This is a genomic window from Streptomyces sp. CA-249302, from assembly GCF_050936785.1.
In the GTDB taxonomy this organism is placed as follows: domain Bacteria; phylum Actinomycetota; class Actinomycetes; order Streptomycetales; family Streptomycetaceae; genus Streptomyces.
The window spans coordinates 2499563-2612204 of record NZ_JBNJMG010000001.1 but is presented as its reverse complement, the minus strand read 5'-3'; the positions used below and the strand labels follow the sequence as shown (position 1 = coordinate 2612204).

107 protein-coding genes and 2 pseudogenes (2 of these 109 cut by a window edge) are annotated in these 112642 nt (G+C 70.6%); 69 read left to right on the top strand and 40 right to left on the bottom strand.

Annotated features, from left to right (window positions below; translation table 11 throughout):
- From sufC to ACQEWB_RS11780, 5 genes are all read left to right on the top strand, one after another.
- Window positions 1-53, top strand: the 3' portion of a protein-coding gene (gene sufC / locus ACQEWB_RS11800; protein ID WP_432829869.1) for a Fe-S cluster assembly ATPase SufC. Its footprint begins 712 nt before the window's first position; 53 of the gene's 765 nt are visible here — the last part of the coding sequence; its start codon lies off the left edge, out of view; the stop codon is at window positions 51-53.
- On the top strand, window positions 50-1321 hold the full coding sequence (locus tag ACQEWB_RS11795) for a cysteine desulfurase (RefSeq protein WP_432829867.1): 1272 nt from the start codon (window positions 50-52) through the stop codon (window positions 1319-1321). The genes sufC and ACQEWB_RS11795 overlap by 4 nt, the downstream gene beginning before the upstream one ends.
- An 18-nt stretch (window positions 1322-1339) precedes the next feature.
- Window positions 1340-1807 (top strand): Fe-S cluster assembly sulfur transfer protein SufU, encoded by a 468-nt coding sequence (gene sufU / locus ACQEWB_RS11790; protein ID WP_432829865.1) that lies wholly within the window; start codon window positions 1340-1342, stop codon window positions 1805-1807.
- Window positions 1804-2136: a metal-sulfur cluster assembly factor gene (locus tag ACQEWB_RS11785; RefSeq protein ID WP_037743875.1), complete on the top strand. Its 333-nt coding sequence runs from the start codon at window positions 1804-1806 to the stop codon at window positions 2134-2136. Before sufU ends, ACQEWB_RS11785 begins: the two co-directional genes overlap by 4 nt.
- A gap of 92 nt (window positions 2137-2228) precedes the next feature.
- Window positions 2229-2609 (top strand): VOC family protein, encoded by a 381-nt coding sequence (locus ACQEWB_RS11780; protein WP_432829862.1) that lies wholly within the window; start codon window positions 2229-2231, stop codon window positions 2607-2609.
- Here the strand turns inward: ACQEWB_RS11780 and ACQEWB_RS11775 are convergent.
- A complete protein-coding gene (locus ACQEWB_RS11775) occupies window positions 2606-3439 on the bottom strand; it encodes an AbfB domain-containing protein (protein WP_432829860.1) in 834 nt (277 codons plus the stop codon). The two genes, ACQEWB_RS11780 and ACQEWB_RS11775, sit on opposite strands and share 4 nt — an antisense overlap.
- A gap of 214 nt (window positions 3440-3653) precedes the next feature.
- Here ACQEWB_RS11775 and ACQEWB_RS11770 point away from each other — a divergent pair, with 214 nt between their 5' ends.
- The 5 genes from ACQEWB_RS11770 (at window position 3654) to ACQEWB_RS11750 (ending at window position 7308) form a co-directional block, all read left to right on the top strand.
- Window positions 3654-4688 carry a sulfotransferase family protein gene (locus ACQEWB_RS11770; RefSeq protein ID WP_432829858.1) on the top strand — a complete coding sequence of 345 codons (1035 nt, stop codon included), beginning with the start codon at window positions 3654-3656 and terminating at the stop codon, window positions 4686-4688.
- A gap of 70 nt (window positions 4689-4758) precedes the next feature.
- Window positions 4759-5079, top strand: a complete 321-nt coding sequence (locus ACQEWB_RS11765) for a DMT family transporter (RefSeq protein WP_432829856.1) — start codon at window positions 4759-4761, stop codon at window positions 5077-5079.
- A complete protein-coding gene (locus ACQEWB_RS11760; protein WP_432829854.1) occupies window positions 5079-5615 on the top strand; it encodes a TetR/AcrR family transcriptional regulator in 537 nt (178 codons plus the stop codon). Before ACQEWB_RS11765 ends, ACQEWB_RS11760 begins: the two co-directional genes overlap by 1 nt.
- A 77-nt stretch (window positions 5616-5692) precedes the next feature.
- Window positions 5693-6286 (top strand): RNA polymerase sigma factor, encoded by a 594-nt coding sequence (locus ACQEWB_RS11755; RefSeq protein WP_432829852.1) that lies wholly within the window; start codon window positions 5693-5695, stop codon window positions 6284-6286.
- A 2-nt stretch (window positions 6287-6288) separates the two neighbouring features.
- Complete coding sequence (locus ACQEWB_RS11750) at window positions 6289-7308, top strand: CU044_5270 family protein (RefSeq protein ID WP_432829850.1); 1020 nt, start codon at window positions 6289-6291, stop codon at window positions 7306-7308.
- Window positions 7309-7361: 53 nt separating this feature from the next.
- Here the strand turns inward: ACQEWB_RS11750 and ACQEWB_RS11745 are convergent.
- Window positions 7362-8245 (bottom strand): annotated as a pseudogene (locus tag ACQEWB_RS11745) (winged helix-turn-helix transcriptional regulator).
- A gap of 178 nt (window positions 8246-8423) precedes the next feature.
- On the opposite strand from ACQEWB_RS11745, the gene ACQEWB_RS11740 reads away from it, so the two are divergent.
- Entirely contained in the window at window positions 8424-9632 is a 1209-nt protein-coding gene (locus tag ACQEWB_RS11740; protein WP_432829848.1) for an MFS transporter, read from the top strand.
- 169 nt (window positions 9633-9801) lie between these two features.
- Window positions 9802-10791, top strand: a complete 990-nt coding sequence (gene dapD, locus ACQEWB_RS11735; RefSeq protein ID WP_432829846.1) for a 2,3,4,5-tetrahydropyridine-2,6-dicarboxylate N-succinyltransferase — start codon at window positions 9802-9804, stop codon at window positions 10789-10791.
- A gap of 49 nt (window positions 10792-10840) precedes the next feature.
- Here the strand turns inward: dapD and ACQEWB_RS11730 are convergent, their stop codons facing one another.
- Window positions 10841-11344: a hypothetical protein gene (locus ACQEWB_RS11730; protein ID WP_432829844.1), complete on the bottom strand. Its 504-nt coding sequence runs from the start codon at window positions 11342-11344 to the stop codon at window positions 10841-10843.
- Window positions 11345-11488: 144 nt separating this feature from the next.
- On the opposite strand from ACQEWB_RS11730, the gene ACQEWB_RS11725 reads away from it, so the two are divergent.
- Both ACQEWB_RS11725 and ACQEWB_RS11720 read left to right on the top strand, forming a co-directional pair.
- Window positions 11489-12046 (top strand): SigE family RNA polymerase sigma factor, encoded by a 558-nt coding sequence (locus tag ACQEWB_RS11725; RefSeq protein ID WP_432829842.1) that lies wholly within the window; start codon window positions 11489-11491, stop codon window positions 12044-12046.
- On the top strand, window positions 12043-13257 hold the full coding sequence (locus ACQEWB_RS11720) for a WD40 repeat domain-containing protein (RefSeq protein WP_432829841.1): 1215 nt from the start codon (window positions 12043-12045) through the stop codon (window positions 13255-13257). The genes ACQEWB_RS11725 and ACQEWB_RS11720 overlap by 4 nt, the downstream gene beginning before the upstream one ends.
- On the opposite strand, the gene dapA is transcribed toward ACQEWB_RS11720, so the two are convergent.
- Window positions 13258-14142: a 4-hydroxy-tetrahydrodipicolinate synthase gene (gene dapA / locus ACQEWB_RS11715; protein WP_432829839.1), complete on the bottom strand. Its 885-nt coding sequence runs from the start codon at window positions 14140-14142 to the stop codon at window positions 13258-13260.
- A 177-nt stretch (window positions 14143-14319) separates the two neighbouring features.
- Here dapA and ACQEWB_RS11710 point away from each other — a divergent pair, with 177 nt between their 5' ends.
- From ACQEWB_RS11710 to ACQEWB_RS11695, 4 genes are all read left to right on the top strand, one after another.
- Window positions 14320-14460 (top strand): hypothetical protein, encoded by a 141-nt coding sequence (locus tag ACQEWB_RS11710; RefSeq protein WP_432829837.1) that lies wholly within the window; start codon window positions 14320-14322, stop codon window positions 14458-14460.
- Window positions 14457-15149 carry a hypothetical protein gene (locus tag ACQEWB_RS11705; RefSeq protein WP_432829835.1) on the top strand — a complete coding sequence of 231 codons (693 nt, stop codon included), beginning with the start codon at window positions 14457-14459 and terminating at the stop codon, window positions 15147-15149. The genes ACQEWB_RS11710 and ACQEWB_RS11705 overlap by 4 nt, the downstream gene beginning before the upstream one ends.
- Window positions 15150-15264: 115 nt before the next feature.
- Entirely contained in the window at window positions 15265-15861 is a 597-nt protein-coding gene (locus ACQEWB_RS11700; protein WP_432829833.1) for an ArsR/SmtB family transcription factor, read from the top strand.
- A 13-nt stretch (window positions 15862-15874) separates the two neighbouring features.
- Window positions 15875-16606, top strand: a complete 732-nt coding sequence (locus ACQEWB_RS11695; protein WP_432829831.1) for an SRPBCC family protein — start codon at window positions 15875-15877, stop codon at window positions 16604-16606.
- A 9-nt stretch (window positions 16607-16615) separates the two neighbouring features.
- Here ACQEWB_RS11695 and ACQEWB_RS11690 read toward each other — a convergent pair whose 3' ends face one another.
- Window positions 16616-18442 (bottom strand): endonuclease/exonuclease/phosphatase family protein, encoded by a 1827-nt coding sequence (locus ACQEWB_RS11690; RefSeq protein WP_432829829.1) that lies wholly within the window; start codon window positions 18440-18442, stop codon window positions 16616-16618.
- A gap of 275 nt (window positions 18443-18717) precedes the next feature.
- On the opposite strand from ACQEWB_RS11690, the gene ACQEWB_RS11685 reads away from it, so the two are divergent.
- The 8 genes from ACQEWB_RS11685 to ACQEWB_RS11650 all read left to right on the top strand — a co-directional run bounded on the left by ACQEWB_RS11685 (window position 18718) and on the right by ACQEWB_RS11650 (window position 28548).
- Window positions 18718-20145 carry a hypothetical protein gene (locus tag ACQEWB_RS11685; protein WP_432829827.1) on the top strand — a complete coding sequence of 476 codons (1428 nt, stop codon included), beginning with the start codon at window positions 18718-18720 and terminating at the stop codon, window positions 20143-20145.
- Between the two features lie 281 nt (window positions 20146-20426).
- Window positions 20427-21146, top strand: coding sequence for a Crp/Fnr family transcriptional regulator (locus tag ACQEWB_RS11680; RefSeq protein WP_432829825.1), 720 nt, complete (start codon window positions 20427-20429; stop codon window positions 21144-21146).
- A 240-nt stretch (window positions 21147-21386) separates the two neighbouring features.
- The gene (locus tag ACQEWB_RS11675; RefSeq protein ID WP_432829823.1) at window positions 21387-22373 is read left to right on the top strand and encodes a hypothetical protein; all 987 of its coding nucleotides are present in this window, start codon (window positions 21387-21389) and stop codon (window positions 22371-22373) included.
- A gap of 138 nt (window positions 22374-22511) precedes the next feature.
- Window positions 22512-22997, top strand: a complete 486-nt coding sequence (locus ACQEWB_RS11670; RefSeq protein ID WP_432829821.1) for a hypothetical protein — start codon at window positions 22512-22514, stop codon at window positions 22995-22997.
- Window positions 22998-23243: 246 nt separating this feature from the next.
- The gene (locus ACQEWB_RS11665; RefSeq protein ID WP_432829819.1) at window positions 23244-24692 is read left to right on the top strand and encodes an alkaline phosphatase PhoX; all 1449 of its coding nucleotides are present in this window, start codon (window positions 23244-23246) and stop codon (window positions 24690-24692) included.
- Between the two features lie 471 nt (window positions 24693-25163).
- Complete coding sequence (locus ACQEWB_RS11660; protein ID WP_432829817.1) at window positions 25164-26744, top strand: TROVE domain-containing protein; 1581 nt, start codon at window positions 25164-25166, stop codon at window positions 26742-26744.
- A 122-nt stretch (window positions 26745-26866) separates the two neighbouring features.
- Window positions 26867-27511: a GntR family transcriptional regulator gene (locus ACQEWB_RS11655; protein ID WP_432829815.1), complete on the top strand. Its 645-nt coding sequence runs from the start codon at window positions 26867-26869 to the stop codon at window positions 27509-27511.
- 20 nt (window positions 27512-27531) lie between these two features.
- Complete coding sequence (locus ACQEWB_RS11650; protein ID WP_432829813.1) at window positions 27532-28548, top strand: 1-aminocyclopropane-1-carboxylate deaminase; 1017 nt, start codon at window positions 27532-27534, stop codon at window positions 28546-28548.
- A 34-nt stretch (window positions 28549-28582) separates the two neighbouring features.
- On the opposite strand, the gene ACQEWB_RS11645 is transcribed toward ACQEWB_RS11650, so the two are convergent.
- Window positions 28583-29614 carry a LuxR family transcriptional regulator gene (locus tag ACQEWB_RS11645; protein WP_432829811.1) on the bottom strand — a complete coding sequence of 344 codons (1032 nt, stop codon included), beginning with the start codon at window positions 29612-29614 and terminating at the stop codon, window positions 28583-28585.
- Window positions 29615-29783: 169 nt separating this feature from the next.
- On the opposite strand from ACQEWB_RS11645, the gene ACQEWB_RS11640 reads away from it, so the two are divergent.
- Genes ACQEWB_RS11640 through ACQEWB_RS11630 form a run of 3 tightly spaced genes read left to right on the top strand, consistent with a single transcriptional unit; the run spans window position 29784 to window position 33272 of the window.
- Window positions 29784-30821, top strand: coding sequence for an FkbO/Hyg5 family chorismatase (locus tag ACQEWB_RS11640; RefSeq protein ID WP_432829809.1), 1038 nt, complete (start codon window positions 29784-29786; stop codon window positions 30819-30821).
- Window positions 30818-32368 (top strand): class I adenylate-forming enzyme family protein, encoded by a 1551-nt coding sequence (locus ACQEWB_RS11635; protein ID WP_432829807.1) that lies wholly within the window; start codon window positions 30818-30820, stop codon window positions 32366-32368. Before ACQEWB_RS11640 ends, ACQEWB_RS11635 begins: the two co-directional genes overlap by 4 nt.
- Window positions 32355-33272 (top strand): DMT family transporter, encoded by a 918-nt coding sequence (locus ACQEWB_RS11630; protein WP_432829805.1) that lies wholly within the window; start codon window positions 32355-32357, stop codon window positions 33270-33272. The genes ACQEWB_RS11635 and ACQEWB_RS11630 overlap by 14 nt, the downstream gene beginning before the upstream one ends.
- Window positions 33273-33336: 64 nt before the next feature.
- Here ACQEWB_RS11630 and ACQEWB_RS11625 read toward each other — a convergent pair whose 3' ends face one another.
- Window positions 33337-34770, bottom strand: coding sequence for an MFS transporter (locus tag ACQEWB_RS11625; RefSeq protein WP_432829803.1), 1434 nt, complete (start codon window positions 34768-34770; stop codon window positions 33337-33339).
- A gap of 160 nt (window positions 34771-34930) precedes the next feature.
- On the opposite strand from ACQEWB_RS11625, the gene ACQEWB_RS11620 reads away from it, so the two are divergent.
- Window positions 34931-35497, top strand: coding sequence for a TetR/AcrR family transcriptional regulator (locus ACQEWB_RS11620; protein ID WP_432829801.1), 567 nt, complete (start codon window positions 34931-34933; stop codon window positions 35495-35497).
- Window positions 35498-35506: 9 nt separating this feature from the next.
- On the opposite strand, the gene ACQEWB_RS11615 is transcribed toward ACQEWB_RS11620, so the two are convergent.
- The 7 genes from ACQEWB_RS11615 to ACQEWB_RS11585 form a co-directional block, all read right to left on the bottom strand.
- Entirely contained in the window at window positions 35507-36730 is a 1224-nt protein-coding gene (locus tag ACQEWB_RS11615) for a TerD family protein (RefSeq protein ID WP_432843756.1), read from the bottom strand.
- Between the two features lie 52 nt (window positions 36731-36782).
- Window positions 36783-37772: a zinc-dependent alcohol dehydrogenase family protein gene (locus ACQEWB_RS11610; RefSeq protein WP_432829799.1), complete on the bottom strand. Its 990-nt coding sequence runs from the start codon at window positions 37770-37772 to the stop codon at window positions 36783-36785.
- Window positions 37769-38596, bottom strand: a complete 828-nt coding sequence (locus tag ACQEWB_RS11605; RefSeq protein WP_432829797.1) for a carbohydrate ABC transporter permease — start codon at window positions 38594-38596, stop codon at window positions 37769-37771. Before ACQEWB_RS11605 ends, ACQEWB_RS11610 begins: the two co-directional genes overlap by 4 nt.
- Window positions 38593-39531: a carbohydrate ABC transporter permease gene (locus tag ACQEWB_RS11600; RefSeq protein ID WP_432829795.1), complete on the bottom strand. Its 939-nt coding sequence runs from the start codon at window positions 39529-39531 to the stop codon at window positions 38593-38595. The genes ACQEWB_RS11605 and ACQEWB_RS11600 overlap by 4 nt, the downstream gene beginning before the upstream one ends.
- A complete protein-coding gene (locus ACQEWB_RS11595) occupies window positions 39528-40901 on the bottom strand; it encodes an ABC transporter substrate-binding protein (RefSeq protein WP_432829793.1) in 1374 nt (457 codons plus the stop codon). Before ACQEWB_RS11595 ends, ACQEWB_RS11600 begins: the two co-directional genes overlap by 4 nt.
- A 76-nt stretch (window positions 40902-40977) precedes the next feature.
- Window positions 40978-41745, bottom strand: a complete 768-nt coding sequence (locus ACQEWB_RS11590; RefSeq protein WP_432829791.1) for a DeoR/GlpR family DNA-binding transcription regulator — start codon at window positions 41743-41745, stop codon at window positions 40978-40980.
- A 332-nt stretch (window positions 41746-42077) separates the two neighbouring features.
- Window positions 42078-42887 (bottom strand): NAD-dependent epimerase/dehydratase family protein, encoded by an 810-nt coding sequence (locus ACQEWB_RS11585; protein WP_432829789.1) that lies wholly within the window; start codon window positions 42885-42887, stop codon window positions 42078-42080.
- 219 nt (window positions 42888-43106) lie between these two features.
- On the opposite strand from ACQEWB_RS11585, the gene ACQEWB_RS11580 reads away from it, so the two are divergent.
- A complete protein-coding gene (locus ACQEWB_RS11580) occupies window positions 43107-44048 on the top strand; it encodes a 5-dehydro-4-deoxyglucarate dehydratase (RefSeq protein WP_432829787.1) in 942 nt (313 codons plus the stop codon).
- On the top strand, window positions 44045-45208 hold the full coding sequence (locus tag ACQEWB_RS11575; RefSeq protein ID WP_432829785.1) for a hypothetical protein: 1164 nt from the start codon (window positions 44045-44047) through the stop codon (window positions 45206-45208). Before ACQEWB_RS11580 ends, ACQEWB_RS11575 begins: the two co-directional genes overlap by 4 nt.
- Here ACQEWB_RS11575 and ACQEWB_RS11570 read toward each other — a convergent pair.
- Window positions 45145-46380, bottom strand: coding sequence for an MFS transporter (locus tag ACQEWB_RS11570; RefSeq protein ID WP_432829783.1), 1236 nt, complete (start codon window positions 46378-46380; stop codon window positions 45145-45147). The genes ACQEWB_RS11575 and ACQEWB_RS11570 overlap by 64 nt on opposite strands.
- Window positions 46381-46562: 182 nt before the next feature.
- On the opposite strand from ACQEWB_RS11570, the gene ACQEWB_RS11565 reads away from it, so the two are divergent.
- The 19 genes and pseudogenes from ACQEWB_RS11565 (at window position 46563) to ACQEWB_RS11475 (ending at window position 67300) form a co-directional block, all read left to right on the top strand.
- A complete protein-coding gene (locus tag ACQEWB_RS11565; RefSeq protein ID WP_432829781.1) occupies window positions 46563-47150 on the top strand; it encodes a TIGR03086 family metal-binding protein in 588 nt (195 codons plus the stop codon).
- 180 nt (window positions 47151-47330) lie between these two features.
- Window positions 47331-47987 (top strand): GntR family transcriptional regulator, encoded by a 657-nt coding sequence (locus ACQEWB_RS11560; protein WP_432829779.1) that lies wholly within the window; start codon window positions 47331-47333, stop codon window positions 47985-47987.
- On the top strand, window positions 47984-48895 hold the full coding sequence (locus ACQEWB_RS11555) for a dihydrodipicolinate synthase family protein (protein WP_432829777.1): 912 nt from the start codon (window positions 47984-47986) through the stop codon (window positions 48893-48895). The genes ACQEWB_RS11560 and ACQEWB_RS11555 overlap by 4 nt, the downstream gene beginning before the upstream one ends.
- Complete coding sequence (gene araD, locus ACQEWB_RS11550; RefSeq protein WP_432829775.1) at window positions 48892-50628, top strand: L-arabinonate dehydratase; 1737 nt, start codon at window positions 48892-48894, stop codon at window positions 50626-50628. The genes ACQEWB_RS11555 and araD overlap by 4 nt, the downstream gene beginning before the upstream one ends.
- A gap of 173 nt (window positions 50629-50801) precedes the next feature.
- Window positions 50802-51719 carry a carbohydrate ABC transporter permease gene (locus ACQEWB_RS11545; RefSeq protein ID WP_432829773.1) on the top strand — a complete coding sequence of 306 codons (918 nt, stop codon included), beginning with the start codon at window positions 50802-50804 and terminating at the stop codon, window positions 51717-51719.
- Window positions 51716-52600 carry a carbohydrate ABC transporter permease gene (locus tag ACQEWB_RS11540; RefSeq protein ID WP_432829771.1) on the top strand — a complete coding sequence of 295 codons (885 nt, stop codon included), beginning with the start codon at window positions 51716-51718 and terminating at the stop codon, window positions 52598-52600. The genes ACQEWB_RS11545 and ACQEWB_RS11540 overlap by 4 nt, the downstream gene beginning before the upstream one ends.
- Complete coding sequence (locus tag ACQEWB_RS11535) at window positions 52597-53880, top strand: pectate lyase family protein (protein ID WP_432829769.1); 1284 nt, start codon at window positions 52597-52599, stop codon at window positions 53878-53880. The genes ACQEWB_RS11540 and ACQEWB_RS11535 overlap by 4 nt, the downstream gene beginning before the upstream one ends.
- Window positions 53877-55022: a Gfo/Idh/MocA family protein gene (locus tag ACQEWB_RS11530; protein WP_432829767.1), complete on the top strand. Its 1146-nt coding sequence runs from the start codon at window positions 53877-53879 to the stop codon at window positions 55020-55022. Before ACQEWB_RS11535 ends, ACQEWB_RS11530 begins: the two co-directional genes overlap by 4 nt.
- A complete protein-coding gene (locus tag ACQEWB_RS11525; protein ID WP_432829765.1) occupies window positions 55022-55867 on the top strand; it encodes a PmoA family protein in 846 nt (281 codons plus the stop codon). Before ACQEWB_RS11530 ends, ACQEWB_RS11525 begins: the two co-directional genes overlap by 1 nt.
- The gene (locus ACQEWB_RS11520) at window positions 55864-57363 is read left to right on the top strand and encodes a family 43 glycosylhydrolase (RefSeq protein ID WP_432829763.1); all 1500 of its coding nucleotides are present in this window, start codon (window positions 55864-55866) and stop codon (window positions 57361-57363) included. Before ACQEWB_RS11525 ends, ACQEWB_RS11520 begins: the two co-directional genes overlap by 4 nt.
- Window positions 57364-57409: 46 nt before the next feature.
- A pseudogene (locus tag ACQEWB_RS11515) lies at window positions 57410-58225 on the top strand (pectinesterase family protein); the annotation flags it as partial.
- Window positions 58226-58301: 76 nt separating this feature from the next.
- The gene (locus tag ACQEWB_RS11510; protein WP_432829761.1) at window positions 58302-59639 is read left to right on the top strand and encodes an ABC transporter substrate-binding protein; all 1338 of its coding nucleotides are present in this window, start codon (window positions 58302-58304) and stop codon (window positions 59637-59639) included.
- A gap of 100 nt (window positions 59640-59739) precedes the next feature.
- Window positions 59740-60546 carry a rhamnogalacturonan acetylesterase gene (locus ACQEWB_RS11505; RefSeq protein ID WP_432829759.1) on the top strand — a complete coding sequence of 269 codons (807 nt, stop codon included), beginning with the start codon at window positions 59740-59742 and terminating at the stop codon, window positions 60544-60546.
- A gap of 16 nt (window positions 60547-60562) precedes the next feature.
- Complete coding sequence (locus ACQEWB_RS11500) at window positions 60563-61876, top strand: pectate lyase family protein (protein WP_432829757.1); 1314 nt, start codon at window positions 60563-60565, stop codon at window positions 61874-61876.
- A gap of 112 nt (window positions 61877-61988) precedes the next feature.
- Window positions 61989-63155: a pectinesterase family protein gene (locus ACQEWB_RS11495; RefSeq protein ID WP_432829755.1), complete on the top strand. Its 1167-nt coding sequence runs from the start codon at window positions 61989-61991 to the stop codon at window positions 63153-63155.
- 1 nt (window position 63156) lies between these two features.
- Window positions 63157-64194, top strand: coding sequence for a pectinesterase family protein (locus ACQEWB_RS11490; RefSeq protein ID WP_432829753.1), 1038 nt, complete (start codon window positions 63157-63159; stop codon window positions 64192-64194).
- Window positions 64181-65236: a dienelactone hydrolase family protein gene (locus tag ACQEWB_RS11485; protein WP_432829751.1), complete on the top strand. Its 1056-nt coding sequence runs from the start codon at window positions 64181-64183 to the stop codon at window positions 65234-65236. Before ACQEWB_RS11490 ends, ACQEWB_RS11485 begins: the two co-directional genes overlap by 14 nt.
- Window positions 65237-65280: 44 nt before the next feature.
- A complete protein-coding gene (locus tag ACQEWB_RS11480; protein WP_432829749.1) occupies window positions 65281-66393 on the top strand; it encodes a right-handed parallel beta-helix repeat-containing protein in 1113 nt (370 codons plus the stop codon).
- A 109-nt stretch (window positions 66394-66502) separates the two neighbouring features.
- Window positions 66503-67300, top strand: a complete 798-nt coding sequence (locus tag ACQEWB_RS11475) for an HAD family acid phosphatase (protein ID WP_432829747.1) — start codon at window positions 66503-66505, stop codon at window positions 67298-67300.
- On the opposite strand, the gene ACQEWB_RS11470 is transcribed toward ACQEWB_RS11475, so the two are convergent.
- Complete coding sequence (locus tag ACQEWB_RS11470; protein ID WP_432829745.1) at window positions 67293-69512, bottom strand: family 43 glycosylhydrolase; 2220 nt, start codon at window positions 69510-69512, stop codon at window positions 67293-67295. The two genes, ACQEWB_RS11475 and ACQEWB_RS11470, sit on opposite strands and share 8 nt — an antisense overlap.
- 200 nt (window positions 69513-69712) lie before the next feature.
- Here ACQEWB_RS11470 and ACQEWB_RS11465 point away from each other — a divergent pair, with 200 nt between their 5' ends.
- Together ACQEWB_RS11465 and ACQEWB_RS11460 are read left to right on the top strand one after the other, a co-directional pair.
- Window positions 69713-70867, top strand: a complete 1155-nt coding sequence (locus ACQEWB_RS11465) for a right-handed parallel beta-helix repeat-containing protein (protein WP_432829743.1) — start codon at window positions 69713-69715, stop codon at window positions 70865-70867.
- A gap of 110 nt (window positions 70868-70977) precedes the next feature.
- Entirely contained in the window at window positions 70978-71724 is a 747-nt protein-coding gene (locus ACQEWB_RS11460; RefSeq protein WP_432829741.1) for a phosphotransferase family protein, read from the top strand.
- A gap of 112 nt (window positions 71725-71836) precedes the next feature.
- Here ACQEWB_RS11460 and ACQEWB_RS11455 read toward each other — a convergent pair whose 3' ends face one another.
- The 3 genes from ACQEWB_RS11455 to ACQEWB_RS11445 form a co-directional block, all read right to left on the bottom strand.
- Window positions 71837-73519, bottom strand: coding sequence for a rhamnogalacturonan lyase B N-terminal domain-containing protein (locus ACQEWB_RS11455; protein WP_432829739.1), 1683 nt, complete (start codon window positions 73517-73519; stop codon window positions 71837-71839).
- A gap of 114 nt (window positions 73520-73633) precedes the next feature.
- Complete coding sequence (locus tag ACQEWB_RS11450) at window positions 73634-74479, bottom strand: hypothetical protein (protein ID WP_432829737.1); 846 nt, start codon at window positions 74477-74479, stop codon at window positions 73634-73636.
- Window positions 74476-75042 (bottom strand): SigE family RNA polymerase sigma factor, encoded by a 567-nt coding sequence (locus tag ACQEWB_RS11445; RefSeq protein ID WP_432829735.1) that lies wholly within the window; start codon window positions 75040-75042, stop codon window positions 74476-74478. Before ACQEWB_RS11445 ends, ACQEWB_RS11450 begins: the two co-directional genes overlap by 4 nt.
- 232 nt (window positions 75043-75274) lie before the next feature.
- Between ACQEWB_RS11445 and ACQEWB_RS11440 the strand changes: the two genes are divergently transcribed.
- A complete protein-coding gene (locus ACQEWB_RS11440; RefSeq protein ID WP_432829733.1) occupies window positions 75275-76726 on the top strand; it encodes an NCS2 family permease in 1452 nt (483 codons plus the stop codon).
- Between the two features lie 25 nt (window positions 76727-76751).
- Here ACQEWB_RS11440 and ACQEWB_RS11435 read toward each other — a convergent pair whose 3' ends face one another.
- From ACQEWB_RS11435 to ACQEWB_RS11425, 3 genes are all read right to left on the bottom strand, one after another.
- The gene (locus ACQEWB_RS11435) at window positions 76752-78203 is read right to left on the bottom strand and encodes a peptidoglycan D,D-transpeptidase FtsI family protein (RefSeq protein WP_432829731.1); all 1452 of its coding nucleotides are present in this window, start codon (window positions 78201-78203) and stop codon (window positions 76752-76754) included.
- 78 nt (window positions 78204-78281) lie between these two features.
- A complete protein-coding gene (locus ACQEWB_RS11430; protein WP_432843754.1) occupies window positions 78282-78752 on the bottom strand; it encodes a GNAT family N-acetyltransferase in 471 nt (156 codons plus the stop codon).
- 24 nt (window positions 78753-78776) lie between these two features.
- Complete coding sequence (locus ACQEWB_RS11425; protein ID WP_242774417.1) at window positions 78777-79550, bottom strand: IclR family transcriptional regulator; 774 nt, start codon at window positions 79548-79550, stop codon at window positions 78777-78779.
- Window positions 79551-79696: 146 nt separating this feature from the next.
- Between ACQEWB_RS11425 and ACQEWB_RS11420 the strand changes: the two genes are divergently transcribed.
- Window positions 79697-81226, top strand: a complete 1530-nt coding sequence (locus ACQEWB_RS11420) for an aldehyde dehydrogenase (NADP(+)) (RefSeq protein ID WP_432829729.1) — start codon at window positions 79697-79699, stop codon at window positions 81224-81226.
- Window positions 81227-81252: 26 nt separating this feature from the next.
- Window positions 81253-81861, top strand: coding sequence for a DUF1349 domain-containing protein (locus ACQEWB_RS11415; RefSeq protein WP_432829727.1), 609 nt, complete (start codon window positions 81253-81255; stop codon window positions 81859-81861).
- Here the strand turns inward: ACQEWB_RS11415 and ACQEWB_RS11410 are convergent.
- Window positions 81836-83212 (bottom strand): MFS transporter, encoded by a 1377-nt coding sequence (locus ACQEWB_RS11410; protein WP_432829725.1) that lies wholly within the window; start codon window positions 83210-83212, stop codon window positions 81836-81838. The two genes, ACQEWB_RS11415 and ACQEWB_RS11410, sit on opposite strands and share 26 nt — an antisense overlap.
- A gap of 49 nt (window positions 83213-83261) precedes the next feature.
- On the opposite strand from ACQEWB_RS11410, the gene ACQEWB_RS11405 reads away from it, so the two are divergent.
- From ACQEWB_RS11405 to ACQEWB_RS11380, 6 genes are all read left to right on the top strand, one after another.
- Complete coding sequence (locus ACQEWB_RS11405; protein WP_432829723.1) at window positions 83262-84278, top strand: GlxA family transcriptional regulator; 1017 nt, start codon at window positions 83262-83264, stop codon at window positions 84276-84278.
- Window positions 84275-84802: a GNAT family N-acetyltransferase gene (locus ACQEWB_RS11400; protein WP_432829721.1), complete on the top strand. Its 528-nt coding sequence runs from the start codon at window positions 84275-84277 to the stop codon at window positions 84800-84802. Before ACQEWB_RS11405 ends, ACQEWB_RS11400 begins: the two co-directional genes overlap by 4 nt.
- Window positions 84803-84870: 68 nt before the next feature.
- Window positions 84871-85587 carry a DsbA family oxidoreductase gene (locus tag ACQEWB_RS11395; RefSeq protein ID WP_432829719.1) on the top strand — a complete coding sequence of 239 codons (717 nt, stop codon included), beginning with the start codon at window positions 84871-84873 and terminating at the stop codon, window positions 85585-85587.
- A gap of 59 nt (window positions 85588-85646) precedes the next feature.
- The gene (locus ACQEWB_RS11390; protein WP_432829717.1) at window positions 85647-86741 is read left to right on the top strand and encodes an aminotransferase class V-fold PLP-dependent enzyme; all 1095 of its coding nucleotides are present in this window, start codon (window positions 85647-85649) and stop codon (window positions 86739-86741) included.
- A gap of 45 nt (window positions 86742-86786) precedes the next feature.
- The gene (locus ACQEWB_RS11385) at window positions 86787-87404 is read left to right on the top strand and encodes an RNA polymerase sigma factor (RefSeq protein ID WP_432829715.1); all 618 of its coding nucleotides are present in this window, start codon (window positions 86787-86789) and stop codon (window positions 87402-87404) included.
- 34 nt (window positions 87405-87438) lie between these two features.
- The gene (locus tag ACQEWB_RS11380; protein ID WP_432829713.1) at window positions 87439-88467 is read left to right on the top strand and encodes a maleylpyruvate isomerase family mycothiol-dependent enzyme; all 1029 of its coding nucleotides are present in this window, start codon (window positions 87439-87441) and stop codon (window positions 88465-88467) included.
- Between the two features lie 24 nt (window positions 88468-88491).
- Here the strand turns inward: ACQEWB_RS11380 and thpD are convergent, their stop codons facing one another.
- The 6 genes from thpD to ACQEWB_RS11350 all read right to left on the bottom strand — a co-directional run bounded on the left by thpD (window position 88492) and on the right by ACQEWB_RS11350 (window position 93693).
- Complete coding sequence (gene thpD, locus ACQEWB_RS11375; RefSeq protein ID WP_432829711.1) at window positions 88492-89382, bottom strand: ectoine hydroxylase; 891 nt, start codon at window positions 89380-89382, stop codon at window positions 88492-88494.
- A 2-nt stretch (window positions 89383-89384) separates the two neighbouring features.
- Window positions 89385-89783 (bottom strand): ectoine synthase, encoded by a 399-nt coding sequence (locus ACQEWB_RS11370; protein ID WP_432829709.1) that lies wholly within the window; start codon window positions 89781-89783, stop codon window positions 89385-89387.
- Window positions 89784-89803: 20 nt separating this feature from the next.
- Window positions 89804-91075 (bottom strand): diaminobutyrate--2-oxoglutarate transaminase, encoded by a 1272-nt coding sequence (gene ectB, locus ACQEWB_RS11365; RefSeq protein ID WP_432829707.1) that lies wholly within the window; start codon window positions 91073-91075, stop codon window positions 89804-89806.
- 61 nt (window positions 91076-91136) lie between these two features.
- Window positions 91137-91655 carry a diaminobutyrate acetyltransferase gene (gene ectA, locus ACQEWB_RS11360; protein WP_432829705.1) on the bottom strand — a complete coding sequence of 173 codons (519 nt, stop codon included), beginning with the start codon at window positions 91653-91655 and terminating at the stop codon, window positions 91137-91139.
- Window positions 91656-91972: 317 nt separating this feature from the next.
- Window positions 91973-92506, bottom strand: a complete 534-nt coding sequence (locus tag ACQEWB_RS11355) for a DinB family protein (protein ID WP_432829703.1) — start codon at window positions 92504-92506, stop codon at window positions 91973-91975.
- A 92-nt stretch (window positions 92507-92598) separates the two neighbouring features.
- The gene (locus ACQEWB_RS11350; protein ID WP_432829701.1) at window positions 92599-93693 is read right to left on the bottom strand and encodes a pyridoxal-phosphate-dependent aminotransferase family protein; all 1095 of its coding nucleotides are present in this window, start codon (window positions 93691-93693) and stop codon (window positions 92599-92601) included.
- A 105-nt stretch (window positions 93694-93798) separates the two neighbouring features.
- Here ACQEWB_RS11350 and ACQEWB_RS11345 point away from each other — a divergent pair, with 105 nt between their 5' ends.
- The 6 genes from ACQEWB_RS11345 (at window position 93799) to ACQEWB_RS11320 (ending at window position 98878) form a co-directional block, all read left to right on the top strand.
- A complete protein-coding gene (locus ACQEWB_RS11345) occupies window positions 93799-94656 on the top strand; it encodes a transporter substrate-binding domain-containing protein (protein ID WP_432829700.1) in 858 nt (285 codons plus the stop codon).
- Window positions 94653-95486, top strand: coding sequence for an amino acid ABC transporter permease (locus tag ACQEWB_RS11340; protein ID WP_432829699.1), 834 nt, complete (start codon window positions 94653-94655; stop codon window positions 95484-95486). The genes ACQEWB_RS11345 and ACQEWB_RS11340 overlap by 4 nt, the downstream gene beginning before the upstream one ends.
- Entirely contained in the window at window positions 95483-96253 is a 771-nt protein-coding gene (locus ACQEWB_RS11335) for an amino acid ABC transporter ATP-binding protein (RefSeq protein WP_432829698.1), read from the top strand. The genes ACQEWB_RS11340 and ACQEWB_RS11335 overlap by 4 nt, the downstream gene beginning before the upstream one ends.
- 135 nt (window positions 96254-96388) lie before the next feature.
- On the top strand, window positions 96389-96616 hold the full coding sequence (locus ACQEWB_RS11330) for a hypothetical protein (RefSeq protein WP_432829696.1): 228 nt from the start codon (window positions 96389-96391) through the stop codon (window positions 96614-96616).
- 5 nt (window positions 96617-96621) lie between these two features.
- Window positions 96622-97713 carry an amidohydrolase family protein gene (locus ACQEWB_RS11325; protein ID WP_432829694.1) on the top strand — a complete coding sequence of 364 codons (1092 nt, stop codon included), beginning with the start codon at window positions 96622-96624 and terminating at the stop codon, window positions 97711-97713.
- A gap of 217 nt (window positions 97714-97930) precedes the next feature.
- Window positions 97931-98878: an SCO1860 family LAETG-anchored protein gene (locus ACQEWB_RS11320; protein WP_432829692.1), complete on the top strand. Its 948-nt coding sequence runs from the start codon at window positions 97931-97933 to the stop codon at window positions 98876-98878.
- A gap of 113 nt (window positions 98879-98991) precedes the next feature.
- Here the strand turns inward: ACQEWB_RS11320 and cobC are convergent, their stop codons facing one another.
- Genes cobC through cobM form a run of 6 tightly spaced genes read right to left on the bottom strand, consistent with a single transcriptional unit; the run spans window position 98992 to window position 105456 of the window.
- Window positions 98992-100074, bottom strand: a complete 1083-nt coding sequence (gene cobC / locus ACQEWB_RS11315; protein WP_432829690.1) for an Rv2231c family pyridoxal phosphate-dependent protein CobC — start codon at window positions 100072-100074, stop codon at window positions 98992-98994.
- Window positions 100064-100990 carry a sirohydrochlorin chelatase gene (locus ACQEWB_RS11310; protein ID WP_432829688.1) on the bottom strand — a complete coding sequence of 309 codons (927 nt, stop codon included), beginning with the start codon at window positions 100988-100990 and terminating at the stop codon, window positions 100064-100066. The genes cobC and ACQEWB_RS11310 overlap by 11 nt, the downstream gene beginning before the upstream one ends.
- A complete protein-coding gene (locus ACQEWB_RS11305) occupies window positions 100987-101577 on the bottom strand; it encodes a precorrin-8X methylmutase (protein ID WP_432829686.1) in 591 nt (196 codons plus the stop codon). The genes ACQEWB_RS11310 and ACQEWB_RS11305 overlap by 4 nt, the downstream gene beginning before the upstream one ends.
- The gene (gene cobJ / locus ACQEWB_RS11300; RefSeq protein WP_432829684.1) at window positions 101574-103265 is read right to left on the bottom strand and encodes a precorrin-3B C(17)-methyltransferase; all 1692 of its coding nucleotides are present in this window, start codon (window positions 103263-103265) and stop codon (window positions 101574-101576) included. Before cobJ ends, ACQEWB_RS11305 begins: the two co-directional genes overlap by 4 nt.
- Window positions 103262-104602 (bottom strand): precorrin-6y C5,15-methyltransferase (decarboxylating) subunit CbiE, encoded by a 1341-nt coding sequence (gene cbiE, locus ACQEWB_RS11295; protein ID WP_432843752.1) that lies wholly within the window; start codon window positions 104600-104602, stop codon window positions 103262-103264. The genes cobJ and cbiE overlap by 4 nt, the downstream gene beginning before the upstream one ends.
- 5 nt (window positions 104603-104607) lie before the next feature.
- The gene (gene cobM / locus ACQEWB_RS11290; protein ID WP_432829682.1) at window positions 104608-105456 is read right to left on the bottom strand and encodes a precorrin-4 C(11)-methyltransferase; all 849 of its coding nucleotides are present in this window, start codon (window positions 105454-105456) and stop codon (window positions 104608-104610) included.
- Between the two features lie 105 nt (window positions 105457-105561).
- Here cobM and ACQEWB_RS11285 point away from each other — a divergent pair, with 105 nt between their 5' ends.
- Window positions 105562-106296, top strand: coding sequence for a ZIP family metal transporter (locus ACQEWB_RS11285; protein WP_432829680.1), 735 nt, complete (start codon window positions 105562-105564; stop codon window positions 106294-106296).
- A gap of 11 nt (window positions 106297-106307) precedes the next feature.
- On the opposite strand, the gene cobI is transcribed toward ACQEWB_RS11285, so the two are convergent.
- The 5 genes in view from cobI to cobN are tightly spaced (each overlapping or abutting the next) and all read right to left on the bottom strand, a layout consistent with a single transcriptional unit that may run on beyond the window.
- Complete coding sequence (gene cobI, locus ACQEWB_RS11280) at window positions 106308-107078, bottom strand: precorrin-2 C(20)-methyltransferase (RefSeq protein WP_432829678.1); 771 nt, start codon at window positions 107076-107078, stop codon at window positions 106308-106310.
- Window positions 107063-108442 carry a cobyrinate a,c-diamide synthase gene (locus tag ACQEWB_RS11275; RefSeq protein ID WP_432829676.1) on the bottom strand — a complete coding sequence of 460 codons (1380 nt, stop codon included), beginning with the start codon at window positions 108440-108442 and terminating at the stop codon, window positions 107063-107065. The genes cobI and ACQEWB_RS11275 overlap by 16 nt, the downstream gene beginning before the upstream one ends.
- Window positions 108436-109035, bottom strand: coding sequence for a cob(I)yrinic acid a,c-diamide adenosyltransferase (gene cobO, locus ACQEWB_RS11270; RefSeq protein ID WP_432829674.1), 600 nt, complete (start codon window positions 109033-109035; stop codon window positions 108436-108438). Before cobO ends, ACQEWB_RS11275 begins: the two co-directional genes overlap by 7 nt.
- Window positions 109035-111035 (bottom strand): putative cobaltochelatase, encoded by a 2001-nt coding sequence (locus ACQEWB_RS11265; RefSeq protein WP_432829672.1) that lies wholly within the window; start codon window positions 111033-111035, stop codon window positions 109035-109037. Before ACQEWB_RS11265 ends, cobO begins: the two co-directional genes overlap by 1 nt.
- Window positions 111032-112642, bottom strand: the 3' portion of a protein-coding gene (gene cobN / locus ACQEWB_RS11260) for a cobaltochelatase subunit CobN (RefSeq protein ID WP_432829670.1). Its footprint extends 2046 nt past the window's final position; the window shows 1611 of its 3657 coding nt (coding positions 2047-3657); its start codon lies beyond the right edge, outside the window; it ends in the stop codon at window positions 111032-111034. The genes ACQEWB_RS11265 and cobN overlap by 4 nt, the downstream gene beginning before the upstream one ends.

Here is a 112642-nt window from a genome sequence, read left to right as displayed (position 1 = left end):
AGCTCGAGGCCGAGGGCTACGACAAGTACGTGAAGGGTGGCGCATCTTCGTGACACAGCTGCCGGGCCTCCTCACTGAGTCCAATCTTCTTGGCGAGGCGATCCGCAAGGACTTCCCGATCCTGGACCGGCAGGTCCACGACGGCAAGAAGCTTGTGTACCTGGACAACGCGGCGACCTCGCAGAAGCCGCGCCAGGTGCTGGACGCCCTCAGTGGTTACTACGAGCAGTACAACGCCAACGTCCACCGCGGTGTGCATGTGCTCGCCGAGGAGGCCACGGCGCTGTACGAGGGCGCGCGGGACAAGGTCGCCGCGTTCATCAACGCGCCCTCCCGCGACGAGGTGATCTTCACCAAGAACGCCTCCGAGTCGCTCAACCTCGTTGCCAACATGCTCGGTTGGGCCGACGAGCCCTACCGGGTGGACAACGAGACCGAGATCGTCATCACGGAGATGGAGCACCACTCCAACATCGTCCCGTGGCAGCTGCTGTCGCAGCGCACGGGCGCGAAGCTGAAGTGGTTCGGCCTGACCGACGACGGCCGCCTCGACCTGTCCAACATCGACGAGATCATCACCGAGAAGACGAAGATCGTCTCCTTCGTGCTGGTGTCGAACATCCTGGGCACGGTCAACCCGGTCGAGACGATAATCCGGCGCGCGCAGGAAGTCGGCGCCCTGGTCTGCATCGACGCCTCCCAGGCCGCCCCGCACATGCCGCTGGACGTACAGGCCCTCCAGGCCGACTTCGTGGCCTTCACCGGCCACAAGATGTGCGCCCCGACCGGCATCGGCGTCCTCTGGGGCCGCCAGGAGCTGCTCGAGGACCTGCCTCCGTTCCTCGGCGGCGGCGAGATGATCGAGACGGTCTCGATGCACTCCTCGACGTACGCCCCGGCGCCCCACAAGTTCGAGGCGGGCACGCCCCCGATCGCCCAGGCGGTCGGTCTCGGCGCGGCGATCGACTACCTGTCGGCGATCGGCATGGACAAGATCCTCGCCCATGAGCACGCGCTGACGGAGTACGCGGTCAAGCGCCTGTCGGAGGTCCCGGACCTGCGCATCATCGGTCCGGCGACGGCCGAGGACCGGGGCGCGGCGATCTCCTTCACGCTCGGGGACATCCACCCGCACGACGTGGGCCAGGTACTGGACGAGCAGGGCATCGCGGTCCGCGTGGGCCACCACTGCGCCCGCCCGGTCTGCCTCCGGTACGGAATTCCTGCGACCACGCGAGCGTCGTTCTATCTGTACTCCACGCCGGCCGAGATCGATGCTCTGGTCGACGGACTGGAGCACGTACGGAACTTCTTCGGCTGAAGGGCGTGAGCTGAGACCGTGAAGCTGGACTCGATGTACCAGGAAGTCATCCTGGACCACTACAAGAACCCGCACGGGCGGGGCTTGCGGGATGGCGACGCCGAGGTGCACCACGTCAACCCGACCTGCGGCGACGAGATCACCCTCCGTGTGAAGTACGACGGCACGAGGATCGAGGACGTCTCGTACGAGGGCCAGGGCTGCAGCATCAGCCAGGCCTCGGCCTCCGTCCTCAACGAGCTCCTCGTCGGCAAGGACCTCTCCGACGCGCAGAAGATCCAGGAGACCTTCCTGGAGCTGATGCAGTCGAAGGGCCGGATCGAACCGGACGACGCGATGGAGGAGGTGCTGGAGGACGCGGTCGCGTTCGCCGGTGTCTCCAAGTACCCGGCCCGGGTCAAGTGCGCCCTCCTCAGCTGGATGGCGTGGAAGGACGCGACGGCCCAGGCACTGGGTGGCGCCGACGCCGAAAGGAAGACGGCATGAGCGAGACCGTTGAGATGAAGCCGGCCTCGGAGGAGGAACTCCGCGAGGCGCTGTACGACGTCGTCGACCCCGAACTCGGCATCGACGTCGTCAACCTGGGCCTGATCTACGGCATCCACATCGACGACGCGAACATCGCGACGATCGACATGACCCTGACGTCCGCGGCCTGCCCGCTCACCGACGTCATCGAGGACCAGGCCAAGTCCGCCACGGACGGCCTCGTCAACGAACTGCGCATCAACTGGGTCTGGATGCCGCCGTGGGGCCCGGACAAGATCACGGACGACGGCCGGGAGCAGCTGCGGGCGCTGGGGTTCAACGTCTGAGACGACTGACCGGGACGACCGGGACGACCGGGACGACCGGGGGACGCGGAAAACATCTGCGACACCCTGCGAGACGGCCATACCTTCTGGGTATGGCCGTCTCGCTGCATCACATCGTCGTCGACGCACACGACCTGCCGGGGCTCGCGCGTTTCTGGTGCGGGGTCCTCGACTGGAAGGTGCTGTCGGAGAAACCGCGTGAAGTCGTCATCGGGCCCGACGAGTTCGCCCCCACCGGTATCTGCTTCATGCCGGTGAGCGACCCGAAGACCGTCAAGAACCGCCTCCACTTCGACCTGGCCCCGGACGACCAGGCAGCCGAGGTCGAGCGCATCCTCGCGCTGGGTGCCCGGCATGCCGACAACGGCCAGTCCGAGAGCGCGAGCTGGGTGGTGCTCGCGGACCCCGAGGGCAACGAGTTCTGCGTACTCCGCCCCAAGGAATCCCTCACGGCCTTCCGCGGTGCTTCCTAGCCGCTCAGCCCGGCCACCAGCCGGAACGCCGAATCCTTCCGGTACAAGTCGCTGTACTGGTAAGGATCCAGCTTCAGTTGGAAGTTCTGGTGGCGCAGATACCGCCCCGGATAGTTCACCGACTCCAGCATGATCGCGCCGGAGATCGACGACGTGCGGGCGCAGAAGGTGGCGTCCTGTTTGAAGAGGTTGGAACCGTCGTTGGAGTCGGCGCGCAGGAGGAAGTTGCGGTGGCGGAGATAGCGGCCGTCCTTGGTGGCGAAGGAGTAACAGGAGGAGTTCGCCAGGCCCTTGACCAGTTTGAAGGTGGAGTCCTCGCGGGATTCCGAGCCGGCGACCGGGTCGAGCTTCACGTAGCCGCCGCTCACGTGCCAGTAGCGGTCGGGGTAGTTGACCGAACGGACCGAGCGCCAGGTGACCGAGGGCTTCGGTTTGGATGTTGAACTCGCGTGCGAGGTCGGGGACTTGGAGGGGTTCGAGCCTGCCGCCGCGGACGCTGAGCCGTTCTCCTGCGGGGTCGCGGAGGAGCTGGGCTCGCCCGACGACAAGCCGCTCTTCCCGGCCGCCGGCGTCGTCGCCCCGCCGGTGGAGGGCGTCGCGAAGGAGATCAACCCCGGGACCGTCGCGCCACCGGACGGATCCGCCTTGGTGCGTGACGTCTCGTCAGAATCATTGTCCATCACGGCAATTGAGGTGATGCACGTGATGACCGTGGCGATGGCCAGCCCGCCGGCCAGCCAGAGTCTTCGGGTGCCGGGGGCTCGCGAGGTGTCGGGGGCCCAGCCGTTCTCCCAGGGCTGCTGCGGAGGCTGGGGCGTGGTTTCTGGCATGCGCTGTTCCTCCAGCGGCGCCCAGGGCGGCGGCCGGGGGTGTGAGGGTGAGGTGAGTGAGCGGTGAAACACTAGTGGAGCCGGGGGAGTGCCGGGAGGTGTTTCAGCGAGCGGTTTCCATGAAAATTGAACCTCTGGGTCGTACGGGAGTTCACATCCCCTTCTCAGGGCCTTCCCAGCGTCGGCTCATCGCCCGGCGGCAGCCTCGCGGAGTGTGGCTACCTCTGCACTCACCCCCGCGCCGACCCCCGTCCGCCCCGTGTTCGTCCTCGGCTGCCCCCGCTCCGGCACCACCCTGCTCCAGCTGATGCTGCACGCCCACCCGCGCATCGCCCTCCCGCCCGAGACCCGCTTCGTGCTGCCCGCCTACGAGGACCGCCTCCGTTTCGGCGACCTGCGCGAGGAGGGCAACCGGGCCGGTCTCGCCGCCTGGATCACCGGCCGCAAGGAGACCCGCTTCCACGAGCTGGGCCTGGACGCCGGCCGCGTCGCCGAGCGGATCACGGACGGGCCGCCGACGCTCGGCTCCGCACTCGGGATCGCGCTCAGGTCGTACGCCGAGAGCCACGGCAAGGTCCGCTGGGGCGACAAGCGGCCGGCGTACGCGCTGCACGTCGAGGAGATCCTGCGGCTCTTCCCGACCGCCCAGTTCGTGCACCTCGTGCGGGACGGCCGCGACTGCGTCGCCTCGCTGCTCGGTATGCCCTGGTGGCACCGCGGCTTCCACGAGGCGGTCGCCACCTGGGCCCAGGTGATGGACGTGACCCGCCGCTACGCCCGCACCCTCGGCCCCGGCAGCTGGCACGAGCTGCGCTACGAGGATCTGCTGACCGACCCGGAACCCCAACTCCGCGAGCTGTGTGCCTACTTGGGTGAGGAGTACGCCCCCGAGATGACCGAGCCGCACCGGCTGGCCGGCACGGCGGTGCCCGCCCGCAAGACCTGGCACCGCCGCACCCACGGCACCCTGGACGCCTCCCGCGCGGGCAGCTGGCCGCAACGCCTGACGCCGGATCAGATCCGCCTCTGCGAAGCGGTATTGGGCGATCGCCTCCTCCGCAACGGCTACGAGCTCAGCGGCGCCGTCCGCCCCGACCCCGCCGAGCTCCTCCGCTACCGCCGCGTCTCGACCCTGCGCCGAGCCGCCCACGCCAAACGCCGCATGCTCGACCGCCTGGCGCGGATGCGCGAACCGGGTCCGCTGGCGGCCCGCCCGCACACCCCCACCACCTCCGAGTTCCGCCCCTGACCCAAGCCGCCGCCACGCCCCCCGGCATCCATGTGTACACCCGTACGCTTCGTTGTGTACGCTCGTACACATGGGATACCTCTTGCTCGGCACGGCCATCGCCGCCGAGGTGGGCGCGACGACCGCCATGAAGTACAGCGAGGGCTTCAGCCGGCTGGTGCCGACGCTGCTCACCGTCTTCGGCTACGTCGTCTCCTTCTTCCTGCTCGCCCAGACGCTGAAGACGATCTCGGTGGGCACGGCGTACGCCATCTGGTCCGGCATCGGCACCGCGGCCATCGCCACCATCGGCCTGCTCTTCTTCGGCGAGGGGCTGAGCGCGGCCAAGATCGCCGGCATGGCCCTGATCATCGTCGGCGTGGTGGTGCTGAACCTCGGCGGCGCGCACTGATGCCCCGCCGCTACGACCCCGACCGCCGCCAGCGCATCATCGACGCGGCGATCCGGGTGGTGGGGGAGAAGGGCCTGGCCGGTCTGAGCCACCGCACGGTCGCCGCCGAGGCGGACGTACCGCTCGGCTCGACGACGTACCACTTCAGCACCCTGGACGAGCTGATGGTCGCCGCCCTGCGCCAGGCCAACGAGGGCTTCGCCAAGGTGGTCGCGGCGCACGCGGCCCTGTCGGACCCGGAGAGCGACCTGGCGACGGAGCTCGCACGGATCCTCGGCGAGTGGCTCTCCGGCGACCGCACCGGCGTGGAACTGGAGTACGAGCTCTACCTGGCCGCGGTCCGCCGCCCCGCCCTGCGCCCGGTCGCCGCCGAATGGGCCGAGGACCTGACCGCCCGCCTCACCACCCGCACCGACCCGACCACCGCCCGCGCCCTCGTCGCCCTCCTCGACGGCATCTGCCTCCAGGTCCTGCTCACCGGAACCCCGTACGACGAAGGGTTCGCCCGCGCCACCCTGGCCCGCCTGATTTCCTGACCCCCGAGCGTGAACCATCCGCCCCCACCGGGGAACAGGAGGTGACACGCACGCACCGACGAATCAGGGGGAGCCCGGTGAGCGGACCACCGCCGACCACGGCAGGGACGGAGGACGACGCGCAGATCGTCGCCCAGTCCCTGGACCAGCCGGAGCTGTTCGCCCGGCTCTACGACCGCTACGCGCCCGACATCCACCGCTACGCGACCAGGCGCCTCGGCGACGGCACCGCCGACGACATCACGGCGGACACCTTCCTCACGGCCTTCCGCATCCGCTCCCGCTACGACCTCACCCGCCCCAACGCCCGCCCCTGGCTCTACGGCATCGCGGGCAACCTCATCGGCAAGCAGCGCCGCACCGAGGTGCGGGCGCTCAGAGCGCTGGCCCGCACCGGCCACGACCCGGTGGCGGCCTCCTGGGTCGAGGACACCGACAGCCGGATCGCCGCACAGGGCCCGCTGGCCGGCGCCCTCGCGGCGCTCTCGGCGGGCGACCGGCACGTCCTGCTGCTGGTCGCCTGGGCCGAACTGACCTACCAGGAGGTCGCCGAGGCCCTGGACATCCCGGTCGGCACGGTCCGCTCCCGGCTCAACCGGGCAAGGCGCAAGGTGCGTACGGCACTTGGGGCCGACCCCGCATTCGTGAACGACGCGGCGGAGGTGGCGTAGCGATGGACGAGCTGACCAGGGTGCGCGAACTGCGCGCCGACGCACCGACCCCCGACCGAGCCCGCCTCGCGCCCGGCCGGACAAGGCTGCTGGAGGCGGCCCGGGCCGACGAACGCCACCGGGCGCTGTGGCGCCGCCGCCAGTTCGTGATCGTCGGCGGTGTGGTGGCGGCGGTCACCGCGGTGGCCGTGACCGTCTCCCTCCTGCTGGGCGGCAGCGGCGGCGACCGCAAGGTCCAGCCGGCCACGACACCGGGCGTGCACCTCAAGGGAGTGAGCGCGAGCGACCTCCTGAACCGCCTGGCCGACGAGGTCGAGAAGCAACCGGACGCCGCCGTCCCCACGGCGAAGCAGTGGATCTACACCAAGACAATCGAGGAGCCGGTGAAGGACCCGAAGGCGGACCAGTACAAGAACCTCCCGAAGGGCGCCCTGAAGCTGATGACGGGCCCGCAGGAGAGCTGGCTCCGCTACGACGGCACCGCGCAGGCGGGCTGGAACCTGGACACCAAGGGCGAGAAGCTCAAGCTCCAGGTCACCGAGATGCACCTGGAGAACGGCGCGGAAGGCGACGACCGTTCACCGCGCGAGATGTACCGCACCCTGGCCGCCCTCCCTTCCACCGCCGAAGGAACACTGAAGGCACTCCGCGAGCAGAACGCGATCGCGGACGACAAGGGCGCCTCCCAGTCCCGCAACGACTACGCCGAGATCACCGTCCTCCTGCGAGCCGACGTGATGCCGGCAAAGGCCCTGGCCTCGCTCTACCGGGCCCTGGCAACCGTCCCCGGCGGCAAACTCACCGACCACCTGGTCGACACCGGCGCCGGCCGCCGGGCGATCGCCCTCACCTACGACCGCGCCGGCAGCACCCCGAACGGATCCGCCATGCGGGAACAGTGGCTGATCGACCCGCAGACGTACCGGGTCTTCGGCATGCGCCTGCTGGACGGCAACAAGATCGCGACCGGCAGCATCACGGTCTCGACCTCGGTCGTGAACGCCCCCGGCGACCGCGGCTGACGCCCCGGGCGGCCCGCACCACGAGGGGAGTACGGGCCGCCCGGGCAAGCGCCCTACACCGCCCCAAGACGCACAACCGTGTCAAGCACGGCACCCACACTCCCCGCGACATCGGTCACCGGATACTGCACCTCCCGCACCACCCGCTCCCGATCCACCACGAGCGTGAGCCGCTTCAGCCGACTGGCCCCCGCCGCCCGAAAGGTCGGCAGCCGCAACGCGGCGATGAACGAAAGCTCGGCATCCGACAACAACGGAAACCGCAACCCCTCCTTCTCCGCGAACGCCCGCTGCTCATCAGGCCGTTGAGTGGAGACCCCCCGCACGGCGGCACCGACACCCCTGAACTCGTCCAACCGATCCCGATAGGTACAGGACTCCAGGGTGCACCCAGGCGCACCGGGAATGTCCCCCCACCCAGGCGGATACGACTCGGCACGGGCATAGGCACCGGGAAAGCAGTACAGAACGGTGAACGGCACAAGCTGATCGATCGGATCCCGCAACTCCCCCCGATCATCAAGCAGTTGAATCTCCGGCACCTTCACCCCCACCAACTCGTGCACCCGCCGGGCCTCCACCGAGGCCTCGGCCGCGGTGGCCGTCGTACCCCCATCCCCCAACACCCAGGAATCGCCCCAGTCCTGAAGGGCGACGAGCACGGGCAGCAGGGCGTGACCACGAGGGGTGAGCCGGTACTCGTACCGCACCGGCCGCTCCTGATAAGGCACCCGGACGAGTACGTCAGCCTCCACCAGCAGCCGCAACCGCTCGGCCAACACCTTCCTGGAAACCCCGAGTTCACCCTGCAACTCGTCGAAGCGATGCACCCCCGAGCCGCGTCCCGCACGATCAACAGGGTCCACCAGTCGCCCACGACGTCCAGGGCCTGGGCGATGGCACAGGTGGCGTCCTCAAGACTCGTCCTGCGGGCCATAGCTGTCCCGTCCCTTCCCGTCAGCGCAGCACCATCCGTCGTTGACCTGAAGCTGCCATGCCCCCATAGTAAGTTCCCAAAGGGAACTCACCATCTCGCGGGGGCGAAATTGCGAGGTCGAGGGCTACGAGAGATACCGCGACCGGTCTGGCTGCTGGCCGGCGGCACCTTCGTGAACATGGTCGTGAGCGTGAGCTTCGCGTTCACGTTCCTGTACCTGACGGGCCCGCGAGGGCTCGGCGCAGGTGAGGCGGGCGTTCTCAGCGGCGTGGCAGGCCTCGGCCTGGTGGCCGGCAACTTCACGGGCGGCTGGTACGGAGACCACTTCGGCCACCGCCGCGTACTGCTCACCTCCGCAGCCCTCTCGGGCCTCACCCTCCTGGCGGTCCCGTACCTCCCCACCACCGCCCTGTTCGCCGCACTACCACTCGCCCAGTACACCTCGGGCACCCAACGCGCCTCGTCCTCCGCGCTGGTGGCGACCATCGTCCCCGGGGGCTCACGACGCCAGGCGTTCGCGCTGATGCGATCGGCATCCAACGGCGGCTTCACCCTCGGCCCGATCCTCGGAGCACTGGTCGCCACCCGGTACTCGTACGACTGGCTGTACGTGGCGGAGGGGCTCGGGAGTGTGGCGCTGGCCTGGTGGACGGCACGGGTGGTGCCGTCCCGTGGGGCCGGACGGCAGGCGGGCTCGCCGGAGCAGGGCGGGCGTGGGGGCGTGTGGACGGCGCTCCGGGAACGGCCCGCGGTACTGGTGCTGTTGCCGGCGATCGTGGTGATCGACGTGGTCTACCGCCAGCAGTACTCCACGTTTCCGGTCTTCCTCGCGGACCACGGCATGGACGCACGCGTGTACGGGGCGCTGCTGTCGATCAACGGGGGCGTGCTGCTGTGTCTGGAACTGCCGCTGGCGCTGGCGCTGCGCCGCCGCTCGCCGTTGCGAATAGTGGGCGTGGGGCTGCTGCTGGTGGGCGGCGGGTACGGAGTGCTGTTGCTGGGGGCCGGGGTCGGTACGGCCGCGGTCATGATGGGGTTGCTGACGACGGGGGAGGCGCTGTACAAGACCACGGCGACCGCTTACGTGGCCGATCAGGCGCCGGACCACGCCCAGGGCCGCTTCCAGTCCCTCTACGCGGGGGCATCGATCAGCGGAGTCGTACTGTCGGCCCCCTTGGGCGGAGCCCTCTACGAGGCGGCCCCCACCACCCTCTGGCCACTCTGCGCAACCCTGGGCGCACTGGCCGGGGCAGCCGTACTCCTGTCGGCCCGCACCCGCAGCCGCGAACGCACCGGGAGCGGGCCGGGCCGCCCCACGCACCCGCAGCCGCTCTCGCGCCGGAGCGGGTCGGGGCGGTACGGCGCAACCCGCCGCTTACGTGGCTAATTGGGCTCGTTCCCCCCTTGACCCACAGCAGTACCGTCGGCGGCGGGTTCGCCGTACCGCCCCGACCCCGACCCACCACGCACCCCCGGCGACCGACCACCCGCCCGCCCCCTGAGACACCACCCCGACCGGTTAGCCTCCACACCCCCCGTCCGGTTAGGTTGCCCTCATGACCGACACGACTGCTCCTCGTACCACCGGCGCCGTGGCCACCGGCCTCGCCACGATCGCCGCCGACGGCACCGTCCTCGACACCTGGTTCCCCGCGCCCGAGCTCGCCGAACAGCCCGGCCCGTCCGGCACCGAGCGGCTGTCCGGCGAGCAGGCCGTCGAACTGCTCGGCGAGGGCGCCGCCAAGGCGATCGGCCCGGACGCCCGCCGCGGCGTCGAGGTGGTCGCGGTCCGCACGGTCATCTCCACCCTCGACGAGAAGCCGGTGGACACGCACGACGCCTACCTCCGCCTCCACCTCCTCTCCCACCGCCTCGTCAGGCCGCACGGCCAGAGCCTGGACGGCATCTTCGGCCTCCTCGCCAACGTCGCCTGGACCTCCCTCGGCCCCGTCGCGATCGACGACATCGAGAAGGTCCGCCTCAACGCCCGCGCCGAGGGCCTGCACCTCCAGGTCACGTCCATCGACAAGTTCCCGAGGATGACCGACTACGTCGCCCCCAAGGGCGTCCGCATCGCCGACGCCGACCGCGTCCGCCTCGGCGCGCACCTGGCCGAGGGCACCACGGTCATGCACGAGGGCTTCGTGAACTTCAACGCCGGCACGCTCGGCACCTCGATGGTCGAGGGCCGTATCAGCGCCGGCGTCATCGTCGGCGACGGCTCCGACATCGGCGGCGGCGCCTCCACCATGGGCACCCTCTCCGGCGGCGGCAACGTGATCATCGCGATCGGCGAGCGCTGCCTGATCGGCGCCGAGGCGGGCGTGGGCATCGCGCTCGGCGACGAGTGCGTGGTCGAGGCCGGCCTCTACGTCACCGCAGGCACCCGAGTGACGATGCCCGACGGCCAGATCGTCAAGGCCCGCGAACTCTCCGGCGCCTCCAACATCCTCTTCCGCCGCAACTCGGTGACGGGCACGGTGGAGGCCCGCCCGAACAACGCGGTGTGGGGCGGCCTGAACGAGATCCTGCACAGCCACAACTGAGCGGGGCTTCAGCGGGCGCCCTTCCGACACACCTCGGAAGGGCGCCCGTTCACGTACGCAGAGCTGCCGCGAACTCCGACAGAGCAGTGAAGTCGCCCTCGCGCAGCCCGAGTCGCGGGCTGACGTGGTGAAGAAGAGCCGGCCCGGAGTGGTTCGCGCCCACAAACGCCTCGTCCGCCGCACTCTGCTCGTCATCCACCCAAGCGAACGCCCGCCCCCCGGCATACGCCACGATCGCCTCGGTCTTCCAGTGGACCCCGTCCGCCCGAAACGCGAACAACCTCGCCCCGAAGTCGACATACGGCAGCTCAGGCAGCCCGATCACCGGCCCGATCCACCGATTCGCCGCGTCCATCCAGGTCGTGGCCCAGCACAGCTCATACCCCAGCCCGAGCAACGCGGCCCCGTGCGACGGATTCAGCCACACCCGCAACGGCCGCCCGGGCTGCAAGGCCACCCGGATCGTCGTATACCCCTCGGGCCGCCGCTCGGGCTTGGCGGCGTACGGATTCAACGGACCGTCCACATCGAGGAACAGCAAAGGGCGGCTCACCCCCACAACGTACGACAGCAGCCCCCCGTACCCACCCGAATATCTTCCGAGGCACCGGCATAGCAGCACCCACCCACAAGCGTCACAAGGAACAGAAACAGAAGAGGCGGAGACCCAGCCCGCCCGGGGGAGAGCGTGGTGACGATGGACGCCGAAGCACAGGACAGCTTCCGCGAGTTCGTGGCGCACAGATCGTCCGCGCTGCTGAAGACCGCGGTGCTGCTCAGCGGCGGCGACCGGCACGCAGCCGAGGACCTGCTGCAGAACGCGCTGATCAAGGCGGCCGGCCGCTGGCACCGTATCGACGAGCCGGAGGCGTACGTACGGCAGATCCTCTACCGGCAGCAGATCAGCCGCTGGCGCCTGAAGTGGCGCAGACGCGAACTGACCGTCGCGGAGCCACCGGACACCGCCGGCCCGGACGCCTCGTCCGCCACCGACCTGCGGCTGCTGATGCGAGGCGCGCTCTCCCGTCTCACCGCCCGCCAGCGCACCGTACTGGTCCTCCGCTACTTCGAGGACCTCCCGGAGGCCGACGTGGCCCGCATCCTCGGTTGCTCAGTGGGCACCGTCCGCTCCACCACCCACCGCTCACTCGCCCGCCTGCGCACCCTCGCCCCCGAACTGACCGCACTCGACCCGGCCGGGAACGAACCGCAGCTGCCGTCACGCGACTACTCGCCCGTGGAGGTACGACCGTGAACGTCGAGGACCTGGTACGCGACTCCCTGCGCGAGCTGGCGGCCGAAGAACCGTCCGTGGCACCGGAGCTCGCCGACCGAGTACTGAGCGTCCGCCGACGCCGCCGCACCCGGAAGCTCGTCGCGGCGGCCGTCGCCACGACCGCCGCGGTGGCTGTCACGGTAGGGGTGCCGCTGCTGGACCCGGACCGCCACGACGCCCGCCCCGCGCGCGTCGTCCAGACGGACGGAGTCCGCACCGACACTCACCAGTGGCCGCCCGGCAAGGAGATCGGGTCGGGCGAAGCAACCCTCGCCGCCTACTACACCCTGAAGGTCCACAGGCAGTCCGCCGGCTGGGACCTGGCGGAACGCACGTACTGGCTGCTCAACCCCAAGACCGGCCACTACACGAAGGACCCGAGGTGGTCCGACGTGGCCGTCGCTCCCGGTCTGCGCACCGCCGCGGTCCTGGAGCGAACCCTCCCGGCGCACCGGATCGGCCTGCTCGACCTCGCGACGGGGGAGGTCGAGCGGTGGATCCAGGTGGACCGGGAGGTCGCCGGGCTCGCGTTCTCGGAGGACGGCCGCCGACTCGTGGCGACGACGTACGACAAGAACCCCGATCTGCTGCGTGTAGGTGAAGGAGACAAGGGCACCGGTGGATTCAACGTCCTCGACGACGTGAGCCGGACCGGCTTCTACGTCCTGGACGTGCACTCGGGACAGGGCGGCCCCTGGAGCGGGGTCGCGGCCGACCGGAACTCCACCGGTCGCCGTGACTTCTCCTTCAGCCGCACCGGCGACGCGGTGTACGCGCAGATCCCCGACTCCGGCCACGGCACGCAGCGGTTCTACGACCTCGACGGCAACACGATCGCCGCGCCCGCGGACGAGAAGTACCTGCGTGCCGACGTCCAGGCGAGGCTGTCCCCGAACGGCAGGCTCGCCGCCCTGGGCCTGGCCAAGGAGATCAAGCCGGGAAAGTCGTACTCCTCGATCCGCGATCCGCGCACCGGCAAGGAGATCACCAAGGTGCGCGGGGGTGAACTCCTCGCCTGGGTCGACGATCACCGGCTGATCGCCTGGGAACGGGTCACGAGCCTGGACGAGCCGTTCCGGGCCCGCCTGTTCCTGGTCACGATCGGCAGCGACAAGGTCGTCCCGCTGAGCGGGGTCGTGGAGCCGTACGGCCAGAGCCAGGGGTGGGTGCCGGTCTTCGCCCGGCCCTGATCAGACCAGCCGCTCGTACTCCGCGAGCAGCCCGTCGACCACCTCCCGGCCGGCGGGCCGCAGCGGCGCGCGCACCGGGCCCGCGGGCAGGCCGAGTTCGTTGAGGAGCGCCTTCGCGGTGACCGTGCCGGGAAGTCCGGCCGACATCATCAACTCGATCAAGGGGACGGCCTGTTGCTGCAGCCGGGCCGCCCCCGCCGTGTCCCCCGCGTCGAACGCGTCGAGGACCGCCCGCAGTCGACCCGGCACGACGTTCGCGACCGTACTCACATACCCGGCCCCACCCACCGCGTACAGCGCCAGATTGTGCTCGTCGCACCCCGCGTAATACGCCAACTCACTTCGCCCCAGCACCTTCTGGGCGCCCAGGAAGTCGTACGAGCAGTCCTTCACCGCCACGATCCGGGGATGCTCGGCGAGCCGGAGCAGGGTCTCCGGCTCGATCCGGGTGCCCGTGCGCCCCGGGATGTCGTACAGCACGACCGGCAGCCCCGACGCGTCCGCGACCGTCCTGAAGTGCTCCTCCAACGCGTCCTGCGGAGGCCTGCTGTAGTACGGGCTGACCACCAACACCCCGTCCGCGCCCGCCTTTTCGGCCTCCAGCGCGAGCTGCACGGTGTGCCGGGTGTCGAAGGTCCCGACCCCCGCCACGACCGAGGCCCGCTCGCCCACCGCCTCCCGTACCGCCCCGACGAGCGCGGCCTTCTCGGCGTCCGAGGTGGTCGGCGACTCGCCGGTCGTCCCGGACAGCACCAGCCCGTCGCAGCCCTCCGAGACCAGCCGGTCGGCGAGCCGCTGGGCGCCGTCGAGGTCGAGCTCGCCCGCCTCGGTGAAGGGCGTGATCATGGCGCAGAGGGCCCGGCCGAAGGGGGCGGCAGTCGTCATGGGAGTAGTCTCGGCCGCCCGACAGTGAAGCTCCACTTAATTCTTCTACGAGATATCGCGAAGAAATACTACGTAATTCGGTGCCGGACCTGTTCATCGGTGGCCCTATGTCAAATGCGGCGCTCATGGTCCACCATGGCTGGGACGGTGATTTGTCCCCTGTTCCCGGGAGGCGTCATGAAGCTCGGCAAGGCACTCGCCACTGGAGTCGCGGAAGAGCGGCCGCAGGCCCATGTCGAAGAACCCGACCTCGAACTCGAACTCCCCGAGGAGTCGCAGAAGTTGACGGCACCCGAAGAGGTCCCGGCGGCCCGATGAGACTGCGGCTTCCGGAGGAACGCCCGACGGAGCCGCCGACCGGATACAAGATCGCCCACCCGCTGCTGTCCCAGGACGGCACCCGGGCCGGGTTCACCGGAGTGTCGCTCGGCGGCGCGCTGCCGTACGGCGTCCTGGCCGACGCGTCCTGCGTCTACGGCCTGCGCCACCGGTCACCGCACCGCCGCTGCGACTGCGGCTTCCACTGTGTGCACGACCGTACGGCGGCCGAGGCACTGCTGTGCACGGCCGAGCACCGGGCCGCGGTCCTGCTGGAGGTCTCCGTCCTCGGCCGTTTCATCCGCTTCGAACGCGGCTTCCGCTACGCCCGTCAGCGGGTCCGCACGGCGACGGTCGGCCCCTGCGCCTGCGGAACCGTGGCCGCCGCCCTGGCCGACGCGGAGTGGGGCCGCCCCGGCTGGCGCGCCCTCGCACCGTCCTGCGCGGGCTGTGTCCGCGGTCGTACGTCCGTGTCTCTGGCGGCGTTCGCGCGGCTGGCCGGCGAGGGGCTGCGGGTCGTCGCCGGAAGTGCGGGCGCGCGCCGGGTCGCCGACCTCGGCGCGGGCCCCGACGATCTCGGCGTACCCGAACTGGCCGCGGAGGCCGCCCTGTTGCAGGCCCGCCTCGACTGGTTCCAGACCCAGCTGGCCCGGCTGCGCGAGCCCGGAGCGGGCGGCGGGCAGGGCTAGCGCGAGCCTCTGTGACTACGCGGTCCTACCGACCACGCCGTCCCGTCCGCCACGCCGACCCACCGAAAACTCTGCCCGTCTGGACAAAAAAAGTTTTCGGTGGGACGGTGGACACATGTTGGACGTGACCGTGATCGAGGACCCCGAGGCCGCCGCCGTCTCCCTGGACCCCATAAGGGCCCGGCTGCTCGCCGAGCTGGCGGACGGACCCGCGTCGGCGGCGATGCTGGCCGGCAAGGTCGGGCTGCCGCGGCAGAAGGTGAACTACCACCTGAAGGCGCTGGAGCGGCACGGCCTGGTCGAGCTGGCCGGTGAGCGCCGCAAGGGCAACGTCACCGAGCGGCTGATGCGGGCGACGGCGGCGTCGTACGTCATCTCCCCGCTCGCACTCGCCGCTGTACAGCCGGACCCGGACCGTTTCCGGGACCAGCTGTCCGCCCGCTGGCTGCTCGCCCTCGGCGCGCGGCTGGTGCGGGACGTGGGCTCACTGATCACCGGCGCGGCCAAGGCCCGCAAAGGGCTGGCCACTTACGCCCTGGACGGCGAGGTGCGGTTCGCCTCCGCCGCCGAACGGGCCGCGTTCATCCAGGAGTTGACGGCCGGGGTCACCGCGCTGATCCAGAAGTACGACGCCCCGGACGTCGCGGAGGGACGCGATCACCGGATCGTCGTCGCCGTCCATCCCACGCTGAAACAGACCGAGTTGGAATAGCCAGGAGCACACCATGTCCAAGGAATTCGAGATCGTCAGCGAGTTCGAGGTCGACGCCACGCCGGAAGAGGTGTGGGAGGCGATCACCAACGCGAGCGGGGCCTACCTCTGGCCGATGGACCCGCCCGAGCCGCGGGTGGGCGGCAAGGCCGCCTTCGGCTCGACGGTCACCGTCTACGACCCGCCGCACCACCTCACCGTCCGCAGCGACGACGTCGGCTTCCCCACCCAGAGCGCCAACCAGCTCGACCACACCATCGAGCCGCGCGACGGCGGCAAGCGCGCCTGGGTGCGCTATGTGCACAGCGGCATCTTCACCGACGACTGGGACAACCAGTACGACGGTGCGGCCAAGCACACCGACTTCTATCTGCACACCCTGCGCGAGTACCTCACGCACTTCGCGCCCCGGCCGGTCGTCTTCGCCCAGCTCCAGGGGCCCGAGGCCTCGCAGGCCGCCGGCGCCTTCGGTGCCGTGGCGTCCGCGCTCGGGTTGGGGAGCGACGACGTCCAGGGTGCGAGGGTGGCCGTGCGGGGGCCGGGCGCCTTCGACGCCGTACTCGACTACCGGAACCCGTACTTCATCGGGCTGCGGACCGACGGCGCCCTCATCCGCTTCTTCGGACGCGACCACTGGGGCGCCCCGGTCGGTATCAGCATCCACGACTTCGCGCCGGACGCGGACGCCAAGGCGAACGAACTCGCCTGGCAGGACTGGCTGAACGGCGTGTTCAGCCAGTCCTGAGCGGCTCCGCTACGGGCGGAACCGCAGCACCTGCGGGTCGTGGTCGCTGATCTGGTCGTGGAACTCCGAGTTGACGTGCACGCTGTCGTACTCGAAGTCGCAGCCGCGCCGGATCGACGGGCTGATCAGGATCTGGTCCAGGACCTGCTGGTTGCCCTGGTAGTCGTAGGTGTAACGCTCGCTCTTCGGCAGCGACTTGATCGCCGACCAGAGCTCGCCGTCACCCTCCAGGATCTTCGCGGTGTCGGAGAAGTCGAAGTCGTTCATGTCGCCGAGCGCGATGACGTCCGCGTTCTTCTGGACGTCGAGGATGCTCTTGACGAACGCGTTGACCAGCGTCGCCTGCGCGTGGCGCTGGGTCTCCGAGCTGCGCACCACCGGCTGGTACTGCGAGGTCAGACCCTGGTCGCCACCCTTGGAGTTGAGGTGGTTGGCGATCACGAACACGGTCCGGCCGCGGAAGACGAACTCGCCGACCAGCGGCTTGCGGCTGCTCGCCCAGGCGGAGTTCGTCGGGTCGATGCGGCCGGGGGAGGCCGTCAGCTGGGCCTTGCCGTGGGTCTTGGTGACGCCGACCGCGGTGGTCGCGTCGCCGCCCGCGCGGTCCGTGAAGGACACCCGCTCCGGGTTGAACAGGAACACCTGGCGGATGTTGCCGCCCGGCTCGCCGCCGTCGGTGTCGTTCGTCGGGGTGATGGAGCGCCAGTCGTACTTCGGGCCACCCGCCGCGACGATCGCGTCGATCAGCTTGTTCACCGTCACGTCCGCGGCGACCGTGCCGTCGTCCGTCGCGCCGTTGTTGTCCTGGATCTCCTCCAGGGACACGATGTCGGGCGACTGGAGGTTGTTCACGATCGCGGCGGCGTGCGCGGCGAAGGTGGTGTCGGAGGGGTCGAGGTTCTCGACGTTGTACGTCGCGACCGCCAGTTCGCCGCGGGCTTGTTTCTGCGTCGTCTCGCGCTCCAGGCCCGCGCTCTTCAGCGTGCCGAGCTCGCTCGCGACCAGGGTGTAGCCGCCGTACTGGTTGTAGTCCAGCGGGCCGGTCGTGCTGCCGGTCAGGGTGTCGCCGACGTTCGCCACCGGGAAGTCGGCGGTCGCGCCGAGCGACTGGATCTGGAGGCGGCCGGTGTTCTGGGACTCGTAGGAGCCGTAGAGGCTGCCGCCGCGGCGGGTGCGGTTCTCGTGCGGCTTCACCGTGACCCACAGCTCGCTGTACGGGTCGGTCGCGGTGACCACGCGGGCGTCCTCGACCCGGACGTTCATGCCCTCCAGGGACTCGTAGTAGTCCAGGGCGTACTTCGACGGGTCCAGGGTCAGACCGTTGATCGAGTTGCTCGCGGTCGGGTCGCCCGCCGGGGTGTACTGGCTGGGCACCGACTTCGCGTCGATCACCGTCGGGGCCGGGACCGCGTTGCCCGTGGAGACGGTGGTGACGGTCGGCTTGGTGATCTCCGTCAGCGACTGGTTGCCGGTCGAGGCGCCGCCCGGGACGTACTCGGAGACCGTGCCGGTGACCGTGACGGAGTCGCCGACGGCGGCCTTCGGGGTGGAGCTGGTGAAGACGAACACGCCCTCACTGGTGGCCGGGTCGTCGTCCGGGGTCGGATCCTGCATCCAGAAACCTCTGGAGGAGCCGTACGTGCGCGTGGCGGTGACGATTCCGGCCACGTCGGCGACCTTCTGGCCGGCGTACGGGGATATACGCGTGGTGCCCTGGATGTCATGGATGCGCACGGAGTCCGCGTGCGCGGGCGAGGTCAGGGCTACGGCGGACGCCGCGGAACAGACGGCGGCGACGGTGAGCGCGGCGAGGCGCGCGGACTTCTTGCTCGGCAAGGGATCCCTCCGGGGACGTGCGTGGGCGCCGGGACGAGGGTGGTGCGGTGGGCTGTGACGCGCGTAGATACGGAGTGGACGGTTTGCCCTGCCGGTTTCTACGCGCGTCAATCTCCAGCCTGGTCAGGCCAGTTGTCAAGGTTTCGGCCATGTACGGACACCGGCCGGGAGATGAACCGGGCGGCATGGGGCGAAATCCGTCTACGCTGAGCGATTGAGTCGTACGGCGTCCAGGTGGTCGTACGGTCCCTGAGCCGCCCTAGGAGAATCAACCGATGTCAGACAGCTCCCCCCTGCCGCCGGTGCGGCTGCACACCGAAGCGGAGCTGGCGCGGGACGCGCTGTCCACACCGCTGCTCGCCCGGGCCGCGCGGCTCGCCCGCTGGGCCGGGCCGGACACCCGGGTCGACGCGGGGGCGGGGCTCGTCGACGAGCAGCTGCCGGCTGCCGCCGAGGTGCTGGGGCTGGCCGGGGTGGACGCCGAGGCGCAGGCGAGCGAGGCCTGGCGGGTGGCCGTGGACGCGGGTCTGGTGGAGGTCGTCGACGAGGACGAGGGGACGGTCGCGGCGGGGGAGGACCTCGCGCTGCTGACCGGTGGTACGCCGCACGACGTGCTCGCGGTGTGGCAGGGGGCGCTGGAGACGGTGCTCGCCGACGTGAGTGTGCCGGACATCGAGGGGCTGGACGACGCCCTGGACGAGGGCGGCGAGATCGACTTCTCCCGGCTCGAGTGGGATCCGGGGGCGGAGGCCGACTTTCTCGACGGGGTGCTCGGGAACCTGTACTTGTTGACCGTCAGCGAGGACGGGCCCGGTGAGGCGCCTGTGCCGTTGCCCGCGCTCGCCGCCTCGATGATCGTTCCGTCGGACATGGGGGAGCCCACCAACGACGTCCTGGAGCAGGTCTCCGACGCGATGATGAAGCTGGACGATCAGTTCCGGCTGCTGGAGCCGGTGGGGCTGGTCGAGTATCAGCCTGTTGACGAGGCGCTGATGGCGGACGGTGACGAGGAGCCCGCGGCGCCGGTCGATGACACTGACGTGACGCGCTACGGGATGGTGCGGCTTACGCCGTTGGGGCTTTACGGGCTGCGGGCTCGGTTGCTGGAGGCCGGGCTGACGGCGCCCGCCGTGGGGGACCTTGCCGACAAGGGAGCCGATGCGCTGCTCGACGGGACGGCTGCGTTTCCGCGGCGGGCTGCGCAGGCCGAGACCGAGATGTGGCTGGACCGGCGTGAACCCCTTGCTGCGGCGCGGGAGTTGCTTGCGGCGGCCAAGGGCGGCGACGTCGGTGCGCCGCTGCGGCGGCTGCGGTGTCAGCAGGCGCTGTCGTTGCTCGGTGGGGAGGCCGAGCCTGCGTTGCGGGACGTGCTTGGTGATCCTGAGTTGGGCGGGCTTGCTCGGGTGTGGCTGGCCGAGCGGGGGGCCGTTGACGTGCCGCCGCCTTCGGAGGCGATGATCTTCTGGCTCACGGTCGACACGGTTGCCGCGCAGCTTGCCGCCGAGGGGAACTCCGAGGAGTTGACGGAGTTGGTCGAGGGGCTGGCGCAGCAGCATCAGGGGTTCTTCGCGGCTGCGTGGCGTGTCGAGCATCCGGCTACGGCGGATGTGCTGGAGGCCATGGGGCGGCTGCATCCCGACAAGCGGATCGCCAAGGAAGCCCGGAAGGCTGCCTTCAAGGCTCGGTCGCAGCAAGGTAGTTGACCGCACGGTGGGTTGTGGGTCGGGGTCGGGGCGGTACGGCGAACCCGCCGCCGACGGTACTGCTGTGTTTTGAGGGGGGAACGAGCCCAACGGGCCACGTAAGCGGCGGGTTGCGCCGTACCGCCCCGACCCGCTCCCGTTGTGTCGCGACTGCGGGTGTGTGGGGGTGCGTGGCCTGCTTGGGTTCGGCGTGAAAGTGCCCTTCCCTGCGGGAACGATTGGGCTGAGGACCGCACGACGGGCCGTCGGCGGGCTCACTCTTCGGGGGCGGCGGAGTGCGCATGGACCGGGCTGCGGCGGAGCGGCTGGTGCGGGAGGCTTGCTCGAACTGGCGTGCCGACAGTTTCCTTGGTGGCCTGAGTCGTGTGGGGCAACTTGCCCTCGCCGGGCGGGCGTCGCTCGTCTCCTTTGCCTCGGGTGCGGTGCTGATCGAGGAGGGGGACATCAGTTCTGACGTCTTTCTGTTGGTCGCCTCATATGTCAAGGTCACCGCGGCCCTCGCAGATGGGGGCTGGACGCTTGTCGCCGTACGTATGAGCGGTGATCTGGTGGGTGAGCTTGCGGGGATGAGCGGGGCGCCGCGCAGTGCGTCGGTCAGGGCTTGTGGCGTTGCGCCGGTGACCGCGATGCGGCTCGGCTGGTCCGAGTTCGATGCGGTTGCGGAGGAGCATCCGGAGGTGCTGCGGCGGCTTCAGGAGACGGTCAGCCGGAAGCTGACGGCGGCCACCCGGCGCCGGGTCGACTTCCATCACCGGTCTCCAACCGTGCGGTTGGCCCGGGTGCTGGTCGAAATGGCCGACGACTTCGGGCAGTCGGTGCGCGGACGCGAGATCATCCTTCCGGTCGACCTCAAACACATGGAATGGGGCGAGCTGATCGGGGTCTCAGAGAGCACGGCGTACCGGGCGCTGAGGGAACTGCGTAATCTCGTGGACGCCCACCACCGGCGCGTCATCGTCACGGATCTGACGGGGCTTCGGAAGGTCGCCGACGGGGTGTGAAAAAAGGTACCGAAGGTAACCCGGCGCCAGGTGGCGACCTCTCGGACAGATGTGGTAAGCACTGCTGTCATACGACTATGGACTTCGTTCTCCTGCTTCAGGATTGGTCAGGCGCGCACGTTGCACGACAACGCGTCCGGTTCCGATGACGGATTCGGATCAGATCCAGCCGAGCCCCCTTACGACGCTGTCTTTGTTCGGGTCGATCTTGGCCATTACAGCCGTTTTCCCGGCCCGGAGATGCGCCCGGCACAGGCGGCGCTGTGCGGGGCGCACGCAGCGGCGCTCGGGCAGATGCCCGACAAGCTGCGGAGCAGTCTCCTCGCCTTCCTGAAAGACGGCGACGGGTATCTGCTGGTGTGGCCCAGCAACCTGATGGCCCTGGTGGTTTCGTGTTATGTCCCGGCCTTCAAAGACAGCATCGCCAAGCAGAACGTGGACCGGGAGCCGTCCATGCTCCTGCGCGCGCGTCTGGCCGTGGCCACGGGTCTTGCGGAGACGGCCGAGCTGGGCATCGCCGGGCAGGGGGCCGTCGAGGCGAAACGGCTGGTCGACGCCGAACAGGCGAAACTGCTGCAGGAGGAGTTCCCCGAGCAGCAACTGGTCGTGATCCTCAGCCGGTATGCCCATGAACAAACGATTCGCGTCGGCTGGGCGAAAGGCGTCGACCCCGAGGCCTTCGTCCCCGTCGTGGTACTCGACAAGTGGAACGAGAAGCGCGACGCCCACCTCACCGTCCCCGGCCGCACCGTGGACGAGGTGCGCCGCACCTTGAACCCGTCGCTGCTGACCCGGATGCGGCGGTACTTCGGCAAGACCGTGATGCCCGGGGTGAAGAAGGTCGTACGGGCCGTGCCCAAACTGGTGCTGGCGGCCGCGCTCGTGCCCGCCATGGCGGCCTGCGCGGTGGCGGTCCTGGCCCCCGTGGCGTTCTCCACCACGCGGGGCGAGGCGCCGGGCGACGGTTCGGCCTGGGCGGAAGGGACCGCGTCCGCCCCGACCGACCGTCCCGGACCGGCGACCTCGCGCTCCCTCGACGAGCGGCCCACGCTGACCCCGCAGACCCAGGAGCTGCGGGCCGTCCCCGTGCCGGGCCGGGAGGGTGCAGTCCAGCTCCGCGACGGAGCCCAGCCTCCGAACTGCCTCACCGGGAACGGGAAAGGCCAACCGCTCACCCTGGAGACATGCCGTCCGGGGGACCGTACGCAGGAGTGGGCGGCACCCTGACCGCGCCGGGTTCGCGCCCCGTGCGCGCACGCGCCCTCCCTCTCGCTCCGGAGCCTCCCCGTCAGGTGACGGGCGATGCACGGTCCGGGCCCTGAACGGCGCACTCTGCTGGTACGGGAGACGTGGCAGGGGGCGTCGATGACGGACTACGGGGGCGGCAGGGGTGTCGAGATCGCCGTGGCGGCCGGGCTGGGGGCGCTGACGGCCTTCCAGGGCTATGTGCAGGAGGCCGACGCGAAGGTCAACAGCATGCTCGTGGTGCATACCGGCGGGCTGGTCGCGGTGGTGACCACGCTCGGCTCAGGCGGCGGTCGCCCCCGCGGCGCGGTCACCGATGTCGCGCTGGCCGCCTTCGCCGTTACCTTCCTCGTCTCCGGCTACCATCTCGCGCTGGCGATGCGGCCGCGGCTGGAGCTCCCGCTGCCGCTCAGCCCCTTCGGCTTCATGGGGCTCGGCATCCCGCCGGCCACCGACCCCGGCCGCCTGTGCGGTCAACTCTGGGACATGGCCCACCTGTTGGGTCACATCGCACACGCCAAGAACCGTCATCTGTGCCGGGCCATGCCCTGGACCGGACTGATGTTGTGCCTCGGAGTGACGGTGTCCTTGCTGGGCACCGCCTGAGACAGGTCCTGGCGACCAGACGCCGTGGTGGCGCGACGGGGGTCCGCGCCACCACGGCCCGATGCCGGATGGCATTACCCGTACCCGACGGTCTTTTGATTCCTGTGGTCGGGTGCGTACGGATTCATGGAAGTGCGGCAGTCGAAGTCGCCCTGTGTTCAAGTGCCGTTCAGGCCCGGGCGGGACGGTGGCGCCGATCCGAGGTCCGCCACCCTCCACGGCACACCGACCGTCACAGGAGACACCATGTCGCTCACTCGCAGGGACTTCGCCAGGAAATCCGCGATCACCGGTGCCGGGGTCGCGCTGGCGGGCAGCGTCGGAGCCCTCGCCACGGCACCCAACGCGCTCGCCGCCACCGATGTCGAGAGCGAGGGCGTGGAGAGCGCCGGCGCCCACGGTGGAGTCGGCTACGGGCCGCTGATCGCCGACCCGGACGGCATCCTCGCGCTGCCCGCCGGGTTCAAGTACAGGGTCATCACCTACAGCGGCAAGACCAAGCTGGAGTCGGGCGAGTTCACGCCGTCCAACCACGACGGTACGTCCACCTTCGACGGGCCGCGCGGTACGACCCTGCTCGTCAACAACCACGAGCTGGCCGGGCCCCGTGCCAACTGGCCGCACCCGGTGCCGCTCACCGAGGGCCTCGTCTACGACCCGGCCGCGGCCGGGGGCTGCACGGTCGTCGAGGTGCGGCCCGGCGGCAAGGTCGCCGAGTGGGTCGGCATCGCCGGCACCGCCACCAACTGCGCGGGTGGCAACACCCCTTGGGGCACCTGGCTGACCTGCGAGGAGACCGAGGACAAGACCGGCACCAACGGCTTCACCAAAGACCACGGCTATGTCTTCGAGGTCGATCCCGAGGACCGTCGGGCCAATCGGGATCCCAAGCCCATCAAGGCGCTCGGGCGGTATGCCCATGAGGCCGTCGTCGTCGACCCCAAGCGTGGGCATCTGTATCTGACGGAGGACGCCTCCAACCCCAACGGCCTGCTGTACCGCTGGACCCCGCCCGAGGGCTTCTGCCACGGCCACGGCAAGCTGCGTACCCTCGCCGAGAACGCGGGCACCCTCCAGGCCTTCAAGTGCTTCGACTCCGGCGGCCAGTTCATCGACGACCTCTCCCGCGCCACCAAGATCGGCACCGTGTACGGCGTCGACTGGGTCGACGTCCCGGACCGGGACGCGCGGACGACCTCCGTCCGTAAGCAGTTCACCGCCGGTCAGGTCACCCGCGCCCGCAAGCTCGAAGGCATGTGGTGGGGTGACGGCGGCACGTACATCGTCTCCTCGTACGCTCGCACCGAGAGCCCCGTCCAGCACGACGGAGCGGTCTGGTTCTACGACCCGAAGCGGCGCACACTGACGCTGAAGGTCCTCATCGGCGTCAATCCGGACCCGTCGGTGGACGGTGCCTTCGACGGTCCGGACAACATCACCGTGTCTCCGTACGGTGGTCTCGTCATCGCCGAGGACGGTGAGGGACTTCAGCATCTGTTCGGTGCCACGGAGAGCGGTCGGACCTACCCCATCGCCCGCAACGAACTCAACGCCGGCACCGCGGACGACCCCGAGTACAGCGAGTTCACCGGCGTCACCTTCTCGCCCGACGGAAAGACGCTGTACGCCAACATCCAGACGCCGGGCATCATGCTCGCCATCACCGGGCCCTGGAAGCGTCAGAAGCGCGGCTGAACTCCGCCCGTAGTTTAATTCGTTCGCTCGACCCGCGGCCGTCCTCCTAAGGTTATGCACGTCCAGGTGCGAAGGCAGGACCTACTTCCACTCATAATGGGGCGGCCGCGGGTTCGAGTCCCGCCACCGGTACCAACAGGCCGGTGTAGCTCAGGGGTTAGAGCACCTACGTCGGTTCCGCCGACCTCGATCTCTGGACACCACAACTTCATTGCACCTCCCGGTGCGAACTGTTTGATCTCGGGGAGGCGCAGCTCAAGGTGGGTGGCCGGTGCGCAGGCAGCGGATACTTCAGGGCCCTGGTGCTTCGTTGAAGCATGCGGGTTCGAATCCCGTCATCGGCTCAGGGCCGATGTGGCGGAAATGGAAGACGCGCCAGGTTATAGTCCCGTCGCCGAATCCTGATCTCGGACATCTTCCTTTTGCTGCGCCTCCCTCCGAAACCGGAACTGGAATTCGGGGGAATTCGTCATGGCTCGATTCAACAGCAAGTCCGCCCGTGCGCAGCCCACTTCGCGGGTCACCTCCACGGGACGCGTACTGCGCAGCTACGAGGGTGGTAAGGGGCGTGAGCGGGACGCGCGTTCCGAGCTCTTTCTGCTCGCCGTCGCCAACTACGTGTCGCAGCAGACCTTTTACGAGGCGGGTGCCGAGCGGGACGACCGGTTCGCGCGGCTCGTGCGGCAGCTCGCGGTCGAGGATCCCGAGTGGACCGCCGGGCTGCTCGGCTGGCTGCGCGGGGACGGGAACCTCCGTACCGCCTCGATCGTCGGCGCCGCCGAATACGTGAAGGCGCGCCTCGACGTGGGCGCCACCGACGGGCCGGCCAACCGGCAGGTCGTGGCCTCCGCGCTGCGGCGCCCCGACGAGCCCGGCGAGTTCCTCGCGTACTGGACCGCGATGTACGGGCGTAACGTCCCCAAGCCCGTCAAGCGCGGGATCGCCGACGCCGTGCGCCGCCTCTACAGCGGCAAGTCGCTGCTGAAGTACGACACCGCGTCCAAGGGCTACCGCTTCGGCGACATCCTCAACCTGGTGCACGCGGCCCCGGACGCGGACAAGCCGTGGCAGGGCGAGCTGTTCCGGTACGCCCTCGACCGGCGGCACAACCCGGACACCGCGGTGCCGCCCACGTCGAGCCGCGTGCTCACCGCGCACCGCGAGCTGATGGCGCTGCCGGTGGCCGAGCGGCGTGCGGTCGTGACGTCGGAGGGCGGGGCCGAGCGGCTCGCGGCTGCCGGGATGACCTGGGAGGCGCTGGCCGGGTGGCTCCAGGGGCCGATGGACAGGGCGGCCTGGGAGGCCGTGATCCCGTCCATGGGCTCGATGGCGCTGGTCCGCAACCTCCGTAACTTCGACCAAGCGGGTGTGTCGGACGAGGCCGCGGCCGTGGTGGCCGCGCGCATCAGCGATCCGGCCGAGGTCGCGCGGTCGCGGCAGTTCCCCTTCCGGTACCTCGCCGCGTACCGGCACGCGCCCTCGCTGCGCTGGTCGTACCCGCTGGAGCAGGCGCTCGGGCACTCGCTGGCCAACGTGCCCGCGCTGCCCGGCCGCACGCTTGTGCTGGTCGACCGGTCGGGCTCGATGTGGGCTCCGCTGTCGGACCGCTCGGAGCTCAACCGGGCCGACGCGGCGGCGATCTTCGGCACGGCCCTCGCGCTGCGGGCACAGCACGCGGACCTCGTCGAGTTCGGCACCACCAACCGGCGGCTGAGCCACGGCAAGCGCGAGTCGGTGCTGAAGATCCTCGGGCGCTTCGGCGACCTGGGCGGGACCGACACCGTCAGCGCGATCCGCGCGCACTACCGGGGGCAGGACCGGGTGCTGATCGTCACCGACGAGCAGTACGCCTACAGCCAGTACGGCGACCCGACCGAGCAGGTCCCGGCGAAGGTGCCGGTCTACACCTGGAACCTCGCCGGCTACCGCGTGGGCCACGGCCCGTCCGGCAAGGCGAACCGGCACACCTTCGGCGGCCTCTCGGACGCGGCCTTCCGGATGGTCCCGCTGCTGGAGGCGGCACGGGACGCCGACTGGCCCTGGGCCGCCTGAGCCGGCCGATCGAGTCGGCCGCCTGATCGTGGCCCGCACTTCTACGGGGGGTGCGGGCCACACCCATGCCCGGCCTGGCCGGCCCTTGCCGGGGTCCGTGATTGACATCTAACATTTCAGTTGTGGAGGCCATACGACCAGTCCGGCGCACCCTCCTCAGGGACCGCGCCTACGAAGCCATCCGGGACGCCATCGTGGCCGGGCAGATCGAGCCCGGCGCCGTGGTGCGGGACGCCGAGCTCGCCGAGCGGCTGGGGCTGTCCCGGGCGCCGGTGCGGGAGGCCTTCTCCCGGCTGGTCGACGAGGGCCTGCTGGAGAGCAAGCCGCAGAGCTACACGCGGGTCACGCCGGTGGTGGCCGCCGATGTGCGGGACGCGGCCGCCGTGGTCGGCGCCATGCACGAGCTGGCCACCCGGGTCGCCGTGCCCAGGATGTTCGCCGCCGACGTCCAGGCGATGCGCACCGCCAACGAGCGGTTCGCCGTCGCCGTCGCCGTGGGTGACGTCGACGAGGCCCTGCTTGCCGACGACGCGCTGCACGACGTCCTCGTCCGGGTCGCCGCGAACCGCGCGGCCGCCGCGACGATCGCCCGCCACACCCCGCTCATCCGCCGCCTGGAGCGACGCCGCTTCGGGGAGAGCACCTGCCGTTCGGCCGGACTGCACGAGCAGCTGATCGACGCCTGCGCGGCCGGCCGGGTGGACGAGGCGGTCCGCGTCACCGCCGAGATCTGGCGCACCCTCGCCGACCTCGCCGACGGCGACTGATCCCCACCCCGGGAGGACTCATGTCCCTTTCCTCGTACGACCGTTACCCCCTCCTCTTCGGCCCCTCGCCGGTGCACCCGCTGGAGCGCCTGACCGCGCACCTCGGCGGCGCCGCGCTCTGGGCCAAGCGTGAGGACTGCAACTCCGGCATCGCGTACGGCGGCAACAAGACCCGCAAGCTGGAGTACCTGGTCGCCGACGCCCTCGCCAAGGGCTGCGACACCCTCGTGTCGATCGGCGGCGTCCAGTCCAACCACACCCGCCAGGTCGCCGCCGTCGCCGCCCGCGCCGGGCTCAAGTGCGTGCTGGTCCAGGAGAGTTGGGTGGAGTGGCCCGACTCCGTCTACGACAAGGTCGGCAACATCCTGCTCAGCCGCCTCGCCGGGGCCGACGTACGGCTGGTGAAGGCCGGGTTCGGGATCGGCTTCAAGGAGAGCTGGGAGCAGGCACTGAGGGACGTCGAGGAGTCGGGCGGCAAACCGTACGCCATCCCGGCCGGCGCCTCCGACCACCCGCTCGGCGGCCTCGGGTTCGCCGGATGGGCGTACGAAGTCGCCGAGCAGGAGCGGGATCTGGGGGTCTTCTTCGACACGGTCGTGGTGTGCTCGGTGACCGGGTCGACCCAGGCGGGCATGGTCGCCGGCTTCCGTGCCCTGGAGCAGGCGGGCGGCCGGGAGCGCCGGGTGATCGGCATCGACGCCTCGGCCAAGCCCGCCGCCACCCGCGAGCAGATCGCCCGGATCGCCCACAACACCGGTCAGCTCATCGGCGTAAAGAAGGAGTTGACCGAAGCGGACGTGGAGCTGGACGAGCGGTACCACGCCGGGATCTACGGCATCCCCGACGAGACCACGCTGGCGGCGATGCGGCTGGCCGCCCGCACCGAGGGCATGGTCACCGACCCCGTGTACGAGGGGAAGTCGATGGCCGGGATGGTCGACCTGGTCGAACGAGGGGAGATCGACCGGGACTCCACGGTGCTCTACGCCCACCTGGGCGGGCAGCCGGCACTCAACGCCTACAGCGCCCTGTTCTAGCGGGCGGTTCGAGCGCGGGCCTCGTGGCGGCTTCCTATGCCGCCACCCGCCGCTCCGCGGTCCGCGCGCGCCGCCCGAGCACGTACCCGGCCTGGAGCCGTGTTCTGGCGCCCAACGCGTCCAAGAGGTCCGCGATCCGCCGCTGGCAGGTCCGCAGGGAGATGTCCAGGCGCCGGGCGATCACCTTGTCCTCCAGGCCGTTCAGCAGCATGCGCTCGATGGACCCGTCGATCAGCGCGGAGGCCGAGCGGGCGCTGTCGTGGTCGTAGCGGCCGTCGAAGGGGCGTGCCTCGCCCCACGCGCCGTCGAGTGTGCGCCACAGCGCGGCGACCACGGACGGTTCGCGTACCACGCTGAGTCCCGGTCCCTCCCCGACCGGGACCACGGCGACCTCGGCGTCGACGACCAGCAGCCAGGTCGGCGAGGCGGCGGCCGTACGCACCTCGCCGCCGCGGGCGTACAGGGCCTCGGCCCGCTCGCGCATCCGTACGTCGAAGCGGGCGGCCTCCGGCAGCAGCACCCGGAGCAGGCCGGGGCGCGTCCCGGCGTATCTCGGCCACGGGCCGCGGTCCGGGTCGGCCGGCTCCTCCCAGGGATCCTCCGCGGGCAGCGACAGCAGGATCTCCCGCTCGGCCTCCGCGGTGACCGTGGAGAGGATGCCCCCGGCCGCCGAGGGGTCCTCGACCCGCTGGACGTGCGGCGGTCGGGCCTCGTCCACGAGGTTGGCCCGGTACAGCGGCAGCAGGCTGTGCATCTGCTGCCGCAGCCGCTCCAGTTCGTGTCGCCGCTGCTGCAAGGCCTCGTCGTGCACGGCCAGCAGTTGCAGGGAGGCGGTCAGCGGATTGACGGCCACATAGGCGTAGGTGCAGCCGTGCACCAGGTGCAGCAGCCGCAGCCGGACGAGGTCCTCGATGGCCTCGGCGGCCTCCGCCTCGGAGATGCCGAGATCTCGTACGCAGCGGTGTATGTCGACCCAGTCGCTGCGTAAGGCGAACGTGTACACCTCACTGGCCGCTGTGCCCGCCTGCGGGACGTCCGGCAGTACGGAGATGTCGTCGATGGTCATGGTTTGTCTCCCCTTCGTATTCGTGTCTGACGTAAGTCGACGGCTGCCCGTCGGGCGGCCGCCGATTGATTCTTCAACGGGAGAGGGGCGCGCGCCGAAACCCGGCACGCCGTCTTCGTCGATCTGCAACAACCGAGCAACACAAGCTGGGCCGAAGCATGGGAGACGCATGAGCCACCGCCAGTCCGTAAGGCCTTTACCGGGCGTTTGGTCCGATCTGAATCCGGCCGGGGGCCTGCCGGGGACAACCGACGTACAACGCGGCGACAACGTCCTGGGGCGGATCAGCTTCGCCGACGCCCCCGGCGCACCCGGACTGGACGACGGCAGCCCGCGGCTGACCACCCACATGGCGAACGAACTCGCCCCGCCCGTCCAGGAGATCTGGCGGACCGACCGCCCCGTGCGGTCCGGCACCGCCGGGGACGCCGTCTTCGCCGAGGACGGCGAACACCTCTTCTACGCGGCCCGCCTCGGACCGCGGCCGGTCTACCGGGAGGCGGCGCGCGAACTCTACGAGAACGCCCTGAAGTTCACCTGGGAACGCGGCTACACCGACCTGGTCCGCATGTGGAACCTCATCGGCGGCATAACCAGCCCGAACGCCGAAGGCCTGGAGATCTACCGCGACTTCTGCATCGGCCGGGCGGAGGCCTTCGCCACCTACGCCGAGCAGTTCCCGCAACTGCCCGCCGCCACCGGGATCGGCACGCTCAGCCCCGGCGTCGACCTCTGCTTCATCGCCGCGAAGCCCGGCCGCGCCGTACACCTGGAGAACCCCCGGCAGACGCCCGCCTACAAATACCCCTCCGCGTACGGGCCCAAGTCGCCGAGTTTCGCCCGGGCGACCTTCCTGCGGGACCTCGAAGCCCGGGGCGCCGGGCGGCTGTTCGTGTCGGGCACCGCGAGCATCCTGGGCGACGACACGGTGCACGTCGACAACGTTGCCCGGCAGACCGAGGAGACCCTCCGCAACATCGAGGCCCTGGTCGGCGGCGACAACCTCGGCCGGCACGGCGTGGACGGCGTCGGCTACGACGTCAAGGACCTCGACCAGGTCAAGGTCTACGTCCGCGACGCCGAGGATCTCCCCGTGGTGCGGGGCATCTGCGAGTCCGCGTTCCCCCGCGAGACCGACATCGCGTACTTCAACGTCGCCGTCTGCCGCCCCGACCTGCTGGTGGAGATAGAGGGAGTGTGCTCGTGACCGACATCCTCACGCACTCCGGGGCCGCGCCCGCCGAGACCGCGCCCGCCGACGCCAACCTGGCCGCACGGCTGGAGCAACTCGCCCGCGAGAAGGGCTGGTTGGAGCGGACCGCCTACCTCCAGGGCACCCACCGCTACTCCTACGGCGAGGTGTACGACCGGGTACGGCGCACCGCCGGAGCCCTCCGGGCGCTGGGCGTCGGCCGCGGGGAGCGGGTGCTGCTGGCGCTTCCGGACAGCGTCACCTTCGTGGTGACGTTCCTGGCCGTCCTGCGGATCGGCGCGGTGGCCGTCCCGGTGAACACGTTCTTCCACGCCGACGAACTGCGCTCCAGCGAGGAGATCGCCGAGGCGTCGATCGTCGTCTCCGACGCCGCGTTGCGGGAGGAGTTCCGCGGCCGGACCGTCACCCCGCGGGACCTCACGGAGGCCGACGACGACTCGGCCGGCGCGCCCGAGCCGGTGCCGTCCGACGCCCCCGCCTTCGCCGTGTTCACCTCCGGCACTACGGGCGCGCCCCGCCTCTGCTTCCACGACCACGGCGACGCCCGCCACTTCGACCGGGCCATCGGCGGCGTCCTCTCGCTCCGCCAGGGCGAGGTGAGTTACTCCGTCTCACGGATGTACTTCGCCTACGGCCTCGGCAACTCGGTCCTCCTGCCGCTCCAGCGCGGCGCCTCGGCCGTACTGACACCCGAGCGTGCCGACGAGACGATCGCCCTGTCGGTCCTGCAACGCCACGGCGTCAGCGTCCTCTACGCCCAACCCAGCTTCTACGCCCGGCTGTTGGCCCACCCCGACGCGCAGGTCCTGGGCCGGCTGCGGCTGGCACTCGTCGCCGGGGAGACACTGCCCCGGCCGCTGGAGGACCGGCTGCGCCGCATCCTCGGACCGCGCCTGCTGAACATCTGCGGCACGAGCGAGATCGGCCACGCCGTCCTGGCCAACGGCCCCGACGAGATCCACCCCTACAGCCTCGGCCGCATCCTGCCCCCGTACCGGGTGCGGGTGGTCGACGACGCCGAGGTGCCCGTACCGGCCGGCGAGGTCGGGCGGCTGCAGATCGCCGGTCCGACCATCGGCCCCGGCGTACGGCGCGGCAGCCTGCCTCCGCACCGGCTGGCCCCCGACGAGTGGTTCACCACCGGCGACTCCGCCCGCCTCGACGAGGACGGCCTGGTGTGGCTGTTCGGCCGGGTGGACGACATCGAGATCGTCGCCGGCGCCAACGTCCACCCCACCGAGGTGGAGGACCTGATCACCGGTATCGCCGGGATACGGGAGGCCGCGGTCGTCGCGGTGCGCCGGCCCGGCGGGGTGACGAGCCTGCGCGCCTACGTCGTCACCGAGCCGGGAACCGGCCGTCCCGCCGCTCTGGCCAAGGCGGTCCGCGCTACCGCCGAGGCCGCGCTGACCTCGTACAAGGTCCCCGAGGACGTCGAGTTCGTCGACGCCCTGCCCCGCAACAGCACTGGGAAGATCCTCCGCCGGGTCCTGCGCGGATGGAACACAGAGGACAAGGTGGTACCCGATGGCACGGACTGAGACACCCCCCGTCGAGGCGGCGAAGATCCCGCCCGCCGCGACGGCCGCCGCACTGCTCACCATGGTGCTGTGGGCCTCCGCCTTCGTGGCGATCCGGCACGTCGGCGAGAACGTGCACCCCGGCGCCCTGGCGCTCGGCCGCCTCCTCGTCGGCTCCCTCGCGCTCCTCGCCGTGGTGGCCGTCCGCCGCGAGGGACTGCCGCCGCGCGCCGCGTGGCCCGGGATCGCCGGCATGGGCGTCTTCTGGTTCGGGCTCTACATGGTGGCGCTCAACTGGGGCGAGCAGCACACCGACGCGGGCACGGCCGCCCTTCTCGTCGGCACCGGTCCGCTGATGGTGGCGCTGCTCGCGGGCTTCCTGCTGCACGAGGGCTTCCCGCGCCCGCTGCTGATCGGCCTCGCGGTGGCCTTCGCCGGTGCGGCGCTGGCCGGGGCCTCCAGCGGTGGCGGCGACACGGCCGTCGCCGGTGTGCTGCTCTGCCTGGCCGCCTCGGCCGGGCACGCGGTGGGCGTCATCTTCCAGAAGCCGGCGCTCTCGCACGCCTCGCCGCTCCAGGTCACCGCCTACGCCTCCGCGATCGGTGCCGTCGCCTGTCTGCCCTTCGCGGGCCAGCTGGTCGACGACCTCGGCGACGCCTCGGCGGGCAGCTGGGCGGGCGTCGTCTACCTGGGGCTCCTGCCGACCGCGCTCGCGTTCTGGACCTGGTCCTACGCCCTCTCCCAGATGCCGGCGGGGCGCCTGGGCGCGGTGACCTACATCGTCCCGGCCCTGACCGTGGTGCTGGCCTGGCCCACCCTGGGCGAGTTCCCGTCGGCGCTCGCACTGGCCGGCGGCGCCCTGTGCCTGGTCGGCGTGGGCGTCGCCCGCCGCCCCGCACGGACCGAGCCCGCCCAACAGGACTGAGAACAGGGCGAGTTCGCCCCCTGCCCGCCCCCGGTACCCACCGGAGGCGGGGCGGGCACTGCTGTCACCGGGTGGTCCTCCGCTGCCCGGTGATCACGAACGCACAGACGAGCAGGGCGGTTACGGCGATCAGCGCGCCCACGCCGAAGGCACGCGCCGCCCCTTCGGTGAGCACCTCGGCCGGAGTGCCCGACGCGTGGCGCGTCGCCGTGCCGAACACCGTGACCAGGACCGACAGTCCGAGCGTGCCGCCGAGCCACTGGAGCGTCTGCAGCAGACCTGACGCGGCGCCCGCCTCGTGCGGCTGGATACGGGCCAGGATGGTCGCGTTGAGCGGCATGAAGCTGAGGCCGACGCCGATTCCCATCAGCAGGAGCGGGCCGAGCAGGCCGTCCGCGTAGCCGTCGCCGGGTTCGAGGCGCCACAGCCAGGCGGCGGCCGTGGCGAGCAGGGCCATGCCGGTGAGCAGCACCGGTTTGGCGCCGAACCGGGGCAGCAGCCGCGGCACGAAGCGCACGGTCGTGAACATCGCCAGGGTCATCGGCAGGAAGGCGAAGCCTGCCCGCAACGGGCTGTAGTCCAGCACCTGTTGGCTGACCAGGGTGAGGAAGTAGAAGGCCCCGAACATGCCCGCCGGCAGCAGCAGGACGCCCGCGTAGCCGCCCGCGCGGTTGCGGTCGGAGAAGAGGCGCAGCGGCATGATCGGCTGGGGTGCGCGGGACTCGACCAGGGTGAAGGCGGCGAGCAGCGCGGCGGCCGTGCTGAATCCGACCATCGCCTGCCTGTCGCTCCAGCCCGACTCCGAGACCCGGATGAAGGCGTAGACGAGCGAGCTCATCCCCGCCGTGCCCGTGAGCGCCCCGGCCGCGTCGAACTTCCCCGCGTGGCGCGGGGTTTCGGTGACGAAGCGGGGCAGGGCGAGGGCGACCGCGGCGCCGATCGGGACGTTGATGAGCAGGGCCCAGCGCCAGGACGCCCAGGAGGTGAGCATGCCGCCGAGGAGCAGGCCGACGGAGGCGCCTATGCCGGCCATGGAGGCGTAGATGCCGAGAGCGTGGTGGCGGCGGGGTCCGTCGGGGAAGTTGGTGGTGATCAGGGCGAGGGTGGACGGTGCGATGAGGGAGGCGCCGACGCCCTGCAGCGCGCGGGCCGCCAGCAGCCAGGCGCTGTCGCCGGCGAGGCCGCCGAGCAGGGAGGACGCGGCGAAGACCAGGACGCCGGTGACGAGCGTACGGCGGCGGCCGATGATGTCGCCGACCCGGCCGCCGAGCAGCAGCAGACCGCCGAAGGCGAGCGTGTAGGCGTTGAGGACCCAGGACAGGCCGGTGCGGCTGAAGCCGAGGTCGTGCTGGATGTCCGGCAGAGCTACGTTGACGACGGTGGAGTCGACGCCCACCATCAAATAGGCCGTGACTACGACGAGGAGGACGGTGCCCAGTCGGGCGGGGTGGTCCGGTGGGGCGGAGCGTGTGCCGGTGGTCGTGGACGGGGTGGACATGGAGTTCTCCCGTTTCGAGGTCCCCGGTGAGGTGGGTGCGGGCAGCACGCAGTGACGGATGTGGGCAGGTCAGGGTGGCCCGCGGAGATAACCGGGGACTGTCTCCGTTTAACTCTCGCTAAGATACGGAGAGGGTCCCCGGTTCGCAAGGAGTATCTGGATGACGCAGGTCAGGCCCATGCGCGCGGACGCCCGGCGCAACTACGAGCGGTTGCTGAAGGCGGCGGCGGAGGCCTTCGCCGAGCACGGGGAGCAGGCCTCGCTCGATGACATCGCCAAGCGGGCGGGGGTCGGTTCGGGCACGCTGTACCGGCATTTCCCGACGCGGCAGGCGCTGTTGGAGGCGGTGTACGTCGACACCATCGAGGCGCTCGGCAACCGTGGGGACGAGCTCGCGAAGGAGCTGCCGCCGGGTGAGGCGCTGGGGGAGTGGCTCTACGAGGTGTGCATCGGCACGATTCAGGTCCGCGGTCTGAAGTCGCTGCTGGGCTCGGCCGTGACGGACGGCAGCAATGTCGCCCTCACGGCGTGCGGAACCCATATGAAGGGGGCGGCGCAGCGGCTGGTGGAGGCGGCGCAGCGGGAGGGGACCCTGCGCAAGGACGTCGAGTCGATCGATGTGCTGCGGCTGGCCCACGGGGTGGCGTCGGCCTCGGAACTGGCGAACGGCGGGACGCAGCACCTCCGCCGGTATCTGTCGCTACTGACGGAGGGGCTGCGGACGTAGTCGCGCTGGTCAGAGCGCCTGGGCGGCCGGCTTCACCATCCCGCGCACCGTGCGGGACTTCACGAAGTCGCCCATCGCCGTCATGTCCCACTCACCGGAGAACTGGCGGATCAGCTTCGCCATCATCACGCCCGTCTGAGCCTCCGCGCTGGTGAGGTCGAAGCGGACCAGTTCCTCGCCCGTCGCCGCGTCCAGGAGGCGGCAGTAGGCCTTGGCGACCTCGGTGAACTTCTGGCCGGAGAAGGAGTTCACCGTGAAGACCAGGCCGGTGACCTCCTGGGGGAGGCGGCCGAGGTCGACCACGATCACCTCGTCGTCACCACCGCCCTCGCCCGTGAGGTTGTCGCCGGAGTGCTTGACCGCGCCGTTGAGGATGGACAGCTTGCCGAAGTAGCAGCTGTCGACGTGGTTGCGCTGCGGGCCGTACGCGATGACCGAGGCGTCCAGGTCGATGTCCTTGCCGCGGTAGGCCGGCTCCCAGCCGAGGCCCATCTTGACCTGCGAGAGCAGCGGGCGGCCGCCCTTGACCAGGGAGACCGTCTGGTTCTTCTGGAGGCTGACCCGGCCCTTGTCGAGGTTGATCTTCCCGGCGCCCGGGGCGGGCGGACCCCCCACGGGTGCGGGCGTGGGCGGGGGCGGCGGCATGGTGGACAGCGGCGGGACCGGCGGTGCCACCGGGGGCTGCATGGCGGGCGCGGGCGGGGCGACGGGAGCCGCCGGGGCCACGGGGGCGGGCGCCGGCTCCTCCACCGAGACGCCGAAGTCGGTGGCGATGCCCGCGAGCCCGTTGGCGTACCCCTGGCCGACCGCTCGGGCCTTCCACGCGCCGTTGCGGAGATAGATCTCGACGACCACCAGCGCCGTCTCGGTGCCGAGTTGCGGCGGGGTGAAGGTGGCCAGCACCGAGCCGTCGTCCGTGCCCCGGACGGTGGCCGTCGGCTCGATGCCCTGGAAGGTCTGCCCGGCGGCGTCCGGGCTGGCGGTGACCACGATCTTCTCGATACCCGGCGGCAGCGCGGCCGTGTCGACGAGGATCGCGTCCGGTGCCGTACCACCGCCCGAGCGGTAGGTCACACCGGGGCCGCTCGGCTGGTTGTAGAAGATGAAGTCGTCGTCCGAGCGCACCTTGCCGTCGCCCGTGAGCAGCAGGCCCGACACGTCGAGCCGCACCGGGGCGGCGACGTCCACCGTCACGCGGGCGGTGGGGAGAGGGATGTTCGAGCCAGGGGTCATAGCTGTCATGCCCGGTGAACGAACGACCTCGCTTTACCGTTCCCTTAAACTTCTACGGCACCACGACGATCTTCCTCCCGACCCCCGCCGCGAACTGTTCCAGCGCCTGCGGGTACCGCTCCAGCGGGATCCGGTCGCTGATGAAGACCTCCGGGTCGAGGACCCCGTTCGCGAACAGCTCGGCCGCCCGCTCGAAGCTGTGCAGGACCGCCATGGAGCCGGTGATGGTGATCTCCTGGTTGTAGATGCGGTACGGGTCGATGGTCACGCGGGTCGCGTAGTCCGCCACCCCGAACTGGAGGAAGGTGCCCGCCTTCGCGACCCGGTCCAGGCCGTCCTGGATCGCTGCCGCGTTGCCCGTCGCGTCGACGACCAGGTCCCAGCCCTGCGGCCGGTCCAGCTCGTCCGCGTTCGCCGCCGACGCCGAGACGCCGAGCCGTACCGCCGTCTCCAGGCGGGCCGGGTTCAGGTCGACGATGTCGACGCTCGCCGCGCCGGTGCGCTTGGCGAGTTCCAGCATCATCAGGCCCATCGTCCCGGAGCCGTAGATCAGGACGTGCGCGCCGAGGCGGGACTGGAGGACGTCGTAACCGCGGACCGCGCAGGACAGGGGCTCCACCAGGGCCGCGTCCTGGGGGCGGACGTGTTCGGGGAGCTTCACGCAGTTCGCGACCGGGGCGACCGCGTACTGGGCCGCGCCGCCGGCGGTGGTGACGCCGATCGCCGCCCAGCGTTCGCAGAGGTTGTTGTGGCCGGTACGGCAGTACCGGCACTCGTAGCAGTAGAGGGACGGGTCGACGGCCACCTGGTCGCCGACCGCGACCTCGGTGACCTGGGCGCCGACGCCGACCACCTCGCCGGCGAACTCGTGGCCCGGCACGATCGGCAGCTTGGGCGCGAACTCGCCCTGGAGGATGTGCAGGTCGGTGCCGCACAGGCCGCACGCGGCGACCTGGACGACGACCTCGCGGGGGCCGGGTGTCGGGTCGGGGACCTCGGTGACGACGGCGCGGCCCACGGACTCGATGACGGCGGCCTTCATTTGACGGCTCCCAAGGACAGGCCCTGGACCAGTTTGTCCTGGGCGGCGAACCCCGCGGCGAGCACCGGCAGGGAGATGACGAGCGACGCGGCGCACACCTTGGCCAGGAACAGGCCCTGGCTGGTGATGAAGCCGGTCAGGAAGACGGGGGCGGTCTCGGCCACCACGCCGGTGAGCACCCTCGCGAACAGCAGCTCGTTCCAGCTGAAGATGAAGCAGATCAGGGCGGTCGCGGCGATGCCGGGCAGCGCGATCGGGGCGACCACGCGCGCGAGGATCGTCGGCAGGCGGGCCCCGTCCACCCGGGCCGCCTCGATGATGGCCACCGGGACCTCGGCGAGGAAGGACTGCATCATCCACACCGCGATCGGCAGGTTCATGGAGGTGTAGAGGACGACCAGGAACCAGATGTTGTCCAGCATGTCCGTGTTCTTGGCGAACAGGTAGATGGGCAGCAGGCCCGCCACCACCGGCAGCATCTTCGTGGACAGGAAGAAGAACAGGATGTCCGTCCACTTCTTCACCGGCCGGATCGACAGGGCGTACGCCGCCGGGAGCGCCAGCAGCAGCACCAGGACCGTCGAACCGATCGACGCCACCGCGGAGTTGATCAGCGACGGCCAGGGGCTCGCGCCGCCGCCCGTGCCGAAGAACTCGCGGTAGCCGTCCAGGGTGAGGGCGGCCCCGAAGGACGGCGGGTTGGTGGCCGCGTCCGCCTCCGAGTGGAAGGACGTCAGCGCCATCCACGCGATGGGCAGGAAGAAGACGATGCCGACCAGCCAGGCCACCAGCCCGAGCCCGCCTCGACGCAGTACGGCGTTCATGCGCGGGACACCTCCTCGCGGAACAGGGACGACACCACGCGCAGCGCGAAGGTCGCGATGATGATCGAGCCGATGACCACCAGGACGCCCGCGGCCGAGGCGAGGCCGTTCTCGTGGGCCTGGTAGAAGCTCTGGTAGACGGTGTAGGGGAGGTTGGCGGTGCCCAGGCCGCCGGAGGTGATGGTGAAGACCGCGTCGAAGTTCTGGACGATGTAGATCGAGCCGAGCAGCGCGCCGAGTTCGAGGTAGCGGCGCAGGTGCGGGAGCGTCAGATGGCGGAAGATCTGCCAGTCGTTCGCGCCGTCCACCCGCGCGGCCTCCAACTGCTCGTTGTCACGGCTCTGCAGGCCCGCCAGCAGGATCAGCATCATGAACGGCGTCCACTGCCAGATCAGGGATGCCTCGACCGCGAGCAGCGGGTTGTCGGAGATCCAGTCGGGCTGCGGGCCGCCGACGTAGTGCAACAGGCCGTTCAGCAGGCCGTATTCGGGGTTGAACAGCACGTGCTTCCACAGCAGGGCCGCGGCCACCGGGACCACCAGGAATGGCGCGATCAGCAGCGTGCGGACGATGCCCCGGCCGCGGAACCTGCGGTCCAGCAGGAGCGCCAGCGCCAGGCCGAGGACCAGGCTGACCAGGACGACCGTGACCGTCAGCAGGACCGTCGTCCACACCGAGTGGCGCAGGTCCGCGTCGGTGAGGACCTCCTTGTAGTTGTCGAGGCCGGTGAAGTGACGGGCCTTCGGATAGAGGGCGTTCCAGTCGAAGAACGAGATGATCAGCGTGGCCACGAAGGGCAGCTGGGTCACCACGATCATGAAGACCAGGGCGGGCAGCAGTGGGGCGCGGGTGGCCCAGGCGCGCATCCGGGTGGACGGTTGGCGCGTGGTGCGTACGGGAGTTGCGGCTATCGGAGCCGTTGTCGTGGCGCTCATCGCCCCTCGTACTCCTTCGAGATCTTCTCGGCGAGCTGCTGGGACTTCTTCAGGGCCGCTTCGACGGACTGGCGTCCGGCGATGGCCGCGCTGATCTCCTGGGAGACCTTGGTGCCGAGATCGGTGAACTCGGGGATGCCGACGAACTGGATGCCGGGCGCGGGGCGCGGCTGGACCCCCGGGTCGTTGGGCCTGGCGCCCTCGATGGCCTCCTTCGTCATCTCCTGGAAGGCGGCGGCCGACTTGACGTACTCGGCGTTGGTGTAGGTCGAGGCGCGTTTGCCGGCGGGCACGTTGGGCCAGCCGCTGGTCTCGCCGACCAGCTCCTCGTACTGCTTGCTGGAGGCCCAGGAGACGAACTTCCAGGCCTTGTCGGGGTTGCGGGAGGCCTTCTGGATGCCCCAGGCCCAGGTGTAGAGCCAGCCGGCGTTGTCCGTCTTCTCGACGGGCGCGGGCGCGTAGCCGAGCTTGCCCTTGACCGGGGAGCCGCTCGCCTCCAGCGAACCGGCGGCGCTCGTGGCGTCGTACCACATGGCGACCTTGCCCTGGGTCATGTTGTTCAGGCACTCGGCGAAGCCGGACTGGGCGGCTCCGGACTCGCCGTGCTTGCGCACGAGGTCGACATAGAACTTCGTCGCCTTCTCGAAGGCGGGGGAGTCGAGCTGTGCCTTCCAGTCCTTGGTGAACCAGGTGCCGCCGAAGGTGTTCACCACGGTGGTCAGCGGTGCCATGACCTCACCCCAGCCGGGCAGGCCGCGCAGACAGATGCCGCGCATCCCGGACTCGGCCCCGTCGACCTCGGCGGCGAGCTTCGCGACCTGGTCCCAGGTGGGGTGGGCCGGCATGGTCAGGCCCTTCTTCGCGAAGACGTCCTTGCGGTACATCAGGAAGGACGACTCGCCGTAGAAGGGCTGCCCGTAGAGCTTGCCGTCGTCGGCGGTCAGGGACTGGCGCATCGGCTTGAGGACGTCCTGCTCGTCGTAGGACGGGTCCTTGGCCACGTACGAGTTCATCTCGTGCAGCCAGCCGTTCTTGGCGTAGATCGGGATCTCGTAGTTGGAGAGCGTCGCCACGTCGTACTGGCCGGCCTGGTTGGCGAAGTCCTGGCTGATCTTGTCGCGGACGTCGTTCTCCGGCAGCACGGTGAAGTTCACCTTGATGCCGGTCTCCTTGGTGAAGTGCGCCTTGGTGAGTTTCTGCAGCTCCACCATCTGCGGGTTGTTGACCATCAGGACGTTGACGGAGTCACCGCCGGAACCGGACCCGCCCGCCCCGACCCAACAGCCGGAGAGCAGCGGGGCGAGCAGCGTCCCTGCGGCGGCCATGGCGAGCAGGGCTCGCGGCGGCCGTCGTCGGCTCTGGGTGCGCATGGATCGCTCCTGAACATATGGGGATATAAAGGGCATGCTTGGGGCAGAGGGGTGCCCTGGAGGGTGGGTTTGTCTTTCAGACGCGGATGACCTGTGGCCCCTGCAGCGAATACCGATGGGCCTCGGCGGAGGGCAGCAGCGTGCTCGTGACGATCGTCTCCAGCGCGCCGATCTCCGCGAACCGGCAGAAGCTGACCGCCCCGAACTTGGTGTGCACGCCCGCGAACACGGTGCGGCGGGCGGCCCGGATGGCCTGCGCCTTGACCTCGCTGACGGCCGGGTCGGGGGTGGTCAGGCCGTGCTCGCGGGAGATGCCGTTGGCGCCGATGTAGGCGAGGTCGATGACGAAGCCGGCCAGCATCTTCGTCGTCCAGTGGTCGACCGTGGCGAGGGTGCCGGGGCGGACCCGGCCGCCGAGCAGCAGTACGGAGATGTTGCCGGCCTCGGCGAGACTGCCCGCGACCGGCAGGGACGCGGTGACCACGGTCAGCGGCCGGTCCGCGGGCAGTGCCTCGGCGATGAGCTGCGGGGTGAAGCCCTCGTCGACGAAGACGGTCTCGGCGTCCCCGAGCAGCTCGGCCGCGGCGGTCGCGATCCGGCGCTTCTCGGGTACGTGGCTGGTGGCGCGGAAGGCGAGGGTCGTCTCGAAGCCGGCGCTCTCCACGGGGTAGGCGCCGCCGTGGGTACGGCGGACCAGGCCGTGGTCCTCCAGGGCGCGGAGGTCTCTTCGCACGGTTTCCTTCGCCACGCCGAGCTGGGTGGCGAGGGTGTTGACGTCCACGGCGCCTGTGGTGCGGGCGGCTCGTACGATTTCCCGCTGGCGTTCCTCCGCGGTACTGGTCATTCGGTCACCCGCTTTCCTGTCGTGCTGCCCGTTCGGGCCGTATGCAGGAAGTTGTACAGCGGGTGGGGGGTGGTGACCAGGTCTGTTGCGGGGGTGATCCTGTCCGTCTCTGCCCGTTCGGGCGGCGGTGCGCCTATGAGCTCGGGTGCTGTGCGTATGTGGCGGCTACAGGCTCGTCGTGGCTGGTCGCGCCCCGCGGCGGAGCCGCAAATATCACAGCCCCGCGCCCCTGGAATGGGCGCTGACGCGCCGCAATCCAGCGCCGTATCCGTGCCCGAACATGACCGCGGGCGGGCCCGTTCGGTGCCCGCCCGCAGTGAGAATCGGCCGATCTAGTACGGCCAGATCGGCGGGTCGCTCACGAAGTGGCCGCCCAGGTAGGCGTGGGCGATGTTCTCCGGGTCCAGGTCGCCCTGGTCGGCGATCAGCTTCTCCGCGTACGGCTCGGAGTCGTCCTGGGGGGCGTAGCCGAGAGCCCGGGCCGTGGTGAGGTCCCACCACAGGCGGGTGTTGGCCGAGGAGCCGTAGACGACCGTGTGCTCCACGTTCTCCGCGGTCAGGGCCGCGTGGAAGAGGCGGGCGCCGTCGGACGGGCTCATCCAGACCGACAGCATCCGGACGCTGGTGGGCTCCGCGAAGCAGGAGCCGATGCGTACCGAGACCGTCTCCAGGCCGTGCTTGTCCCAGTAGAGCTGGGCGAGGTCCTCGCCGAAGGACTTGGACAGGCCGTAGAAGGTGTCCGGGCGGCGCGGGGTGTCGATCGGGATGAGGGGGGCGTCGCCCTGGGGGCGGGGGGTGAAGCCGACCGCGTGGTTGGAGGAGGCGAAGACGATGCGGGCGACGCCCTCCTCGCGGGCGGCCTCGTACAGGTTGTACGTGCCCTCGATGTTCGCCCGGAGGATCTTCTCGAAGGGGGCTTCCAGGGAGATGCCCGCGAGGTGGATGATCGCGTCGACGCCCCGCACGGCCTCGCGCACGGCCTCCTTGTCGGCGAGGTCCGCGACGATCGCGTCCGGCTCGCCGTCGATCGGGCGCAGGTCGAGCAGGCGCAGCTCGTAGCCGTACTCGGGGAGCAGGTCCCGCATCAGGGTGCCGAGTCCGCCGGCGGCGCCGGTGAGCAGAACGGTGCGGGGGGCTGGCATCCTCGCGTCTCCTTCGGTCGGCGGCTGCATGCGTGCACGGTATTCACATCCGTGGACACGCTAGGGAGCGTGAGCGGCGCTCGTCAAGTATCCCGTGGAGGTGGGGAATCCGCTGGTGTGATGCGGGTTTGCGCGCTTGACCGACCCCGAAGGGGCGCCTTAGCGTGAGGATGTTCAGAAATATAGACGAGGATCATAGACATGGAACCGGGAGCGCCCGTGACGCCTGCCCCCCTCGCCGCTCGACTCAGCATCCCCAGCGGGCCGCTGTTCTTCCCCGTCACCGCCTACAGCCCGGACGGCGCGCCCGACCTGGACGCCTACCGCACCCATGTGCGCCGCGGGGTCGAGGCCGGGGCCGCCGCGGTCTTCGCGTGCTGCGGCACCGGCGAGTTCCACGCGCTCACGCCGGAGGAGTTCGAGGCGTGCGTACGGGCGGCCGTCGAGGCGGCGGACGGGCGGATCCCGGTCGTGGCCGGCGCCGGGTACGGCACCGCGCTCGCCGTGCGGTACGCGCGCGTGGCCGAGGCCGCCGGCGCGGACGGGCTGCTCGCCATGCCGCCGTACCTCGTGGTCGCCGGGCAGGAGGGGCTGCTGCGGCACTACCGCGAGGTGGCCGCCGCGACCGCGCTGCCGGTGATCGTCTACCAGCGCGACAACGCCGTGTTCACCCCGGAGACCGTCGTCGAGCTGGCCCGCACGGACGGGATCATCGGCTTCAAGGACGGCGTCGGCGACCTCGACCTGATGCAGCGCATCGTCAGCGCCGTCCGCACCGAGGTCCCCGGCGACTTCCTCTACTTCAACGGCCTGCCGACCGCCGAGCAGACCCAGCTCGCCTACCGCGCCATCGGCGTCCCGCTCTACTCCTCCGCCGTGTTCTGCTTCGCCCCGGAGCTCGCGCTCGCCTTCCACCAGGCGCTGGAGGCGGGCGACGACACCACGGTCCAGCGCCTCCTGGACGGCTTCTACCGGCCGTTCGTCGAGCTTCGCGCCCAGGGCCGCGGGTACGCCGTCTCGCTGGTCAAGGCGGGGGTACGGCTGCGCGGGCTCGACGTGGGGGAGGTCCGGCCGCCGCTGCACGAGCCCACCGAGGACCATGTGAAGCGACTCGCCGAGCTGATCGAGCGCGGCTACGGGCTGCTGGAGGAAGGCAAGTGAAGGCGTCGACCTTCGTCTACCCCTGGGACGTCAACGGGGACCCGGCGGCCGCGGGCCGTATCGCCGCGCTCGGCGTGCGACAGGTGACGCTGGCCGCCGCGTACCACTCCACGCGCGCGCTCACCCCCCGCCACCCCCGCCACCGCATCGTCACCGCCGAGCACGCGGCACTGCTGTATCCGGCCGGAGAGCGTTGGAAGGGACGGGACCTGAGGCCGTACGCGGCCGGCGACTGGGCGCCCGGCGACGCGTACGGCGAGGCCGCCGAGGCCCTCGCGGGCGCCGGTCTCGAAGTCCACACCTGGGTCGTGCTCGCCCACAACTCCCGCCTGGGCGCCGACCATCCGGACACCTCCGTCGTCAACGCCTACGGCGACCGCTACCCGTGGGCCCCCTGCATCGCCCAGCCCGCCACGCGCGCGTACCTCGTCGACCTGGCCGCCGAGGCGGCCGTCCGCCCCGGTGCGAGCGGCACCGAACTGGAATCCCTCGGCTGGTACGGCCTCCAGCATCTGCACGCCCACGACAAGACCGCCGGGATCGGCCTCGGCGACGCGGGCCACTACCTGATGTCGCTCTGCTTCTGCCCCACCTGCCGGGAGGGTTACGGCGAACAGGGCCTGGACGCCGACGAGTTGGCGGCCGCCGTACGCGACGCGCTGGAGCCGCTGTGGCAGGGTGCGCCCGACGACGGGGGCTGGGCCGGGGTCGAGAAGCCGCTCGGTGAGGCGCGGGCGGCGGCCACGCGCGCGTGGCGCGACGAAACCGCCCGCACGCTCCAGGAGACGGCGGTCCGCGCGGTGCGCGAGGCGGCTCCCGAGGGCTTCCAGGTGCTGTTGCACGCGGACCCGGTGACGTATCACGTGGGCGCCAACCCCGGCGTCGACCCCGAGCACATCCTCTCCGTCGCGGACGGCGTGGTCGTGCCGTGCGCGGGCGGTACGGGACTGCTGACGCCGTTCGCCGAGCAGGGCCGCGAGGGTGCGGTGATCGCCGCCAACTTCCCGGTGGTGTCCGGGATGGGCGGCAGCCCGGACACGCTGGCCGCGGACGTGGCGCAGGCCCGGGGGCGTGGGGCCACCGAACTGCGGCTGTATCACGCCGGGTTGGCGTCGGACGGCGACCTGGAGGCGGTGCGCTCGGCGCTCGCCGGGCTCTGAAGCAGCGGGGCGGCCGTGGCCGCCAGGACCGCGGCGAGGGCGAGCAACACAGGTCGGTAGTCGACGAGTTCGACCAGGGTCGCCCCCGCGGCCAGCCCGAGCACGTTCGGCGTGAACATCAGGGTGTTGGCGGTTGCCGCGGTACGGCCGAGCAGCGCGTCCGGCGTCTCGCGCTGCACGGCGGTCAGGGCGGCGATCAGGACGCAGGGCAGCCCGATGCCGCTCGCCAGGCCGGAGGCGAGAGCCACCGGGTCGGCGGGGACGGCCCGCGCGGCGACCGCCACCCCGGTGAGGGCGATCCCGAAGGCCGCGAACCGGCGTTCGCCCAGGCGGCGCAGGGCCGGGCCGGAGACCAGCCCGACGGCGACCGAGCCGACGCCCTGGACGGCGTACAGGACACCGGCGTACGCGGGGGCGCGGCCGAGGCCGTCGATGACGGCGTAGAGCAGCGCACCGGCCAGACCGGCGCAGAACATCATCGCGCCGCCCGCCAGCACCAAGGGGCGCAGCCGCGTATGCGACCAGAGGTGGCCGGCGCCCTCCGCCGTCCGCGCCCACCAGCCACCCACCGGCGGCGCGGGCGGCTCCTCGTGGACCCGGAGCAGTGCGTACACACCCGTGGCCAGTACGAAGGTGACGGCGTCCAGCAGGGCGACGCTCGGGCCGCCGTACGCCGCGAAGAGGCCCGCGCCGGCGAGCGGGGCGACCAGCTTCATGCCCTCGGTCGCGGTCATCCGCAGCCCGTTGAAGTCGCCGAGCAGCGACCGGTCGACGGCGGCCGCGACCAGCGCCGACTCGGCCGCGTCATGGACGACGCCTGCGGCGCCGTACACGAAAAGGACCGTGTAGAGCAGCCACAGCCGGCTCGGGGAGTCGACGGTGAGGAGGGTGAGGAGGAGGGCGGCGAGCAGGAGGTTCGTGCCGATGAGGAGGGGTTTGCGGCGGACGCGGTCGGCGAGGGTGCCGAGGAGGGGGCCGGCGAGGGCGGGGGTCCACATGGCGAGCAGGCAGAGCGCGGCCAGGCCGTCCGAGCCGGTCAGCTCCTTGACCCAGACGCCGGAGGCGAGCCACAGCGCGGACGTGCCGAAGCCGGAGACCACGACGCCCGCGAGATACAGCCCGGCGTTGCGGTCGCGCAGGACCCGCGCGACCGCCCATGTCGATGTCGTCATGCCTGGCCATGGTGGGTCTAAGGCCACGGCGCGTGGATGAGGCAGGTGCCCTAGAAGCGGGGGAACCCGGGGGCACGGCGATGAGTTTCGGGGGTGCGGCGATGAGTTTCGGGGGTGCGGTCGGTCTACCCCTCAGGAACAGCCATGAGCAGGACCGTGTGCAGAACCGTGAGGAGCACCGAATGACCGACACGACCCTCGACCTCGGACCGCAGGCCCGCGTCATCGCGCGGCTGGCGGAGGGCGTGACCGACGGACAGCTCGCGGACGCCACGCCGTGTCCGGACTGCGCGGTGCGGAACATGCTGGGCCACGTTCTCGGGCTGTCCGTCGCCTTCCGCGACGCCGCCCGCAAGGACCTGGGCGCCACGACCGACACCAACCCGGGCGACGTCACCCCGGACCTCGACCCCGACTGGCGCGAGGAACTCCCCAAGGCCCTCGACGAACTCGCCGACGCCTGGCGCGACCCGGCCGCGTGGACCGGCATGACACGGGCGGGCGGCGTCGACCTGCCCGGCGAGGTCGCGGCCGCCGTCGCCGTCGACGAACTGGTCATCCACGGCTGGGACCTGGCCCGCGCGACCGGCCAGCCGTACACCCCCGACCTGGCCGCCCTGCAGCTCTCCCACGACTTCCTGTTCGCCGCGGCGAACGACCCGAGCAGGGGCGGCGGCATCTTCGGCCCGATCGTCCCGGTCCGGGCCGGGGCGCCGCTGCTGGAGCGGGCGGTGGGGTTGAGCGGGCGGGACCCCGGTTGGAGGCCGTGACGGGCCGGTGCATCTGGCCCACCCCCGACCTTCGGGTCGGCGAGACCCACATCCTCTGACTCGTAGTCCCGACTTCCTTTGTCAGAAGCATTGACGAAACATGCGCCCCCTCCTACCTTCAACGCGTCGTACTTCGTACGTCATATATGAGACGCGATATGTGAGATCCGAGAGGCGCGCATGACCTCTGTGCCCATGCCGATCCCGTCCCGCACGCAGTTCGTGCTGGACGCGATCAAGCACCGCATCCTCACCGGGCAGTTGACGCCCGGGCAGGCCCTGGTCGAGACGGAGCTCGCCGCGCAGTTCGGGGTGTCGAAGACCCCGGTGCGTGAGGCGCTCAAGACCCTCGCCGGGACCGGGCTCGTCGTGATGAGCCAGTACAAGGGCGTCACGGTGCGCATGGTGGACGCGGACATGGCACGCGAGGTCTACGACGTACGGCTGCTGCTGGAACCCGAGGCGCTGAAGCGGGCGGTGAAGCGAGGGGCCTCCCTCGACGCCGCCCGTGACGCGCTGACCCGCGCCGACGACGCCGGCGACACCGCCGAACGCTCCCTCGCCAACCGGGAGTTCCACCGCGCCCTCTACGTCCCGTGCGGCAACCCGCTGCTCGGCCGGATGCTCGACGAGGTCCGCGACCAGGCCGCCCTGGTCTCCGCCGTCGCCTGGGCCGCCAACCCCTCCTGGGAGCGGGAGGCCGCCGAGCACCGCGAGATCCTGCGACTCGCCCTGGCGGGCGACGCGGACGGCGCCGCGACCGCGCTCCACGCCCACATCGCGTCCTTCGTCCAGCGGGCGTTCCCCGAGGCGCCGGAACAGGAAGGTCAGGAATGAGCAGCGTGACGTTCGAGTCCCGACGGGCGGCGCTGGCCGACGTGGTGGCGATCCCGGTGACCCCGTTCGCCGAGGACGGCTCCGTCGACCAGGACGCCCACCGGGCCCTGCTGCGTCGGCTGCTGGAGGGCGGGGTGCGCATCCTCACCCCGAACGGGAACACCGGCGAGTTCTACGCCCTCACCCCCGAAGAGCGCCGCCTGGTCACGGAGTTGACCGTCGACGAGGCCGGCGACCGCGCCGCGGTCCTGGTCGGCGTCGGCCACGACGTGCCCACCGCCGTCGCCTCCGCCCGGCACGCCCGCGAGCTCGGCGCCGAGATGGTGATGGTCCACCAGCCCGTGCACCCGTACGTCTCCCAGGACGGCTGGGTCGACTACCACCGCGCCATCGCCGAGGCCGTCCCCGAGCTGGGTGTCGTCCCGTACATCCGCAACGCGCAGCTGTCCGGCGCCCGGCTCGCTCAGCTTGGCGAGGCCTGCCCGAACGTCATCGGCGTCAAGTACGCGGTCCCGGACGCCGCCAAGTTCGCCGCCTTCGCCCGGGACGCCGGCCTCGACCGCTTCGTCTGGGTGGCGGGGCTCGCGGAGCCGTACGCCCCCTCGTACTTCTCGGCGGGCGCCACCGGCTTCACCTCAGGGCTGGTGAACGTCTCCCCGTCCGTTTCGCTGAACATGATCGAAGCGCTTCGATCCGGCGACTACCCGGCCGCGATGAAGGTCTGGGAGCAGATCCGACGCTTCGAGGAGCTGCGGGCCGCAGGCGGTTCCGCCAACAACGTCACCGTCGTCAAGGAGGCCCTCGCCTCCCTCGGTCTGTGCCGCCGAGACGTCCGCCCGCCGAGCAGGCAACTGCCCGAGGACGAACGCGCGGAGGTCGCCGCCATAGCCGCCGGGTGGTCGATATGAGCGACAGAGAGCGGATGCGGCCGGAGGAACTGCGCAGCCATCAGTGGTACGGCACCGAGGGCCAGCTGCGCACCTGGTCGCACAACGCCCGGATGCGACAGCTCGGTTACGAGGCCGAGGAGTACCGGGGCCGCCCGGTGATCGCCGTCCTCAACACCTGGTCCGACATCAACCCCTGTCACGTCCATCTGCGCGAGCGCGCCGAGGCGGTCAAGCGGGGCGTGTGGCAGGCCGGCGGCTTCCCGCTCGAGTTCCCGGTCGCCACCCTCTCGGAGACGTACCAGAAGCCGACCCCGATGCTCTACCGCAACCTCCTCGCCATGGAGACGGAGGAGCTGCTGCGGTCGTACCCGGTCGACGCGGCGGTGCTGCTCGGCGGCTGCGACAAGTCGACGCCGGCGCTGCTCATGGGCGCCACCTCAGCCGACGTACCGTCGATCTTCGTTCCTGCGGGTCCGATGCTGCCGGGGCACTGGCGCGGCGAGACCCTCGGGTCCGGCACGGACATGTGGAAGTACTGGGACGAGCACCGTGCGGGCAACCTGACGGACTGTGAACTGCGGGAGTTGCAGGGCGGGTTGGCGCGTTCGCCCGGTCACTGCATGACCATGGGGACCGCGTCCACGATGACCGCGGCGGCGGAAGTCCTTGGCATGACCCTGCCGGGCGCCTCGTCGATCCCGGCCGTCGAGTCCGGTCACGAGCGGATGGCCGCCGCCTCCGGGCGCCGGGCCGTGGAACTCGCCTGGATCGGGCTGAAGCCGTCCGGGATCCTCACCCGCGAGGCCTTCGAGGACGCCGTCACCACGGCGCTCGGGCTGGGCGGCTCGACCAACGCGGTGATCCATCTGATCGCCATGGCGGGGCGCGCGGGCATCAGGCTCACCCTCGACGACTTCGACCGCATCGCGCGCACCGTGCCGGTGCTGGCGAACGTGCGGCCCGGCGGACAGACGTACCTCATGGAGGACTTCCACTTCGCCGGCGGCCTGCCCGCCTTCCTGTCCCGGATCACCGACCTGCTGCACCTCGAACGGCCCACGGTGAACGGGACGTTGGGAGAGCAGATCGAAGGGGCCGTCGTGCACGACGACGACGTCATCCGCACCCGCGAGAACCCGGTCGCGAGCGAGGGCGGGGTCGCCGTCCTGCGTGGCAACCTCTGCCCGGACGGCGCGGTCATCAAGCACATCTCGGCCGAGCCGCACCTGCTCAAGCACACCGGCCCCGCGGTCGTCTTCGACGACTACAGGACCATGCAACGCACGATCAACGACCCGGAGTCGGGCATCACCGCCGACAGCGTGCTGGTGCTGCGCAACGCCGGCCCCAAGGGCGGCCCCGGCATGCCCGAGTACGGCATGCTCCCGATCCCGGACCACCTCCTCAAGCAGGGCGTCCGAGACATGGTCCGCATCTCCGACGCCCGCATGAGCGGCACGAGTTACGGCGCCTGCGCACTGCACATCGCGCCGGAGTCGTACGTGGGCGGCCCACTGGCCCTCGTACGCTCCGGGGACCTCATCACCCTCGACGTCGAGGCACGCAGCCTCCATCTCCATGTGGACGAGGAGGAGTTGGAGCAGCGCAGGGCGGACTGGACACCCCCGCCCACCCGCTACGAACGCGGCTACGGCGCCCTCTACAACGACCAGATCACGCAAGCCGACACAGGCTGCGACTTCAAGTTCCTGGCCAAACAAGGCAAGTCCCCAGCCCCATACGCAGGCTGACTGAACCCACTTAGGGGCGCGGGGAACTGCGCGACAAGCGCCAACGCACCCGCACCCGCCACACATCAGCAAGTGGCACCCCGCACCGCGAACCCAGCGCCGACCTCCGCCCATCGAGAAAGCGCTTCCTGAACCAAAAGCAAGCCGCACGCACCTGAGAACGGAGACCAGTGATGGCCCAAGCCGCTGTGGCGAACCCGCGGCGCCGCGCCTCCGCCACGCCCCGCAGGCTCCCGTACCTGCTGATCGCACCGGCGGCCCTGCTGATGCTGGGCTTCATCGCCTACCCGGTCCTCAGCGTCTTCTACTACAGCCTGCAGAACTTCAACCCCACCAAGCCGTGGCGGAACGGCTACGCGGGCTTCGACAACTTCGTCCAGATCTTCACCAAGGACACCCAGTTCTGGGACACACTGACCTTCAGCGCCAAGTGGGTCGTCGTCGAGGTCGGGCTCCAGCTGCTCTTCGGTCTCGCACTCGCCCTGATCGTCAACCAGACCTTCGTGGGACGGGCGCTGGGCCGCGCGCTGGTCTTCTCCCCGTGGGCCGTCTCCGGCGTGCTGACCTCCGCCATCTGGGTGCTGCTCTACAACTCCCAGACGGGCATCACCCGTTACCTCGCCGACGCGGGAATCGGGTCATACGGCACCAGCTGGCTGTCCGACACCTCAACCGTCTTCCCGGCGGCGATAGTCGCCGACCTCTGGCGAGGCGTCCCCTTCTTCGCGATCCTCATCCTCGCCGACCTCCAGTCCGTCTCGAAGGACCTGTACGAGGCCGCCGAGGTGGACGGCGCCAGCCGCCTCAAGCAGTTCTGGCACATCACGCTGCCGCATCTGAAGGACGCGATCGTCCTGTCGACGCTGCTGCGCGCGGTGTGGGAGTTCAACAACGTCGACCTGCTCTACACCCTGACGGGCGGCGGACCGGCCGGCGAGACGACCACCCTCCCCTTGTACATCGCCAACACCAGCGTGGACGCCCACAACTTCGGCTACGCATCGGCCCTGACCACGGTGGCGTTCGTGATCCTGCTCTTCTGCTCGATGGTCTATCTGCGCCTGAGCAAGTTCGGAGGTGAGGAGAAGTGATCACCGAGATCGCACCCGCACCGGAGCGCGTGACGCCCCGGCCCGCCCACCCGGGGAAGAGGCGCCGCGCCTGGGACGAGGTCCCCCGATGGCACATCTACGTCCCCCTGTCGATCTACCTCCTCTTCACCCTGATCCCCTTCTACTGGATCCTCCTCTTCGCGCTCCGCCCGGCCGGCTCGACCTCGCTCGTGCCCTGGCCGATGACCTTCGACCACTTCGACAAGGTCTGGAACGAGCGGGCGTTCGGCACCTACTTCCAGAACAGCGTGCTCGTCGGCGTCGCGACCCTGGTGATGACGACCCTGGTCGCGCTGGCCGGCGGCTACGCCCTCGCGCGCTTCGACTTCCGGATCAAGAAGGCGTTCATGCTCGCCCTGCTCTGCACGCAGTTCGTGCCGGGCGCGCTGCTCCTGGTGCCGCTCTTCGAGATCTTCGCCAACCTGCGGATGATCAACTCGCTGGTGAGCGTCATCATCGCCGAGACCGTCTTCCAGCTGCCGCTGTCGATGATCCTGATCAGCGGGTTCATCCGGAACGTGCCGTACTCCCTCGAAGAGGCCGCCTGGGTCGACGGCTGCAACCGCTTCACCGCCTTCCGGATCGTCGTACTCCCGCTGCTGCGGCCCGGGTTGATCGCCGTCGGCTCCTTCGCCTTCGTGCACGCCTGGAACCACTTCCTGTTCGCCCTGATGTTCCTGAGCGACCAGGGCAAGCAGACCATCCCGGTCGGCCTCAACACCCTGATGAGCTCGGACAGCGTGGACCTGGGTGCGCTGGCGGCGGGCGGCATCATCGCGGCCGTACCGGTCGTGATCGTGTTCGCCTTCATCCAGAAGTGGCTGATCACCGGCTTCAGCGCGGGGGCGGTGAAGGGATGAGACTCCGTCAGATCGCTGTGGCGACCGCCGTGTTGGGGGTGCTGTGCGTCCCCGCGCACGCCGAGGCCCGCGACATCAGCCGCGACACCCTGCCCGCCGACGACGGCTGGGCGTCCGAAGGCACCGGCACCACCGGCGGATCGGCGGCCGACGACGCCCACGTCTACACGGTCACCGACCGCGCCGGCCTCGCCCGTGCCCTCGACGGCGGCAGCGACACTCCGAAGATCATCAAGGTCGCCGGCACCGTCGACGCCAACACCGACGACGACGGCCACCACCTGGACTGCGCCGACTACGCCACCGACGGCTACACCCTGAAGAAGTACCTCGCCGCCTACGACCCCCGCACCTGGGGCTCCGCCAAGCCGAGCGGTGAGCAGGAGGACGCCCGCCAGGCCTCCGCGTCCAGGCAGGCGGAGCGGGTCACGCTGTCCGTCGGCTCCAACACCACGATCGTGGGGCTCGGCGACGCCGTCCTGAAGGGCACGAACCTCCAGGTCAGGAACGCGAACAACGTCATCGTCCGCAACCTCGACCTGCGCGACGCCTACGACTGCTTCCCCGTCTGGCAGCCCAACACCGGCGGCCTCGGCGACTGGAAGACGTCGTACGACAACATCTGGCTGACCGGTGCCACGCACGTCTGGATCGACCACGTCACGGCCTCCGACAAGGGCCACCCGGACGCGAAGGAGCCCACCTACTTCGCCCGCAACTACCTGCGCCACGACGGCCTGTTGGACATCACCAACGGCTCGGACCTGGTCACCGTCTCCTGGAGCCGGTTCCAGGACCACGACAAGGCGATGCTCATCGGCAACAGCGACTCGGCGACCGGGGACCGGGGCAAGCTGCGCGTGACCCTGCACCACAACCAGTTCGAGTCGGTCGTCCAGCGCGCGCCGCGCGTCCGCTTCGGGCAGGTACACGTCTACGACAACCGGTACGTGGTCACCGGCGACGACTACAGGTACTCCCTCGGCGTCTCCACCGAGTCCGGCATCTACGCCGAGAACAACGCCTTCCACACTCCGGGCCATGTCGAGGTCGCCGACCTCGTGAAGAGCTGGAACGGCAGTGCGCTGCACCAGACCGGCACCCTCTTCAACAGCTATCCGGTGGATCTCCTGGCCATCTACGACGCCTACAACTCCGGCAGCGAGCGTGATCTCACGGCGGACGTCGGCTGGACGCCTACCCTGCACGGAACGATCGACAGCGCCGAGGCGGCCGACCGAGAGGTGGCGCGCGGCGCGGGCGCAGGGAGGATCCCATGAGCACCGTAGACATCGTCCTGGCGGGCGCGCGCGGCCACGGCCGCTGGCACCTCGACAACATCCGCCGGCTCCAGGACAAGGGAATCGTCCGGCTGGCAGGCATCTGCGAGCTGACCCCGCTCGCCGCCGACGAGATCCCCGACGGCCTCGGTACGCCCGAGCAGTCCCCGGACTTCGGCGCCCTCCTCGACTCCACCGGCGCGCGGATCGCGGTGATCTGCACGCCGATCCCGACCCACACGGACCTGGCGCTGACGGCCGCCCGCAAGGGCGTGCACCTGCTGCTGGAGAAGCCGCCCGCGCCCTCGTACGCCGAGTTCCGCCGGATGGCCGACGGGGTCGCCGAGGCGGGCGTGGCCTGCCAGATCGGCTTCCAGTCGCTGGGCTCGCACGCCGTGCCCGCGATCCACGACCTGATCGCCGAGGGGGCGATCGGGGAGGTCACCGGGATCGGTGGGGCCGGGGCCTGGGTGCGCGCGCAGGCGTACTACCGGCGTGCGCCCTGGGCCGGGAAGCGGCGCCTGAACGGCGTCGACGTCATCGACGGTGTGCTGACCAACCCCCTGGCCCACACCGTCGCCACCGCCCTCGCGCTCAACGGCTCCACGCACGCCGAGGACGTCACCGGCATCGAGCTGGAGCTGCTGCGCGCCAACGACATCGAGTCCGACGACACCTCCTGCGTCCGCATCTCCACGGCCCAGGGGCGCCGGATCACCGTCGCCGCGACCTTGTGCGCCGAGCGCGACGGCGAGCCGTACGTCCTGGTGCACGGCACCAAAGGCCGGATTACCTTCTGGTACAAGCAGGACCGGGTGCTGCTCCAGCGCGCCGACCACGGCCCCGAGGAGTACGACTACGGCCGCACCGACCTGCTGGAGAACCTCGCCGACCACCTCACCGACGGCACCGAACTCCTGGTCACGCCCGACTCGACGGGCGCTTTCATGACGGTTGTTGAAGCGATTCGACAGTCCCCGGACCCGACCCCGCTCCCGTCCGACGCCTGGCATCTGATCCCCGACGAGGACCGCAGGGTCGTCCCCGGCATCGACGGGCTGGTCGCGGCCTGCGCCGACACCCTCTCCACCTATTCCGAGCTCGGCGCCACCTGGGCCCTACCCAAAGAGGTGAGCACCTGATGACGACCAACGACTCGCCGGTCCTGCGTGTCGCGGGCCGCCCGGTCGGCCGCTATGTCACCCGGCCCGAACTCCCCGCCCGGCTCTCCCCGCGCCCCTACCTGCACCCCGTCACCACCCCGGCCGGCACGGCGGTCACCGAACTCAGCCCCGCCGACCACATCCACCACCTCGGCGTCGGTGTCGCCGTTCCCGACGTCGAGGGGCACAACTTCTGGGGCGGCCGGACCTACGTCCGCGACCAGGGCCCGACCGAGCTGGACAACCACGGCGCCCAGCGCCACAACTCCTTCCAGCTCCGCGACCCCGACGGCTTCGTGGAGGAGCTGCGCTGGGTGGCGTCGGGAGCGGAACTGCTGCGCGAGCGCCGCACCGTCGCGGCGACCGAACTCACCGACTCCGCCTGGGCGTTGGACTTCACCTTCTCCCTCACCAACGTCACCCCCGGCCCCCTCTCCATCGGCAGCCCGGCCACCAACGGCCGCCCCGGCGCCGCATACGGCGGCTTCTTCTGGCGGGCCCGGAAAGAACAGCGGGAGCCCGACGTCTTCACCCCCGACCGTGAGGGCGAGACGGAGGTCCACGGCGCCCGCGCCGACTGGCTCGCCCTCGCGGGCGCGAACTGGACCCTCGTCTTCGCCGGCGCCACCGAACAGACCCGCCGCGACCCGTGGTTCGTGCGCACCGCCGAATACCCGGGCGTGGGCTCGTCGTTGGCGCACGAGGAGCGGCTGCCGATCCCGTCGGGCGAGACCGTCGTACGGCGCATCGTGACCGTCGTCGCCGACGGCCGCCTCGGCCGCGACGAGGCAACGGCCCTGGTACGCAAGGCGGTGAGCCAGTGACGTACACGAATCCGATCCTGAACGCCGACTGGTCCGACCCCGATGTCGTCCGCGTCGGCGAGGACTTCTACCTCACCGCGTCCAGCTTCGGCCGCGTCCCCGGCCTGCCCCTGCTGCACTCGCGCGACCTGGTCAACTGGACGCTGGTCGGCCACGCCCTCCAACATCTGGAACCGGCAGGCGAGTTCGCGACCCCCCGGCACGACTGTGGCGTCTGGGCGCCGTCGATCCGGTACCACGACGAACGCTTCTGGATCTTCTGGGGCGACCCCGACCGGGGCATCTTCCAGATCAACTCCCCACAGGTACGCGGCCCTTGGACCAGCCCGCACCTGGTGAAGGAGGGCAAGGGCCTGATCGATCCCTGCCCGCTGTGGGACGAGGAGACCGGCGAGGCCTACCTCGTGCACGCCTGGGCCAGGTCCCGCTCCGGGGTCAAGAACCGCCTCACCGGCCACCGTATGACTCCCGACGGGACGTCACTTCTCGACGAGGGCAAGCTGATCGTCGACGGCGATCGGATCCCCGGCTGGTTCACCCTCGAGGGTCCGAAGATCTACAAGCACGACGGCTGGTTCTGGATCCTCGCCCCCGCGGGGGGAGTCGAGACCGGCTGGCAGGGCGCCTTCCGCTCGCGCGGCTTCTTCGGGCCGTACGAGGAGCGGATCGTCCTGGAACAGAAGGACACCGAGGTCAACGGCCCGCACCAGGGCGGCTGGGTACGCACGGCGTCGGGTGAGGACTGGTTCCTGCACTTCCAGCAGCGGGGTGCGTACGGCCGGGTCGTGCACCTCCAGCCGATGCGCTGGGGCGCCGAAGGGTGGCCGGTGCTCGGGAACGAGGGCGCCCCCGTCGCCGTACACCCGAGGCCCGACCTTCCGCCGCAGCCGGCCGCCGCGCCCGCCACCGACGACGACTTCCCCGGCGGCCGCTTCGGCCGCCAGTGGTCCTGGACCGCCAACCCGCAGCACGGCTGGGCCACCCACCACTCCGGGGACGGGCTACGGCTGTCCTGCGTCCGCTCGGCCGACGCCCATGACCTGCGGAAACTCCCCAACGTCCTCACTCAGCGGCTGCCGGGTACGCCGTCCGCCGTCGAGGTCGAGCTGAGGCTGCACAGCGAGGAGCCGGGGGCGCGGGCCGGGCTCGCGGTGCTCGGGGACGCGTTCGGCTGGATCGGGCTGGAGCGCGGGGCCGACGGGACGGTGCAGGTGGTGCACCGGTTCGCGGAGGGCGTTGCCGAGAGGGAGCGGGACGCCGATCATCCACTGCTCGCGCCCGAGGGGCGCGTGCGGCTGCGGATCGAGATCGGGTCCGGGGCCCGCTGCCGGTTCTTCTACGACATCGGCGACGGCCCGCGTCCGTCCGGCCCCGTCTTCGCCGCCACGCCCTGGCGTTGGGTCGGCGCCCTGCTCGGTCTGTTCGCGCTCGCGCCCGTCGGCTCGGGTCACGCCGGCGCGGCAACCTTCACGCACTTCAGGATCGACTCCTTGTAGCCCGACGCAGTAACCCACCGCACCCGTATGCCTGTTGGGAGCCGCAATGACGCAGCACCTGCATAGCAAGCGCTTGCCGAGACCGAGGGGCGGCCTTGTCCTGGCCGCCGTGACGGGCCTCGTGGCCGCGCTGTTCCTCGGGGCCGTGGCGCCGGCCAGGGCCGTGAGCGCGGCACCGGCACCGGGCCCGGTCTCGGCGGACCGGTTCAGCGACCGGGCGCACGGCTTCGCCTCCCTCGCCGGCGGCACCACCGGTGGCGCGGGCGGCAAGGTCGTGACGGTCACCGACCAGGCCTCGCTGGTGAAGTACGCGGCGGCCGAAGAGCCGTATGTCATACGGGTGTCGGGGTCCATTGCGGTCGAGCCCTTCGGCTCCAACAAGACCGTCATCGGCGTCGGGGACAGCGGCGAGATCGTGCACGGGGAACTGCATCTCAACCCCGGTACGCACAACGTCGTCATCCGCAATCTGACGATCCGCGACTCCTACGTCGAGGGCGACTGGGACGGCAAGACGCAGGACTTCGACGCGATCCAGCTGGACACCGTCGACCACGTCTGGATCGACCACAACTGGTTCACGGGCACGAAGCAGCGCAATCCCTCGTACGGGAACTGGGCCCGCGGCCACACCAGGATGGTCATCGAGAACAGCTATTTCGACGGTGTGCAGCACCCCTATCAGGCGGATGCCACCGCGGAGTTGGTGCAGCGCGGATCGATTCTGAGGAACACGAGCGGGCGGACCGACGAATGGGGTGCCGCCTTCGATCCGCGGGATTTCTACCGCTACCGGCTGGACCCGGCCGCCGCCGTTCCCGCGCTGGTGAAGCGCTTCTCCGGTCCGCAGGCGCGGATCGGTCACTGACCCCCCACAACTTCATATCTCCGCGCACGAGTTCACAGCTCCGTTGGATCCAGAAGAAGAGAGCCGACCAATGAAGAGCAGCATCCGTAGAAGCAGGCGCGCCGCCATCGCCGTCGCCCTGGGCTCCGTGCTCGCGCTGACCGCCACCGCCTGCGGCGACGACGGCAGTGGGAGCGCGGGGGACAAGGGGAACGAGGGCTCCGGCAAGGGCGAGATCACCTTCTGGGACAACAACGGAGGTGTTCGCACCGACATCTGGAAGGAGATCATCGCCGACTTCGAGAAGGCCAACCCGAACATCAAGGTCAAGTACGTCGGCATCCCCGCCGCGAGCGCTCAGTCCAAGTACGACACGGCCATCCAGGGCGGCGGTCTGCCGGACGTCGGCGGTGTCGGTACGGCGATGCTCGCCGAGGTGGCCGTGCAGGGGGCGCTGGAGCCGCTGGACAGCCGCCTGGAGAAGAGCTCGCTCAACGGCAAGCTGAGCCAGAACCTCCTGGACAGCAGCAGGGCCGCCGGAGGCGGCGACAAGCTGTACCAGATTCCGACCTCGTCGAACAACGGCACGCTCTGGTACCGGACCGACCTGTTCAAGAAGGCGGGTCTGGAGGCGCCGACCACCTGGTCGAAGTTCTACACGGCCGCCGACAAGCTCACGAACAAGGGCAAGAACGAGTTCGGGTTCACCATCCGCGGCGGCGAGGGGTCGATCGCGCCGGCGCTGGACGCGGCGTACAGCCAGAGCGGGATCACCTCGTTCTGGAACGGCGACACGACGACCGTCAACGACCCGAAGAACGTTGCCGCGTTGGAGAAGTACGTCGCGCTGTACAAGAAGGACACGCCGTCCGCCGACGTCAACAACGACTTCACCAAGATGGTCGCGCAGTGGGACAGCGGCACGATCGGGATGCTGAGCCACAACCTCGGGTCGTACCAGGACCATCTGAAGGCGCTGGGCGCGGACAAGTTCCGTGGACTGCCGAACCCGACCCAGGACGACGGGACCCGGGTGCAGATCTCCAACCCGGTCGACGGGATGAGTGTCTTCAAGTCCAGCAAGAACAAGGCGGCCGCCTGGAAGTTCGTGGAATTCGCGGTCTCGCACGCGGAGAACTCGAAGTTCAACGAGTCGGCGGGGCAGATTCCGGCGAACACGGAGGCCGCGCAGGACGCGTGGATCCAGAAGGCCGAGCCTACGAAGTTGGCGGCGGAGGCCTTGAACGGTGACGGTACGAAGATCGTGCAGCTGCCGTATTACCTGCCGGACTGGAACACCATTTCCAAGGCCGACAACGAGCCGAACTTCCAGAAGGTGCTGCTCGGGAAGATGAGTGTGAAGGACTTCCTGGACACGCTGGCGGATCAGCTCAACAAGGCCCAGGCGGACTGGAAGAAGAACCACTGAGGCGTTGGGTGGTTTCGGACTGTGGGGGACTGCGGGTCCGTTGTGGCTGGCCGCGCAGTTCCCCGCGCCCCCAAGAAAAGGACCTGAGAGGTGAACGTCTGTGTCACTTACCCGTAGACAGGTTGCCGCGGCCGCTCTTGCCGCTGTTCCTCTCGCACTGGCCGTCAACGGGACGGCCCAGGCCGCCCGGCGGTCCCGTACGCTCTATATCGCCGGTGATTCCACCGCCGCCCAGAAATACGCCGACGCCGCACCGGAAACCGGGTGGGGAATGGCGCTTCCGTTCTTCCTCCGCAAGAACCTCGTTGTCGCCAATCACGCCGTGAACGGGCGGAGTTCGAAGAGCTTCGTCGACGAGGGCCGACTCGACGCGATACTGGCGCTGATCCGGCCCGGCGACCTCCTCCTCATCCAGTTCGCGCACAACGACGAGAAGAGCGACGACCCGACCCGGTACACCGAGCCCTGGACGACGTACCAGGACTGTCTGCGGCTGTACGTCGAGGGCGCGCGCTCCAAGGGCGCCCGACCCGTGCTCGCCACGCCCGTCGAGCGGCGGCGCTTCGACGCCGACGGGAACGCCGTGCCGACCCATGGCGAGTATCCCGCGGCCATGCGGGCGCTCGCCGAGGAGGAGCGGGTCGCGCTGCTCGACGTCGAGGCGCTGTCGCTCGCGCTCTGGCAGGAGCTCGGGGTCGAGGAGACGAAGGTCTACTTCAACTGGACCGACACCGAGCAGGACAACACGCACTTCAATCCGCCGGGCGCGATCGCCGTGGCCCGGCTCGTGGCCCGGGAGCTGCTGCGCACCCGGGTGCTCGCGCCGCGGGACGTCATCCGGCTGCACGACGACATTCCCACGTCCTGGATCACCTGGCCCGAGGCGACCGACGCCTCGGTCGCGTAACGAGGAGAGCCGTACAGTGCGTACACAGAAATGTCATGGACGCGTCATAGCGTCCATCGTGGGGTGCACCGCCCTGGTGCTCGGCGTCACCGGGACGACCGCTGCCCAGGCCCAGCCCCGGGACCTCGCCCGCCAGGTGCTCGGCGCGAACGACGGCTGGGGCTCCTACGGCACCGGCACCAGCGGCGGCTCGGCCGCCGACGCCGCGCACGTGTACACCGTCACCGACTGGGCCGGCTTCAAGGCCGCCCTCGCCGACGGCGGCACCGCGCCGAAGATCATCAAGGTGAAGGGCGTCATCGACGCCGACGGCCCGAGCTGCGACTCGTTCACGGCGGCCGGGTACGACTTCGCCGCCTACCTCGCCAAGTACGACCCCGCCGTCTGGGGGCACGACAAGACCCTCGACGCCGAGCCCGACGACAGCCCCGAGGGCCTGCGCCGCGCCTCCGCCGCCAACCAGGACGCCTACATCAAGGCGGACGTCCCGGCCAACACCACGATCATCGGCGTGGGCAAGGATGCCGGCTTCAAGGGCGCCAGCCTGCAGATCAAGGGCGTCGACAACGTCATCGTGCGCAACCTCGCCTTCGAGAGCCCGCTGGACTGCTTCCCGCAGTGGGACCCGACCGACACGGCCGACGGCAACTGGAACTCCGAGTACGACAGCGCGGTCGTGTACGGGTCGACGCATGTGTGGATGGACCACAACACGTTCACCGACGGCGACCACCCGGACAGCACACTGCCGTACTACTACGGACGGATCTTCGAGCAGCACGACGGCGAGCTCGACATCGTCAAGGGCGCCGACTACGTCACGGCTTCGTGGAACGTCTTCGAGGACCACGACAAGACGATCCTGATCGGCAACAGCGACAGCGCCTCCACGGCCGCCGTCGACCGGGGGCATCTGAAGGTCACCTTCCATCACAACCTGTTCTCGAACCTCGTCGAGCGGGCGCCGCGTGTCCGGTTCGGCCAAGTGGACTCGTACAACAACCACTTCGTCGCCCAGGACGGCTTCTCCTACAGCTACGGCATCGGCATGGAGTCCCAACTCGTCGCCGAGCACAACGCGTTCACGCTGGCCGACGGGGTGAGCGCCGGTTCGATCCTGAAGAAGTGGAAGGAAGCGCCGCTCACCGCCGACGACAACTACGTGGGCGGTGAGCTCACCGATCTGATCGCCGTCCACAACGCCGAAGTGCCCACCGAGATCCTCCAGTCGGGCGCGGGCTGGACACCCACCCTGCGCACGAAGATCGACCCGGCCAAGAAGGTGCCGGGCATCGTCGACCGCGGCGCGGGCGCCGGCCGCATCTGCTGAGGGCGCCCCCACGACCGGCCGGGGCGGACACCGGGGGCCGCCCCGGCCTCCCCGCAACACCCCCCACGCGAGGAAACCCCCTGCTCGAGCCGCACTCCCAAGGAGCACCCGCATGTCCTCGCACCACAGCCAACTCCCCCTGTCCAGAAGGGGATTCCTGCTCGCGACCGCCGCGACGGGAGCCGCGCTCGGCCTGGCGTCGGGCCCCGCCCGGGCCTCCTCCGAGGCACCCGCGTCGGTACCCGCCCGGCCCGAGGCCCGCCGCCGTCCCTTCGGCCGCTTCGGATCACCCGCAGCCCGCCTCACCGCGCAGACGCTGTACGTAGACCCCCAGGGCCGCGGCGACCACACCACCGTCAAGGACGCCGCCACCGCCGCCGTCGGCAGCGGCTGGACGCTGGTCCTCGCGCCCGGTGTCTACCGGGAGACGGTCGCCCTCGACGTCACCCGTACCGAGGCGACCTGGATCGGCGCCTCCGAGGACCCGCGTGACGTCGTGATCGTCTACGACAACGCGGCCGGCACCGCCAAGCCCGGCGGCGGCACCTACGGCACCACCGGTTCCGCCACCACGACCGTGCAGGCCGACGGCTTCACCGCCCGCTGGATCACCTTCGCCAACGACTGGCTGCGCGCCGACCACCCCGAGATCACGGGCACGCAGGCGGTGGCCATCAAGGTGCAGGGCGACCGCAGCGCCTTCGCGCACTGCCGCTTCCTCGGCCACCAGGACACCCTGTACTCCGACTCGATGAGCCTCGGCACCTTCGCCCGCCAGTACTACAGCCAGTGCTACGTCGAGGGTGACGTCGACTTCGTCTTCGGGCGGGCCACCGCCGTCTACGACCGGTGCCACTTCCGGACGCTGAACCGCACCGACCTCGCCGCCGCCCCCTACGGCTTCGTCTTCGCGCCGTCCACCGCGGTCGCCAACCCGCGCGGCCATCTGGTGACGCGGTGCAAGGTGAGCAGTGAAGCGCCGGACGCCTACTACAAGTTGGCCCGCCCCTGGGTCCCGGGCTCCGACCCCACCGCCCGCCCGATGCTCACCGTCCGCGACACCCACCTCGGCCCCGGCATCGACGCGGTCGCGCCCTACACCAACATGTCGGACACCTTCCCGTGGCAGAGCCAGCGCTTCGCCGAGTACCGCAACTCCGGGCCGGGAGCGGTCATCACCGTGCCCGAGAACCGGCCCCAACTCACCGCCGTACAGGCCGAGTCGGCGACCCGTGAGGCCTACCTCGGCGACTGGGCGCCATGGAAGGAGGGCTGCTGAGATGCCCACCCGACGCACCCTCCTCGCGGGCCTGACCGGCGGTCTGCTGGCCGCAGGTGCCGGCCCTGCCCTCGCCGCTGCCCCCGCCCGTCGTGTGCTGCACGTCCACCCCGGCGACTCCCTCCAATCAGCCGTCGACACAGTGGACGGCCCGGGCCGGACGATCGTCGTACACCCGGGCACGTATCGCGAGGTCGTCAACATCCCGGCGGAAAAGGAGCAGTTGACGCTCCGCGGCGCCTCCCGCGACCCCCGCTCCACCGTTATCGTCTTCGACAACGCCAACGGCACGAAGAAGCCCGACGGCACCACCTACGGCACCGCGGGCTCCGCCACCTTCACCTCCGCGGCGCCCGGGCTGACCGTCCGCGACCTGACCCTCGCCAACGACTGGCTGCGCGCCGACCATCCCGACATCACCGGCACCCAGGCGGTCGCGGCCTACGTCACCGGCGACCGGTCGTACTTCGAGAACGTCCGGCTCCTGGCCCACCAGGACACCCTCTTCGTCGACACGAGCGCCCTCGACGCCTTCGACCGGCAGTACTTCCACCGCTGTCACATCGAGGGCGACGTCGACTTCGTCTTCGGGCGGGCCACGGCCGTGTTCGAGGCGTGCCACTTCCACACCCTCCAGCGGGACGTGACCTTCACCCCCAAGGGCATGGTCTTCGCGCCCTCCACCGCCCGTGCCAACCCGCACGGCATCCTCGCCGTCCGCTCCCGGATCACCTCCGGCGCGGAGGACGCGGCGTACAAGCTGGCCCGCCCCTGGGTCCCCTCGTACGAGACGACCGCCTGGCCCTCGCTGGTCGTCCGGGACTCCTGGATCGGGCCCGGCATAGACCCGGTCGCGCCCTACACCAACATGCGGGACGCCTACCCCTGGCAGACCATGCGCTTCCACGAGTACGCCAACTCCGGCCCCGGCGCGGTGATTTCAGTGCCCGAGAACCGGCCGCAGCTGACGCCCGAGGAGGCCGGCTCGCACACCAGGAAGGCGTATCTGGGCGACTGGCGGCCGTATGCCCACCCCTGAGGACCTGTACCCGGCGCTGAAGAAGGAGCTCGACTTCCCGCTCGCCTGGGGCACTTCGCCGATCCGCGACTTCGAGGAGTGGCGGCACACCGCCCGCGTCAAGGTCGAGGAGCACCTGCTGGTGGAGCGGCAGGACGAGACTCCGTACGCACCCGAGTACGGCGGGGCCGAACAAGGAGAGGACTGTACAAGGGAGTTGGTCACCCTCTCCCTCACCCGCCACGAGCGCGTCCGCGGTGCCCTGCTCACCCCGCACGGCGCCGGGCCCTTCCCCGCCGTCCTGCTGCTCCATGACCACGGCGCCAGGTTCGACATCGGCAAGGAGAAGCTCGTCCGGCCCTGGTACGACGACAGGCGCCTCGTCTCCGCGCGGGACTGGGCGGGCTGTTGCTTCAGCGGACGGTTCGTCGGCGACGAGCTGGCCCGGCGCGGATACGTCGTGCTGTGCCTGGACGCCCCCGGCTGGGGCGACCGCGGACCGATCACCTACCAGCAACAGCAGGCCCTGGCAGCCAACTTCTACAACCTCGGCTCCTCCCTCGCCGGACTCATGGCCCGCGAGGACGCCCGCGCCGCCGGGTTCCTGGCCGGCCTCGACCGGGTGGACCCCCGACGCGTCGCGGCCCTCGGCTTCTCGTTCGGCGCCTACCGTGCCTGGCAGACCGCCGCGCTCACCGACGCCGTGAGCGCCGTCGCCGCGGTCTGCTGGATGAGCGGCCTCAAGCAGCTGACGGTGCCCGGCAACAACATCCTGCGCGGACAGTCCGCGTACTACATGCTCCACCCTGGACTGCCCCGGTTGCTCGACTTCCCCGACGTGGCGAGCATCGCCGCACCCAGGCCGATGCTCTTCTTCGACGGCGGGCTCGATCCGCTGTTCCCCGCCGAAGGCGTCCAAGCCGCCTACGACCGGCTGCGCGCCGTCTGGCGCTCCCGCCACGCCGAGGAGCGGTTGCACCTGAAGTCCTGGCCCGAGCTCGGCCATGTCTTCACCGACCGCATGCAGGACGAGGTCTTCAGCTGGCTCGACCGTGTCCTGTGATCCCCGTCCATCCCCATCTCCGCACGACGAAAGGACCGCACTCCATGTCTCGTCGTACCGCTCTCGCCACCGCGGCGGCCCTCGCCCTCGGCGCCGGCCTCGCCGTCCTCCCCACCCAGGCGCAGGCCGCCACCGTGGTCGTCAGCAACTCGACCGACCTCTCCAACGCCATCAAGAACGCCACCGCAGGCACCGTCATCCAGGTCCGCGGCGGCACCTACTACCCGACGGCCACCCTCCAGTCCACGGCCAACGGCACCTCCTCCGCGCCGATCACGCTCACCGCGTACGGCTCGGAGACCGTGAAGATCGACGGGTCCTCGCTGCCCTCCGGCGACTGGATCTTCAAGCTGACCGCCGACTACTGGAACGTCTCCAACATGACCTTCCAGAACTCCCCGGACAGCGCGGTCGTCTGCCAGTCCTGCACCGGCACCAACTGGAACAACATCAAGACCATCAACGGCGGCGACTCCGGCTTCACCCTCACCGGCGACGGCACCGTGAACAACACGGTCAAGAACATCGACTCGTACGGCAACTACGACTCCGCCAACCATGGCGAGAACGCCGACGGGATCGCCATCAAGTTCGGCTCCGGCAGCGGCAACCTGGTCACCGGCGCCCGGCTCTACAACAACTCCGACGACGGGATCGACTTCTGGTCCTTCTCCACGCCGGTCACCGTCGAGCACACCTGGTCCTTCGGCAACGGCGTCAACCGCTGGTCCGACTCCGCCTTCGCGGGCGACGGCAACGGCTACAAGCTGGGCGGCGACGGCGAGGTCGTCGCGCACGTCGTCAACAACTCGGCGGCCTGGGGCAACGCCGGCAACGGCTTCACCGAGAACTCCAACACCGGCGCGATCGTCATCAACCGCACCACGGCCTACGCCAACTCCAAGTGGGGCTACTACTTCGCCACCAGCTCCGCCAAGCTCGGCAAGAACCTCGCGGTGAGCAACGGCAGCGGCTCGGTCACCAAGGGCTCCTCGGTCACCTCGGCAGGCAACAACTGGGACTCCGGGATCTCCACGCCGGCGTTCGTCTCGACGGACGCGAGCAGCACGTACAACGCCCGCAGCTCCAGCGGCACCCTGCCCGCGACCACGTTCCTCACGACGGGCAGCAGCACCATCGGCGCCACGATGAACTGACCCCGCGGACCGCCGCCCAGGGCGCTTGACCCGTTTTTTGCCTGTGAAAGAGATATCGATCAGGCAACGGGTCTCGCGCCCGCGGGCGTGACGCGCGTAGAAACCTGTCATGCATAAGCCACTGCGTATCGCGGCGATCGCCGCAGCGTGTGCCGTCACCGGCGCCGCCCTCTACGGCGCCGGTGCCGCCACGGCCGGCCAGTCCACGGCCAACTCCACCCACGAGCCCTACAACATCGGGCTCCTGGTGAAGGACATCGACACCTACTACGGCACCACGGCGGACGCCAACGGCGTGTACCAGGCGTCCTCGGACAGCCAGTACGCCAAGGATCTGGCGCGGATCGACTCGGCCGCGCGGAAGCAGATCGACCAGGCGGCCCGCAAGGCCCACCACCGCGGCGAGAAGCCCGCGGTCGTCTTCGACATCGACGACACGCTGCTGCTCAGCCTGGACTACGAGAAGCGCTACAACTACACGTACAACTCGACCACTTGGGCCGACTACGTGAACAAGGCCGACCGCCCCGGCGTGTTCGGCAGCGCCGAGCTGGTCCAGTACGCCGAGTCCAAGGGCGTCGAGGTCTTCTACAACTCGGGTCTGAGCGAGGCGCAGCGCACCGCGGCCGTCGCCAACCTGAAGAAGATCGGCGCCGACGTGAACCTCGACGCCGACCACATGTTCCTCAAGGACAAGGCCAACCCGCCGTCCTACCTGAGCGCCTGCGCCACCCCGGGCACCTGGACCTGCACGACCGTGCAGTACAAGTCCGGCACGCGCAAGCACATCGAGGACGACCTCGGCTACGAGATCGTCGCCAACTTCGGCGACCAGTACTCGGACCTGGACGGCGGCTACGCCGATCGCACGTACAAGCTGCCGAACCCGACGTACTTCGTCAGCTAGGCTTGTCGGTCCGTACCGGCCTGATGGACTCCAGGGTCGGCACGACCGGCTGAAGGGTACCGTCCGCGGCGAACCACAGCCGGTCGACGGTCGTCTCCCGGTGCATTCCGTCACCGCCGGGTGTGCCCGGCCCGTTCAGGGCGAACCGGTGGTAGACGATGTACCAGTCGTCGGTGCCGGGCACGTTCACCACGGAGTGGTGGCCGGTGCCGAGGATGCCGTACTCGGGACGCTTGGACAGGATCGTCCCCCGCTTGGTCCACGGACCGAGCGGGGACGGTCCCGTCGCATAGGCGACGTGGTAGTTCTCGCTGCGGGTGTCGTCCTCGGACCACATGAAGTAGTAGGTCCCCTTGCGCTTGATCACGAAGGACCCCTCACGGAAGTCGTCCGGGGTGATGTCCTCGACCTTCGAAGGGTCGTACGAGGTCATGTCCTCGTTCAGCGGTACGACGTACCCGTGCCCGTTGCCCCAGTAGAGGTACGAGGTCCCGTCGTCGTCCGTGAAGACGGCCGGGTCGATCATCTGGCCCGGCAGTGAACCGCCCTTCGCCACCAGGGGTTTGCCCAGCGCGTCCTTGAAGGGTCCGGCGGGGGAGTCGGCGACCGCCACCCCGATCTGCTGCTCGGCGCAGAAGTAGAAGTAGTACTTGCCGTCCCGCTCGGCGACCGCGGGCGCCCACGCGTACTTGTCCGCCCAGGAGACGTCCGGACCGAGGTCGAGAATGACCCCGTGGTCCTTCCAGTGGACCAGATCCCGTGACGAGTACGCCTTGAAACCGGTGCTGCCCCAGCCCTGGTGGCCGTCCGTCGTCGGGTAGATCCAGTACTTGCCGTCGAGATAGTGCACGTCCGGGTCGGCGTTGAGGCCGGGCAGGATCGGGCTGCGGGTCCGGACGGCCTCGACGGTCCAGGTGCGGGCCGTACCGTCCGGGGCCGTCACGGTGTACGTCTGCGGGGTGCGGAGGTCGCGGTGCGTACCGGAGCTGGGGCTGACGCTCGCGCCCGCACCCACGGCGAGCTTCGGCGCGAGGTGGGAGAGGTCGGCGTCGGGCTTCATCGGCAGCACGACCTTCGAGGAGGCCTCGGTGACGACGGCGTACCCCTTCTGGTCCTTGGCCGTCGCGTCCACGACCGAGGTGGGCGTCGCCGGATACGCGGCCAGCAGCCGGTCGTACTCCTCCTGCGTCACCGGAAGTACCGTTCCGTGCCGGGGACTTGCGGGCAGCTGGTAGTTCGTCGAGGGCGTCCACTTGCCGGAGTCGAGGTCGGTCGTCTCGAAGGGGACGTAACCGCGACCGCCGTACTCGTCGATGAACAGGTACCACTTCTTCTCGGTGTTGGACTTGAAGACCGTCGGGCCCTCGCCGCGGTCGATCGCGCCGCTGCCGATGCAGTCCGAGACGAAGTCGTACTTGGTCGAGGTCAGGCTCGTCGACTTCTCGCCGGTGATGAACTTCGAGCAGGGCGAACTGGAGGACGGGTCGCGCTCGTCCTTGGTGTATCGGTAGTAACTGTCCTTGTACTTCACGACAGTCGAGTCGATCACCGAGTAGCCGGGGTCGTCCCAGACCTTGGGCTCGCTGAAGGTGCGGAAGTCCTTCGTCGTCGCGTACAGCATCTTGTTGTACGTCGATCCGGTGTGGTCGGGGTCGTCGTCGGCGTACAGCTTCGACGCCCAGAAGACGACGTACTCACCGAGCGAGTCGTCCCAGTAGGCCTCCGGTGCCCAGGTGTTGCCCGCGTTGTCGGGGGCGACCTTCACCAGGCGCTGGTCGGTCCAGTGGACCAGGTCGGTGGACTCCCAGATCATGACGGACTTGCTGCCGTGGCGCTGGACGTAGTCCCAACTGCCGCTGCTGTTCTTGTACATGCGCAGGTCGGTGGCGATCAGATAGAACTTGTCGCCTTTCGGCGAGCGGATCACGAACGGGTCGCGCAGGCCCTTCTCGCCGATGGTCGACGTCAGGACGGGCTTGCCCTGGTTCAACTCCCGCCAGTGCAGGGGGTCGTTGCCGCGGCTGAGGGCGTAGCGGATCTGTTCGCCGTCGGCGGTGCCCTCACCGGTGAAATAGGCGAAGAGGTAGCCGGCGTACTGGGGATGGTTCACGGGCGGGGCTCCTGAGTGGGTGGTACCGGCGGTGCTGGGTGGCGCGGTGAACAGGGCGAGCAGAAGGGCCAGGCAGGCGACGAGCACGGCTCTGGGGCGCATGGGCAATCCTGTCGGAGTGTGGGGGATTCTGTTGGGGGACGCGCGCCTTCGGAGTGTCACCAGTGGGAAACAGCACGTCAACCGGTAGACGGAGGATGGGGTGGGGCGAAAGTTTCGGGGTTTTTCGGTGGGGCGCGGCAACCTTTCCCGCCCTGGCGGCGACCTGATCGCGTAGGCATCCCCTAGGAAAGGAACGGCCAGTGCGACTCAGCACCGGGCGCCACCGTCGGACCCGCACGCTCTCGATCGCCGCGGCGGTGGCCGTCTCCGCCGGGGCGGGCGGCGTCTGCCTCGGCCTGTCCAACGGCGGCGCGCAGGCCGCGACGACGACGGTCACCGTGTCGACGACCGCGCAACTGGAGTCGGCCGTGAAGAACGCGGCCGCAGGCACCGTCATCCAGGTGCGCGCCGGTACGTACTACCCGACGGCCACCCTCAAGTCCACGGCCAGCGGCACGAGTTCGGCCCGGATCACGCTCCAGGCGTACGGCAGCGAGAAGGTGAAGATCGACGGCTCCAAGCTGCCCGCCGGCTCCTGGCTCACCGGCATCTACGGCAGCTACTGGACCGTCCAGAACCTCACCTTCCAGAACTCCCCGGCCCAGGGCTTCGTCGTCACCTCGTCCACCGGCGGCATCTTCAAGAACCTCGTCACCGGGAACAACGGCGACTCCGGGTTCACGCTGCGCGGCGACAACACGGTGAACAACCTCGTCCAGAACCTCGACAGTTACGGCAACTACGACGCGGCCGGGCACGGGCAGAACGCCGACGGCATCGCGATCAAGTTCGGGTCCGGCACCGGCAACAAGGTCACCGGGGCCCGCCTCTACAACAACTCCGACGACGGCCTCGACCTCTGGCAGTTCTCCTCGCCGGTGACCATCGAGCACAGCTGGGCCTTCGGCAACGGCAAGAACCGCTGGAACGACTCGGCCTTCGAGGGCAACGGCAACGGCTTCAAGCTGGGCGGCGGGGGAGTGGCGGTCGCCCATGTCGTCAACAACAACGCGGCCTGGGACAACACCCTCAACGGCTTCACCGAGAACTCCAACACCGGTGCGATCGCCCTGAACCGCAACACCGCGTACGCCAACACGGAGGCCGGCTTCTACTTCGCCACGGGCAAGGCCCGGCTGGCCCGCAACCTGGCGGTGAGCAACAAGGGCGGCCTGGACAAGCTGAGTTCCTCGACGGTCTCCGCGGCGAACAACTGGGACAGCGGGGTGAGCACCCCGGCCTTCAAGTCGACGGACGCGACCACCGCGTACGGCGCCCGCAAGTCGGACGGCTCGCTGCCGGCCACGACGTTCCTGACGACGGGGTCGACGACCATCGGAACCACCATGAACTGACCGGGCGCGTCGCGGGCTGCCGACCGGCTCCGGCCGGTCGCGGTCGGCCGCGTATGCGCAGGTGAGAAACCCGGCGACGGCGGCGATCAGCCCCGGGATACTGGTCGCCCATGGATGAGGTCGAGGTCGTCGTCGCCCATTCCGAGCGCGCGACCCTGCGCGTCGGCGACGTGTTCCTGAAGGTGGACGCCGATCAGGCGCGCATCGACGCCGAGGTCGAGGCGATGGCGCTGGCGCCGGTGCCCACCCCGGAGGTCCTGTGGCGCAGGCCGCCCGTGCTCGCGCTCGCCGCCCTCCCGGGGACGACGCTCGGCCGCCTCGGCGGGCCGGCGACCGGCTCGCCGACGGCGTGGGCCGCGGCGGGCGCCGTCATCCGGAAACTGCACGACGCTCCGCTGCCGCCCCGGCCCGGCCAGGCAGGCCGGAGCAGCACCGCACTGGTGGCGGAACTCGACGCCGAGTGCGAGCGCCTGGTGACGGACGGCGTCCTGCCCGCCGACCTGGTCGCCCGCAACCGCCAGGTCGCCGAGGCCGCGCTCCGGCCGTGGACCCCGGCGTTCACCCACGGCGACCTCCAGATCGCGCACGTCTTCGTCGACGGCGACGAGGTCACGGGGATCATCGACTGGTCCGAGGCGGGCCGGGGCGATGCCCTGTACGACCTCGCCACCTTCACCCTGGGACACGAGGAGCACCTCGACGACGTCATCGCCGGCTATGGCGCCGACATCGACCTCGACGTCATCCGCGCGTGGTGGTCGTTGCGCAGCCTGCTGATCGTCCGCTGGCTGGTCGAGCACGGCTTCGACGCGTTCGCGCCGGGCTGCGAGGTCGACGTGCTGAGATCCCGCATGTGAGGCCGCGCGGGCCCGATGCTCCTGGGCAGAGAAGCGCCCCGCCGGTCGTCACCGGCGGGGCGCTTGTCGCCGACGAGGGGGGCTCAGTCGGCGGCTGCTGACCGAGGGGGGCTCAGGTCAGCAGGTCCAGGCAGTCGAGCGACGTACCGGCGCTGAGGTACGCCGTGCCGCCCGAGCCGCTCACTATGTTGATCTTCAGTACGTTGTACTGCGCGGCATCCGTCTTCCACGCACTACTAGGGACGTTGAAAGTGAACGTGTGGTTGTTCCCCCGGTAGGAACCCGTGGTGAGGGAGCGCGTCTCGGGCTGGGCGGGGGCCGAGGGGATGGCCGAAACCCAGTCGTTCACCGTGACCCGCGGACGCCCGTTGGCGAAGGCGTCGGTCACCCCCACACGGAGCGTGTGCGCGGCCGCCGCCTGTGCCTTGGTCAGCTTGAAGTAGACCAGGATCCCGTCGTTGACGTCCTTCCAGATGTACGCCGGGAAGGCCGCCGCCTCGCCGCCGCTGCCGATCGTGACGTTGCCGGTCCACTTGGCCGCGCGCCCGTCGGAGGGATGCGCGTATGTCATCAGCTTGGCGTTCTTGAACTCCCCGGGCGTCCCGTCCCAGTCGCCGAGCCGCCAGACGGCGGGAGCGGTGGACGGGTCACCGGTGATGGCCAGGGTGTGCAGGGACGTCGTACCACCCGCCGTGACCTTCACCGACTCGGTGTGCACGGCCAGTTCGTTCTTGAAGACGGTCAGGGTGTACGTCCCCGGGAGCATCCCCTTGCAGGAGAAGGCACCGGTGCCGGCCGCCGCCTTCGCCCAGTACTGCGCGTCCGCGTTGGCGAAGCCCACGGTGTACGCGTACTTCGCGTCCATGCCCTTCAGGCCGACGCCCGCCACCTTGCCGCGGCCCGCCCTGCCGACCCAGCCGGTGATGCCGAGGCCGTCCACCCAGGAGGTGTCGAGGTTGGCCTGGAAGAGGGCGGACGAGGGCGCGCCGCCGTCCGTGAGGGCGATGACGAACGGGCCCTGGAGACCGAAGCGTTCCGCCTCCGTCTGGGCCTCGTTGTAGTGCAGGATCTCGTAGAGGCCCGCGCCGCCGTCGTTCGAGTGACGCAGCAGCGAGCGGTAGAAGGGGCCGCCCGAGGCCTTCTCGTGGTTCGACCGCACCATCCACAGACCGACCGAACCCGTCGTGAAGCCGACGTAGTCGTAGTCGATGGTCCGCTTGCCCGAGTAGTGCTTGGAGTGGGTCGTGCCGTCCGGGGCCTGCCAGACGTCACCCGCCTCGATGATCTTGTCCTTCGTCGAGTCCCAGGCGTCCGAGCCGGTGTTGGGGAACATCCCGGCCTTGAGGCGGACGATGTAACGGGTCGCGGTGAAGGAGGCGTCCGCCTTGTTCGTCCACAGGTAGACGTTGGGCTGGCCGCTGCGGGCCGCGTACCACTGGGTGATCGCGCCGTGCACGACCTTGATCAGGATCGTCGACCCCGACTGCAGAATCGTGACCGTGGACGCGCCGAGCCCCGACTCGACGTGCGAGTGCTTGCCGCCGTAACCCTCGTACTCCTTGCCCTTGTAGGCCAGGGACGTGATGTCGCCGGTCGTCTTGGAGACCTTGAAGACGAGGGCGGAGCCGGTGTCGACGACATAGTTCCTGCCGTCGTCGGTGTAGCCGAAGGCCGCCGCGGACGCGGACGACAGCAGGCCGGTGCCGCCCGCGACGGCGGCGCCGGTGGCGGCCACGCCGATCGCGGAGGCCCCCAGCACACGTCTGCGGGTCAGGTGCTTCTTGTGCGTGCTCAAGGGTCGGGATCCCGTCGTACTTGAATGTTCACTCAGCTGCTGCAGAGCAAGAGGGGGTCTTGCGCTTGCTGGTTGCCGCTGGTGAGCAATGGGTTGCCGCCCACTTGAAGATTCTTACGAGTCGCCCTCGCCGTCCGTGTGGGTCGCGAAGTCGCCGCCCACCGAACGCTGCTTGCCGTTCGCCGTCGCCGTGATCGTGTAGCGGTCGTCCTTCGCGTCCCGGCCGCCGCGCGCGTGGTTGTACTGCCCGGCGAACACCCACTCGCCCTTGGCCACCGTGCTGCCCGGCTTGAGCGTCCAGGTGTAGACCAGGAAGCCGTCCTGCTCGGCGACCGTGAGGTCGAAGTCCTGCTCCGGCAGCGAGCGCCAGGCGCCCGCGTTGCTCACCCCGCCGGTCTGCGCGATCTTCAACTGCACGGTGAGCGCGGTGAGTTGAGCGCTCGTCTTGATGGTCAGGTTGCTCTGCGCCCAGAAGTCGTTGCTGTGCGGGTCCACCGAACCGTCCGACCACAGTGGTCCGTCCGTCTCGCCGCCCGCGGACGGCAGCACGGTGACGGAGGCGGAGGGCTCGGCGGAGGCCGAGCTGCTCGCCTTGGGGCTCTCCGGCGTCCGGCTCGGCTTCGGGTTCACCGGCGGGACGGGCGCACGGCTCGTCGCGTCCGGCGACGGTGTGGGCGTCGACGAGGACTCGACGGACTGCTGCTGGGGGTGGGGGTCGTTCTTGACGGCCGACGCCACCGCGTAACCGCCGACCGCGAGCATGCCCGCGACCGCGGCCGTGGCACCGACCACCCGCGCCCAGCCCCACACCGGCGGTCGGGTCGCCCGGTGGTCGCGGCGGTCCTCCCCGGCCATGCCCCGCTCGACGCGGGCCAGGATCCGGGCCCGGTCCGGCTCGTGCGCCTCGGCCGCCTCGTGCAGCCGGGCGCGCAGCTCGTCGTGCACGTCCTGCTGCCTCATCGGTCCCGTCCTCCGGTCTCGCCGCCGCGCGCCATCGCCGCGTGCACCTTCTGTGGCACGCCCTGGGACCCCAGCTGCTTCTGCAGCTCGGCCATCCCCTTGGACGTCTGGGACTTAACCGTACCCACGGAAACACCCAGGGCGAGAGCGGTGTCCTTCTCCGACAGATCGAACGCGTGACGAAGCACCACACACGCCCTTTTCCGGAACGGCAGCGCGCGCAGCGCCTCCTGGACGTCGACCACACCCGCGATGTCGGGGTTCTCGGTCTTCTCCTCGCGCTGCGACCAGAACAGCGAGATCCGCCGCCGCTCGCGCACCGCGCTGCGGATGCGGGTCCGGGCGAGATTGGCGACGACACCACGGGCGTACGCGACCGGGTGGTCCGCGGCGCGCACCCGGTCCCAGCGGTTCCACAGGGCGAGCAGCGCGTCCGCCGCCAGATCGTCGGCGGCGTCGGCCTCACCGGTCAACAGGTGAGCGAGCCGGGACAGTTCGGCGTAGTGCCGCTCGAAGAAGGCATGGAACTCCACGGAGGCTGCGTCGTCGACGACAGTGCCCACGGACGACCTTCCTGTGCGTGTCATGTGTATGACATGTGATCATCCGGAGGTGGCCCGGACGAGATCCGGAAGCGTAGCAGTGATCGACTCGGTGTTTCGTACGTGACTTCGAACGCAGTCTGACGGGTCGCCTTCGATTCCGTAACACGAGGAAAACCTGAAACGTGTTCAACGCGGGAACAATCCAGCCAGCATCCGCACACGATCAACCAGGCACCTAGGAGCACCCGCCATGTCCGAGACGAAGAGAGCGACCACCGGCCCAAGTGCCGCGCCGCCAGGGGTGAACGGCGTCGACCGGTTCTTCAGGATCTCCGAACGGGGATCCACCGTCGGCCGGGAGATACGGGGCGGCTTCGCCACGTTCTTCACCATGGCCTACATCCTCGTCCTGAATCCCATCATCCTGGGCAGCGCCAAGGACAAGTTCGGGCACACCCTCGACACCGGTCAACTCGTCACCGCCACCGCCCTGGTGGCCTGTGTGATGACGATCATCATGGGCGTCGGCGGCAACCTCCCGCTCGCCATCGCCGCCGGCCTCGGCCTGAACGCCGTCGTCGCCTTCCAGTTGGCGCCGCTGATGAGCTGGCCCGACGCGATGGGGCTCGTCGTCCTCGAAGGCATCCTGATCTGCGTCCTGGTCGTCACCGGGCTGCGCAAGGCGATCATGGACGCGATCCCGCAGCAGCTCAAGCAGGCCATCGGCGTCGGCATCGGGCTGTTCATCGCCTTCATCGGCTTCGTCGACGCGGGGTTCGTCAGCCGGATCCCGGACGCCGCTCAGACGACCGTGCCCGTGCAGCTCGGCGCGGTCGGCCGGCTCACCGGCTGGCCCGTCCTGGTCTTCTGTCTCGGCGTGCTGCTGACCATCGCGCTGGTCGCGCGCAAGGTGAAGGGCGCGATCCTGATCAGCATCGTCACCATGACGATCGTGGCGATCATCATCAACGCCATCGCCGACATCAAGAGTTGGGGCCTGACCACCCCGAAGCTCCCCGACAAGATCGTCGACACCCCGGACTTCGGGCTGATCGGTCACTTCAGCCTGTTCGGCGGCTTCGCGAAGGCCGGCATCCTCACCGCCGTCCTGCTCGTCTTCACGCTGATCCTGTCGGACTTCTTCGACGCCATGGGGACGATCGTCGGCATCAGCGCGGAGGCCGGGCTGCTCGACGAGCAGGGCCAGGTGCCGGGCATCGGCCGCGTGCTGTTCATCGACGGCGCGGCGGCGGTGGCGGGCGGCCTCGGCTCCGCCTCCTCCAACACCGCGTACATCGAGTCGGCGGCGGGCGTCGGTGAGGGCGCCCGCACCGGCTTCGCCAACCTGATCACCGGCGGCCTCTTCGGCCTCGCGCTCTTCCTGACGCCGCTGCTGACGATCGTCCCGCTGCAGGCCGCCGCGCCCGCGCTCATCGCGGTCGGCTTCCTGATGATGACCCACGTCAAGCACATCGACTGGGACCGGTACGAGATCGCCATCCCGGCGTTCCTGACCATCGCCGCGATGCCGTTCACGTACTCGATAACCGACGGCATCGGGGCGGGCTTCCTGGCCTACGTCGTCATCAAGGCGGTCCTGGGCAAGGCGAAGGAGGTGCACTGGCTGCTGTGGGGGGTCTCGGCGCTGTTCCTGGTGTACTTCGCGATCGATCCGGTGGAGCAGATCCTCGGTGTGAAGTAGCCGGCCTGGCCTGGTTCCACCGGGCCTAGTTCTTGAGTGCCGCCTCCATCATGGCCTTGGCCACGGGGGCGGCCAGCCCGTTGCCGCTGACCTCCGACCTCGCCGCGTTCGACTGTTCGACCACCACCGCCACGGCCACTTCCTTGTCGCCGGACTTGGCGTACGAGGTGAACCAGGCGTACGGCGTCTGGCTGTTGTTCTCGCCGTGCTGGGCCGTGCCCGTCTTGCCGCCCACCGTCACGCCCGATATCCGCGCGTTCGTGCCGGTGCCCTGCTCGACGACCGTCTGCATCGCCGACTGCAACTGCTCCGCGGTCGAGGACTTGACGATCTGCTTCGTGCTCGTGTCGTCGTCGTAGTTCTTCAGCACGTCACCGCCGCTGTCGGTGATCTGCGAGACCATGTGCGGCGAGACCAGCTTGCCGCCGTTGGCGATGGCGGCGGACACCATGGCCATCTGGAGCGGCGTCGCGGTGACGTCGTACTGCCCGATGCCCGTCAGGGCCGTGGACGACTTGTTCATGTCCTTGGGGTAGACGCTGGTGTAGGCCCGCACCGGCACGTCCTGCTCCGTGTCGTTGAAGCCGAACTTCTCGGCCATCGCCCGCACCTTGTCCTGGCCGAGGTCGACGGCCATCTTCGCGAACACGGTGTTGCACGAGTACTGGAGCGCGACGCGGATCGACGCGTTCTTGCAGGGCGCGGACTTGCTCTCGTTGCTCAGCGGCGTGACCGTGCCCGGCAGCGTGTACACCTCCGGGCTGTCCGTCTTCTCGTCCACCGACGAGTACAGCCCGTCCTCCAGCGCGGCCGCCGCCACGACCAGCTTGAACGTCGAACCCGGCGGCAGCGGCTGCCGCAGCGCGCGGTTGGTGAGCGGCTTGTCGGAGTCGGCGTTGAGCTTCTTCCAGGCGGTACCGGCCGTGTTGGCGTCGGTCAGCGACGAGGGGTCGTACGACGGCGTCGACACGACCCCCAGGATCTTGCCGGTCTCAGGGTCGATCGCGACGGCCGCGCCCTTCTTGTGGCCGAGCGCGTCGTACGCGGCCTTCTGCACGTCGGGGTCGATCGTCGTGACCACGTTGCCCGGATCGGCGCGCTTGTTGGTGATCGTGTCCATGACCGTCTTCAGCCGGCTGTCCGTGCCGTTGAGCAGGTCCTGGTAGATGCCCTCGAGCTGGGTCGCCGAGTACGCCTGCGAGGCGTAGCCCGTCACCGCCGCGTACAGCTCGCCGTCCTTGTACGTGCGCTTGTACGCGAGGTCGCCACCGCTGGTACGCGCCGAGCCGGTGATCGACTCCCCGCCCACGATGATGTTCCCGAGCGGCTCCGCGTACGTCTCGATCGCGTTGCGCCGGTTGTCCTTGTCGTCCGCGAGGGCCTGGCCGTCGTAGAACTGCACCCATGTCGCCCTGGCCAGCAGCGCGAACACGAGCAGCAGCACGAAGACGGAGGTCCGCCTGATCGTCTTGTTCATCCCGCCCAGAAGACGAGCGAACGGGCCCGGATCGTTCCCATCCGCCCGGTTTTCTCATCGGGCGTTCATCGAAGGGGCTCACCCCTCCAGCGTCAGCACCACCTCGTCGATCTCCTCCCCCCGCGCGTTCGCGAACCCGGTCGCCGTGGCCGTGACACGGAAACCGCACTTCTCCAGGACCCGGCGGGAGGCCGTGTTGTCCGCGGCGGCGCGGGCGTACAGCGGGCGTTCGCGGACCTCCGCCAGCAGGGCGCGCAGGGCGGCCGTGGCCACGCTGCGCCCCCAGTACGCCCGGTCCACCCAGTACGTGACCTCGCGCTCCTCCGGCTCCCCGTACACCGCCGCGCTGCCCACCACGTCACCGTCCGCCAGGACCGTGCGCAGCACGGCATCGGAGGCGCGGTTGCGTTTCCAGTGGGCGTCGAAGGCGTCCCGGTCGGCCGGGTCCTTCGCGGTGAACGCGGCCATGTGCAGGGCCTCGGGATCGCTCATCTGCCGGAAGAAGACGGGCAGATCGCTGTCGTGCACTGCACGGAGTACGACATCCATGTCCATGAGGCCCGAGCCTATGAGTCACAGCCTCCGAGTCGCCAGGGTCAGCCGGTCGCGGGCGTCGAACAGGGCGTCCTTCACCATCTGCTCGTGCGCGGGCGTCAGCCGCGCCACCGGCACCGAGCAGCTGATCGCGTCGCGCGCCGGGGTGCGGTAGGGGATCGCCACGCCGAAGCAGCGCAGGCCCAGCGTGTTCTCCTCGCGGTCCACGGCGAAGCCCTGCTCGCGGACCTGGTGGAGCTCCTCGATGAGCTTCTCGCGGTCGGTGATCGTGTTCTCGGTCAGCGCCGGCAGCGTCTCCGGGAGCATCTTGCGGACCTGCTCGTCCGAGTACGTGCTCAGCAGCGCCTTGCCCAGGGACGTCGAGTGGGCCGGCAGCCGGCGGCCGACGCGGGTGAAGGGGCGCAGGTAGTGCTGGGACTGGCGGGTGGCCAGGTAGACCACGTTCGTGCCGTCCAGACGCGCCAGGTGGATGGTCTCGGTCGTGTCGTCGGACAGCCGGTCCAGGGTCGGCCGCGCCGCCGCGACCACCTCGTCGCCGTCGATGTACGAGGTGCCGACCAGCAGCGCCCGTACCCCGATGCCGTACCGCGTGCCCGTCGCGTCCGTCTCCACCCAGCCCAGCTCGACCAGCGTGCGCAGCAGCATGTAGAGGCTGGACTTGGGATAGCCGACGGCCTCCTGGACCGACGCGAGCGAGTGCATACCGGGGCGACCGGCGAAGTACTCCAGCAATTCGACGGTTCGTACCGCCGACTTGACCTGCGCCCCGCCGCCTGTCTCGACTGCCGACATCGCCCTTGACCCCTTCGTTCGACGGGAAATAGTCTCCAACAGCATATTCATCATCAGAGACGGCGTTCAGTATATCGAACGACCCTGGTGGATGACCCAAATACTGCGGCAAATACGAACGCAAGACATACGTGGAGGGACCCGCGGTGGCAGCAGCACCAGTCTGGAGTGTCGACCCCCGAACCGGGAAGCAGCGGGAACAGGTTGCGGTGGAGGCCACAGCCCAGGAGGTGGACGCCACTGTCCGCGCGGCGCACGAGGCGCGCGGCTCGCTCGCCGACCGTGCCGTCCGCGCCGCCTTTCTGCGCTCCGCGGCCGAGCAGCTGGAGGCCGCGAAGGACGGGCTCGTCGAGACCGCCGACGCGGAGACCGCGCTCGGCCCGGTCCGGCTCACCGGTGAACTCGCCCGCACCTGCTACCAGCTGCGGTCCTTCGCGGACATCGTCGACGAGGGCGCCTTCCTCGACGTGATCATCAACCACCCCGACGCCACCGCGACCCCGCCCATCCCGGACCTGCGCCGCTACAAGGTGTCGCTCGGGGTCGTCGCCGTCTACTCGGCCTCGAACTTCCCCTTCGCCTTCTCGGTCGCCGGCGGCGACACCGCGAGCGCGCTCGGCGCGGGCTGCCCGGTCGTCGTCAAGGCCCACCCCGACCACCCGGCCCTGTCCGAGCTGGTCGCCAAGGTGCTGCGCCGCGCCGCCGCCGCGCACGGCATCCCCGAGGGCGTCATCGGCCTGGTGCACGGCTTCGAGGCCGGTGTGGAGCTGGTCAAGCACCCGCTGGTCGCCGCGGCCGGCTTCACCGGGTCGGTACGAGGAGGCCGTGCCCTCTTCGACGCGGCCGCCGCCCGCCCGACCCCGATCCCCTTCCACGGCGAGCTGGGCTCCCTGAACCCCGTGCTCATCACGGAGGCCGCGGCGGCCGAGCGGGCCGAGGCGATCGGCACCGGTCTCGCCGGGTCCATGACGCTGGGCGTCGGACAGTTCTGCGTGAAGCCGGGCCTGGTGCTGGCGCCGAACGGCGCGGCCGGTGACCGCCTGGTCAAGTCGCTGACGGATGCGGTCAGCGACACCGACGCGGGTGTCCTGCTCGACCACCGCATGCGCGACAACTTCATCGCCGGGGTCGCCGAGCGCACCGGGCTGCCCGAGGTCGAGTCGCCGGTGACGCCGGGTGCGGGCGGCGAGCACACGGTCAGCGCGGGCTTCCTCACGGTGGCCGCGGACAAGCTGGCCGAGGAGGGGGCGTACGACCTGCTCCTGGAGGAGTGCTTCGGGCCGGTGACCGTCGTCGCCCGTTACGAGGACGACGCCGAGGCGCAGTCCGTGCTGTCCCGGCTGCCGGGCAACCTCACCGCGACGGTCCACCTGTCGTCGGAGGAGGCGGCCGGCGAGGGCCGCGGCGCCGAGCTGCTGGCCGAACTGACGCCGCTGGCCGGGCGCGTGCTGGTCAACGGCTGGCCCACGGGCGTCGCGGTGGCCCCGGCCCAGCACCACGGCGGCCCGTACCCGGCGACCACCTCGACCTCGACTTCCGTCGGCGGTACGGCGATTGAGCGCTGGATGCGCCCGGTGACGTACCAGGGCGCGCCGGAGGCGCTGCTCCCGCCGGAGCTGCGGGACGACAACCCGCTCGGTCTCCCGCGTCGGTTCAACGGCCACCTGGAACGGTGAACACCCGCACCTGACACACTCCCTCCATGGACGTGGAACTTCCCGAACTCCCCTTCGCCCTCCGCACGTACGGCCCCGAAGGCAACTGGTCCTATGAGGACGGCATCCTCACCGGATGGGCCGGACCCCGGCAGGACCGTTTCGTGCCGCCCACCGGGGAGGGGCTGGAGCCCGCCTCCGACGCGCCGCGGCTGCTGGGCTGGCCCGAAGGGGACTTCCAGCTGATCGCCCGGGTCACCGTCGGGTTCGCGGCGGCCTTCGACGCGGGAGTGTTCTACGTCCATGTCGGCGAGCACGCCTGGGCCAAGCTCTGCCTGGAGAACTCCCCGGACGTGGCCACCGTCTGCACGGTGGTCACCCGGGGACACTCCGACGACGCCAACTCCTTCACCGTGGACGGCAGTTCGGTATGGCTGCGGGTCAGCCGCACCGGCCGCGCCTTCGCCTTCCACGCCTCCCGCGACGGCCGACGCTGGACCTTCGTCCGCCTGTTCACGCTGGGCGGCGAGAAGGAGACGGACGCGGCCCTGGTCGGCTTCATGACGCAGTCGCCGATGGGGGCGGGCTGCGTGGTGACGTACGACCACATCGAGTTCCGGCCCAACTGGCCTAGCGACCTGAGAGACGGAAGCTGAGCCCGAAGGTCACCAGGAGCAGGACCGCGCCGACGGCCAGGCTCAGCCGCATCCCGTCGACGAACCCGCCGGAGACCAGCGTCCCGAAGACGGCGATCCCCAGCCCGCCCGCCACCTGCCGCGCGGAGTTGAGCATCCCCGCCGCGAGCCCGGCCCGCTCCGCCGGTACGGCGTCCATCATCGCGGCCGTCAGCGGCGGCACGGTCAGCGCACAGCCCAGGGCCAGCGGTACGAGGAGCACGGCCACCAGGGCGGAGGGCGTCCCGGCGTCGACGTACAACAGCAGGAGGAGCAGTCCTACGACGGCCAGTGCCTGCCCGATCAGCATCGGCAGCCGTGGACCGTGGCGCCCCGCGAGCTTGCCCGCGACCACGTTGGTCACCGCGATCAGGCCCGTCATGGGCAGGAAGGCCAGCCCGGCGCGCAGCGCGGACAGGCCCTGGACCTGCTGGAAGAAGAGCGAGAAGACGAACACCACGCTGTAGAAGGCGACGCTCACCGCCGCGCCCGCGGCGACCGCCACGGCCACCGTCCGGTCGCGGAAGAGGGCGAGCGGGACGACCGGGTGCGGGCCGCGCGCCTCCACGCGGAGGAAGACCGCGGCCGCCACGACGGCCACCGCCAGGGCCGCCCACCCCGCCGTGCCGCCCTCGATCACCGCGAACGTCAGGCCAGTGAGCGCCAGCACCGCCGTCGCCTGCCCCGGCAGGTCCAGCGGTGCCGGACGGCGTTCGGAGCGCGGGGCCCGGACGAGCAGGGCCAGGATCAGCGCCCCCACCGGCACATTGACGAAGAAGACCGCGCGCCAGTCCCAGGCCGTGGTCAGCAGCCCGCCCGCCACCGGCCCCAGCGCCACCGCCGCCGAACCGCCGGCCGCCCAGGTGGCCACCGCACGCGCCCGCCGCGCCGGTTCCGGGTAAGCCTGCCGCACCAGGGACAGCGACGCCGGGAGTACGACGGCCGCCGCCACGCCCTGCACCACCCGCGCCCCGATCAGGGACGGCAGGTTCGGCGCGAGGCCGCAGGCCACCGAGGCGAGGGTGAACACCGCGGTGCCGAGCGCGAACGCACGGCTCGCCCCGGCCCGGTCCGCGAAGGCCCCGGTGGACAGCATCAGCGCGGCGAAGGGCAGCGTGTACGCGTCCACCACCCACTGGAGCCCGGACATCCCGGCGCCGAGGGAGGAGCCGATCGCGGGCAGGGCCACGTTCACCACGGACGCGTCGAGGCAGATCAGCGCGAAGCCGAGGAGGGCGGCGGTGAGGGTGCGGACGGGAGAAGGCCTCTTGGGCATCAACTCCCGCTCCGATGAGGTGAGTTGTGCACCGCTGAGGGTCCGGTCGGTCGACATGCCTCCATGCTCCGGATCTCCACCGTCGTACAGTAGTGGCCTGAATGCCATGCATCCGGAGGTTCTGGCCATGTCCGAGGCGCCCGTACCGCACCGCATCGCCGTCATCGCGCCCTCGCCGGTCTCGATGTTCAACCTGGCCATCCCCGAGCTGCTGTTCGGCAAGGTCGAGGTGGCCGGGCGGCCGGGTTACGAGGTCGTCATCTGCGCCGCCGAGCCGGGTCCCGTGCCCACCAGCGGGGGCCTCGACCTGTACGTGCGTCGCGGGCTGGAGGCCGTGCGGGAGGTGGACACCGTGGTCGTCGCCGGCACCGGGGCGCCGTACGAGCCGGACCCGCGGATCGTGGCCGCCGTCCGTGAGGCGGCCGACGCCGGGAAGCGGATCGCGTCCCTGTGCACGGGCGCCTTCCAACTCGCCGAGGCGGGACTGCTGGAGGGCCGCAGGGCCACGACGTACTGGGCGCACGCCGAGGCGCTGCGCACCCGCTACCCGGGCGTCGACCTCCAGGGAGACGTCCTCTACGTCCAGGACGGCCCGTACGTCACCGCGTCCGGCTACGCCGCCGGCATCGACCTCTGCCTGCACATCATCCGTACCGACTACGGCGCCGCCGTCGCCAACGAGGTGGCCCGGCTCGCCCTGGTCGCGCCGGTCCGCCCGGGCGGCCAGACCCAGTTCACGCACACCCCGCTGCCGCCCGAGCGCGGCACGGCCTGCGCGGACACCCGCGGCTGGGCCATGCGCAACCTCGACAAGCCCCTCACCCTCGCCGACCTGGCCCGCCACGCGGGCGTCTCGATCCGCACCCTCACCCGCCGCTTCCACGCGGAGAGCGGCGTCAGCCCCCTCCAGTGGCTCCTCCACCAGCGCATCGAACGAGCCAAGGAGCTCCTGGAGACCACCGCCCTCCCCATGGACCGCCTGGCCGAAGCCTGCGGCCTGGGCACGGCCGACTCACTGCGTGCCCATGTGGTCCGCCGGACCGGCCTGACCCCGAGCGCCTACCGGGCGCAGTTCACCCGCCTCGGAACCGAGGGCGCCGGGGACTCGTCCTCCGCTGCATGATCGAAGCGAACCGGACCATCGACTCCCTGGTGATCAGAACGGCCCTCCCCGCCGAGGCCGCCGCCGTCGCCGAGCTGCACCTGCGGGCCCGGGCGACGTACTACCCGGACGGTCTCCCGGACGACGGTCTCGACTGGCCGGCCCTGTGGCGCGAGGCCATCGAGCGGCCCGACGGGCACGTCCTGTGCGCCGTCCGAGACTCCCGCCCGGTCGCCATCGCCTCCTTCCGCACCCCGCCGGACACCCCGGCGGAAACGGTCAAGCTGTTCCAGTTCCACGTCGACCCCGACCGCTGGCGCACCGGCGTCGGCACGGCCCTGCACACCGCCTGCGTCGAGCAGTGGCGGGCCGACGGCAGGCGCACCGCCGTACTCGACGTGCATGTCGACAACGAGCGAGCCCAGGCCTTCTACGCCCGCCAGGGCTGGGTCCCGGACCCGGAGAACCCACCCGCCGAGGACGACCACCACCTGTTCCTGCGGTACTCCCTGACCGGGAATGACCTGGGAATGACCTGGGAATGAAAGCGGCTGCTTGAACGTTCACGTTCCTGGCGGAGGGTGCCTCCGTAACCGTACGAGGTGGAGTGAACATGAAGGTCGAGATCTGGTCGGACATCGCCTGCCCCTGGTGCTACGTGGGCAAGGCCCGCTTCGAGCAGGCGCTCGAGGCCTTCCCGCACCGCGACCAGGTCGAGGTCGTACACCGCTCCTTCGAGCTGGACCCGGGCCGCGCCAAGGGCGACACCCAGTCCGTGATCAGCATGCTCACCAAGAAGTACGGCATGAGCGAGGCGCAGGCCGAGGCGGGCGAGGACAACCTCGGCGCGCAGGCCGCCGCGATCGGCCTGGACTACCGCACCCGCGGCCGCGACCACGGCAACACCTTCGACATGCACCGCCTGCTGCACTTCGCCAAGGAGCGGGGCCGCCAGGACGAGCTGATCCAGCTCCTCTACAAGGCGAACTTCGCCGAGGAGCGCTCCCTGTTCAGCGAGGGCGACGAGCGGCTCGTGGAGCTCGCCGTCGCCGCAGGCCTGGACGCGGACGACGCCCGCAAGGTCCTCGCCGACCCCACCGCCTACGCCGACGAGGTCCGCGCCGACGAGCGCGAGGCCGCCCAGCTCGGCGCGAGCGGCGTGCCGTTCTTCGTCCTCGACCGCAAGTTCGGCGTCTCCGGCGCCCAGCCCGCCGAGGTCTTCCAGCAGGCGCTGACCCAGGCCTGGGGCGAGCGCCCGCCGCTGCAGCTGATCGACCAGGGCGACGCGGACGCGTGCGGCCCCGACGGGTGCGCCGTACCGCAGAAGTAAAGCCGCAGGCCGGGGCGGATCTATAAGGAACGCTTAGCGGAACCACGTAAAAATCGGCAATGGACTACGAGTTCTCCCGGGCCCACAGTGGATCCATGGAGACCGTGGAGACCTTCGAGAGCCTCGTCCGAGCCGAGTTCGCCCCGAAGAACACCTATCTCAACACCGCGAGCACCGGCCTGTTGCCGGCCCGTACCGTCGCCGCCATGCGGACCGCCGTCGAGGCGGCGGCCGCGGGCGCGCCGACCGACATGTTCGGGGACGTCGAGGCGAGCCGCGCCACCTTCGCGCGGCTCGTCGGCGTACCGGAGAACCGGGTCGCGGCCGGCGCCTCGGTCGCCGTCTACAGCGGTCTGATCGCCGCCTCCCTGCCCGAGGGCGCCGAAGTCCTCACCGCCGAGGGGGACTTCAGCTCCGTGGTGAACCCCTTCCACGTCCGCACCGACCTCAAGGTGCGCACCGTCCCCCTGGAGCGCGTCGCCGAGTCCGTGCGCCCCGGCACCACCCTGGTCGCGGTCAGCGCCGCGCAGTCCGCCGACGGCCGGGTCGCCGACCTGCCCGCGATCCGCGCGGCGGCACGGACGCACGGGGCGCGTACGTACGTCGACGCGTCCCAGGCCGCCGGCTGGCTGGACTTCGACGCGGACGCATACGACTACTCCGCCTGCGTCGCCTTCAAGTGGCTCGTCTCGCCGCGGGGCGTGGCCTTCCTGGTCGTCCCGGCGGACCTCGGCCCGCTCACCCCGCTGTTCGCGGGCTGGGTGGCGGGGGAGCACCCCTGGGACGCCTGCTACGGCCCGATCGCCGAACTCGCCCACTCCGCCCGCCGGTTCGACGAGAGCCCCGCCCTCTTCTCCTATGCGGGCGCCCGCCGCTCCCTCGAACTCCTGGAGGAGCTCGGCGTGGACGCGATCCGCGCCCACGACCTGGAGCTCGCCGACCGCTTCCGCGCCGGGCTCGCGAGCCTGGGCCACCAGCCCGTCCCCGCGCCGGGCTCACCGATCGTCTCCGTCCCCCAACTCGGGCGCCTCCAGCCCGAGTTGAGCCACGCCGGAGTCGAGGTCTCGGACCGTGCGGGCAACCTGCGGGCCGCCTTCCACCTGTACAACACACCGGCCGACGTCGACCGCCTGCTCGACGTGCTGTCTGCCTGAACCACTGGCGCGGTCCCGCCCGGGACGCTAGGAAGGGCACCAGGGGTGGTGGTGCCGGTGGAGTCCACGGGCGATACGTCCGTCCAGCTTCCCGTCGACGCGGAGCTGCACAGGCGGCTCGTGTACGGGGACGAGTCCGCGCTGGCCGAGGCGTACACGGCGTACGGCGGGCTGGTGCGGCGCGTCGCCGTGCGGGTCACCCGGAGTCCGGGCGCCGCCGAGGACGTGGCGCAGGAGGTCTTCGCCCAGCTGTGGAGTCGCCCGTACGCCTTCGACGCCCGCCGCGGCACGCTGCGCACCTGGCTGTCCATGCTGGCCCACCGGCGGGCCGTGGACTGGGTGCGCAGCGAGGCGCGGCACCGCAAGGACGCCCGCGCCGATGACTCCGCGCTGCACGCCATCCCGGACGCCGCGCCCGGCCCCGACGAGACCGTCGTCGACCGCGAACGCTCCCTCCTGCTGCACACCGCCCTCGCCGAACTCCCGCAGCCCCAGCGGGAGGTCGTGCACCTCGCCTACTTCGCCGGCCGCACCTACCGGCAGGCCGCCGTGGAACTCGGCATCCCCGAAGGCACCGCGAAGACCCGACTCCGCACCGCCCTGCGCACCTTGGCCGAGTCTTTGGCCGACCCGCCGGACCCGGCGCTGGAAAGGGGCGCATGATGGCGACAGGGCAAGCCAGGAAGGGAGGCATCCGGTGACCACCGAGCACGACGGCGTACGCGACCTGCTGGCCGCCTGGGCCTTCGGCGCCCTCCCGCCCGCCGAGCGGAAGACGGTTCCCGCACATCTCGCGCGCTGCGAGAGCTGCGCCGCCGAGGCGGAGCAACTGCGGGAGACGGTACGGCTGTTGGACGGGCCGCCGATCGAAGCCTCCCACCCGCAAGGGGCGCACGTGAACGGAACGGACGGAGCACCCGGTGTCGACGTCCTGACCGCCGCCCTGCGCGCCCGCCCCGCCGCTCCCCACGTCGCCCCGCACGCCGCTCCCTACGCCGCCGCGGTCGCCGGTCTCAAGGCGCTGCTGGCCGAGGCCGACGGGCGCTGGTCGACCCCGGTGGTGCACGACTGGGACGTGCACGCCACCCTCGCCCACCTGCTGGCCGCCGACGAGCCCCTGGCCGGCCGGCTCGGCGTCGGCGGACGCGGGCCCGGCACCGAGGAGGAGGCGGACTGGGTGGCCGCCTGGAACCGGCGTACCGCCGAGGTCATCGCCCACGAGCACGGCCGTACACCGGAGGAGACCCTCGCCGACTGGGCCGCACAGGCCGCCGCGCTGCTCGCCGCGCCCGAGGCCCACGACCTCGAACTGGCCGCCCGGGCAACGATGTTGATGGGGGTACGGCTGCCCGTCGCCGACCACTTCGTGGTGCGCGGCTTCGAGGCGTGGATCCACACCGACGACATCGGCCGCGCCCTCGGCCTCGCCGTACCGCCGCCGCCCGCCGAGCACCTCTGGCGGCTGGTCCGGCTCGCCGTGCGCGTCCTCGGCCTGGCCCTCGGCCCCACCGCACCGCCGGTGCTGTTCGCGGTCACCGGCGGCGAGCAGTGGGTGCTGGGCTCCGACGCCGAGCCGGTGCGTGCCGAACTCGCCCTGGACCCGGTCGACTTCTGCCTCCTGGTCGGCGGCCGCTTCACCCCCGACGAGGTACCGCGCAGCGCCACCGGAGACGAGGGCGCGGTCCGGAACGTACTGGAGCGGGCGGCGTCACTGTCGTGGCTGTGACGCCGCCCGCTCCAGGTCACGCGCTCACTTCACCGGCGTGAAGTCCCTTGCTCCGATGAACGTGGGCCGCCGGACGGGCGCCGCGAACGGCTCCACGGCCTCGTTCTCCACGCTGTTGAACACGATGAACACGTTGCTGCGCGGGAACGGCGTGATGTTGTCGCCAGACCCGTGCATGCAGTTGCAGTCGAACCAGGTCGCCGAGCCGGCCCTGCCCGTGAAGAGTTTGATGCCGTACTCGCCCGCCAGGGCCGTGAGCGCCTCGTCCGAGGGCGTGCCCGCGTCCTGCATCTGGAGGGACTTCTTGTAGTTGTCCTTCGGAGTGGCCCCCGCGCACCCGAGGAAGGTGCGGTGCGACCCCGGCATGATCATGAGGCCGCCGTTGGTGTCGAAGTTCTCGGTCAGCGCGATCGAGACGGACACGGTCCGCATGTTCGGCAGACCGTCCTCGGCGTGCCAGGTCTCGAAGTCGGAGTGCCAGTAGAAACCGCTGGCCCCGAAACCCGGCTTGACGTTGATCCGCGACTGGTGGACGTAGACGTCCGAGCCGAGGATCTGCCGGGCCCGCCCGACGACCCGCTCGTCGCGCACCAGGCTCGCGAACACCTCGCTGATCCGGTGCACCTCGAAGACGGAGCGGATCTCCTCGGACTGCGGCTCGATGATCGAGCGGTCGTCCGCCCGGATCGCCGGGTCGGCGATCAGGCGCTCCAACTCCCGCTGATAGAGGCCCACTTCGTCGGGTCCGACGATCTGGTCGACGGCGAGGAAGCCGTCGCGCTCGAACGACTCCAACTCGGCCGTGGCGATCGGTCCCGGCGTGCCGGGGACCGACCAGACGACGGGGTCCTTGCGGGGGGTCGACACCTCGCCGGTGCCGCGGCTGGGGTACAGGTCGGTGGTGGCGGTGCTCATGGTCAGCCCTCCTCCGTCAGCAGGGGATAGACACCGTTCTCGTCGTGGTCCTCCCGGCCGGTCACGGGCGGGTTGAAGACACAGATGCAGCGGAAGTCCTCCTTGATCCGCATCGTGTGCCGCTCGTGCCCGTCGAGGAGATACATGGTGCCGGGCGTGATCGTGTACTTCCGCCCGGTCTCGTCGTCGGTCAGCTCGGCCTCGCCCTCGACGCAGACGACGGCCTCGACGTGGTTCGCGTACCACATCGACGTCTCCGTACCCGCGTACAGGATCGTCTCGTGAACCGAGAAGCCGACCCGCTCCTTGGCGAGGACGATGCGTTTGCTCTCCCAGGTGCCGGACGCGGCCTTCACATGCCGGTCGGTGCCTTCGATCTCCTTGAACGAACGGACGATCACGGTGCTGCACTACTCCTTTTTCAGAGGGTTTCGCGAACGGCGCGGGCGAGGATGCCGAGTCCCTCGTCGAGTTCGTCGGCCGTCACGGTCAGGGCGGGGAGGAGCTTGACGACCTCGCTCTCCGGGCCCGACGTCTCGATGAGGAGCCCGAGTTCGAAGGCGCGCCGGGCGATCCGGTTCGCGCGCTCCTTGTCGTGGAACTCCATGCCCCACACGAGCCCCCGGCCCCGGTACTCCTTGACGTCACCGCGGCTCTCCTCGGCGATCGCGCCGAGCGCCTGCTCGACCTGCTCGCCGCGCGCCTGGGTCTGCTTCTCCATCGCGGAGCCGTCCGCCCAGTACGCCTCCAGGGCGGCGGTGGCCGTGACGAAGGCGGGGTTGTTCCCGCGGAAGGTGCCGTTGTGCTCGCCCGGCTCCCAGATGTCCAGCTCGGGCTTGAACAGGCAGAGGGACATGGGGAGTCCGTACCCGCTGATCGACTTGGACACGGTGACGATGTCCGGCGTGATGCCCGCCTCCTCGAAGGAGAAGAAGGCGCCGGTCCGCCCGCACCCCATCTGGATGTCGTCGACGATCAGCAGCATGTCCTGCCGCTCGCACAGGTCGGCCAGCGCCCGCAGCCACTCGGGCCGCGCCACGTTGATGCCGCCCTCGCCCTGCACGGTCTCGACGATCACCGCGGCCGGCTTGTTGAGCCCGGAGCCCTGGTCCTCGAGCAGCCGCTCGAACCACAGGAAGTCCTCGACCGTGCCGTCGAAATAGTTGTCGAAGGGCATGGGCGTGCCGTGGACGAGCGGGATGCCGGCGCCGGCCCGCTTGAAGGCGTTGCCGGTGACGGCCAGCGACCCCAGGGACATCCCGTGGAACGCGTTGGTGAACGACACGATCGCCTCGCGCCCCTTCACCTTCCGCGCCAGCTTCAGCGCGGACTCCACGGCGTTCGTCCCCGTCGGCCCCGGGAACATGACCTTGTACGGCAGGTCGCGCGGCCGTAGCACCAGGTCCTGGAAGGTCTGGAGGAAGGCGCGCTTGGCGGTGGTCGACATGTCGAGCCCGTGCGTGACGCCGTCCCGCTCCAGGTAGTCGATCAACGCCCGTTTCAGGACCGGGTTGTTGTGCCCGTAGTTGAGTGAGCCGGCCCCGGCGAAGAAGTCCAGGTACTCGTGGCCGTCCTCGTCGTACATGCGGCTGCCCTGCGCACGGTCGAAGACGGTGGGCCAGCCTCGGCAGTAGCTGCGCACCTCGGACTCGAGGGTCTCGAAGACGCTGAGGTCGGGCTGGGTGATGGTCACGAAGAATCGCTCCTCGGGGATGCGTGGGGGGTGAGGGGAAGTCAGGGGGAGGCAGGGGGGTTCAGAGGGAGAGGGGCCCGATGCGGTACAGCACTTCGGGGTCGTGCGGCCCGTCGGGGAAGTGACCCGCGTCGAACAGCACCTCGCGCTCCACCTCGGCGCCGTGCCGCTCGGCGAAGGCGGTGAACAGGCGCTCGGAACCGGTGTTGCCGGGCGTGATGGTGGTCTCGACGGCGGTGATCCGGTGCTCGCCCGAGGTCCGCGCGACCAGCCCGTCGAGCAGCGAGGCGGCGACCCCGCGCCCGCGGTAGGCCTCGTCCACCGCCACCTGCCAGACGAGCAGGGTGCGCGGGCGCTCGGGCCGTACGTAGCCGGTGACGAACCCGACCGGCTGTCCGCGGCCGTCGCGCGCCACGGCGGAGGTGGCCGCGAAGTCGCGACACCACAGCAGATAGCTGTACGACGAGTTCAGGTCGAGTGCCTTCGAGTCCCGGGCGATACGCCACAGCGAGGCGCCGTCCGTCACCGAAGGACGGTCGATTTGCAGTTCTGCTGACGTGTCTGCTTGAGCGGCAGTCATGCGAATTGAACTTACCGAGCGGAAATCAAAAATGCATGGCTGGATGGGGTTACGCATGAGCATCGGGTGTGTTATCACGCGGGCGTGAGCAGTCCTGTGACAGGGCAGCAAAAAGGCCCGTTCTGTCCGGTAAATACCGCACAAAATGGGCCTGATGTGTAACGCGTCACAGCCGTGTAACCCTCACGAGATCTGCCCGGAATACCCCCCTTGGTGTTCGCGGAATCTTTGCGTTTAGGTTCGGAAAAAGCGGGCAGAAGAATACGGGAAGCTGCTCCCGAAAAGGCACGCGAATTACACCGGGAATAGGGCGGAATTCAGGCCCCGGTCACCCCGTCGATACGCTCGCGCAGAATATCCGCGTGCCCGTTGTGCCGGGCGTACTCCTCGATCATGTGAATGAGCACCCAGCGCAGGCTGACCTCGATACCCGCCATGTCCCCGTCGGGAATCCGGGTGACGTAGTCCAACGACCGCCCGGCACACAGCTCCCGCCCGCGCGCGATCTCCCGCCGCCACAGGTCGAGCGCGTCATGGATCCCCCGGGCGGGATCGAGCCCGTATCCGCTCTCGTTCCCCTCCCCGAACACGGGGGGCATGTCCAGCCCGCCCACGGCCCGCTGGAACCAGTTCCGCTCCACCTCGGCGAGATGCTGCACGAGCCCGAGCAGCGTCAGCGCCGACGGCTCCGCCGCCGGAAGCCGCACCTGGGCGTCATCCAGCTCCTTGCACTTCAACTCCAGAGTGGCCCGATGAAAGTCGAGCCAGCTCTCGAGCATCTCCCGCTCGCCACCGGTGAGATGAGGGATGGGCCGGCCGTCGGGAAGGGTATGGGCTGCGTCGGTGGTCATGCGGCGAGCATGGCACGGGCCACTGACAGCGGGGGTGCGCTTTCGGCCCGTCTGGGGGCGCAGCCCCCGGAGACCTCGGCCCCCGACGACCGTCAGCCAGCCTCCACAACCCGCCGAGCCCCCTCCAGATCCACCGAAACCCCCCGCTCGGCCAGCGCAGCCCCCAACGCCGCCAGACTCGCCCCCACCGCGGAGCGCGTCGCATCCACCCCATAGTGATTGACCCGGATCATCTCCTTGGCCAACGCACCCCCACCCGCCGCCAACGGCACCGAGGAGTCGATCTCCAACGCCCGAGCCACCAGCTCCGAAGCGACAGTCCCCGCCGGTACCCGAAGCGTCGTGGCGACCGGCGCCGCCTCCCGAACGTCGTACACATACGGCTCCAGCCCCCCACCCAGAGCCACCGCCCCCGCCCGCGCAGCCCCCGCGGCCGCCACATGCCGCCCCATCACGGCATCCAGCCCAACCGCCTCGATCCGCTCCACACACGCCTCCAGCGCCAGCATCTCCAGCTGCGCCGGCGCATGCAGCAGCACCTTGCGCCCGCCGTCGACCCACCGCTCCTTCCAGTCCAGCAGCGAGAGGTACGACCTCCTCGGCGCCCCCGCGTTCGCGGCCATCCTCGCCCAAGCCCGCGCGCTCACGGACACCGCCGACACCCCGGCCGGCCCGCCCATCGCCTTCTGCGCCCCGATGACACACAGGTCCACACCCCACGCGTCCGGAAGCACCGGCTCGGCCCCGATCGAGGCCACCGCGTCCAGATAGAAGATCGCGCCCCGCTCTCGTACGACCTCCCCGATCTCCGCGACGGGATTGGTGTTCCCGGTGGCCGCCTCCGCATGGACCAGCGACACGAAGTCGATCTCCGGATGCTCGGCGAAGGCCTCCCGGACCTGCTCGGCGGTCACGGCCGTGTGGAACGGCACCGCCAGATCGATCACCGTCGCCCCGCAGTCCCGCAGCCAGTTCCCGAAGGTCTGCCCGTACGGCCCGGTGATGACGTTCAGCGCGGTGTTGCCGGGACCGACCGTCCCCCGGATCGCCCCCTCCAGCGGCAGCAGCGCCTCACCCTGCATGATCACGACGTCCTGCCGGGTGTCCAGCAAACGGGCGACCCGGTCCTCGATCTCGGCGAAGCGGGCGGCGCTCAGCGGGGCCAGGTCAAGGAACGGGTGTGTCACGGCGGTGCCTTCTCCTCGGTCATGGGGTACAGGTGTCGAGAGTAACCGGCACCCCACATCCACCCCTGCCGGTGACTCCGCACTCCCGCCCCACCGGAGGTTCCCGTGTACACCGTCTTCGGCCGCAGAACCCGCGCCCTGCCCCGCGCCCTCGCCGCCACCACCGTCACGGCCGGGCTGCTGCTCGTGGCCGCCTGCACGTCGAGCGACGACGGCGGCAGCAAGACCGCCGCCGGCGGGGTCGAGCTGGTCAAGTCAGGACAGCTCACCACGTGCACCCACCTGCCGTACCCGCCGTTCCAGTCGGAGATCGACGGCAAGGTGCAGGGCTTCGACGTGTCCCTGATCGACCTCGTGGCCACGGACCTGGGAGTGAAGCAGAAGATCCTCGACACGCCCTTCGAGAACTTCAAGACCGGCGCCTTCCTCAACTCCGGCGAGTGCGACCTGGCCGCGGCCGGCATGACCATCACCGCGGAGCGCAAGAAGAACGTCGACTTCTCCGACCCGTACTTCGACGCCACCCAGGCCCTCCTGGTCGGCAAGGACAGCGGCATCACCTCGCTCGCCGACGCCAAGGCCAAGAAGGTCAAGCTGGGCGCCCAGGCGCAGACCACCGGCGAGGACTACGCCAAGAGCCAGGGCTTCGACCCGGTCTCCTTCGAGTCCTCCGACGCCGTCCTCAACGGCCTGCGCACCGGCCAGGTCAAGGCCGTCATCATCGACTACCCGGTGGTCCAGGGCTGGCTGAAGGACAAGGCCAACGCGGCCGCCTTCGAGCTCGCCGGCAACATCAACACCGGTGAGCAGTACGGATTCACGGTCAAGAAGGGCAACACCAAGCTCCTCGCCGCCGTCAACAAGGCGATCAAGGACGCGAAGGCCGACGGGACGTACAAGAAGCTGTACGAGAAGTGGATCGGCCCCTACGACGAGTCGGCCGCGTCTCCCTCCGCCTCATGACCGCGACCGACGCACAACTCCAGCCCCGGAAAAAGGGTCTGACCCGACGTCAGAAGCGCAGCCTGTCGCGGGGCGTCCAGTACGTCGTCTTCGTCGCCGCCGTGGTCGCCTTCGCGGTCGGCGCCGACTGGGGGCGGCTGAAGAACCAGTTCGCGCAGTGGAGCATCGCCAAGCAGATGTTCCCGGACGTCATCACCATGGCGCTGAAGAACACCGTGCTGTACACGGTGTCCGGCTTCGTCGTGGGCCTGGCGCTCGGCATGCTGATCGCCCTGATGCGCCTGTCGTCGGTGGGCCCGTACCGCTGGCTGGCGGGCATCTACATCGAGATCTTCCGCGGCCTGCCCGCCCTGCTGATCTTCATCTTCATCGGGGTGGCCGTCCCGCTGGCCTTCCCCGGCACGGAGATCGTCGGCGGCACGTACGGCAAGGTGGCCCTGGCACTCGGTCTGGTCGCCGCCGCCTACATGGCAGAGACGATCCGCGCGGGCATCCAGGCGGTCCCCAAGGGGCAGATGGAGGCGGCCCGTTCCCTGGGCTTCTCACCGGCCCGCGCGATGATCTCGATCATCATCCCGCAGGCGTTCCGCATCATCCTCCCGCCGCTGACCAACGAACTCGTCCTCCTCTTCAAGGACTCCTCGCTGGTCCTGTTCCTCGGCGTCACCCTGGAGGAGCGCGAACTGTCCAAGTACGGCCGCGACCTGGCCAGTACGACCGCCAACTCCACGCCGATCCTGGTCGCCGGCCTGTGCTACCTGCTGGTGACCATCCCGCTCGGCTTCGTCGTGCGCCGTATGGAGGCGAAGGCCCAGGAGGCCGTGAAATGAGCCGACCCGAGATCGAGGTGAAGGGCCTGCACAAGTCCTTCGGCGACAACGAGGTGCTGCGCGGCATCGACCTGGAGATCGGCCAGGGCGAGGTCGTCTGCGTCATCGGCCCCTCCGGCTCCGGCAAGTCGACACTGCTGCGCTGCGTGAACCTCCTCGAAGAGCCCACCAAGGGCCAGGTCTTCGTCGGCGGCACCGAACTCACCGACCCCGATGTCGACATCGACGCCGTACGCCGCCGTATCGGCATGGTCTTCCAGCAGTTCAACCTCTTCCCGCACCTCACGGTGACCGAGAACCTCACGCTGCCGCAGCGCAGGGTGCTGCGCCGGGACAAGGCCGCGGCGGCGAAGGTGGCCGCCGAGAACCTGGAACGTGTGGGCCTGTCCGAGAAGGCGGACGCCTACCCCGCCTCCCTCTCCGGCGGCCAGCAGCAGCGGGTGGCGATCGCCCGCTCCCTGTCGATGGGCCCCGAGGTGATGCTCTTCGACGAGCCGACCTCGGCGCTCGACCCGGAGCTGGTCGGGGACGTCCTCGCGGTCATGCGGATGCTCGCGCAGGAGGGCATGACGATGATGGTCGTCACCCACGAGATGACGTTCGCCCGCGAGGTCGCCGACCGGGTGGTCTTCATGGACGGCGGGGTGATCGTCGAGGACGGCACCCCGGCCCAGGTCATCGGCAACCCGCGGCAGGAGCGCACCCGGCACTTCCTCTCCCGGCTGCTGGACCCGGCGATGGCGGAGGTGGAGGAGGACAGGTCCTGAGGGGCCGGGTCGGATTGTCGGTGCCCTGTGGGACGGTGCGGACATGACCGAGATCAGGGACTGGACCGAGGACACAGGAGTAGTCGTCGACGGCGATCTCACCGTCGAGGGCGACATCCTCGACGTGGACGACGGTTGCCCGGCGAGTTCGAGCCGGCCCTGACAGGCGGCACGCTGCACGGCCGGGTCCTCGCGCCCGGCCACCTCGACCTGGCCCAGGACGTCGACCCGGCCTCGGTCCTCGTCCCCGAGGTGCTCCGCGCGGACGGCGAGGAGTGCCCGCGCGGCTTCGACGCCCCGCGGGTGCACGGAGGCCGGCTGCTGAGCCGTATCGAGGCTGGACTGCCCGTCGTCCTAGGCTGAGGCCCATGAGCGATCGCACGGTGCTGCACGTGAAGGGCAGGGTCCTGACCGGGCCCGACGAGGTCCGGGACGAACTCTGGGTCGTCGGCGGACGGATCTCCTACGACCGTCCCGCCGGCGCCAAAGACGTCCGTACCGTCGACGGCTGGACCCTCCCCGGCCTGGTCGACGCCCACTGCCACGTCGGCCTCGGCCCGCACGGCCCCGTCGACCAGGACGTCGCCGAGAAGCAGGCCCTCACCGACCGGGACGCCGGCACCCTGCTCATCCGGGACGCCGGCTCGCCGTCGGACACCCGCTGGGTCGACGACCGCGAGGACCTCCCGAAGATCGTCCGGGCCGGCCGTCACATCGCCCGCACCCGCCGCTACATGCGCGGCTACGCGCACGAGATCGAACCGGAGGACCTCGTCGCGTACGTCGCCCAGGAGGCGACCCGCGGCGACGGCTGGGTCAAGCTCGTCGGCGACTGGATCGACCGCGACCTCGGCGACCTCGCCCCCAGCTGGCCGCGCCAAGCGGTCGAGGCGGCGATCGCGGAGGCACACCGGCTCGGCGCCCGCGTCACCGCCCACTGCTTCGCCGAGAGCTCCCTGCGGGACCTGGTCGAGGCCGGCATCGACTGCATCGAGCACGCGACCGGCCTCACCGACGACCTGATCCCGCTGTTCGCCGAGCGCGGCGTCGCCATCGTCCCGACCCTCGTGAACATCGCGACCTTCCCGCAGCTCGCGGCGGGCGGCGAGGCCAGGTTCCCGCAGTGGTCGGCGCACATGCGGCGCCTGTACGAGCGCCGCTACGACACCGTGCGGGGCGCCTACGACGCCGGCATCCCGGTGTACGTCGGCACCGACGCCGGCGGCCACCTCGCCCACGGCCTGGTGGCCGGCGAGGTCGCCGAGCTGGTCGCCGCCGGCATCCCCGCCGTGGAAGCCCTGTCGGCGACGACATGGGGCGCGCGGAAGTGGCTCGGGCGGCCGGGCCTTGAGGAGGGCGCGCCGGCCGACCTGATCGTGTACGCGGACGATCCCCGTACCGACGTACGGGTGTTGGCGGCGCCGCGACGGGTAGTGCTCAACGGACGGGTCGTCGGCTAGCCGACGCCATGCACACCGGCCTGTGCGCCGTTGCGGCGCCGCCTATGGGGCAGGCGGTGATATCGCGGCGAATGAGTGGAACAGCCGTGCCGGGTGATTCGAAAACGTTCACGTAGAACGCACGATGGGGTGAACTGGCGCTGGAACGCCATCAGTTCACCCCTCGTACGCAATTCTTGTCGGGTCCCGAGCAAGTCTCCTCTGAGGGGTCCCCACCTTGAACGGCAAGAACTTCCGTATGCCCGCACGCCGTCTCGCCACCGTCGCGACGGCCACGGCCCTGGCCGCCGGTCCCGCGGTCCTGGCCGCGGCGGGCACCGCGCACGCGACGACCGACCAGGGTCGCGCGAGCGCCGTCGTGCTGCGCACCGGGCTCGACGTGTCGCTGCTCAACAAGACCGTGAACGTCCCGCTCACGGTCTCGCTCAACCAGGTCGAGGCGCCGCAGAGCGCCGAGAAGACCGCGCTCACCGCCAAGTTGGACGGCGTGGACGGCGGGCAGCCCTTCAGCGTGCTGGACGCGGAGGTGGCGACGGCGAAGGCCACCGCCACCGCCGCCAAGGCCGAGGGCTACACCAACCTCGCCCACGCCAAGCTGCACGTCCCCGGCCTGCCGCTGCTGTCCCTGATCGAGGTCGACCAGGTCACCGCCAAGGCGACCTGCGAGGCCGGCAAGGAGCCGGTCGCCACCTCGAACCTGCTCGGCTCGGTCACCGCGCTGGGCAAGAAGGTCACCCTGACGGCCGGCGGCACCACGGACGTCAAGGTGCCGGGGGTGGGAGAGGTCCGCCTCGACCTCTCCAAGACGGAGAAGACCTCCCGCACGGCGGCCGCGACCGCCCTGGAACTCAAGGTCTCCGTCAACCCGTTGAAGCTCAACGTGGCCGAGGTCGAGGGCACGGTCACGCTCGCGAAGGCGACCTGCGAGGCGCCGAAGACGGCGGCAGCGACGACGCCGACCCCGAGCAAGGATCCGGCGGCGGGCTCCGACAGCGGTTCCGGCTCCGGTTCCGGTGACGTCAAGGCGCAGGGCGCCGCGGGTGACGAGGCGAACCTCGCCGAGACCGGCGGCAGTTCGATGACGCCGTACATCGCGGGCGGCGCGATCGCGCTGGTCGTGGCGGGCGGGGGAGCGGTGGCGCTGGCGCGGCGCGGCCGGAGCTGAACATGTGTAGGGGCCAATGGAATGTCACATACCATTGGCCCCACCTCGCCGCGGTGTGTCCCGTTCCGTTGGCCCCACCTCACCGTGGCACGTGCCATGCCCTACGCCCCACCTCACCGCCCCGCGAGCGTCACCGCCTGGTCCAGCGCCTGCAGGAACCCGTTCACCGTCACCCGGTCCCGCACCGCGAGCCGTAGCCACTCCTCGCCCAGCCCCGGGAAGGTGTCGCCGCGGCGCACGGCGTAGCCGAGGTCGCGCAGGTGGCGGCGGACGGCGACCGCCCGTGGCAGCCGTATCAGCACGAACGGTCCCTCCGCCGCCTCCACCACCCGCAGCCCGTCCGGCGCGAACTCGCTGAGCCCTGCGACCAGATGGGCCCGGTCCGCGGCGATGCGGTGCGCCGCGTGGGCCGCCTCCGCCAGCGCCTGCGGGCCGACGCACGCCTCGGCGGCGGCCAGCGCGGGCGTGGAGACCGGCCACAGCGGCTGGGCGCGCTCCAGCTCCGCGATGGTCTCCGGCGCGGCGAGCACGTACCCGATCCGCAGCCCGGCCAGCCCCCAGGTCTTGGTGAGGCTGCGCAGCACGACAAGGCCGGGCACGTCGGTCCGCCCGGCCAGCGCCTCCCGCTCACCCGGCACCGCGTCCATGAACGCCTCGTCCACGACCAACGTCCGCCCGGGCCGGGCGAGTCGGGCGATCGCGTCGGCCGGATGCAGGACGGACGTCGGATTGGTCGGGTTGCCGATCACCACCAGGTCCGCGTCCTCCGGGACGGCCGCCGGGTCCAGCCGGAAGCCGTCCTCCTCGCGCAGCAGCACCCGGTCGACGGTGTGCCCCGCGTCCCGCAGCGCCGCCTCCGGCTCGGTGAACTGCGGGTGCACCACGACCGGTTGACGCACCTTCAGCGCACGCGCGAGCAGCACGAACGCCTCCGCCGCACCCGCCGTCAGCAAAACCCGCTCCACCGGCACCCCGTGCCGAGCCGCCACCGCCGCCCGAGCGGCCCGCCCGTCCGGATAGGCGGCCAGCCCGCCGAGCGACCCGGCGATCCGCTCCCGCAACCAGGCCGGCGGCGTGTCCGCACGTACGTTCACGGCCAGATCGACGAGCGCGGAACCGTCGTCCCGCACCTCGGCGTCCCCGTGATGCCGCAGATCGTGCCCGGCGGAGCCCTCCGTGGCCTTCTCAGTGCGCATGGGCGTGTCCGCCGTGGTGGTGCCCGTGGTGGTGATGGTGGCCGTCGTCGTCCGGGTGGAAGTGCGGCTGCTGCGGCAGACCGACCTTGTCCTCGAACCCGGGCAGCGCGATCCGGTACACACACGAGTCGCAGTTCATCCGCAGATCGCCCTTGACCGCCTCCGCGTACCGCTCCATCACCAGATCGAGCAGCTCGGGCTCCGGCCCGATCACCTCCGCGGACCGCACCTCGACCTCCGGATGCGCGGCCGCCCACCCCTCGGTCTGCTGCTTCACCCGGTCCGGCAGGATGCCGGTGAACAGGAAGTAGGGGAGTACGACGATCCGCCGCGCCCCCAGCTTCACGCACCGGTCGAGACCGCTCGGCACGTCCGGCGCCGCGAGCGACACGAACGCCGTCTCCACGCCCGCGTACCCGCGCCCCTCCCACAGCAGCCGCGCGGCCTTGTGCACCTCGGCGTTGGCGTCGGGGTCGGTCGACCCGCGCCCGACCAGCAGCACGGTCACGTCGGCCCGGTCCTCCGGCGTACGGCCGCCGCCGCCCAGCGCCTCGTCCAGCCGCCGCTCCAGCACCGCGAGCAGCGACGGGTGCGGGCCCAGCGGGCGCCCGTAGGTGTACGAGATCCCCGGGTGCCGTTCCTTCTCGCGGGCCAGGGCCGCCGGGATGTCCCCCTTGGCGTGCCCGGCGGACACCAGCATCAGCGGTACGGCCGCGAACCGCCGTACACCCCGTTCCACCAGGTCGGCGACCGCGTCGCCCAGCGGCGGCGGCGACAGCTCGATGAAGCCGCCCGCGACGGGCAGTTCGGGGTGGCGGCGGCCCAGCTCCCGTACGAAGTCGCGGAACGCCTCGGCTCCGGCCTCGTCCCGGGTGCCGTGGCCGGCGATGAGCAGGGCGGGCGGCGGGGTGGTCACGATTTCTCCTCAGGCACGGAAGCAGGTTGGTACAGCAGGGCGTTGAGCGCGGCGGAGGCGACCGCCGAACCGCCCTTCTCGGACACGTTGCTCACGGCGGGCAGCCCGCTCTCGCGCAACGCGGCCTTGGACTCGACCGCACCGACGAAGCCGACGGGCAGGCCGATGACGAGCGCCGGGGCGGCGTCGAGCGTCAGCAACTCCTCCAGCGCGGTGGGGGCGTTGCCGATGACCCAGAGAGCGCCCGGGCCGACCTGCTCGTAGGCGAGCCGGATCGCCCGCGCCGAACGGGTCAGCCCCGCCTCGGCCTCGGCGTCCCGGAGCCGGCAGACGGTCTCGCGCCGGGTGATCCCGGCGGCCACCATCTCGACGTCCACGACGACGGGGGCGCCGGAGTGCAGCGCCGCGTGCGCCTTCTCCAACTCGCCCTCGTCCATGACGAGATCGGCCGCGTAGTCGAGGTCGGCGGCGGAGTGGACCACTCGCTCGACGACGGCCCGGGTCAGGGGCGGGAGGTGCGAGGTGTCCAGGCGGGCGCGCATGCGCCGGTAGGACTCCACCTCGATCGGGTGGACGACTCGGTTCACTGGGTGCCCTCCTGCCAGCGGTAGCCGCGCGGTGTCACCATGCGGCCCGCGATCTCGCGGGTCGCCGTGTTGCCCACGGTCACCACCGTCATCATGTCGACCGTCGCCGGGTCCAGCGAGGCCAACGTCGTCAGCCGACTGGACTCGTCCGACCGCGACGCGTTCCGCACGACCCCGACCGGTGTGGCCGGCTCCCGGTGCTCGCCCAGGATCGCGAGCGCCTTGGGCAGCTGCCAGTCGCGGCCCCGGGAACGGGGGTTGTAGAAGGTGACCACGATGTCCGCCTCGGCCGCCGCCCGCACCCGCCGCTCGATGACCTCCCACGGCGTGTGCAGGTCGGAGAGGCTGATGGACACGTGGTCGTGCCCGAGCGGCGCTCCGAGGATCGCCCCGGCCGCGAGCGCGGCGGTGACCCCGGGCACCCCGATCACGTCGATGTCGTCGGACGCCTCGGCGAGCGCGGGGGAGGCCATGGCGTACACGCCGGCGTCCCCGCTCCCGATCAGCGCGACGGCCTGCCCCTTCCGGGCCTCGGCGACAGCGGTCCGCGCCCGCTCCTCCTCCGCGCCGAGCCCGGACTCCAGGATCAGCGTGCCGGGACGCAGCAGATCGCGGATCTGGTCGACGTACTGATCGAGCCCGACGAGCACGGAGGCGCGCCGAAGTTCGGCCGTGGCCCGCGGAGTCACCAGGTCCCGCGCGCCGGGCCCGAGCCCGACGACCGCGAGCCGCCCACGCGCGGGGCGTCGTACCACCGCACAGGTCGCCATCGAGGCATGCCCGTCGGCCCGTGCCGACTTCCGCTTGGGGACGAGGAGTTCACCGCCTCGTACGAGTGCGGAGGCCTCGGCGACGGAGGGGGTTCCCACGGCGGCGAGCGGCGCGTCGGAGGGGTTCGGCACCTCGACCTTCGCCAACTCCTCGGCGGAGTACGTGACAAGGGGTACCCCGAGCCGGTCGGCGGCTTCGACGATCCCGGGTTCGCCGGCCTTGGCGTCGACGGTGGCGAGCTCGGCGAGGGACTTCGGCGACAGCCCGGCATCACGCAGGGCATCCTCGACCAGCTCCAGCACTTCGTCGACGGGCGCACCCTTGGAGGCACCCACGCCGACGACGAGGGACGGGGGCCGGAGGACGACCTCGTGCGGGGCGGGCTCGACGAGACGGTCCGACACACGGATCACATACGAACCTTCGGTGGATACCCGGAGCGGCGGCAGCGGCCAGGCCAACTCCGCATCGAGAGCCACCGGTTCACCGTCGAGCAGAGCCCGCGAGACCCCGGCGACATCCCCCTCCACCGGCATCCCGAGCGTGTCGAGGCCCGGCACCCCCACCGCATCCGTGGCCGTGGTCACCACCGGAGTCGCCCCCAGCAACTCCCCGACCTCACCGGCGAGTTCATTGGCCCCGCCCCCGTGCCCACCGACCAGCGACACGGCGAACCGCCCGCCCTCGTCGACGCACACCACACCCGGGTCGGTCGCCTTGTCACCCAGCAGTGGTGCCACGAGCCGCACCACCGCCCCGGTGGCCAGGAAGCACACGAGCTGCTCGCACTCCGCGAACGCGGCCCGTACGGCGTCCCCCACGGGACCCTCGTACACACGCGTCCGCTCCGGCCACGCCGCGGCCAGCCGGTCGCGCGCAGCCGCTCCCGCCGCGGTGGCGGAAATGAGGCCGATCACTGAGCAACTCCTTCTTGAGGGACGGGGGTTCGGTTCCCCCACAGCAGAAAAACGGGATTGGTCGCGGCCAGCCGCATCACATCACCCGGCAACGGCGCGAGCCGCGAGGACTGCAACAGCACGCCGTCACACGAGAACCCGGCCCCGACGAGCGCCTCACGCGCCGCCGGCACACGATCCAGCGCGGCCATGGCCACGACGACCGTCCGCCGGGCCCGCCGCGCACAGGCGGTGACGACGGCAGGCAGCTCGCGCCCACCGCCGCCGACGAACACGGCGTCGGGGTCGGGCAGTCGGGGCAGCACATCGAGCGCCGAGCCGTGCACGGCGTCCACGTACACGTCGTGCGCGCGGGCGTTGGCGGCGATCCGCTCCACCGCGTCCACTGCCTTCTCCACGGCGACGACGGCGGCTCCGAAGCGTGCGCACTCCACGGCCACGGAACCGGACCCCGCGCCGACGTCCCACACCAGCTCGCCGAGCCGCGGCCCGAGCCTGGCCAGCGCGAGGGCCCGTACCTCGGACTTGGTGATCATCGAGTCGCGGTGGGTGAACGCGTCCTCCTCCAGGGCCCATTGAGCGGGCCCGGTGGCCGGTCCGGCGACCGTACGCACTCCGCCGAGCGCGCGGGACTCGTCGAGACACAGCACGACACTCACGGCGGATCCCCAGTCCCGGGCGGCGGCTTCGGAGGGGGTGACCCGCTCGACACGCTCATCGCCGGTCCCCAAGCCGGAAGCGACCACGAGAACGCGCCCAAGGGGCGCGGGGCCGTATCGATCCGCGGCTCCGCCGCCGGGCGCGTCCGGCCACGACGGCTCCGCAGCCGCCCTACCACCCAACGCGGCACCGATCTCCGCAGCCGCCCGACCAGCCAACGCGGCACCGATCTCCGCAGGACCCGCCCCCGGCCCCGTGAGCACCGCCACCTTCGGCCGGGCCCGGCACACGTTCACGGCCGTCCGCAGATCCCGTCCATGCGCACTCACCACCACCGCGTCGTCCCACGGCAGCCCGGCCCGCGCGAAGGCGGCGGCCACGGACGACACTCCCGCCCGTACGTCCAGCCGCTCCGCCCCGAACCGTTCGGCCAGCACTCGCACGATCCCGAAGAACCCCGGATCGCCCGAGGCCAGCACCACGACCCGGCAGTCCTTCTCCAGATGCCGTTCGATGACGTCCAGCGCCGGCGCCAACGGCCCGAGCACGACCTGCTCGGCGTCCGCCGGCACCGGGGCGGACTCCAGATGCCGTCTGCCGCCCACGACGAGCCGGGCCCCGGCCAGCACCCCGTCGGGAAGCGGCGCCCCCGTCCCCGTACCGACGACCGTGATCAGGCCACTCACGTACTGGCCCCTCGCTCACGCAGCGCCCGACGGGCCTCGGGGTCGGCCTTGCGGAACCCGTGGAAGTGGCCGGGGTGGTACAGGTGCGAGCGCGTGCCCTCGGCGTCGAGCGCCGGGCCGACCAGGAAGAGGGTGTGCTTCCAGAGCTTGTGCTCCTTGACCGTCTCCTCCAGCGTCCCGATCGTGCACCGCACGACCAGTTCCTCCGGCCAGGTCGCCTGGTAGGCGACGACGACCGGCGTGGACGTCGGATAGCCGCCCTCCAGCAGCTCCCGCACCAGCTGTCCGCTGCGGGCCGCGGACAGGAAGATCGCCATGGTGGTGCCGTGCTTGGCGAACTCCCGCACCTCCTCGCCCGGTGGCATCGGCGTCTTGCCGCCGCCGAGCCGGGTGAGGACCACGGACTGCGCGACCTCGGGGATGGTCAGCTCGCGCTGCGCGAGCGCGGCGACGGCCGAGAAGGCGGAGACGCCCGGCACGACCTCTGTCGTGATCCCGATCCCCGCACACCGGTCGAGCTGCTCCTGCGTACCGCCCCACAGGGCGGGGTCGCCGGAGTGGATGCGAGCGACCCGCAGCCCTTCCTCCCGCGCCCGCTCGTACACGGCCACCACGTCCTCCAGCGACATCGTCGCCGAGTCGAGGATCTCCGCACCCTCGCGCGCGTGTTCGAGAACCTCGGCCTGGACCAGGCTCGCCGCCCAGATCACGACATCGGCCTCGGCGATGGCGCGCGCCGCACGGAACGTCAGCAGGTCGGCGGCGCCGGGGCCGGCGCCGACGAAGGTCACCTTGCCGGTGGGGGCGCCGGTCGAGACAGCGGCAGCGGCATCGGCATCGGCCATGGAATTCGGTCCCTTCATGAACAACCAGTACAAAAGGTCTTACGGGTGCTGTCGCCGCGGCCGCCCGATGTGCGCGAACGACGGTTGATCGGATAACAAAGCCCCATGGCGGTCTTCGTCGCGCTCGGCGCGTTCCTGATGACGCTGGCCGGCGGCTGGACGGCACAGCGGGTGACCGACCGTCGCCATCTGGTCCTGGGACTGGCCGGTGGCCTGATGCTGGGCGTGGTCGGCCTGGATCTGCTGCCGGAGGCGCTGAAGGCGGCCGGCCAGGAGGTCTTCGGCGTACCCGCGGCCCTGCTGCTGTTCGTGGCCGGCTTCCTCCTCGCCCACCTGGTCGAACGGCTCCTGGCCACCCGCCAGGCCGCGCACGGCGGCGAGGAGACCGAGGCCGACGGCCGGGCGCCCGAGGTGGGCCTGACGGCCGCGGCCGCGATGGTCGGCCACAGCGCCATGGACGGCGTGGCGATCGGCGCCGCCTTCCAGGTCGGCGGCGGCATGGGGACGGCGGTGGCACTGGCCGTGGTCGCCCACGACTTCGCGGACGGCTTCAACACGTACACGATCACGAGCCTGTACGGGAACGCCCGCCGCAGGGCGCTGGCCATGCTGTTCGCGGACGCCGCGGCCCCGGTCGTCGGCGCCGCGTCGACCGCGTTCGTCACCATCCCGGAGGGCCTGCTCGGCGGCTATCTCGGCCTCTTCGGCGGCGTGCTCCTCTACCTCGCCGCGGCGGAGATCCTCCCCGAGGCCCACCACGAACACCCCGCCCGCTCGACCGTGCTGTGCACGGTCGCCGGCGCGGCCTTCATCTGGCTGGTCGTCGGGATCGCCGGCTGACCTCCGGCCGGTCACAACTTGCCACCCCGCCCGCCGTCGCGCCGCGCGGGCGCGATGAGCGTGGAGAGGTACGGCAGCGGGGTGCCGTCCAGCTCGGCGGCGGGCCGGATGGACTCGGCGTCGAGCCCGAGCGCCGACCCCCACACCGCGTCGTCGATCCGCCCGGTCTCCCGCAGCGCCTCGGCGACCTCACCGGCCTGCCGCCCGAACTTGTACGCGACGACCGTGCCGGGCCCGGCGAGCGCGTCCTTGAGCACGGCGGCGCCCGCGGTGACGGGCACGAGCGTGAGCGGCTCGGTCCCCTCGGTCAGTACGGCACCCGACCGCGCCGCCAGATCCTGCATGGCGGTGATCCCGGGCACGGTCTCGACGACGGTCCCCGGCACCAGCTCGGCGATGGTCTGCGCGAGATAGGTGAAGGTGGAGTACACGTTGGGATCCCCGATGGTGGCGAAGGCAACGACCCCGCGCTCCCGCAACAGCTCGGCGACCCGCGCCCCGGCCGCGTCCCAGGCAGCCTCGCGCCGCCCTCGGTCACTGCGCTCGTTCAACGCGAACACGACACGGACGACCTTCTCCGCACCCACGTAGTGCAGCACGGTGGCCTCGGCCCGCCCCCGCTCCCCGCCATCTTTTCCATCAGACGCAGCCATCACGGGCACGACGACGACATCGGCGGCACGCAGGGCGTTGACGCCCTTGACGGTCACCAGCTCCGGATCGCCGGGCCCGACGCCGACCCCGATCAACGTACTGCTGTTGCTGCTCATGACGTCCGGCACCTCTCCACGAACCGATGGGCGACACCGGGCTCGGCCGCCCAGTGCGTGTGCAGATAACTCGCGTGCACACCTTTTTCCACGAAACCTTCGACCCGCCGGTCAGGGGCGCGCATCCCCCAGGCGGGAGCCGCCCCCGCGCCGGGTTCGACAACGGTCCGATGAAACTCGTGCCCCCGCATCCGGGTCCCGGCGGCGGCAAGCACGCTGTCACTCACGGCAACGGCATCCCGATAACCGAGCGTGAGCCGCTCACTCATCCGCCCCACGGCATCGAGGACCCCGCACATGGGCTGCCCGTCGAGCTCCCGGCAGAGGTAGAGCAGCCCGGCACATTCGGCGGCGACGGGAGCGCCGGTCTCGGCGAGCGCGGCGACGGCTTTGCGCAGGGGTTCATTGGCGGACAGCTGGGCGGCGTAGACCTCGGGAAACCCGCCGCCGATGACCAACCCCTGTGTCCCATCGGGCAGTTGCTCATCCCGGAGAGGATCGAAGGTGACGACCTCGGCACCGGCGGCGGTGAGCAGCTCGGCGTGCTCGGCATAGGAAAACGTGAACGCTTCCCCGCCGGCAACGGCAACTGTGGGCCCTCGCTTCTCAGCCAACCGAGACGGGTGGTCGTGGGTCGGCAACTCGGGGGTCCAGGGGGCCGAGCCCCCTGGTACGTCCCCGGCAGCACGCGCGAGCGCCTCCAAAGCACCCAAGTCGCAACCCCGAGACACCTGCGCAGCCATCGCCGAGACCGCCTCCAACGCCTCCCCTTGCCGCTCGGCAACCGGCACGAGCCCCAGGTGCCGAGAAGGTGTATCCACCTGGGGCACCCGCCGCAACACCCCCAGAACAGGCACCCCCACCTGCTCCAACGCCTCCCGCAACAACTCCTCATGCCGATCAGAGGCGACCTTGTTGAGGATCACGCCCCCGACCCACACCTCCGGATCCCACGACACGAACCCATGCACCAACGCGGCCACCGACCGCGACTGCGACGAGGCGTCCACGACCAACACCACCGGCGCCCGCAGCAACTTCGCCACATGCGCGGTGGACGCCAGTTCCCCCAACCCCGCGGCCCCGTCGTAAAGCCCCATCACACCCTCGACGACGGCGATGTCGCACCCCCGCGCCCCATGCGCGAACAGCGGCCCGATCAACTCCGCCCCGCACAGATACGCGTCGAGATTCCGCCCCACCCGCCCGGTCGCGAGCGCGTGATACCCGGGATCGATGTAGTCCGGCCCCACCTTGTGCGGAGACACGACGAGCCCCCGCGCGGCGAACGCGGCCATCAGCCCCGTGGCAACGGTGGTCTTGCCGCTGCCGGAGGCCGGCGCGGCAATGACCAACCGGGGTACGGCACTCACCACTCGATGCCCCTCTGCCCCTTCTGGCCGGCATCCATCGGGTGCTTGACCTTGGACATGTCGGTCACGAGGTCGGCGAAGTCGACGAGCTTCTCGGGAGCGTTCCGCCCGGTGATGACCACATGCTGCGTCCCCGGCCGGTTCCGCAGCACATCCACCACCTCGTCCGTGTCCACCCATCCCCAGTGCATCGGATACGCGAACTCGTCCAGCACGTACAGCTGGTACGTCTCGGCAGCAAGGTCCCGCTTGACCTGCTCCCAGCCCTCCCGGGCCTTCTCCTCGTTGTCCATCTGGGCGTCCCGCTGAACCCAGGACCACCCCTCGCCCATCTTGTGCCAGTCGACGGACCCGCCCTCGCCGGAGGCGCCGAGCACGCGCAGCGCGTTCTCCTCGCCGACCTTCCACTTCGCCGACTTGACGAACTGGAACACCCCGATCGGCCACCCCTGGTTCCAGGCCCGCAGCGCGAGCCCGAAGGCGGCGGTGGACTTGCCCTTCCCGATCCCGGTGTGCACGACGACCAGCGGCCGATTCCGCCGCTGACGGGTCGTCAAACCGTCGTCCGGTACGACACTTGGCTGCCCCTGCGGCATTACGCGGCCCTCCTCGAAGTCCCCTGCACATCCCTGACCAGCCCGGCGATCGAGTCCGCCCGCAACTCGTCCAGCGTCACCGCCGTACCCCCGAGCTCTCCCGCGAGCTGCCCGGCCAGCCCCAGCCGCACCGGCCCCGACTCGCAGTCCACGACCACCGAGGCGACCCCCTCGGCCGCGAACAGCCGAGCCGCCCGCCCGGCCAGCGCGACCGGTTCGGGCCCACCGGTGGCACGGCCGTCCGTCACCACGACCACCAGCGCCCGCCGCGCCGGATCCCGCAGCCGCTCCACCCGCAACACGTCGTGCGCCTTGAGCAGCCCGGCCGCGAGCGGCGTACGCCCACCGGTCGGCAACGACTCAAGCCGTACGGCCGCCGCGTCCACGGACGAGGTCGGCGGCAGCGCCACATCGGCGGCGGCCCCCCGAAACGTCACCAGCCCCACCTTGTCCCGCCGCTGATAGGCGTCCAGGAGCAGCGACAGGACCGCCCCCTTCACGGCACTCATCCGCTGCCGAGCCGCCATCGACCCGGACGCGTCGACCACGAACAGCACGAGATTCCCCTCGCGCCCCTCCCGGGTCGCCTGCCGCAGATCGTCCCGCCGCACGACCAGCCCCCGCCCGGACCGCCCGCGCGCAAGCTGATGCGGCGCGGCGGCCTGCACGGTCGCCGCCAAGTGCAGCTTGGTCAGTGCCCCTTGAGGCCGCCGGGCCCCGGTCGTCCGCCCGTGCTCGGTCCGCGCCCGCGAACGCCGCCCGGCCGCACCCTCCCCGAGCCCGGGCACGCTCAGCACCTTCGTCCGGAACGGCTCGGCGGCCCGTACGGCGGACTGCTCGCCCGCCCCGGCCCCGGCGACCTGCGGCTCACCACCGTCCCCGGCCTCGGGCCGCGCCCCCGTCTCCCCGTCCTGCGGCCCCGCGTCGGGCGACGGCTGCCCGCCGCCCCCGCCCGGTCCGCCGCCGTCGGGATCCGGATCGTCGTCGCCCTCCGCGAACTCCTCCAGCGTCTCGTCGAGCTTGTCCTCGTCGAGCCCGGGCGCGTCGAAGGGGTTGCGCCGCCTGCGGTGCGGCAGCGCGAGCAGCGCCGCCTGCCGTACGTCCTCGGCGAGTACGTCGGTCCGCCCGGCCCAGGCCGCCAGCGCGGTCGCCGTACGCGCCATCACGATGTCGGCCCGCATGCCGTCCACCTCGAAGGCGGCACAGGTCGCCGCGATCTGCCGCAGCGCCCCGTCGCCCAGCCGCACCGACGGCAGCAACTCCCGTGCCGCGACGATCCGTTGACGTACCGCCGTCTCCTCGTCCGCCCAACGCGCCGCGAAACCCGCCGGATCGTCGTCATAGGCGAGCCGCCGCCGTACGACCTCCACCCGCTGGTCGGGCTCGCGGGAGGCCGCGACCTCGACCGTCAGGCCGAACCGGTCGAGCAACTGCGGCCGCAGCTCGCCCTCTTCGGGGTTCATGGTGCCGACGAGCAGGAAGCGGGCGGCATGCCGGACCGACACACCCTCGCGCTCCACATAGGACGCGCCCATCGCCGCCGCGTCCAGGAGAAGGTCGACGAGGTGGTCGTGGAGGAGGTTGACCTCGTCGACGTAGAGGATCCCGCGGTGCGCGTCGGCGAGCAGGCCCGGCTCGAAGGCCTTCACGCCCTCGGCCAGCGCGCGCTCGATGTCGAGGGCGCCGACCAGCCGGTCCTCGGAGGCGCCGACCGGCAGTTCGACCATCCGCGCCGGGCGCGTCTCGAACGCCCCCGGCTCGTGCGGGCCGTCCGGGCAGGCCGGGTCGGGGGAGTCGGGGTCGCAGGAGAAACGGCAGCCGGAGACGACGTCCAGCTGCGGCATCAATGCCGAAAGGGCGCGTACCGCCGTCGACTTGGCGGTGCCCTTCTCGCCGCGCACCAGCACCCCGCCGACCGCCGGGGACACGGCGTTCAGCAGCAGCGCGAGCCGCAGGTCGTCCTGGCCGACGACGGCCGTGAAGGGGAAGGGGGTGGTCACTGGTCGTCGCCCTCCAAGTCGCCTTCCAACTCCAGGTAGGTGGCCCGCAGTTGCTCCAGAGTGTCCGCGTCCGGCTCGGCCCACAGCCCGCGCTCGGCGGCCTCCAGGAGCCGCTCCGTGATCCCGCGCAGCGCCCACGGGTTGGACTTCTTCATGAACTCCCGGTTCTCCGGGGCGAAGACGTACTCGGCGCTGAGCTTCTCGTACATCCAGTCGTCCACGACCCCGGCCGTGGCGTCGTACCCGAAGAGGTAGTCGACGGTCGCCGCCATCTCGAAGGCGCCCTTGTAGCCGTGCCGCCGCATGGCCGCCATCCAGCGCGGGTTGACCACCCGAGCACGGAACACGCGGTGCGTCTCCTCGCCGAGCGTCCGCGTCTTCACCTGGTCGGGAGTCGCCGAGTCGCCGACGTACGCCTCCGGGCTCGCGCCCGTCAGATGCCGGACCATGGCGACCATGCCGCCGTGGTACTGGAAGTAGTCGTCGGCGTCGACGAGATCGTGCTCACGGGTGTCGACGTTCTTGGCGGCCACGGCGATTCGCCTGAACGCCGTCTCCATGTCCCCGCGCGCCGCCCGCCCGTCGAGCCCGCGCCCGTACGCGTAACCGCCCCACACCGCGTACACCTCGGCGAGGTCGGCGTCGGAGCGCCAGTTGCGGGCGTCGATCAGCGGCAGCAGACCGGCGCCGTACGCACCCGGCTTGGAGCCGAAGACACGGGCGGTCGCGCGCCGCCGGTCCCCGTGCTCGGCGGTGTCCGCGTCGGCGTGCGCCTTCACGAAGTTACGGTCGGCGGGCTCGTCCAGCTCGGCGACCTTGCGCACGGCGTCGTCGATCAGCCCGACCACGTGCGGGAACGCGTCCCGGAAGAACCCGGAGATCCGGACGGTGACGTCGATGCGCGGTCGCCCGAGCTCGGCCAACGGCACGACCTCGAAGCCGGTCACCCGGCGCGAGGCGTCGTCCCACACCGGCCGGCAGCCGAGCAGCGCCAGGATCTCGGCGATGTCGTCGCCCTGCGTCCGCATGGCCGACGTACCCCACACCGTCAGGCCGACGGACTTCGGGTACTCGCCGGTGTCCTGGAGGTACCGCTGCACGAGCGAGTCCGCGAGGGACTGCCCGACCTCCCAACTCAGCCTGGACGGAATCGCCTTGGGGTCGACCGAGTAGAAGTTCCGGCCGGTCGGCAGGACGTTGACCAGCCCACGCGTCGGTGATCCGGACGGACCCGCCGGGACGTAACCGCCGTCAAGCGCCTTGAGGATGTGGCCGATCTCGTCCGTCGTCCTCGCCAGCCGCGGCACGACCTCGTCGCACGCGAATTCCAACACCGCGACGGCGTCCGGGAGTTCGAAGCCGAGGACCTCGGAGACGAGCGCACGGCTCTCGGCGGTTGCCCAGCCCCGCGCCTCCATCCCCTCCGCGAACCGCCGGCACAGCTGCTCCAGCAGGTCGATCGCGTCGGCGGCCGTACGGGACGGGCCCTCGACGAGGTCCGTCAGCTCGACCGGGACCTTCACCCCGGCACCCGGCTCGGCGAGCAACTCCTTCTCGACCAGCCCGAAATGAGCGGCCAGCGCGGCCCGCAGCCCCGGCAGTGCGTT

What these genes read in the sequence shown, in the direction of transcription:
- ACQEWB_RS11460 (WP_432829741.1), top strand. Translation starts at nt 70,978, where the DNA reads ATGGATGAGGTCGAGGTCGTCGTCGCCCATTCCGAGCGCGCGACCCTG.
- ACQEWB_RS11415 (WP_432829727.1), top strand. Translation starts at nt 81,253, where the DNA reads ATGGACGTGGAACTTCCCGAACTCCCCTTCGCCCTCCGCACGTACGGC.
- ACQEWB_RS11435 (WP_432829731.1), bottom strand. Translation starts at nt 78,203, where the DNA reads ATGAACAAGACGATCAGGCGGACCTCCGTCTTCGTGCTGCTGCTCGTG.
- ACQEWB_RS11695 (WP_432829831.1), top strand. Translation starts at nt 15,875, where the DNA reads ATGTCCAAGGAATTCGAGATCGTCAGCGAGTTCGAGGTCGACGCCACG.
- ACQEWB_RS11630 (WP_432829805.1), top strand. Translation starts at nt 32,355, where the DNA reads ATGGCACGGACTGAGACACCCCCCGTCGAGGCGGCGAAGATCCCGCCC.
- ACQEWB_RS11470 (WP_432829745.1), bottom strand. Translation starts at nt 69,512, where the DNA reads ATGCGCCCCAGAGCCGTGCTCGTCGCCTGCCTGGCCCTTCTGCTCGCC.
- ACQEWB_RS11425 (WP_242774417.1), bottom strand. Translation starts at nt 79,550, where the DNA reads ATGTCGGCAGTCGAGACAGGCGGCGGGGCGCAGGTCAAGTCGGCGGTA.
- ACQEWB_RS11740 (WP_432829848.1), top strand. Translation starts at nt 8,424, where the DNA reads ATGGTCGTGAGCGTGAGCTTCGCGTTCACGTTCCTGTACCTGACGGGC.
- ACQEWB_RS11440 (WP_432829733.1), top strand. Translation starts at nt 75,275, where the DNA reads ATGTCCGAGACGAAGAGAGCGACCACCGGCCCAAGTGCCGCGCCGCCA.
- ACQEWB_RS11390 (WP_432829717.1), top strand. Translation starts at nt 85,647, where the DNA reads ATGGACTACGAGTTCTCCCGGGCCCACAGTGGATCCATGGAGACCGTG.
- ACQEWB_RS11490 (WP_432829753.1), top strand. Translation starts at nt 63,157, where the DNA reads ATGCCCACCCGACGCACCCTCCTCGCGGGCCTGACCGGCGGTCTGCTG.
- ACQEWB_RS11560 (WP_432829779.1), top strand. Translation starts at nt 47,331, where the DNA reads ATGACCTCTGTGCCCATGCCGATCCCGTCCCGCACGCAGTTCGTGCTG.
- ACQEWB_RS11710 (WP_432829837.1), top strand. Translation starts at nt 14,320, where the DNA reads ATGAAGCTCGGCAAGGCACTCGCCACTGGAGTCGCGGAAGAGCGGCCG.
- ACQEWB_RS11705 (WP_432829835.1), top strand. Translation starts at nt 14,457, where the DNA reads ATGAGACTGCGGCTTCCGGAGGAACGCCCGACGGAGCCGCCGACCGGA.
- ACQEWB_RS11450 (WP_432829737.1), bottom strand. Translation starts at nt 74,479, where the DNA reads ATGAGGCAGCAGGACGTGCACGACGAGCTGCGCGCCCGGCTGCACGAG.
- ACQEWB_RS11410 (WP_432829725.1), bottom strand. Translation starts at nt 83,212, where the DNA reads ATGTCGACCGACCGGACCCTCAGCGGTGCACAACTCACCTCATCGGAG.
- ACQEWB_RS11775 (WP_432829860.1), bottom strand. Translation starts at nt 3,439, where the DNA reads ATGCCAGAAACCACGCCCCAGCCTCCGCAGCAGCCCTGGGAGAACGGC.
- ACQEWB_RS11625 (WP_432829803.1), bottom strand. Translation starts at nt 34,770, where the DNA reads ATGTCCACCCCGTCCACGACCACCGGCACACGCTCCGCCCCACCGGAC.
- ACQEWB_RS11530 (WP_432829767.1), top strand. Translation starts at nt 53,877, where the DNA reads ATGAGCACCGTAGACATCGTCCTGGCGGGCGCGCGCGGCCACGGCCGC.
- ACQEWB_RS11340 (WP_432829699.1), top strand. Translation starts at nt 94,653, where the DNA reads ATGACCGCGACCGACGCACAACTCCAGCCCCGGAAAAAGGGTCTGACC.
- ACQEWB_RS11660 (WP_432829817.1), top strand. Translation starts at nt 25,164, where the DNA reads ATGGCTCGATTCAACAGCAAGTCCGCCCGTGCGCAGCCCACTTCGCGG.
- ACQEWB_RS11750 (WP_432829850.1), top strand. Translation starts at nt 6,289, where the DNA reads ATGGACGAGCTGACCAGGGTGCGCGAACTGCGCGCCGACGCACCGACC.
- thpD (WP_432829711.1), bottom strand. Translation starts at nt 89,382, where the DNA reads ATGAGCACCGCCACCACCGACCTGTACCCCAGCCGCGGCACCGGCGAG.
- ACQEWB_RS11725 (WP_432829842.1), top strand. Translation starts at nt 11,489, where the DNA reads ATGGACGCCGAAGCACAGGACAGCTTCCGCGAGTTCGTGGCGCACAGA.
- ACQEWB_RS11700 (WP_432829833.1), top strand. Translation starts at nt 15,265, where the DNA reads ATGTTGGACGTGACCGTGATCGAGGACCCCGAGGCCGCCGCCGTCTCC.
- ACQEWB_RS11555 (WP_432829777.1), top strand. Translation starts at nt 47,984, where the DNA reads ATGAGCAGCGTGACGTTCGAGTCCCGACGGGCGGCGCTGGCCGACGTG.
- ACQEWB_RS11525 (WP_432829765.1), top strand. Translation starts at nt 55,022, where the DNA reads ATGACGACCAACGACTCGCCGGTCCTGCGTGTCGCGGGCCGCCCGGTC.
- ACQEWB_RS11680 (WP_432829825.1), top strand. Translation starts at nt 20,427, where the DNA reads ATGGACCGGGCTGCGGCGGAGCGGCTGGTGCGGGAGGCTTGCTCGAAC.
- ACQEWB_RS11545 (WP_432829773.1), top strand. Translation starts at nt 50,802, where the DNA reads ATGGCCCAAGCCGCTGTGGCGAACCCGCGGCGCCGCGCCTCCGCCACG.
- ACQEWB_RS11640 (WP_432829809.1), top strand. Translation starts at nt 29,784, where the DNA reads ATGAGCCACCGCCAGTCCGTAAGGCCTTTACCGGGCGTTTGGTCCGAT.
- ACQEWB_RS11785 (WP_037743875.1), top strand. Translation starts at nt 1,804, where the DNA reads ATGAGCGAGACCGTTGAGATGAAGCCGGCCTCGGAGGAGGAACTCCGC.
- ACQEWB_RS11475 (WP_432829747.1), top strand. Translation starts at nt 66,503, where the DNA reads ATGCATAAGCCACTGCGTATCGCGGCGATCGCCGCAGCGTGTGCCGTC.
- ACQEWB_RS11535 (WP_432829769.1), top strand. Translation starts at nt 52,597, where the DNA reads ATGAGACTCCGTCAGATCGCTGTGGCGACCGCCGTGTTGGGGGTGCTG.
- ACQEWB_RS11285 (WP_432829680.1), top strand. Translation starts at nt 105,562, where the DNA reads ATGGCGGTCTTCGTCGCGCTCGGCGCGTTCCTGATGACGCTGGCCGGC.
- ACQEWB_RS11615 (WP_432843756.1), bottom strand. Translation starts at nt 36,730, where the DNA reads ATGACCCCTGGCTCGAACATCCCTCTCCCCACCGCCCGCGTGACGGTG.
- ACQEWB_RS11510 (WP_432829761.1), top strand. Translation starts at nt 58,302, where the DNA reads ATGAAGAGCAGCATCCGTAGAAGCAGGCGCGCCGCCATCGCCGTCGCC.
- ACQEWB_RS11650 (WP_432829813.1), top strand. Translation starts at nt 27,532, where the DNA reads ATGTCCCTTTCCTCGTACGACCGTTACCCCCTCCTCTTCGGCCCCTCG.
- ACQEWB_RS11565 (WP_432829781.1), top strand. Translation starts at nt 46,563, where the DNA reads ATGACCGACACGACCCTCGACCTCGGACCGCAGGCCCGCGTCATCGCG.
- ACQEWB_RS11325 (WP_432829694.1), top strand. Translation starts at nt 96,622, where the DNA reads ATGAGCGATCGCACGGTGCTGCACGTGAAGGGCAGGGTCCTGACCGGG.
- araD (WP_432829775.1), top strand. Translation starts at nt 48,892, where the DNA reads ATGAGCGACAGAGAGCGGATGCGGCCGGAGGAACTGCGCAGCCATCAG.
- dapA (WP_432829839.1), bottom strand. Translation starts at nt 14,142, where the DNA reads ATGACGACTGCCGCCCCCTTCGGCCGGGCCCTCTGCGCCATGATCACG.
- ACQEWB_RS11335 (WP_432829698.1), top strand. Translation starts at nt 95,483, where the DNA reads ATGAGCCGACCCGAGATCGAGGTGAAGGGCCTGCACAAGTCCTTCGGC.
- ACQEWB_RS11675 (WP_432829823.1), top strand. Translation starts at nt 21,387, where the DNA reads ATGCGCCCGGCACAGGCGGCGCTGTGCGGGGCGCACGCAGCGGCGCTC.
- ACQEWB_RS11760 (WP_432829854.1), top strand. Translation starts at nt 5,079, where the DNA reads ATGCCCCGCCGCTACGACCCCGACCGCCGCCAGCGCATCATCGACGCG.
- ectA (WP_432829705.1), bottom strand. Translation starts at nt 91,655, where the DNA reads ATGACTGCCGCTCAAGCAGACACGTCAGCAGAACTGCAAATCGACCGT.
- ACQEWB_RS11595 (WP_432829793.1), bottom strand. Translation starts at nt 40,901, where the DNA reads ATGCGCACCCAGAGCCGACGACGGCCGCCGCGAGCCCTGCTCGCCATG.
- ACQEWB_RS11620 (WP_432829801.1), top strand. Translation starts at nt 34,931, where the DNA reads ATGACGCAGGTCAGGCCCATGCGCGCGGACGCCCGGCGCAACTACGAG.
- ACQEWB_RS11395 (WP_432829719.1), top strand. Translation starts at nt 84,871, where the DNA reads ATGAAGGTCGAGATCTGGTCGGACATCGCCTGCCCCTGGTGCTACGTG.
- ACQEWB_RS11610 (WP_432829799.1), bottom strand. Translation starts at nt 37,772, where the DNA reads ATGAAGGCCGCCGTCATCGAGTCCGTGGGCCGCGCCGTCGTCACCGAG.
- ACQEWB_RS11495 (WP_432829755.1), top strand. Translation starts at nt 61,989, where the DNA reads ATGTCCTCGCACCACAGCCAACTCCCCCTGTCCAGAAGGGGATTCCTG.
- ACQEWB_RS11400 (WP_432829721.1), top strand. Translation starts at nt 84,275, where the DNA reads ATGATCGAAGCGAACCGGACCATCGACTCCCTGGTGATCAGAACGGCC.
- ACQEWB_RS11765 (WP_432829856.1), top strand. Translation starts at nt 4,759, where the DNA reads ATGGGATACCTCTTGCTCGGCACGGCCATCGCCGCCGAGGTGGGCGCG.
- dapD (WP_432829846.1), top strand. Translation starts at nt 9,802, where the DNA reads ATGACCGACACGACTGCTCCTCGTACCACCGGCGCCGTGGCCACCGGC.
- ACQEWB_RS11480 (WP_432829749.1), top strand. Translation starts at nt 65,281, where the DNA reads ATGTCTCGTCGTACCGCTCTCGCCACCGCGGCGGCCCTCGCCCTCGGC.
- ACQEWB_RS11355 (WP_432829703.1), bottom strand. Translation starts at nt 92,506, where the DNA reads ATGACCACCGACGCAGCCCATACCCTTCCCGACGGCCGGCCCATCCCT.
- ACQEWB_RS11405 (WP_432829723.1), top strand. Translation starts at nt 83,262, where the DNA reads ATGCATCCGGAGGTTCTGGCCATGTCCGAGGCGCCCGTACCGCACCGC.
- ACQEWB_RS11670 (WP_432829821.1), top strand. Translation starts at nt 22,512, where the DNA reads ATGACGGACTACGGGGGCGGCAGGGGTGTCGAGATCGCCGTGGCGGCC.
- ACQEWB_RS11665 (WP_432829819.1), top strand. Translation starts at nt 23,244, where the DNA reads ATGTCGCTCACTCGCAGGGACTTCGCCAGGAAATCCGCGATCACCGGT.
- ACQEWB_RS11780 (WP_432829862.1), top strand. Translation starts at nt 2,229, where the DNA reads ATGGCCGTCTCGCTGCATCACATCGTCGTCGACGCACACGACCTGCCG.
- cobO (WP_432829674.1), bottom strand. Translation starts at nt 109,035, where the DNA reads ATGCCGCAGGGGCAGCCAAGTGTCGTACCGGACGACGGTTTGACGACC.
- cobM (WP_432829682.1), bottom strand. Translation starts at nt 105,456, where the DNA reads ATGGCCGATGCCGATGCCGCTGCCGCTGTCTCGACCGGCGCCCCCACC.
- ACQEWB_RS11605 (WP_432829797.1), bottom strand. Translation starts at nt 38,596, where the DNA reads ATGAACGCCGTACTGCGTCGAGGCGGGCTCGGGCTGGTGGCCTGGCTG.
- ACQEWB_RS11685 (WP_432829827.1), top strand. Translation starts at nt 18,718, where the DNA reads ATGTCAGACAGCTCCCCCCTGCCGCCGGTGCGGCTGCACACCGAAGCG.
- cobC (WP_432829690.1), bottom strand. Translation starts at nt 100,074, where the DNA reads ATGCGCACTGAGAAGGCCACGGAGGGCTCCGCCGGGCACGATCTGCGG.
- ACQEWB_RS11430 (WP_432843754.1), bottom strand. Translation starts at nt 78,752, where the DNA reads ATGGATGTCGTACTCCGTGCAGTGCACGACAGCGATCTGCCCGTCTTC.
- ACQEWB_RS11645 (WP_432829811.1), bottom strand. Translation starts at nt 29,614, where the DNA reads ATGACCATCGACGACATCTCCGTACTGCCGGACGTCCCGCAGGCGGGC.
- ACQEWB_RS11485 (WP_432829751.1), top strand. Translation starts at nt 64,181, where the DNA reads ATGCCCACCCCTGAGGACCTGTACCCGGCGCTGAAGAAGGAGCTCGAC.
- ACQEWB_RS11570 (WP_432829783.1), bottom strand. Translation starts at nt 46,380, where the DNA reads ATGACGACATCGACATGGGCGGTCGCGCGGGTCCTGCGCGACCGCAAC.
- ACQEWB_RS11590 (WP_432829791.1), bottom strand. Translation starts at nt 41,745, where the DNA reads ATGACCAGTACCGCGGAGGAACGCCAGCGGGAAATCGTACGAGCCGCC.
- ACQEWB_RS11585 (WP_432829789.1), bottom strand. Translation starts at nt 42,887, where the DNA reads ATGCCAGCCCCCCGCACCGTTCTGCTCACCGGCGCCGCCGGCGGACTC.
- ACQEWB_RS11600 (WP_432829795.1), bottom strand. Translation starts at nt 39,531, where the DNA reads ATGAGCGCCACGACAACGGCTCCGATAGCCGCAACTCCCGTACGCACC.